This is a genomic window from Ramlibacter sp. WS9, from assembly GCF_003797765.1.
Taxonomy (GTDB): Bacteria; Pseudomonadota; Gammaproteobacteria; order Burkholderiales; family Burkholderiaceae_C; genus Ramlibacter.
Window position 1 is genome coordinate 55,715 of record NZ_RKMB01000001.1, and the last position, 112,249, is coordinate 167,963.

Annotated in this window: 108 protein-coding genes and 1 pseudogene (2 of these 109 cut by a window edge); 67 read left to right on the forward strand and 42 right to left on the reverse strand. The window is 66.0% G+C overall.

The features are described 5' to 3' along the window. The 9 genes and pseudogenes from EEB15_RS00310 to EEB15_RS00350 all read left to right on the forward strand — a co-directional run. On the forward strand, positions 1–1,186 hold the 3' portion of the coding sequence (locus EEB15_RS00310; protein ID WP_141507534.1) for a CoA-transferase. The gene continues 593 nt to the left of window position 1, outside the view; 1,186 of the gene's 1,779 nt are visible here — the last part of the coding sequence; its start codon lies off the left edge, out of view; it ends in the stop codon at positions 1,184–1,186. Positions 1,187–1,219: 33 nt separating this feature from the next. After that, positions 1,220–2,020: an enoyl-CoA hydratase gene (locus EEB15_RS00315; RefSeq protein WP_141507535.1), complete on the forward strand. Its 801-nt coding sequence runs from the start codon at positions 1,220–1,222 to the stop codon at positions 2,018–2,020. A gap of 37 nt (positions 2,021–2,057) precedes the next feature. Further along, entirely contained in the window at positions 2,058–3,185 is a 1,128-nt protein-coding gene (locus EEB15_RS00320) for an ABC transporter substrate-binding protein (protein WP_141507536.1), read from the forward strand. 101 nt (positions 3,186–3,286) lie between these two features. Then, positions 3,287–4,153 carry a branched-chain amino acid ABC transporter permease gene (locus EEB15_RS00325; RefSeq protein WP_158289947.1) on the forward strand — a complete coding sequence of 289 codons (867 nt, stop codon included), beginning with the start codon at positions 3,287–3,289 and terminating at the stop codon, positions 4,151–4,153. Positions 4,154–4,157: 4 nt separating this feature from the next. Then, positions 4,158–5,927, forward strand: coding sequence for an ATP-binding cassette domain-containing protein (locus EEB15_RS00330; protein ID WP_158289948.1), 1,770 nt, complete (start codon positions 4,158–4,160; stop codon positions 5,925–5,927). Between the two features lie 19 nt (positions 5,928–5,946). Next, positions 5,947–6,648 carry an ABC transporter ATP-binding protein gene (locus tag EEB15_RS00335; protein ID WP_199236437.1) on the forward strand — a complete coding sequence of 234 codons (702 nt, stop codon included), beginning with the start codon at positions 5,947–5,949 and terminating at the stop codon, positions 6,646–6,648. Between the two features lie 8 nt (positions 6,649–6,656). After that, positions 6,657–7,313, forward strand: coding sequence for a flavin reductase family protein (locus EEB15_RS00340; protein WP_141507540.1), 657 nt, complete (start codon positions 6,657–6,659; stop codon positions 7,311–7,313). 59 nt (positions 7,314–7,372) lie between these two features. Then, a pseudogene (locus tag EEB15_RS00345) lies at positions 7,373–7,835 on the forward strand (Rrf2 family transcriptional regulator). Further along, complete coding sequence (locus tag EEB15_RS00350) at positions 7,825–8,709, forward strand: NAD(P)/FAD-dependent oxidoreductase (RefSeq protein ID WP_141507541.1); 885 nt, start codon at positions 7,825–7,827, stop codon at positions 8,707–8,709. Before EEB15_RS00345 ends, EEB15_RS00350 begins: the two are co-directional and overlap by 11 nt. A gap of 1,232 nt (positions 8,710–9,941) precedes the next feature. On the opposite strand, the gene EEB15_RS00355 is transcribed toward EEB15_RS00350, so the two are convergent. Then, the gene (locus tag EEB15_RS00355) at positions 9,942–11,537 is read right to left on the reverse strand and encodes a PAS domain S-box protein (RefSeq protein ID WP_141507542.1); all 1,596 of its coding nucleotides are present in this window, start codon (positions 11,535–11,537) and stop codon (positions 9,942–9,944) included. Positions 11,538–11,819: 282 nt separating this feature from the next. Between EEB15_RS00355 and EEB15_RS00360 the strand changes: the two genes are divergently transcribed. Beyond that, positions 11,820–12,653 carry a glycosyltransferase family 2 protein gene (locus EEB15_RS00360; protein ID WP_141507543.1) on the forward strand — a complete coding sequence of 278 codons (834 nt, stop codon included), beginning with the start codon at positions 11,820–11,822 and terminating at the stop codon, positions 12,651–12,653. Further along, positions 12,650–13,522, forward strand: a complete 873-nt coding sequence (locus EEB15_RS00365) for a glycosyltransferase family 2 protein (RefSeq protein WP_158289949.1) — start codon at positions 12,650–12,652, stop codon at positions 13,520–13,522. Before EEB15_RS00360 ends, EEB15_RS00365 begins: the two co-directional genes overlap by 4 nt. Positions 13,523–13,526: 4 nt before the next feature. Here the strand turns inward: EEB15_RS00365 and EEB15_RS00370 are convergent, their stop codons facing one another. Next, positions 13,527–14,285 carry a class I SAM-dependent methyltransferase gene (locus EEB15_RS00370; RefSeq protein ID WP_141507545.1) on the reverse strand — a complete coding sequence of 253 codons (759 nt, stop codon included), beginning with the start codon at positions 14,283–14,285 and terminating at the stop codon, positions 13,527–13,529. A 59-nt stretch (positions 14,286–14,344) separates the two neighbouring features. On the opposite strand from EEB15_RS00370, the gene EEB15_RS00375 reads away from it, so the two are divergent. From EEB15_RS00375 to EEB15_RS00405, 7 genes are all read left to right on the forward strand, one after another. Next, the gene (locus EEB15_RS00375) at positions 14,345–14,944 is read left to right on the forward strand and encodes a TetR/AcrR family transcriptional regulator (protein ID WP_141507546.1); all 600 of its coding nucleotides are present in this window, start codon (positions 14,345–14,347) and stop codon (positions 14,942–14,944) included. A gap of 81 nt (positions 14,945–15,025) precedes the next feature. Next, entirely contained in the window at positions 15,026–16,030 is a 1,005-nt protein-coding gene (locus EEB15_RS00380) for an NADP-dependent oxidoreductase (protein ID WP_141507547.1), read from the forward strand. 14 nt (positions 16,031–16,044) lie between these two features. Then, positions 16,045–16,869 carry an oxidoreductase gene (locus EEB15_RS00385; protein WP_141507548.1) on the forward strand — a complete coding sequence of 275 codons (825 nt, stop codon included), beginning with the start codon at positions 16,045–16,047 and terminating at the stop codon, positions 16,867–16,869. A gap of 183 nt (positions 16,870–17,052) precedes the next feature. Then, positions 17,053–17,967 carry a sensor histidine kinase gene (locus EEB15_RS00390; RefSeq protein WP_158289950.1) on the forward strand — a complete coding sequence of 305 codons (915 nt, stop codon included), beginning with the start codon at positions 17,053–17,055 and terminating at the stop codon, positions 17,965–17,967. A 25-nt stretch (positions 17,968–17,992) separates the two neighbouring features. Then, on the forward strand, positions 17,993–18,622 hold the full coding sequence (locus EEB15_RS00395; RefSeq protein WP_141507550.1) for a response regulator transcription factor: 630 nt from the start codon (positions 17,993–17,995) through the stop codon (positions 18,620–18,622). A 194-nt stretch (positions 18,623–18,816) separates the two neighbouring features. Further along, positions 18,817–19,182, forward strand: coding sequence for a DUF4148 domain-containing protein (locus tag EEB15_RS00400; protein ID WP_141507551.1), 366 nt, complete (start codon positions 18,817–18,819; stop codon positions 19,180–19,182). A gap of 60 nt (positions 19,183–19,242) precedes the next feature. Then, on the forward strand, positions 19,243–20,805 hold the full coding sequence (locus EEB15_RS00405) for a phospholipase D family protein (RefSeq protein WP_158289951.1): 1,563 nt from the start codon (positions 19,243–19,245) through the stop codon (positions 20,803–20,805). A gap of 1 nt (position 20,806) precedes the next feature. Here EEB15_RS00405 and EEB15_RS00410 read toward each other — a convergent pair whose 3' ends face one another. Then, positions 20,807–21,325 (reverse strand): Lrp/AsnC family transcriptional regulator, encoded by a 519-nt coding sequence (locus EEB15_RS00410; protein WP_141507553.1) that lies wholly within the window; start codon positions 21,323–21,325, stop codon positions 20,807–20,809. A 187-nt stretch (positions 21,326–21,512) separates the two neighbouring features. Between EEB15_RS00410 and EEB15_RS00415 the strand changes: the two genes are divergently transcribed. The 3 genes from EEB15_RS00415 to EEB15_RS00425 are packed head-to-tail and all read left to right on the forward strand — an operon-like array spanning position 21,513 to position 25,099. Further along, positions 21,513–22,529: a 1-aminocyclopropane-1-carboxylate deaminase gene (locus EEB15_RS00415; RefSeq protein WP_141507554.1), complete on the forward strand. Its 1,017-nt coding sequence runs from the start codon at positions 21,513–21,515 to the stop codon at positions 22,527–22,529. Between the two features lie 57 nt (positions 22,530–22,586). Next, the gene (locus EEB15_RS00420; protein ID WP_141507555.1) at positions 22,587–23,570 is read left to right on the forward strand and encodes a tripartite tricarboxylate transporter substrate binding protein; all 984 of its coding nucleotides are present in this window, start codon (positions 22,587–22,589) and stop codon (positions 23,568–23,570) included. Beyond that, positions 23,567–25,099, forward strand: coding sequence for an amidase (locus tag EEB15_RS00425; protein WP_370283252.1), 1,533 nt, complete (start codon positions 23,567–23,569; stop codon positions 25,097–25,099). Before EEB15_RS00420 ends, EEB15_RS00425 begins: the two co-directional genes overlap by 4 nt. Before the next feature lie 10 nt (positions 25,100–25,109). On the opposite strand, the gene katG is transcribed toward EEB15_RS00425, so the two are convergent. The 6 genes from katG to EEB15_RS00455 form a co-directional block, all read right to left on the reverse strand. Then, a complete protein-coding gene (gene katG, locus EEB15_RS00430; RefSeq protein ID WP_141507557.1) occupies positions 25,110–27,299 on the reverse strand; it encodes a catalase/peroxidase HPI in 2,190 nt (729 codons plus the stop codon). Positions 27,300–27,428: 129 nt separating this feature from the next. Beyond that, a complete protein-coding gene (locus tag EEB15_RS00435; protein ID WP_141507558.1) occupies positions 27,429–28,607 on the reverse strand; it encodes a M20 aminoacylase family protein in 1,179 nt (392 codons plus the stop codon). Further along, complete coding sequence (locus EEB15_RS00440; protein WP_141507559.1) at positions 28,601–28,975, reverse strand: helix-turn-helix domain-containing protein; 375 nt, start codon at positions 28,973–28,975, stop codon at positions 28,601–28,603. The genes EEB15_RS00435 and EEB15_RS00440 overlap by 7 nt, the downstream gene beginning before the upstream one ends. A gap of 118 nt (positions 28,976–29,093) precedes the next feature. Next, on the reverse strand, positions 29,094–29,600 hold the full coding sequence (locus tag EEB15_RS00445; RefSeq protein WP_141507560.1) for an Lrp/AsnC family transcriptional regulator: 507 nt from the start codon (positions 29,598–29,600) through the stop codon (positions 29,094–29,096). Positions 29,601–29,667: 67 nt separating this feature from the next. Continuing rightward, entirely contained in the window at positions 29,668–30,594 is a 927-nt protein-coding gene (locus EEB15_RS00450; protein WP_141507561.1) for a glyoxylate/hydroxypyruvate reductase A, read from the reverse strand. A 2-nt stretch (positions 30,595–30,596) separates the two neighbouring features. Further along, on the reverse strand, positions 30,597–31,496 hold the full coding sequence (locus tag EEB15_RS00455; protein ID WP_141507562.1) for a GNAT family N-acetyltransferase: 900 nt from the start codon (positions 31,494–31,496) through the stop codon (positions 30,597–30,599). Positions 31,497–31,737: 241 nt separating this feature from the next. Between EEB15_RS00455 and EEB15_RS00460 the strand changes: the two genes are divergently transcribed. Genes EEB15_RS00460 through EEB15_RS00470 form a run of 3 tightly spaced genes read left to right on the forward strand, consistent with a single transcriptional unit; the run spans position 31,738 to position 34,055 of the window. Then, positions 31,738–32,406, forward strand: coding sequence for a haloacid dehalogenase type II (locus EEB15_RS00460; RefSeq protein ID WP_141507563.1), 669 nt, complete (start codon positions 31,738–31,740; stop codon positions 32,404–32,406). A gap of 1 nt (position 32,407) precedes the next feature. Beyond that, the gene (locus tag EEB15_RS00465) at positions 32,408–32,767 is read left to right on the forward strand and encodes a cupin domain-containing protein (protein WP_141507564.1); all 360 of its coding nucleotides are present in this window, start codon (positions 32,408–32,410) and stop codon (positions 32,765–32,767) included. Positions 32,768–32,771: 4 nt separating this feature from the next. Then, a complete protein-coding gene (locus EEB15_RS00470) occupies positions 32,772–34,055 on the forward strand; it encodes an FAD-binding oxidoreductase (RefSeq protein WP_141507565.1) in 1,284 nt (427 codons plus the stop codon). 17 nt (positions 34,056–34,072) lie between these two features. On the opposite strand, the gene EEB15_RS00475 is transcribed toward EEB15_RS00470, so the two are convergent. The 8 genes from EEB15_RS00475 to EEB15_RS34540 form a co-directional block, all read right to left on the reverse strand. Next, positions 34,073–35,704, reverse strand: coding sequence for a tannase/feruloyl esterase family alpha/beta hydrolase (locus EEB15_RS00475; protein WP_141507566.1), 1,632 nt, complete (start codon positions 35,702–35,704; stop codon positions 34,073–34,075). A 193-nt stretch (positions 35,705–35,897) separates the two neighbouring features. Further along, positions 35,898–36,953: a helix-turn-helix transcriptional regulator gene (locus EEB15_RS00480; protein WP_141507567.1), complete on the reverse strand. Its 1,056-nt coding sequence runs from the start codon at positions 36,951–36,953 to the stop codon at positions 35,898–35,900. 3 nt (positions 36,954–36,956) lie between these two features. Beyond that, positions 36,957–38,156 carry an MFS transporter gene (locus EEB15_RS00485; RefSeq protein WP_141507568.1) on the reverse strand — a complete coding sequence of 400 codons (1,200 nt, stop codon included), beginning with the start codon at positions 38,154–38,156 and terminating at the stop codon, positions 36,957–36,959. A 94-nt stretch (positions 38,157–38,250) separates the two neighbouring features. Next, complete coding sequence (gene pcaB / locus EEB15_RS00490; protein ID WP_141507569.1) at positions 38,251–39,597, reverse strand: 3-carboxy-cis,cis-muconate cycloisomerase; 1,347 nt, start codon at positions 39,595–39,597, stop codon at positions 38,251–38,253. A gap of 2 nt (positions 39,598–39,599) precedes the next feature. After that, complete coding sequence (locus EEB15_RS00495; protein ID WP_141507570.1) at positions 39,600–40,439, reverse strand: CoA ester lyase; 840 nt, start codon at positions 40,437–40,439, stop codon at positions 39,600–39,602. Next, positions 40,439–41,620 (reverse strand): CaiB/BaiF CoA-transferase family protein, encoded by a 1,182-nt coding sequence (locus tag EEB15_RS00500; RefSeq protein WP_141507571.1) that lies wholly within the window; start codon positions 41,618–41,620, stop codon positions 40,439–40,441. Before EEB15_RS00500 ends, EEB15_RS00495 begins: the two co-directional genes overlap by 1 nt. Before the next feature lie 31 nt (positions 41,621–41,651). After that, on the reverse strand, positions 41,652–42,512 hold the full coding sequence (locus EEB15_RS00505) for a MaoC family dehydratase N-terminal domain-containing protein (protein WP_141507572.1): 861 nt from the start codon (positions 42,510–42,512) through the stop codon (positions 41,652–41,654). 5 nt (positions 42,513–42,517) lie between these two features. Next, entirely contained in the window at positions 42,518–44,572 is a 2,055-nt protein-coding gene (locus EEB15_RS34540; RefSeq protein WP_141507573.1) for a 4-oxalomesaconate tautomerase, read from the reverse strand. A 92-nt stretch (positions 44,573–44,664) separates the two neighbouring features. Here EEB15_RS34540 and EEB15_RS00515 point away from each other — a divergent pair, with 92 nt between their 5' ends. The 5 genes from EEB15_RS00515 to EEB15_RS00535 all read left to right on the forward strand — a co-directional run bounded on the left by EEB15_RS00515 (position 44,665) and on the right by EEB15_RS00535 (position 49,745). Continuing rightward, on the forward strand, positions 44,665–45,582 hold the full coding sequence (locus tag EEB15_RS00515) for a LysR family transcriptional regulator (RefSeq protein ID WP_141507574.1): 918 nt from the start codon (positions 44,665–44,667) through the stop codon (positions 45,580–45,582). Positions 45,583–45,703: 121 nt separating this feature from the next. Beyond that, a complete protein-coding gene (locus tag EEB15_RS00520; RefSeq protein WP_141507575.1) occupies positions 45,704–46,771 on the forward strand; it encodes a porin in 1,068 nt (355 codons plus the stop codon). Positions 46,772–46,797: 26 nt separating this feature from the next. Beyond that, positions 46,798–47,694, forward strand: a complete 897-nt coding sequence (locus EEB15_RS00525; RefSeq protein ID WP_141507576.1) for a LysR family transcriptional regulator — start codon at positions 46,798–46,800, stop codon at positions 47,692–47,694. A 90-nt stretch (positions 47,695–47,784) separates the two neighbouring features. Beyond that, the gene (locus EEB15_RS00530) at positions 47,785–48,762 is read left to right on the forward strand and encodes a tripartite tricarboxylate transporter substrate binding protein (RefSeq protein ID WP_141507577.1); all 978 of its coding nucleotides are present in this window, start codon (positions 47,785–47,787) and stop codon (positions 48,760–48,762) included. Beyond that, positions 48,759–49,745 carry a succinylglutamate desuccinylase/aspartoacylase family protein gene (locus tag EEB15_RS00535; protein ID WP_141507578.1) on the forward strand — a complete coding sequence of 329 codons (987 nt, stop codon included), beginning with the start codon at positions 48,759–48,761 and terminating at the stop codon, positions 49,743–49,745. Before EEB15_RS00530 ends, EEB15_RS00535 begins: the two co-directional genes overlap by 4 nt. A gap of 56 nt (positions 49,746–49,801) precedes the next feature. On the opposite strand, the gene EEB15_RS00540 is transcribed toward EEB15_RS00535, so the two are convergent. Further along, positions 49,802–50,686 carry an SDR family oxidoreductase gene (locus tag EEB15_RS00540; protein WP_141507579.1) on the reverse strand — a complete coding sequence of 295 codons (885 nt, stop codon included), beginning with the start codon at positions 50,684–50,686 and terminating at the stop codon, positions 49,802–49,804. A gap of 103 nt (positions 50,687–50,789) precedes the next feature. Between EEB15_RS00540 and EEB15_RS00545 the strand changes: the two genes are divergently transcribed. Together EEB15_RS00545 and EEB15_RS00550 are read left to right on the forward strand one after the other, a co-directional pair. After that, positions 50,790–51,665 carry a LysR family transcriptional regulator gene (locus EEB15_RS00545; protein WP_141507580.1) on the forward strand — a complete coding sequence of 292 codons (876 nt, stop codon included), beginning with the start codon at positions 50,790–50,792 and terminating at the stop codon, positions 51,663–51,665. 297 nt (positions 51,666–51,962) lie between these two features. After that, positions 51,963–53,126 carry a hypothetical protein gene (locus EEB15_RS00550; protein ID WP_141507581.1) on the forward strand — a complete coding sequence of 388 codons (1,164 nt, stop codon included), beginning with the start codon at positions 51,963–51,965 and terminating at the stop codon, positions 53,124–53,126. Positions 53,127–53,212: 86 nt separating this feature from the next. Here EEB15_RS00550 and EEB15_RS00555 read toward each other — a convergent pair whose 3' ends face one another. After that, positions 53,213–54,130 carry a LysR family transcriptional regulator gene (locus tag EEB15_RS00555; protein ID WP_141507582.1) on the reverse strand — a complete coding sequence of 306 codons (918 nt, stop codon included), beginning with the start codon at positions 54,128–54,130 and terminating at the stop codon, positions 53,213–53,215. A 199-nt stretch (positions 54,131–54,329) separates the two neighbouring features. Between EEB15_RS00555 and EEB15_RS00560 the strand changes: the two genes are divergently transcribed. From EEB15_RS00560 to EEB15_RS00570, 3 genes are all read left to right on the forward strand, one after another. Beyond that, positions 54,330–55,415, forward strand: a complete 1,086-nt coding sequence (locus tag EEB15_RS00560) for an alanine racemase (RefSeq protein WP_199236438.1) — start codon at positions 54,330–54,332, stop codon at positions 55,413–55,415. Then, positions 55,412–56,392 carry an ornithine cyclodeaminase family protein gene (locus EEB15_RS00565; RefSeq protein ID WP_141507583.1) on the forward strand — a complete coding sequence of 327 codons (981 nt, stop codon included), beginning with the start codon at positions 55,412–55,414 and terminating at the stop codon, positions 56,390–56,392. Before EEB15_RS00560 ends, EEB15_RS00565 begins: the two co-directional genes overlap by 4 nt. A gap of 142 nt (positions 56,393–56,534) precedes the next feature. Further along, positions 56,535–57,812, forward strand: a complete 1,278-nt coding sequence (locus EEB15_RS00570; RefSeq protein WP_141507584.1) for an FAD-binding oxidoreductase — start codon at positions 56,535–56,537, stop codon at positions 57,810–57,812. A gap of 19 nt (positions 57,813–57,831) precedes the next feature. On the opposite strand, the gene EEB15_RS00575 is transcribed toward EEB15_RS00570, so the two are convergent. Genes EEB15_RS00575 through EEB15_RS00585 form a run of 3 tightly spaced genes read right to left on the reverse strand, consistent with a single transcriptional unit; the run spans position 57,832 to position 60,644 of the window. Next, a complete protein-coding gene (locus EEB15_RS00575) occupies positions 57,832–59,217 on the reverse strand; it encodes an FAD-dependent oxidoreductase (RefSeq protein ID WP_141507585.1) in 1,386 nt (461 codons plus the stop codon). Then, positions 59,207–59,512, reverse strand: a complete 306-nt coding sequence (locus tag EEB15_RS00580; protein ID WP_199236427.1) for a (2Fe-2S)-binding protein — start codon at positions 59,510–59,512, stop codon at positions 59,207–59,209. Before EEB15_RS00580 ends, EEB15_RS00575 begins: the two co-directional genes overlap by 11 nt. Further along, on the reverse strand, positions 59,502–60,644 hold the full coding sequence (locus tag EEB15_RS00585) for an FAD-binding oxidoreductase (RefSeq protein ID WP_141507586.1): 1,143 nt from the start codon (positions 60,642–60,644) through the stop codon (positions 59,502–59,504). Before EEB15_RS00585 ends, EEB15_RS00580 begins: the two co-directional genes overlap by 11 nt. 150 nt (positions 60,645–60,794) lie before the next feature. On the opposite strand from EEB15_RS00585, the gene EEB15_RS00590 reads away from it, so the two are divergent. Continuing rightward, a complete protein-coding gene (locus EEB15_RS00590; RefSeq protein ID WP_141507587.1) occupies positions 60,795–61,508 on the forward strand; it encodes a cupin domain-containing protein in 714 nt (237 codons plus the stop codon). Positions 61,509–61,527: 19 nt separating this feature from the next. Here EEB15_RS00590 and EEB15_RS00595 read toward each other — a convergent pair whose 3' ends face one another. Both EEB15_RS00595 and EEB15_RS00600 read right to left on the reverse strand, forming a co-directional pair. Beyond that, on the reverse strand, positions 61,528–62,535 hold the full coding sequence (locus tag EEB15_RS00595; protein WP_141507588.1) for a tripartite tricarboxylate transporter substrate binding protein: 1,008 nt from the start codon (positions 62,533–62,535) through the stop codon (positions 61,528–61,530). Between the two features lie 20 nt (positions 62,536–62,555). Then, on the reverse strand, positions 62,556–64,178 hold the full coding sequence (locus EEB15_RS00600) for a tannase/feruloyl esterase family alpha/beta hydrolase (RefSeq protein WP_141507589.1): 1,623 nt from the start codon (positions 64,176–64,178) through the stop codon (positions 62,556–62,558). A gap of 209 nt (positions 64,179–64,387) precedes the next feature. Between EEB15_RS00600 and EEB15_RS00605 the strand changes: the two genes are divergently transcribed. Further along, positions 64,388–65,305 carry a helix-turn-helix domain-containing protein gene (locus EEB15_RS00605; protein WP_158289952.1) on the forward strand — a complete coding sequence of 306 codons (918 nt, stop codon included), beginning with the start codon at positions 64,388–64,390 and terminating at the stop codon, positions 65,303–65,305. Here the strand turns inward: EEB15_RS00605 and EEB15_RS00610 are convergent. Genes EEB15_RS00610 through EEB15_RS00625 form a run of 4 tightly spaced genes read right to left on the reverse strand, consistent with a single transcriptional unit; the run spans position 65,277 to position 68,861 of the window. Beyond that, positions 65,277–65,777, reverse strand: coding sequence for an Lrp/AsnC family transcriptional regulator (locus EEB15_RS00610; protein WP_141507591.1), 501 nt, complete (start codon positions 65,775–65,777; stop codon positions 65,277–65,279). The genes EEB15_RS00605 and EEB15_RS00610 overlap by 29 nt on opposite strands. A gap of 32 nt (positions 65,778–65,809) precedes the next feature. Beyond that, positions 65,810–67,162 carry an aspartate aminotransferase family protein gene (locus EEB15_RS00615; RefSeq protein ID WP_141507592.1) on the reverse strand — a complete coding sequence of 451 codons (1,353 nt, stop codon included), beginning with the start codon at positions 67,160–67,162 and terminating at the stop codon, positions 65,810–65,812. Then, positions 67,159–68,199 (reverse strand): phosphotransferase, encoded by a 1,041-nt coding sequence (locus tag EEB15_RS00620; RefSeq protein WP_141507593.1) that lies wholly within the window; start codon positions 68,197–68,199, stop codon positions 67,159–67,161. Before EEB15_RS00620 ends, EEB15_RS00615 begins: the two co-directional genes overlap by 4 nt. Further along, entirely contained in the window at positions 68,196–68,861 is a 666-nt protein-coding gene (locus EEB15_RS00625) for a haloacid dehalogenase type II (RefSeq protein ID WP_141507594.1), read from the reverse strand. The genes EEB15_RS00620 and EEB15_RS00625 overlap by 4 nt, the downstream gene beginning before the upstream one ends. A 201-nt stretch (positions 68,862–69,062) precedes the next feature. Here EEB15_RS00625 and EEB15_RS00630 point away from each other — a divergent pair, with 201 nt between their 5' ends. The 4 genes from EEB15_RS00630 (at position 69,063) to EEB15_RS00645 (ending at position 72,539) form a co-directional block, all read left to right on the forward strand. Beyond that, positions 69,063–69,923, forward strand: a complete 861-nt coding sequence (locus tag EEB15_RS00630) for a helix-turn-helix domain-containing protein (protein WP_141507595.1) — start codon at positions 69,063–69,065, stop codon at positions 69,921–69,923. A gap of 149 nt (positions 69,924–70,072) precedes the next feature. Then, complete coding sequence (locus EEB15_RS00635) at positions 70,073–71,746, forward strand: tannase/feruloyl esterase family alpha/beta hydrolase (protein ID WP_141507596.1); 1,674 nt, start codon at positions 70,073–70,075, stop codon at positions 71,744–71,746. A gap of 98 nt (positions 71,747–71,844) precedes the next feature. After that, positions 71,845–72,132: a hypothetical protein gene (locus EEB15_RS00640; RefSeq protein WP_141507597.1), complete on the forward strand. Its 288-nt coding sequence runs from the start codon at positions 71,845–71,847 to the stop codon at positions 72,130–72,132. Then, positions 72,129–72,539, forward strand: coding sequence for a type II toxin-antitoxin system PemK/MazF family toxin (locus EEB15_RS00645; protein WP_141507598.1), 411 nt, complete (start codon positions 72,129–72,131; stop codon positions 72,537–72,539). Before EEB15_RS00640 ends, EEB15_RS00645 begins: the two co-directional genes overlap by 4 nt. A gap of 31 nt (positions 72,540–72,570) precedes the next feature. On the opposite strand, the gene EEB15_RS00650 is transcribed toward EEB15_RS00645, so the two are convergent. The 4 genes from EEB15_RS00650 to EEB15_RS00670 all read right to left on the reverse strand — a co-directional run bounded on the left by EEB15_RS00650 (position 72,571) and on the right by EEB15_RS00670 (position 78,533). After that, complete coding sequence (locus EEB15_RS00650; RefSeq protein WP_141507599.1) at positions 72,571–73,896, reverse strand: FAD-binding oxidoreductase; 1,326 nt, start codon at positions 73,894–73,896, stop codon at positions 72,571–72,573. 53 nt (positions 73,897–73,949) lie between these two features. Further along, the gene (locus EEB15_RS00655) at positions 73,950–75,422 is read right to left on the reverse strand and encodes an aldehyde dehydrogenase family protein (RefSeq protein ID WP_141507600.1); all 1,473 of its coding nucleotides are present in this window, start codon (positions 75,420–75,422) and stop codon (positions 73,950–73,952) included. Then, complete coding sequence (locus tag EEB15_RS00660) at positions 75,419–76,819, reverse strand: aspartate aminotransferase family protein (protein ID WP_141507601.1); 1,401 nt, start codon at positions 76,817–76,819, stop codon at positions 75,419–75,421. Before EEB15_RS00660 ends, EEB15_RS00655 begins: the two co-directional genes overlap by 4 nt. A gap of 742 nt (positions 76,820–77,561) precedes the next feature. Further along, positions 77,562–78,533 carry an ornithine cyclodeaminase family protein gene (locus EEB15_RS00670; protein WP_141508002.1) on the reverse strand — a complete coding sequence of 324 codons (972 nt, stop codon included), beginning with the start codon at positions 78,531–78,533 and terminating at the stop codon, positions 77,562–77,564. A 252-nt stretch (positions 78,534–78,785) separates the two neighbouring features. Here EEB15_RS00670 and EEB15_RS00675 point away from each other — a divergent pair, with 252 nt between their 5' ends. From EEB15_RS00675 to EEB15_RS00795, 25 genes are all read left to right on the forward strand, one after another. Beyond that, positions 78,786–80,405 (forward strand): ABC transporter substrate-binding protein, encoded by a 1,620-nt coding sequence (locus EEB15_RS00675; RefSeq protein ID WP_141507602.1) that lies wholly within the window; start codon positions 78,786–78,788, stop codon positions 80,403–80,405. A gap of 6 nt (positions 80,406–80,411) precedes the next feature. Continuing rightward, positions 80,412–81,368 (forward strand): ABC transporter permease, encoded by a 957-nt coding sequence (locus EEB15_RS00680; RefSeq protein WP_141507603.1) that lies wholly within the window; start codon positions 80,412–80,414, stop codon positions 81,366–81,368. Continuing rightward, positions 81,365–82,234 carry an ABC transporter permease gene (locus EEB15_RS00685; RefSeq protein WP_141507604.1) on the forward strand — a complete coding sequence of 290 codons (870 nt, stop codon included), beginning with the start codon at positions 81,365–81,367 and terminating at the stop codon, positions 82,232–82,234. The genes EEB15_RS00680 and EEB15_RS00685 overlap by 4 nt, the downstream gene beginning before the upstream one ends. Then, entirely contained in the window at positions 82,234–84,072 is a 1,839-nt protein-coding gene (locus tag EEB15_RS00690) for an ABC transporter ATP-binding protein (protein ID WP_141507605.1), read from the forward strand. The genes EEB15_RS00685 and EEB15_RS00690 overlap by 1 nt, the downstream gene beginning before the upstream one ends. A gap of 17 nt (positions 84,073–84,089) precedes the next feature. Continuing rightward, on the forward strand, positions 84,090–84,947 hold the full coding sequence (locus EEB15_RS00695; RefSeq protein ID WP_141507606.1) for an N-formylglutamate amidohydrolase: 858 nt from the start codon (positions 84,090–84,092) through the stop codon (positions 84,945–84,947). Continuing rightward, complete coding sequence (locus EEB15_RS00700; RefSeq protein WP_141507607.1) at positions 84,944–85,804, forward strand: fumarylacetoacetate hydrolase family protein; 861 nt, start codon at positions 84,944–84,946, stop codon at positions 85,802–85,804. The genes EEB15_RS00695 and EEB15_RS00700 overlap by 4 nt, the downstream gene beginning before the upstream one ends. 51 nt (positions 85,805–85,855) lie before the next feature. Next, a complete protein-coding gene (locus tag EEB15_RS00705) occupies positions 85,856–87,307 on the forward strand; it encodes an NAD-dependent succinate-semialdehyde dehydrogenase (protein ID WP_141507608.1) in 1,452 nt (483 codons plus the stop codon). Positions 87,308–87,442: 135 nt separating this feature from the next. After that, positions 87,443–88,219 (forward strand): hypothetical protein, encoded by a 777-nt coding sequence (locus EEB15_RS00710; RefSeq protein WP_141507609.1) that lies wholly within the window; start codon positions 87,443–87,445, stop codon positions 88,217–88,219. A gap of 192 nt (positions 88,220–88,411) precedes the next feature. Beyond that, a complete protein-coding gene (locus EEB15_RS00715) occupies positions 88,412–88,801 on the forward strand; it encodes a hypothetical protein (RefSeq protein ID WP_141507610.1) in 390 nt (129 codons plus the stop codon). Beyond that, entirely contained in the window at positions 88,798–89,088 is a 291-nt protein-coding gene (locus EEB15_RS00720) for a phosphopantetheine-binding protein (RefSeq protein WP_141507611.1), read from the forward strand. The genes EEB15_RS00715 and EEB15_RS00720 overlap by 4 nt, the downstream gene beginning before the upstream one ends. A gap of 7 nt (positions 89,089–89,095) precedes the next feature. After that, a complete protein-coding gene (locus EEB15_RS00725) occupies positions 89,096–89,509 on the forward strand; it encodes a hypothetical protein (RefSeq protein WP_141507612.1) in 414 nt (137 codons plus the stop codon). Positions 89,510–89,521: 12 nt separating this feature from the next. Next, positions 89,522–90,907: an AMP-binding protein gene (locus EEB15_RS00730; protein WP_141507613.1), complete on the forward strand. Its 1,386-nt coding sequence runs from the start codon at positions 89,522–89,524 to the stop codon at positions 90,905–90,907. Further along, positions 90,904–91,221: a hypothetical protein gene (locus EEB15_RS00735; RefSeq protein WP_141507614.1), complete on the forward strand. Its 318-nt coding sequence runs from the start codon at positions 90,904–90,906 to the stop codon at positions 91,219–91,221. Before EEB15_RS00730 ends, EEB15_RS00735 begins: the two co-directional genes overlap by 4 nt. Then, positions 91,218–92,108: a lipid A biosynthesis acyltransferase gene (locus tag EEB15_RS00740; protein WP_158289953.1), complete on the forward strand. Its 891-nt coding sequence runs from the start codon at positions 91,218–91,220 to the stop codon at positions 92,106–92,108. The genes EEB15_RS00735 and EEB15_RS00740 overlap by 4 nt, the downstream gene beginning before the upstream one ends. Further along, complete coding sequence (locus EEB15_RS00745) at positions 92,105–92,671, forward strand: LolA-related protein (RefSeq protein ID WP_141507616.1); 567 nt, start codon at positions 92,105–92,107, stop codon at positions 92,669–92,671. Before EEB15_RS00740 ends, EEB15_RS00745 begins: the two co-directional genes overlap by 4 nt. Positions 92,672–92,697: 26 nt before the next feature. Then, positions 92,698–93,765: a cyclopropane-fatty-acyl-phospholipid synthase family protein gene (locus tag EEB15_RS00750; RefSeq protein ID WP_141507617.1), complete on the forward strand. Its 1,068-nt coding sequence runs from the start codon at positions 92,698–92,700 to the stop codon at positions 93,763–93,765. Between the two features lie 11 nt (positions 93,766–93,776). Beyond that, entirely contained in the window at positions 93,777–94,964 is a 1,188-nt protein-coding gene (locus EEB15_RS00755) for a beta-ketoacyl-ACP synthase (protein WP_141507618.1), read from the forward strand. Between the two features lies 1 nt (position 94,965). Further along, positions 94,966–95,778 (forward strand): beta-ketoacyl synthase chain length factor, encoded by an 813-nt coding sequence (locus EEB15_RS00760; RefSeq protein ID WP_141507619.1) that lies wholly within the window; start codon positions 94,966–94,968, stop codon positions 95,776–95,778. Further along, a complete protein-coding gene (locus EEB15_RS00765) occupies positions 95,775–96,209 on the forward strand; it encodes a hypothetical protein (RefSeq protein WP_141507620.1) in 435 nt (144 codons plus the stop codon). Before EEB15_RS00760 ends, EEB15_RS00765 begins: the two co-directional genes overlap by 4 nt. After that, positions 96,206–96,949 (forward strand): 3-oxoacyl-ACP reductase FabG, encoded by a 744-nt coding sequence (fabG, locus tag EEB15_RS00770; RefSeq protein WP_141507621.1) that lies wholly within the window; start codon positions 96,206–96,208, stop codon positions 96,947–96,949. Before EEB15_RS00765 ends, fabG begins: the two co-directional genes overlap by 4 nt. A gap of 11 nt (positions 96,950–96,960) precedes the next feature. Further along, entirely contained in the window at positions 96,961–97,806 is an 846-nt protein-coding gene (locus tag EEB15_RS00775) for a glycosyltransferase family 2 protein (protein WP_141507622.1), read from the forward strand. Beyond that, positions 97,803–98,543, forward strand: coding sequence for an ABC transporter ATP-binding protein (locus EEB15_RS00780; protein WP_141507623.1), 741 nt, complete (start codon positions 97,803–97,805; stop codon positions 98,541–98,543). The genes EEB15_RS00775 and EEB15_RS00780 overlap by 4 nt, the downstream gene beginning before the upstream one ends. Before the next feature lie 34 nt (positions 98,544–98,577). Next, positions 98,578–99,750, forward strand: a complete 1,173-nt coding sequence (locus EEB15_RS00785; protein ID WP_141507624.1) for an ABC transporter permease — start codon at positions 98,578–98,580, stop codon at positions 99,748–99,750. Positions 99,751–99,854: 104 nt separating this feature from the next. Next, positions 99,855–100,121 (forward strand): hypothetical protein, encoded by a 267-nt coding sequence (locus EEB15_RS00790; RefSeq protein WP_141507625.1) that lies wholly within the window; start codon positions 99,855–99,857, stop codon positions 100,119–100,121. Positions 100,122–100,325: 204 nt separating this feature from the next. Continuing rightward, positions 100,326–101,009, forward strand: coding sequence for a LysE family translocator (locus EEB15_RS00795; protein WP_233259289.1), 684 nt, complete (start codon positions 100,326–100,328; stop codon positions 101,007–101,009). 21 nt (positions 101,010–101,030) lie between these two features. Here the strand turns inward: EEB15_RS00795 and EEB15_RS00800 are convergent, their stop codons facing one another. From EEB15_RS00800 to gspG, 10 genes are all read right to left on the reverse strand, one after another. Next, on the reverse strand, positions 101,031–102,419 hold the full coding sequence (locus EEB15_RS00800) for a GspE/PulE family protein (protein WP_141507627.1): 1,389 nt from the start codon (positions 102,417–102,419) through the stop codon (positions 101,031–101,033). Positions 102,420–102,429: 10 nt separating this feature from the next. Then, the gene (gene gspD / locus EEB15_RS00805; protein WP_370283260.1) at positions 102,430–104,598 is read right to left on the reverse strand and encodes a type II secretion system secretin GspD; all 2,169 of its coding nucleotides are present in this window, start codon (positions 104,596–104,598) and stop codon (positions 102,430–102,432) included. Between the two features lie 136 nt (positions 104,599–104,734). Next, positions 104,735–105,529: a type II secretion system protein N gene (gene gspN / locus EEB15_RS00810; RefSeq protein WP_233259290.1), complete on the reverse strand. Its 795-nt coding sequence runs from the start codon at positions 105,527–105,529 to the stop codon at positions 104,735–104,737. Between the two features lie 17 nt (positions 105,530–105,546). After that, the gene (gspM, locus tag EEB15_RS00815; protein ID WP_141507629.1) at positions 105,547–106,029 is read right to left on the reverse strand and encodes a type II secretion system protein GspM; all 483 of its coding nucleotides are present in this window, start codon (positions 106,027–106,029) and stop codon (positions 105,547–105,549) included. After that, complete coding sequence (gene gspL, locus EEB15_RS00820; protein WP_141507630.1) at positions 106,026–107,234, reverse strand: type II secretion system protein GspL; 1,209 nt, start codon at positions 107,232–107,234, stop codon at positions 106,026–106,028. Before gspL ends, gspM begins: the two co-directional genes overlap by 4 nt. A 49-nt stretch (positions 107,235–107,283) precedes the next feature. Next, the gene (gene gspK, locus EEB15_RS00825) at positions 107,284–108,273 is read right to left on the reverse strand and encodes a type II secretion system minor pseudopilin GspK (protein ID WP_141507631.1); all 990 of its coding nucleotides are present in this window, start codon (positions 108,271–108,273) and stop codon (positions 107,284–107,286) included. Beyond that, on the reverse strand, positions 108,270–108,977 hold the full coding sequence (locus tag EEB15_RS00830) for a type II secretion system protein J (protein ID WP_141507632.1): 708 nt from the start codon (positions 108,975–108,977) through the stop codon (positions 108,270–108,272). The genes gspK and EEB15_RS00830 overlap by 4 nt, the downstream gene beginning before the upstream one ends. Continuing rightward, the gene (gene gspI, locus EEB15_RS00835; protein ID WP_141507633.1) at positions 108,977–109,336 is read right to left on the reverse strand and encodes a type II secretion system minor pseudopilin GspI; all 360 of its coding nucleotides are present in this window, start codon (positions 109,334–109,336) and stop codon (positions 108,977–108,979) included. The genes EEB15_RS00830 and gspI overlap by 1 nt, the downstream gene beginning before the upstream one ends. Further along, on the reverse strand, positions 109,333–109,797 hold the full coding sequence (locus EEB15_RS00840) for a prepilin-type N-terminal cleavage/methylation domain-containing protein (protein WP_141507634.1): 465 nt from the start codon (positions 109,795–109,797) through the stop codon (positions 109,333–109,335). Before EEB15_RS00840 ends, gspI begins: the two co-directional genes overlap by 4 nt. Beyond that, complete coding sequence (gene gspG, locus EEB15_RS00845; RefSeq protein ID WP_141507635.1) at positions 109,772–110,218, reverse strand: type II secretion system major pseudopilin GspG; 447 nt, start codon at positions 110,216–110,218, stop codon at positions 109,772–109,774. Before gspG ends, EEB15_RS00840 begins: the two co-directional genes overlap by 26 nt. 51 nt (positions 110,219–110,269) lie before the next feature. On the opposite strand from gspG, the gene EEB15_RS00850 reads away from it, so the two are divergent. Continuing rightward, positions 110,270–110,704, forward strand: coding sequence for a type II secretion system protein N (locus EEB15_RS00850; protein ID WP_233259291.1), 435 nt, complete (start codon positions 110,270–110,272; stop codon positions 110,702–110,704). A 2-nt stretch (positions 110,705–110,706) separates the two neighbouring features. Beyond that, a protein-coding gene (locus tag EEB15_RS00855; protein WP_141507637.1) for a DUF294 nucleotidyltransferase-like domain-containing protein crosses the window boundary here: on the forward strand, positions 110,707–112,249 show its 5' portion. Its footprint extends 359 nt past the window's final position; the window shows 1,543 of its 1,902 coding nt (coding positions 1–1,543); the start codon lies at positions 110,707–110,709; its stop codon lies off the right edge, out of view.

A 112,249-nucleotide genomic window follows, 5' to 3' on the forward strand; every position in this document is an offset into this window, starting at 1 on the left:
CGGCAACATCCTCATCTGTCCACCGCTCTATGACGGTATCTGGGCCGCCTTCTGCGCCAAGCGCACGGTCGTGGTGACGGTGGATCACATGATTAGCCGTGAGGCCATGCGCCGGCATGCGGACCACGTGCGCATTCCGGCTCACGCCGTAGGCATCGTCTGCCATGTGCCGCTGGGCGGCCACCCCAATTCCCTGCCGAGCGCACCTGTCCCCGAGCTGGCGGGGTATCCCGACGACTACGCCTTTTTGCTCGACCTGCGCAACGCCGGGAAGTCAAAAGAGACTCTGTTGGCTTGGACCCAGGAGTGGATCCTGGATTGCAAGGACCACAACGCCTATTTGACCAAGCTGGGTAGTGAGCGCATTCACGCGCTGCGCGGCAGGGCGCTGGCGGACGGTTGGCGCTTCGAAGCTTGCGCGTTAGAAGCGACACCATGGCACCCTGCCAATGAAGCCGAAACCCATGTATGTCTGGCCGCGCGGGTCATCCGTCGCCGGCTCGAGCGGGGGGCGACTTCAGCCATGCTCGCCGGCCTCGGCATCTCCTCACTGGCGGCCTGGATGGCATCGATCCAGCGCGGGCAGGACGGTGTGCACTTGCCATTGATGGTCGAGTCCGGAATGTACGGCTACCTGCCTTCGCCCGGCGACCCGTTTCTTTTCAACTACCGCAACATGGCGGGTAGTGCGATGCTGAGCGACGCACTGGTCACCCTCGGACTGCTGACCGCCGGCTCATCGAATCGTGCGCTCGGCGTGCTAGGTGCGGCCCAGGTCGACGCGGCGGGCAACCTCAATACCAGCCAGTTGCCGAAGATGCTGCTCACCGGCTCGGGCGGCGCCAACGACATCGGCAGCGCCGCGGCGGATGTGATGGTGACCATTGCGCATTCGCCGGACCGACTGGTGCGCCAGGTCGACTTCATCACAACGCCGGGCCGCGCTGTGAAGGCCGTGGTTACGCCGCTGGCCGTGTTCGAGCGTGAGCAAGCCGATCAGCCTTTCACATTGACCGCGGTGATCGCCAGGGATGGCCTGCCACTGCAGACGCTGATCGAACAGGCATTGGACCGCTGTGCCTGGGAGGTTTCTGTCGCGCCAACGGTGCTCCTGGAGCCTTCGCCCGCGCCTGATGAACTTGCGCTGGCCCGCCAGCTAGACCCGGACGGCCTGTTCCTCGGCTGAGTTTCCTAAACCACCTTCCTCGAAAGAATCCGCATGGACTACCAATGCATCCTCTATAGCGTCTGCGGCCCAGTGGCCCGGATCTCGCACAACCGGCCCGACGCACGCAATGCCGAAAGCCAGGCGCTCCTCGACGAGATGGACGACGCCCTGTGCCGCGCCGCCGAGGACGCGGCCGTCAGAACAATCGTCCTGACCGGAGAGGGCGATCACTTCTCTGCCGGTCACGACCTCAAGGAAGCCGCGCAGAAGCGCTCGAACTTCACGGTCGAAGAGCGCTGGGCCTACGAGACGCGCTACTACTTCGACTATGCAATGCGCATCTGGGACTGCCCCAAGCCGACCATCGCCGAAGTCAGCGGCGCCTGCGTAGCGGGGGGCTTCATGGTCGCCAACATGTGCGATCTGGTGGTGGCATCGCCCGACGCCTTCTTCTCCGACCCCGTGTGCCAGAGCCTGGGTACCGCGGCCGTGGAAGTGCTGGTTCACCCTTGGGTGATGGGCGCGCGCAAGGCCAAGGAGTTTCTTTTTACCGGTGGCCGCATGACGGCCGAACAGGCGCTTGCCGTCGGAATGGTGAATCGCGTCGTTCCTCGCGACCAGCTTCGAGCCGCTGTGGACGCGCTGGCGCTGCAGATTGCCGGCGGTGACAGCTTCGCCATGATGTTGGCCAAACGCTCCATCAACCGTGGGCTCGACATACAGGGCATGCGTAGCGCGATGAGCGCGCACTTCGACGCCCACCAGCTCAGCCACCTCTCCGAATCCTTCCAGGCGCGCCGCAGCGAGGGACTGGGTCAATCCATCCAGAGGGGTAAGGCCGCGCTCGCCTGACCCCACCTTTCTTCAAGCACACCAACCGGAGACAACAATGACGCTTCTCTACAAATTGGCCCGAACGGCGGCCGCCGTAACGATGGCACTGATTGCGGGCACCGCCTCGGCACAGGCCGTATCCAACGCCGAGCCCATCAAGATCGGATTCACCTCAGCCACCAAGACCTTGCTGGGGTCGCAAATGCTCAAGGGCGCGCAATACGCGATGACGCAGCTCAACGCCGCCGGCGGTGTGCTGGGCCGAAAGGTCGAGCTGGTCGTGTACGACACCGCGCTTAATCCGGCCGAAGGTTCCAACGTGGCGCAGCGCCTGGTCACGGAGAACAAGGTGAAGTTCGTCGCTGGTGAAGTGAGCAGCACGGTGGCTTTCGCGATGATCCCCACGTTCAAGCGGGCCGGCGTGCTGTACATGGCCGGCATCCCCAAGCATCCGGATGTCACCACCAAGGGCTACGACAGGCTGTTCCGCCTCAACTCCACCACCGAAATGGATGCCCGGGCCCTCAAGCCGGTGCTGATCGCCAGATTCCCCGGAAAGAAAGTCGCGTTGTTCAACGAGAACACGGACTTCGGCCTGGATGGGCGCAAGCACTTGAAGGCGATCTTCAACGAACCAGGGCAAATTGTCTTCGATGAAACGTACGACATCAGTCAGTCCGACTTCAACGCGGTCGTGACGAACATGCGCCGCAGCAAGGCCGACGTGCTGTGCATCACCGGCACCAATCCAGAGCACTACGGGAACGTGATCCGCATGGCAGCTGAGATCGGCTTCAAGCCCTCCATCTGCCTGATGCCGGGCATTCTTTACCCGGGCGCGCTCAAGATCACAGGCCCCGCGGCCGAGGGTGCCGTGAGCGCCGATATCTACGTGCCCTCGCTGGACAACCCGGTCAACAAGGCCTTTGTCGAAGGCTACAAGAAGGCTCACGGCGACGAGCCGGACAAGAGCGTGGCCATTGGCTACGAGAGCATCACCTTGCTGGCCGCCGCCATGACCGCTGCCAAAACCGTGGAGGATCCAGGCAAGGTTGCAGAAGTGCTGAAGGCCGGCACCTGGCAAACACCTCGGGGCGGGGTGCGCTTCGCGCAAGACGGCCAGGCCAATGGCGCGTATGCCCTGCTCACCGTCCGTGACGGCCGCATAGCAGTCAGCAAGTAAGGCGCCCCGGCGCCGCGGCAATGCCTGCCGGCGCCTGCCGGCGGACCCCCGTACCGCCGCCGCCAAGCGCGCGCGGTCCCCACACGTTCCTGGCTCGCAAGATGGATACCTTCATTCTCCAACAAGTCCTCAACGGGCTTAGCACCGGCATGACCTATGTGGTGCTGGCCCTGGGCCTCACGCTGGTGTTCGGCGTGCTCCACGTGATGAACTTCGCTCATGGCGACCTGTACATGGTCGGCGCTCTGATTGCCTTCATTGCGGCGGCGCAGCACCAGTTGCCGTATGGCTGGGCAGTCCTGCTGGCCATTGGCTGCTCCGGGCTGCTGGCAATCGTCATCGACAGGCTGGCGGTCCGCCCTCTGGTCGCGCGCAAACAGGGATCGGCCGATACGCTCCTCAGCACGTACGCGTTGAGTCTGCTTGTCTCAGAGGCGGTACTCGCCGTCTGGGGACCTACTCCACAGGCGGTCCCTGGTCTTGTCGGCAGCGTGGACTTCATAGGCATCACGCTGACCTACCAGAGAACGCTGGTGTTGGTGGCCGGCCTGCTGATGGTCGCCGGCGTGCACATGGTCCTACGTCATACCCTGTTCGGCAAACAGATCCGTGCCCTCGCCGAAGACCGCTTCGCCGCCGCTGTAGTGGGCATCCCCGTGCGCCGGATTGGATCGCAGACCTTCGTTCTGGCCGGTGTGCTGGCCGGCGCGGCCGGCGCGCTGATGGTGCCGGTACTGACGTTTTCGCCGGTGATGGGCCACAACGTGTTGACCAAGATATTTGCCGTAGTGGTGATCGGCGGCATGGGAAGTGTGCGCGGCACGCTTGTCTGTGGCTTGGCCCTGGGCGTGCTCGAGACCTTCGGCAGCATGTATTTCAGTGCCACGGTGAACCTTGCGCTTGTGTATGTACTTCTGTTGCTGGTGCTGTTGTTCAAGCCTGCCGGCCTGTTCGGAAAGAAGGGCTGAGGCCATGCGCAAGACTGCAATTCTTCTTGTCGGCGTTATCGCTATTGCAGCGGTCTCGACGTTGCTGACGCCCTACCTGAGCGGTCTGGCGCTCACTGCCATTGCTTTCGCCATCCTGGGCCTGAGCGTCAATCTCGTCTACGGCTATCTGGGTTACCTCTCGTTCGGTCATGCCGCGTTCTCGGGCCTGGGCGCGTATGGCGCAGGGCTGCTGTACGTGCAGTTGGGCATCCCGTTCAGTGTGGCTGCTCCGTTGGCACTGCTCCCGCCTGTAGTGCTGGGTGCACTCGTCGGCTTTGCTTCACTGCGAGTGGGCGGTGCCTACTTCGCCATTGCCACGCTAGCCAGTGCGGAAATCCTGCGCTTGGTCTCGACGAGTTGGGTTTCGCTAACCCGTGGCCCGCTGGGTGTGGTGGTGCCGCTGCCCGGCATCGATTGGCTGGACGGTCTCGGCCTCCAATTCCATCAATATCACCTGTGGATAGCGATCGCCTTGCTATCTACAGTGCTCCTCGGCATGCGCCGGCTCATGGCTAGCCCGATTGGCCGCTCCTGGTTGGCTATCCGCGAATCCATTGCGCTGGCGGAATCCGTAGGCATTCCCACGTTGCGGGTGCGGGTGGTCAACATCGCGCTATCTGGCGGGCTGGCGGGGCTGGCCGGGGTGTTGCTCGTGCCAAAGGTGCTCGTGCTTTCGCCCGACCTGTTCAATCCCTCGTACTCTGCCATCGGTCTGCTGATCGTGATCCTTGGAGGACGGGGCACGCTGGTGGGCCCCCTCATCGGTGGAGTGGTGTTTGCCGTCTTGCCGGAGACATTGCGCACCATCGACGAGTACCGGATGATCGTCTTCGCTGGCTTGCTTCTCTTGGCCGTGCGCACCCAATCGCACGGCATCGTGAATTTGCTGGAGCCGCTGTGGAAACGCCGCCCCGCAGTGATGGCGATCCCAAATGGCTCGGATGTGGCGCATCCAACTACCCCGACGGTCGTCCGATCCTCACCGGCAGTTGTGCCTGATGGACCTGTGCTGCAAGTACGCAAGTTGCAGAAGCACTACGCCGGGGTGCGTGCGGTCGATGGGAGCCACTTCGATGTGCACCGCCGGGAAATCTTCGGGGTCATTGGCCCCAACGGCGCCGGCAAGACAACACTGCTGAAGCTGGTGAGTGGCTTCGAGCTGCCTACAGCGGGTGAGATTCACGCCTTTGGCCGTCCGGTCGCAGCCCTCGCGCCGCACCGACTGGCGGCACTAGGTGTGGTGCGCACGTTTCAACACACGGAGTTGTACAGGGGCCTCACTGTGGCCGAGAACGTCATGACCGGCACCTACCTGGTCGGGAAGGTGTCGCTGTGGCGCGCACTGGTCGGTGGTGCGGAGTTCCGTCGTTCGGAGGCGGAGCGGTCCTCGGTGGCGCGCCACGCCATGCACTTAGTGGGTTTGCTCGATAAGCAGAACACACGGGCTGACGAGTTGTCGTACGGTGAGCAGAAGCTGTTGTCGATTGCCTTGGCCCTGGCGGCTGGCCCGCGACTGCTGCTGCTAGATGAACCGGCTGCCGGCTTGAACCACTCGGAGGCAGACCAGTTGCAGTGCACGCTGCAGCGCCTGCGCGACGAGGGCCTGACCATCGTTCTGGTGGATCACAACCTGAAGCTGATGATGTCTGTATGCGACCGAATGCTGGTCGTCAATCACGGAGTCCCGATCACGGTGGGCACACCGAAACAGGTTTCGGACAACCCTCAGGTCCGGGAGGCCTATCTTGGATAAGCAAGCGGGCACAAACCCCATCCTGGACGTGCAGGCGGCCACTGTAAGTTACGGCAAGACCGTGGCCACGCGCGGTGTCGAATTTCAAGTCAACGAAGGCGAAGTAGTCGCCCTGGTGGGTGCCAACGGCGCGGGCAAGTCATCGCTGCTGAAGGCAATTCTGAGCGTTGGCGGCAGTCTCCAGGGGCGCATCTCCTTCGGAGGCGAAGACGTGACTGAGCTGTCGGCCGAGCGCAAGGTGGCGTTGGGAATAGCGCTGGTACCCGAAGGGCGCCACGTGTTTCCCACGCTGACCGTGCTGGAGAACTTGGAGTTGGGTTTCAACCGCGGCACCCGTCACGACAAGCCGCGTCGGATCGAGCAGATGTACGCGTTGTTTCCGAAGTTGAGGGAGCGCCGCCAGCAGGCGGCCGGCACGCTGTCGGGCGGCGAGCAGCAGATGCTGGCCATTGGGCGCGCGCTGATGTCCGCGCCCCGTCTGCTGATGCTCGACGAGCCGACTCTGGGCCTGGCGCCATTGATCGTGGCCGACGTTGCCGCATTGCTCTCCTCGCTGCGCGCCCAGGGTCAGTCCATCCTGTTGGCCGAGCAGAACGCTCGAATGTCTTTGGGCGTATCGAACCGGGCCTATGTGCTCGCGCAGGGTGAGGTGGTGCAACAAGGCGAGTCGGCCGTACTTGCGGCATCGGACCACATACGCAAGGCCTACCTGGGGCTCTAAGGTTGGACATGGAACCAAGCACATCACGGGCGACGCCCGCGGCCACCCCAGCGACGGTCGAAATCGACCTGCCTAGCCTAGCCTGGGCAGATCAATACAAAATCCTGTCCAGCACCGTGATACCCCGGCCGATTGCGCTCGTCTCCACGGCCGGCCCGGCGGGTACCAATGCGGCGCCCTTCAGCTTCTTCAATGCGGTGGCGTTTTGCCCACCGATGCTGATGATTTCCATTGGTTCGCCCGCGGGCGGCGAGGGAGAAAAGCATACCCTGACCAACCTTCGGGCCAACGGAGAATGTGTCGTGCACATCGTGGACGATGCGAATAAGGAGCGCATGAACCGCTGTGCGCCCGAGTACCCGATCGGGGTCAACGAAATCGCACTTGCGGGGTTCACCACCATCGCCTCCACTATGGTGCAGCCGCCACGCATCGCAGAACTGCCGGTGCAGTACGAATGCAGGGTCCACAGCATCCAGCCGCTGGGTTCGCCGCCTTGCCATCTTGTGCTGCTGGAGGTGGTCGCTGCACACATTCGTCGAGATGCAATCGACGAGCGCCACCGCATTGACTTGTTGCGGCTCAATCCCATCGGCCGGCTTTCGAGCCCTGGCATGTACACGCGTATCACGGACAACTTCCGAATGGACGTGCCGGCAATCTGATCTCGTTTGGAAATCGCCCTACACTCGAAATGTTTCGGTCACGAAACTACAGTTGTTGCATGAAACGAGATCGTCGATTATCTGGCGTGCTGCATTGCCTCCTGCACATGGCCGAAATGGATGGCCCGGCAACCTCCGAGTCCCTGGCCGCGGCCATGCACACCAATCCCGTGGTGGTGCGGCGGCTGATGGCGGGGCTGCGTGATGCCGGCTTTGTGGCGTCGGCGAAGGGCCACGGGGGGTGGCTGGGTGCTTTCCTGTCCGCTGGAGCACGTCACGCTGTGGGACATCCACGAGGCCGTGGGCTCGCCCGGTCTGCTGGCCGTGGGCCATCGTGAGCAGAACCCCACCTGCCTGGTCGAACAGGCGGTGAATGCCGCGCTGCACGACGCTTATCGCCAGGCGGAAGCGCTCCTCCTGACCCGCCTCGGCACAGTCACCCTCGCGGCGCTGTGCGGGGACTTCCACCATCGCATGGACAGCGGCCACCATTCCCTCGAGGAGATATCGCATGGAACTTGACGCAGTCGTCGTCGGCGGCAGTTTCGCCGGGCTGTCCGCAGCGTTGCAGCTGGCGCGGGCCAGAAGGCAGATTGCCGTGATCGACAATGGCCAGCGCAGGAACCGTTTTGCGCGAGTCTCGTATGGCTTTCTGGCCCAGGATGGCCGGCCTCCGGACGAGATCCATGCGGAAGCGAAGCGGCAGCTGCTGAGTTACCCGGCCGTGCGGTGGCTGGACGGTGCGGCGCACTCCATCCACAGGAGCGGAGAAACGTTCGAGGTGGTCACCGACAAGGGCGCGCAGCGGTCGAAGCGCATCGTTCTTGCCACGGGCGTGGTCGATCAACTGCCGGACGTGCCGGGACTGAGCGAACGCTGGGGAAAGTCGGTGTTTCATTGTCCCTATTGCCACGGCTATGAACTCCGAAACGGCCATATCGGTGTCCTGGCGGTGGGGCCGGTGTCCATCCATCAGGCAATGCTGCTGCCCGACTGGGGAGCGGTCACCCTGTTCTTGAACGATACCCTGACGCTGGACTCAGATCAGGAGCAGGCATTGGTGTCGCGCGGCGTAAGGATCGAGCATGCACGGGTGGTTCGCGTGAGCGGGCGTGCCGTAATACAACTCGTTGGCCAACGCGAGATCGAGCTGGACGGCATTTTCACAGTCAGTCGCACGCAACCCGCCAGCCCGCTGGCCGAGCAGCTTGGTTGCGAGTTCGACCACGGCCCACTGGGCCCGTTCGTCAAGACCAATGCGCAACAAGAGACTACCGTCAGCGGCGTGTTCGCTTGCGGGGACGTCGCCCGCGCAGCCGGCAACATTGCAGTCGCAGTCGGCGACGGATCAATAGCGGGCGCCGCTGCGCACCGCTCACTGGTTCTCGAGCCGTAGGGCAGCTAGAGTTAGGGTTTGGCGAGGCCTGCACGGCGACCATGAGTCGATAAATTCTTCGAACAGGGGGATGAAAACTTCAGGCGATTCGTACGCGCCAAAATGGGATGCGCCCTCGAGCACGACGAAAGTGGCCTTGCGCATTGTGTCTGCAATTTGTCGGGTCACCGAAACGGGAATGCTCGCGGGTTCAGGCCAAGCGATGCGACTGGTGAAGTCAAACATAGTAAATCCACATAGGCCGGGACGTACGTTTGGTTCCGTTTGGCGTGCGATGCGCGGTTTAGTAGAAAGGTGAGTCGGAACATGTAGACGGCAAGGCGCCGGACGAAGTTCGTAGCAAGCCGCTTCAGTAATTAAGCTCGAGCGCATACGACGTGAATACTGCACCCACGTCCAACTTGGGCCAGAAGCGGGGATCGCCCGCCACAGCAATGCAACTTCTGTTTGGGGCATCCTCGATTGATCTGGCTTTCGGTCGACAGCAGCCGTGCCTACCGCCTAAGCCCGCAGGACTAGAGTATGGGGCGTGGCCGGTCCAAGTGCTGCGCTGAGCCATCGGCGGTGTGCCGACAACGCGCGCAGGCATAACAGAAGAAGTAGGCAGTTCGAAGGACATGATCGAGCGCGTGGATAAGAAGTTCGATCTCAAGCCCAAGCGGATCGTGGTGGCTGAGACTGAACGGGACCAAATTCCCCTCGCCGGTCCCGGGAGAGCGCAGCAAGTAGCTGGCGCCCTTACAAGCCATCCTGGCATCGCGTGCTGGCTCTCATGGGCGGCGCGAGCTGCATGAGCGTGGAGCACGCATGAGCGCCGTCAATGTGGACAGACACTTATCAGCACAGCTAGTGTGTTGAGGCGGAGTTAGCGGTGCCCGCTTTGCTGTGTGACGGCTGCTTGGGGGGGCGAAAGCAGACGTGCCTAGCGAGGAACCGGCCGAAACCCGATCAACTAGTGTTGGGGAGGGCCGATCCAGGTGCTGCGCGGAGCAGCGTGGTGGTTGCATAATGCTGTGGGTTGGTCGGATGGTCAGTGGTTCGAAGCCACTTTTGCCGTCGAATCAATGGTCAGTTTGGTGTACCCCAGCGTGTACCCCACGAAGGTGGACGGCAAGGAGAGCAAGGATTGGCGCGGTTCGGGCCGGGTTTTTCGATTCCGCCCCAGGCCACCAGATTTTGAACGCCTCAGTACTTCACGGTGCTGAGGCGTTTCTGTTTGCCGGGCCGCATTTTCAACAAATCAGACCTTCGTCGGGCGCCTCCAATGTGAAGCTGAAGCATGCGCCTTCTCCCGCCCGCCCGGTTGCCCAGATCCTCCCCCCGTGGTGCGTGATGATTCTTTGCACAATGGCGAGGCCGATGCCGGTGCCTTCGAATTCCGTCGGGGTATGCAAACGAACAAACGGCTTGAAGAGGCGGTCAGCGCTTTCCGTATCGAAACCAGCCCCCTTGTCTTCGACACTGACGGTCCGCCGCCCTGGTTCGCTGGATGTGCTGAAGATCCGAATGGAGGTGGTCGCGCATTTTCCGGAAAACTTCCACGCATTGCGAATGAGGTTTTCCATCAGCTGGCGCAGGAGCAGCGGCTCCCCCAGAACCCACAAATGGGGCGGAATGTCGAGTGTCACCTGCCGGTCGGGTTCACCCTGGATCAACCTTCCGACAATCTCTCGAGCCAACTCGGCCAAATCCACGTGCTTGGGGGCCAAAGCGCTTCGTTTGATTCTCGCCAATGACAACATGGCGTCGATCAGGTCGTCCATGTGGCTGATTCCCGCGCGGATGCGCTTGAAAAAGTGCGCCAGTTCGGCGCGCGAGCCGACTTTCTCTTCAATGATGCGCGCGAAGCCCGCTATCGACGTCAAGGGCCCGCGCAGATCGTGTGCGATGGAATAGGAAAAAGTCTCCAGTTCCGCATTTGCAAACTCGAGCTCCGCAGTACGTCGCATGACTCGCGCCTCCAACTCCGCATTCAGCAGAGAGATCTGATGACGATCATTCGTGTCCGATGTCACATCGACAATCAAGCCCGCGATCCACATCACGGCACCATCAGGCGTGACCGTGCCTCGTTCCAACACCCATTTTTCGTGGCCATTTCTGTCGCGGATGCCGTATGTAATTTCATATCGCCCTTCATTGGACGACGCGGCCCGCCTCGCCGCCACAAGGCTTGAGCGATCCCCTTTGCGAACCAAGCCGCTCCATTTCACCCGCTGCGACGAGAACTCGTCTGGTGTGTATCCGCACAGTTGAACGGCGCCATCGCTGATGAAAGTGAATGTCGGGTCATCTTCGAGCAGGCACTGGAATGCCATTCCCGGCAAATTGGACAGGACGCCCGCCAGCAGCCGTTCAGAGGCGTTCAACTCCTCACCCAGTTGACGCGCTCGTGCTTCAGCCAGCCGTCGCTCCGAGAGGTCCCGAATAAAGGCGGTGAACTGGGCGACACCCGCGCCACTCTCCCTCGTGACCGTGAGCTCAATCGGAATGCGGCTACCGTCGGACTTCATCGCGTCCAGCTCGATTCGCCGTCCAATCCGCGGCGCGGTCAAGGAATTCCGATGGCGCCGCAGCCCCTCGCGGTGCGCCGTACGCATCTCCGGCGGCACGATCAGGTCTGCCAAATCCAGGCCAATGACATCCTGTCGCCGATGCCCGAAGAGGGACTCGGCGGCTGGATTGAACTCGGTGATCTGGTTGTCAGCGCTGATCGAAATGATCGCGTCAAGGGCCGACTGGACGATCGACCTGTACCGCTCGTCCCCTTCGCTCTGGGCGGCGCCAGCTACGGAGTTCACCAGTCCAGGATTCGCGGGGTCCGTCATGATGCTTCAGGCTGCATTGATGATTTCCGTCGCCCGCTCACAAAAGCGGACCGACGCCGTGGCGCCACAAAGATGCATTCCAACACACTGCGCGACGCTCGGGACAGTCATTTCCCTAGTGGCGAACGTGAAGGATGGCGATGCCCCGGCCTGGACGAAAACACTGCGTCAATCTACTGTTGAACCGTGCCCGGTAACGGCGTTACATTTCACAGGCTAGCGAACTCATCCATATCCTATGAAACGCCCATTGCCTGCCCGAAGCGACGCGTGGAAGCTGCGATGCTAGAGCAGGTCCGCATTCCGCAGTACCGCTGCCGGCAGGAGGCGCGGCCCCTGGTCTCCTTTTGCATCACCTGCAAGGACCGCCTGATCCATCTTCGCGAGACGCTGGCGCGCAACCTGGCCTGGCATGAGGGCGACCCGGACGTCGAGTTCGTCATCGTCAACTACAACTCCGGCGACGAGCTGCAAGAGTGGATCAAGGACAAGTACGGCCCGGACCTCGAGAGCGGCCGGGTCGTCCACTTCTTCAATCCCGAGCCTGCCGTGTTCCGGGCCAGCCACGCCAAGAACCAGGCCTTTCGGCTGGCGCGCGGCGCGATTCTGTGCAACCTGGACGCGGACAACTTCACCGGGCCGGGCTTTGCCGCCTATGTGCGCCGGCAGTTGCAGACCCTCGACTTTCTTTCCGGCGGGACCATCGTGAACGACCGGATCATCGCGACGAACGTGCGCGGCGTCGAAGGTCGCAATGTCGTGCCGCGCGAGCTCTTCTGGGCGCTGGGCGGGTTCGACGAGCACTTCAGCAACTGGGGATACGAAGACAGCAACCTGTCCGAACGAATGATGGCGCTCGGCCTCGCGGGACGCCTCATCGACGACGAGTACCTGTCATGCATCGATCATGGCGATGAGCTTCGCACGCGCTACTTCAGCAACAAGGTGACCGGCCGCAACACGGGGCGGGCTTTCGGAAGCTGCAAGGACAACTACGAAATCTGGCTCGAGAAAAAGGCATGCGGCCACGTGGTCTGCGCGCCCGACAAATTTGGCTGTGGCACCGTGCACAGGAACTTCGCGAGGGAGCCTCTGGTTCTGGGCCCCCGTTCGTGATCACGGTCTCCGTGGTCATTCCCTACTACGGCGAGCGTGCCGCACTGGAGCGCTGCCTGCAGTCGCTGGGGCGGCAGACGCTGGACAGGGAAGCGTTCGAAGTCATCGTCGTCAACAACCGGCCTGATCGCAAGCTCACGCTCGATGGCCGCCACTCGCATCCGAACATCGCCGTCGTCGACGAGGAGCGCCCCGGCTCCTACGCCGCGCGCAATCGTGGTGCCCAGCTCGCCCGTGGACGCTGGCTGGCGTTCACCGATGCCGACTGCGCGCCCGACGAACGGTGGCTGGAAGCCGGCCTGCATCACGCGGCTCGGCAGAATCCGCTGGGCGGCCACATCCAGCTCGTGACCACGGACCCGCGCTCCCTGGCCGAAAAATACGATACGGCCTTCGGGCTCAACCAAGAATCGTACGTGGAGAAGAGCGGCTTCGCGGCCACCGCCAACCTGATCGTCTCGAAGGCCACGTTCGACAGCGTCGGTCCCTTTGCTGCATCCTTGCGGTCCGCGGGGGACTGGGAATGGTGTTTGCGCGCTTCGCGGTCCGGTCATCCCATCGTTTACTGTGCCGAGGCGGTTGTTTGCCATCCCACCCGGACCCGGTGGCGGGCGATCGTTCAAAAGGCGCTTCGCGTGCAAGGCGGAATGCTCACTCTGCAGAGGGAGTTCCATCTCAGCCTCGCCCCCGGGGCCTGCCGTACGTTGATGGATGCGTTCTACCCCAGGCGTTATGTGGCCAAGATCCTCGCAATCAAGGCAGGCGGGGATCGCTCCTGGTGGCGTCTGTATCTGATGGCATGCCTCGTCAACGCCCTTGCAGTGGCCGAAACCTGCCGCCTGCGCCTGGGCGGTACGCCCTTGCGTTAGCCCTTCAAGCTACCCGCCCGTACACAATTCCCCAGTTGACGAGCGTTCCTGAAAGCTTGCCGTCGGCATTGCAGTGCGCCGAAACCGTGTCTGCGAGCCGTTTGCGATAGCCCTCCAAGTCGGCGGAGACCCGGTCGTAAAAGCCGCCGTACAGGTACGACAGCTGACTCCGGTACAAGTACTCGACATCAAAAGTGGCCGGCCCACCAAGCCGCAATCCATCCACATTGCTGAAGCCGCAGGCCGCTAAACGATCGGCGCCTCCGAGCTCCTTTACGCTCCTGCTGGCCCCAACCTTGCCATAGGTGGCGTTCAAGTTGGCGAGCCCCCGGTACCAGGGCTGATTCTGGATTGTCATCAGGGTGTGCGTGACCAAAACCTTGCCCTGCGGCTTCAGGTTGCGCTTCACGAGTCTTTCCAGGCTTTGCGGCTCGACCCAGTGGATAGCGGAACCGATCACGATGTGGTCAACAGGTTTCGCCAGAGAAATGTCTTCGTTGTTGACGTCGTGCAGCAGATAGGTGATGCCCGGCATGGCAATGCTGTTGTCCAACATCCGCTGGGAGCCATCGACCGCGTACACGCCCCCGCAGAACCGTGAAAAGCCCGAGGCCAATTCGCCGCGCCCGCAGCACAGATCCAAGAGGCAAGAATCCGCGGTCAGCCCCAGCTTCTGCGCGGCGGTGGCGAAGAAACTCGGTGCGTAAGCAGGCCGCCACTTGTAGAAATCGGCTATCTGCGAATGAGCTTCAATCGTCATCATTCAATTATGGCGCTCGGTTCGCTGCGAAGAAAAACCCGGCATGTTTTCCGAAATCATGTATGATGCGTGTCATGCGAAACGAAAAACACAGCGCCCGAACAGCTGCCAAGGAAGCCTCGCACGAACGCATCGTGTCGGTCGCGGCGCGGGCGATCCGGCGTAGCGGCTACGACGGCACGGGCGTTGCCGACATCATGAAAGAGGCAGGCCTCACCCATGGCGCGTTCTACGCCCACTTCCCGTCCCGCGAGGCCATGCTGGCCGAAGCGGCGGACCGGGCCTGCACCGACGTGGCCGCCACGGTGGCCAATTTCGTCGCAACGGTGCCCGCCGAAAAGGCGTTGGCAGCGATGGTTCACGCCTATCTCTCGCCGCAGAGCCTCGCCAACGTCGAGTCGGGCTGCCCCCTGCCGGCGCTGGGCTCCGAAACGCCGCGCCAGGCACCGGCAGTGCGGCGCGCAACGACCCGCTACGTCAAGGCGATGGTCGATCTGGTCGCCCGCCAGTCGCCCGACTGGGGGCAGGCCGGCGCCCACGAACGCGCACTCTTCACCGTCGCGGCCATGGTGGGCACGCTGCTGCTGGCCCGCGCCGTCGACGAACCCGCGCTGTCGAACAGTCTGCGCGAAGCCACGCTGAAGCACCTGGTGCCTGCCTGAATCACCAGGACCATTCGCCTTTTTCGCTCGCCCCAATATATGACGATCATCATGCAAAACGCCAATCAACAAGGAAAAACCATGAGGGCATTTGTCCTGGAACGCTACGGCAAAAAGCGCGAGTTGCGCCTGGCAACGATGCCGGCGCCGGAACTTCGCGACGATGAGGTGCTGGTCCAGGTGCATGCCGCCGGCGTGAACCTGCTGGACGCCAAGATCCGCAACGGTGAGTTCAAGCTCATCCTGCCTTATCAATTGCCGCTCATCCTCGGCCACGACGTGGCCGGGGAGGTCGTCAAGATCGGCTCGCGCGTGCGGCAGTTCAAGGTCGGCGATGAGGTCTACGCGCGGCCCGACGACTTTCGGATCGGAACGTTCGCCGAGCTCGTCCCCGTGAAGGAGGCATCACTGGCGCACAAGCCCAAGGCCCTCACGATGGAACAAGCCGCTTCCGTTCCCCTGGTGGCGCTGACCGCGTGGCAAGCGCTGGTCGAGATCGCCAAAGTGAAGAAGGGGCAGAAGGTCTTCATCCAGGCGGGCTCGGGCGGCGTGGGTACGTTCGCCATTCAGCTGGCCAAGCACCTGGGCGCAACCGTTGCCACGACAACGGGCACGAGCAATGTCGCGATGGTGAAGAGCCTGGGCGCCGATGTCGTCATCGACTACAAGACGCAGGACTTCGAGGAGGTCCTCAAAGACTACGACGTCGTTCTGCACAGCCAGGACGCCAAGACGCTCGAAAAATCCTTGCGCGTGCTCAAGGCCGGGGGCAAGCTGGTCTCCATCTCCGGGCCGCCCGATCCCGCGTTCGCCAAGGCGATCGGGGCGTCATGGCTGGTGAAACTGGTCTCGCGTTTGCTGAGCGCGGGCGCGAGACGCAAGGCAGAAAGCCGGGGCGTCGCCTACTCCTTCCTCTTCATGAAGGCGAGCGGCACCCAACTGCGCGAGATCACTCGCCTCATCGATGCCGGCGCCATCAGCCCGGTGATCGATCGCGTGTTTCCCTTCGAGTCGACCAACGAAGCCCTTGCCTATGTCGAAGGCGGCCGCGCCAAAGGCAAGGTCGTCATTCAGGTCAAAAATTGAAACAGGAGATTCCCATGAAATCCAAGAGTACTGTCGCCATCGTTACGGGCGCCTCGTCGGGCATCGGCGAAGCCACCGCGCATCGCCTTGCCGTGGCCGGCTACAAGGTTTACGGCACCAGCCGGCGGGGAACGCAATCGAGCGGACAACCCTTCGAGATGCTGCCCCTGGACGTGACCAGCGACACATCGGTCGAAGCGCTCGTCAAGGAAGTGGTGCGCAGCGAAGGCCGCATCGATCTGCTCGTGAACAACGCCGGTTTCGGCGTCGCGCCGGGCGGAGCGGAGGAAAGCTCGATCGAACAGGCGCAAGCCATTTTTGACACCAACTTCTTCGGCCTGATCCGCATGACGCGCGCTGTCTTGCCTCATATGCGACAGCAGGGCAGTGGCCGCATCATCAACATGAGCTCGGTGCTCGGCTTCCTGCCCATGCCGTACGGCGCGCTGTACGCCGCCACCAAACATGCGGTCGAAGGCTATTCCGAATCGCTCGACCACGAGTTGCGCACCAGGGGCATCCGCGTGAGCGTGGTCGAACCGGCGTATACCAAGACGCCGTTCGACGCGAACTTCCTCGAGCCCGACACCAAACTCGACGCCTATCGCGACGCCCGGGTCGCCGTGAACCAGAGGGTCAAGGAAGTAATGGCCACCGCGGACGCGCCCGGCGTTGTCGCCGAGGTCGTGCTGAAGGCCGCCCGTGCGGCAAGCCCGAAACTTCGCTACACGGCCGGTGTGCTTGCAGGCCGCCTGCGGCTGCTTCGCACTTACGCCCCAGTCGGCCTGATGGACGCCGGGATTCGCAAAGACCTTCGGCTCGACGCCGCGGCCCGATAGCCATCGATGTCAACGCCTGACAGCGCGGTTCAAGACCGAGAGTTCGGTCTTGCGCACGCCAACGCCGCACTCAAACGCTCGCTCGACCTGCTGGCGAACGAGTCGGACCTGGACGGATTCCTTGGCCGTGTGCTCTGCGACATCGGGAGTCGACTCGATGCGCCGCACATCTTGATGTGGCTCATGGACGGCAAGTCGGGCACTGCGGTGCCGAGGCTGGCCTGGTCGGAGGCGTGCGGCCCCGGCAGCGCTGACGACCTGCTGGCGCCCGACACAATGGACGCGATGCTGGCGGTCGTCGAGCGGCTTGATCCCGGCGAGCTTCCGGCCGTTCACGCCACGATGCTTCACCTGCCGCTCTTGATCGGAGACGACCATCTCGGCGGCATCTCAGCGCTGTTGGCGCAAACCGGGCAACCGTCTGTTGCCGAGATTGCGTGGGTTCAGGCGCTGGCCCACCAGGCCACCCTGGCGCTGCGGCTCGACTTCCTGTCGACCGAACGTGAAGCCGCGGCCGTGTTGAAAGAGCGCGCAAGGATCGCCCGCGAGATCCACGACGGAATCGCCCAGACACTCATCGGGATCAACCGGCACTTGCACGGTGCCTTGGCGCATACCGACTGCCCGGCGGTTGCCAGCGCCATCGAACTGGCAAAGGACGGCCTCGCCGAGGCACGTCGCACGATGAAGGCGCTCGGGCCTCACCAACTCAGCAACATGACGTTCCTCGACGCGGTTCAAGAAGTCGCCCGGAAAGTCATTCCGCAGCAGATCGAGTTCCTGCTTTCCTCGACAGGAACATGGCCGGCGCTTCCGCCCGAACGGGAAAGCAACTTGTTCCGCGTGGTCCAGGAAGCATTCAACAACGTCGCGAAGCATTCGTCCGCCACACGGTTGAACCTCGAAGTTTCATCGGCGCCTGGCGAGGTGAGCATCCTCATCCAGGACAACGGGTGTGGCTTCGACGTTCGTGGCGGGGCAACCGGCGTTGGCCTTGCGAACATGCGCCACAGAATGGACGCGATCGACGGGTTCTTCCAGCTGGTGAGCGCCCCCGGATCCGGTACTCAGGTCCTAATCCGTCTGGCTTGCGCTTGAGCCTGATCACAGGCACTTGAAACCCATGGCCCCGAAAAAGATAAGAGTCCTGGTCGCCGATGACCATCCGGTGGTGCGCAAGGGCTTGGTGGAGATGCTCAATTCCGATGCACGACTGGAAGTGGCCGGCGAAGCCACGAACGGGCTAGAGGCCGTCGAGCGTTACAAGAGCAGCCGCCCGGATGTCGTCATCATCGATCTGTCCATGCCGGAGATGGACGGCATCCAGGCCATCGAGGCCATCCGCGCGTTCGACGCGAAAGCCAAGGTCATCATCATGACCGCTGCCGACGGTGATGACGACATCTACCGGGCCCTGCGCGCCGGTGCCAAGAGCTACCTTTTGAAGGATGCGACGGATGAAGAGGTCATCAAGGCCACCCTCCTGACGATGGACGGGCAACGGTATCTGGCCCAAGGCGTTGGTGCGAAGCTGGCCGATCACTTGAACTTCATCCAGCTGTCGGAGCGCGAGCTGGCCATCCTCAAGTTCATGGCCGATGGGCTGAGCAACAAGGGCGTCGGCCGCATGGCGGGTATCACGGAAGGCACGGTGAAGTTTCACGTCAACAACATTCTCACCAAGCTGCAGTGCGCTTCGCGGACCGAAGCCGTTGCCCTCGGCCTGAAGCGCGGACTCATCAAACTGGACTGAGGATGGGCCAACTGCCCTATCCAAAGACAGGGAGCAACCCACAGCGAACGCATGGTGCGGTTGCGCGAATGGGAAGCGAAACTTCCCGCTGCAAGAAGGAAGCTCGCGGAGTTGTCTCCGCGCCGTGCGCAGCCGCGCTGTTCCCTCTTCATTGATTGCTCACCCTCTACTTCCAACCACCAAGGACTTCTCTCATGAAAGCAACCCGCACCCTGCTCGGCGCCGCCGTACTCGCGGTGATCTGCGCCACCTCTGTCAACGCGCAAACTGAATCGCGCGAGCAGGTCAAGGCCGAAACGAAGGCTGCCGTCAAGGCTGGAGCCATCCCCGCAAGCGAGACGCCCAACCAGCAACCGGCCTTGAAGTCCACCAAGACACGTGCCGACCGCAAGGCCGAAACCAAGGCGGCGAAGGCGAAGGGCGAAGTCAACAGCGGCGGCGAAGCAAATCCGGCCGACGGAAAGGCCAAGTCTGCGGGCCCGACGGCCAAGCGCAGCGATGTGAAAGCGGAGACGGTCAAGGCCGTCAAGGCCGGCCAGACCACTTCCGGCGAAAAGTAAAGCCTGAAAAAGCGTGCGGGGCTCGAAGGCTTGGGAAGAGCGAGGCCGATGAGGGTCGCCATGCCGCTTCCATGGCGCTTTCTGCTGCTGGCCCTCGCGACACTGGTCGCGGCCTGCGGCTCCTTGCCCCCGCGCGGCGATGTGCCCGTGTCACGGGCCATCGCCCATACCGCCGACACCCCTTTGGCGCGGGTCGCCGAATCGAGCCGGCCCATCGAGGCCGCGCCGTCCGGATTCCAGTTGCTGCCTTTGGGCGAGTTCGCCTTCGACGCGCGCGTGGCTTTGGCGCGCCGGGCCGAGCGCTCGTTGGACCTCCAGTGCTACTACATCGGCCGCGACGAAGCGGGCCACGCGTTGCTGCGTGAACTCCGCGACGCCGCGCAGCGTGGCGTGCGGGTGCGCCTGCTGGTGGACGACTTGCACGCCGCCGACGTGGACGACCTGCTGGCCGGGCTTGCCGCGCATCCCAACGTCGAAGTCCGCCTCTTCAACCCGATGCCGCTGCGCCGCGGCACGGCGTTGTTCCGCCTTCTATTGTCGAAGGGCGAATTCCAGCGGCACAACCGACGGATGCACAACAAGCTGTTCGTGGCCGACAACGCCGTTGCCATCTACGGCGGCCGCAACGTGGCCGACGAATACTTCATGAGGAACCACGAGGCGAACTTCATCGACCTGGACGTTCTCTCCACCGGCCGCGTGGTGGCCGATCTGTCGGACGGGTTCGACCGCTACTGGAACAGCGAACTGGCATGGCCGGTGCAGGCGGTCATGGGCAAACCCGCCGACGCGGCGAGCGCTCGGCAGAGGTTCGATAGTGCGGTGGCCGATGCGCAGATCGACCCACCCGAAATCCCGGCGGACCCAATGGGCCATGCGACGATCGAAAACCAGCTGCAGGAGGGGCGCTTGGTGATGGCCTATGCCACGGCGCAGGTGCATGCCGACCCGCCCGAAAAAGCGGAAAGCCGTGAGCTGATCCTGGAGCCGACGCAGGCCGTACGCGGGTTGCTGGACGCCTTTTCCGCCGCCCGGGAAGAGGTGGTGCTCGTGTCGCCGTATTTCGTGCCGAACGCGATGGTCGGCATGCCGCTGCTGCGCACTGCGCGCGAGAACGGCATCCACGTCGTGCTGATCACCAACTCGTTGGGTTCCACCGACGAGCCGGTGGTACACAACGGCTACTCGATCCATCGCGTGGAAATGTTGCGCATCGGCATGGAGCTGTATGAAGTCAGCCCGACGCAGGCCCGTCAATCCCGCCGCTTCGGCGACTTTGGCCGCTCGATTCCGAGGTTGCATGCCAAGGCGGCGATTGTCGATGGCCAACGCCTGCTTGTCGGCTCCGCAAATCTCGACGTCCGCTCGGCGGTGGGCAACACCGAGCTAAGCGTCGTGATCGACAGCCCGGCGCTGGCAGGCGAGTTGACCGCCAGGATGGCCAGCGACCGTTTCTCCAGCGTGTACAAACTGCGCCTGTTGCCCGACCAGAAGACAATCGAGTGGACGCACACCGACGAGCAAGGCCAGGTTCGCGCGACCACCGATGAACCGGACAACGGCCTGTGGTTGCGCGCGAAGCTGTGGTTGCTATCGCTGCTGGTGAATGAACGCGATCTGTGACCTAAGCGATCGGCAGTTCGGTCGTCGAAAGCACCTGCTTCAAGACGACGAAGGTGCGGATCTGCCGCACCCCAGGAAGAAAGAGCAGTTCCGCCGCATGCAGGCGATTGAATGACTCGTTGTCCTGCGTGCGGACCGTCACGAAGTAATCGAACTCGCCCGTCACCACGACGCATTCCAGGCAGCCGGGCACCTTCTGCACAGCCTTCTCGAAGTCGGCGAAGGACTGCGGCGTGGAGCGGTCGAGCACCACGCCGATCACCACCATCATCCCCAGGTTCAGCGGCGCGGGGTTCAGCAGGGCGACGATGCGCTGCACGAAGCCCAGCGACTTGAGCCGCTCCACGCGGCGCAGGCAGGCGGCCGGGCTGAGATGCACCTTGGCCGCCAGGGCCACGTTGGAAACCGATGCGTCGCGCTGGAGCAATCGCAGGATCGTGCGGTCGACGCGATCCAGCTGCGAAGGCGCGGCGGCGGCCTCCTTCGGTGGACGCACTTTTATTCTGGATTGGGTCGCCATGGCACAACTCCTGGAAGTTATCGAGGTCAGCGTCTCAATATTAATCGCAGAGAACCGATCACATTGCAACCCTGTTGCGCGGCTGCCCAGATAGCATTTCATTCACTACCTCAAGCAACTCGCCGGCATGCCTTCCATCTTCGCCAGCTGGGATTCCTGGATCTCTCCAACCGACCACACGACTGCCATGAACCTCGACAAGTTTCCTCGCCACCCGCTCACCTTCGGCCCCACGCCCATCCAGCCCTTGAAACGGCTTAGCGCCCACCTGGGCGGCAAGGTGGAGCTCTATGCCAAGCGGGAAGACTGCAACAGCGCCCTGGCCTTCGGCGGCAACAAGACGCGCAAGCTGGAGTACCTCATCCCCGAAGCGCTGAAAGGCGGTTACGACACGCTGGTGTCGATCGGCGGCATCCAGTCCAACCAGACGCGGCAGGTGGCCGCGGTGGCCGCGCACCTGGGCCTGAAGTGCGTGCTGGTGCAGGAGAACTGGGTCAACTACTCCGACGCGGTGTATGACCGCGTGGGCAACATCGAGATGTCGCGCATCATGGGCGCGGACGTGCGGCTGGATGCGGCCGGCTTCGACATCGGCATCCGGCCCAGCTGGGAGCAGGCGATGGAAGACGTGCGCCGTGCCGGGGGCAAGCCGTACCCCATCCCGGCGGGATGTTCGGAGCACCCGCTGGGCGGCCTGGGCTTCGTTGCCTTCGCCGAGGAAGTGCGGCAGCAAGAGGCCGAACTCGGCTTCAAGTTCGACTACATCGTCGTGTGCTCCGTGACCGGCAGCACGCAAGCCGGCATGGTCGTGGGCTTCGCGGCCGACGGCCGGGCCGATCGCGTGATCGGCATCGATGCGTCGGCCAAGCCGGCCCAGACGCGGGCGCAGATCCTGCGCATCGCCCAGAACACCGCCGAACTGGTCGAACTGGGCCGCCCGATCACCGACAACGACATCGTGCTGGACGAACGCTACGGCGGCCCGGAATACGGCCTGCCGAACGAAGGCACGCTGGAAGCCATCCGGCTGTGCGCGCGGCAAGAAGCCATGCTGACCGACCCGGTGTACGAGGGGAAGTCCGCGCACGGAATGATCGACATGGTCCGCAAAGGCGAATTCCCCGCCGGCTCGCGCGTGCTGTACGCCCACCTCGGCGGTGTACCGGCGCTCAACGCCTACAGCTTCATTTTCCGCAACGGCTAGGGCCTGGCGGGCCCTGGACAACGCGGCCCGGCGCCGCATCGAAAAGGAGAAGGCACGATGATGAAATCAACGCTCTCGAGCGGCGCGATGATGGCCATGGCGCTGGCCTTGCTGGCGCCCTGGGCCAGCGCCCATGCGCAAGCCTATCCGGCCAAGCCGATCCAGCTGGTCATTCCCTTCCCTCCAGGCGGCGCCACCGACATCGTCGGCCGGCTGGTGGGCAAGAAGCTGGGCGAGCGTCTGGGCCAGCCGGTGGTGATCGAGAATCGCGCCGGTGCCGGCACCATCATTGGCGCCGCGTTCGTTGCCAAGGCGCCGGCTGATGGCTACACGCTTCTCATCAGTTCCGGCTCCACCTTCACCGTCAATCCGGCGCTCAACGCCAAGCTGCCCTACGACCCGATCAAGAGCTTCGAGCCGATCGGCCAGGTGGCGCGGGTGCCTCTGCTGGTCCTGGCCCATCCCGGTGTTCCGGTCAATGACTTGAAGCAGTTGGTCGCGGCAGTGCAGCGCACGCCGGACAAGTACGTCTTCGGATCGTTCGGCAACGGCACCACGGCGCACTTCACCGGTGAATTGCTGTGGGGCGCGGCCGGCATCAAGCTGACGCACGTTGCCTACAAGGGCAGCGCGCCGGCAATGAACGACCTGCTCGCCGGCCAGATCCCTTTCACGGTCGACACCGTCGCGGCAGCGTTGCCGCATCTGAACGCGGGGAAGGTAAAGGCCATCGCCGCCACCGGTGCGCGCCGCGCGACCCAGTTGCCCAATGTGCCGACCGTGGCGGAGAGCGGCTTTCCCGGCTTCTCGGCCGACTCCTGGCTGGCCATTGCCGCGCCGAAGGGCCTCGCGGCGGATGTGAGGGCCAGGCTGCAAAAGGCACTGGCCGACACGATGAAGGACGCCGAAGTCCGCGACAAGCTCATCGCAAGTGGGCTCGAGCCCGCCTATGAGCCGGCCGCGGCCGTCGCGGCGCGCATTGAAGACGAGCTCCCGCGCATGCGTGCGATCGCGTTGCGCGCCAACATCCGAGCTGAATGAACATGAGCATAGTCGGCGATGCGTTGGTGACCACTTCCGCAGTCGAACTGCGGCGCATGATCGAGGACCTGCAGATCTCCCCCGTGGAACTGCTCGAAGCCTGCATCGCGCGCATCGAGGCGGTGAACCCGTTCGTCAATGCCATCACTGCCACCTGCTTCGAGCGTGCGCGTAGTGAGGCCAAGGCCGCCGAGCGTGCGGTGCTGAAGGGCCGTCCGCTGGGCCTGCTGCACGGGCTGCCCATCGGCGTCAAGGACCTGGAGGCGACTCAAGGTTTACTGACTACATTGGGTTCCCACTTGTACCGTGACCATGTGCCGGCCGCCGACAACGTACTCGTCGCGCGGCTGCGCGCCGCCGGCGCGATCGTGGTCGGGAAGACCAACGTGCCCGAGCTGGGTGCGGGCGCGAACACGCGCAACGACGTCTGGGGCGCTACCGGCAATCCGTTCAACCCGCGGCTCAACGCGGGTGGGTCATCGGGCGGTTCGGCGGCGGCATTGGCGTGCGACATGCTGCCCGTGTGCACCGGCTCCGATACCGGCGGCTCGCTGCGCATCCCCGCCGCGTTGTGCGGCGTGGTGGGCTTTCGGCCGTCGCCCGGAATCGTGCCGAGTTCGCGCAAGCTGCTCGGCTGGACGCCGATCTCCGTGGTCGGCCCCATGGGCCGCACGGTCGCCGACACCTGCCTGCAACTGGCGGCCTCGGCCGGGGTTTCCGTGGGGGACCCGCTCAGCTATCCGCTGGATCCCGCCGGCTTCCTGCAGCCGCCGGAAGTGGACCTCGGGGCCTTGCGCGTCGGATGGACCGAAGACTTCGGCGCCTGCGACGTCGACCCCGGCATCCGGCAGGCGTTCCGCCGCAAGATCAGCGCGATGAAGCACCTGTTTCGCAGTTGCGAAGAGGTGCGCTTCGATCTCGGCGACGTGCACCGCTGCTTCGACGTGCTGCGCGCGGAAGCGTTCGTTGCGGCCACGCGCGACGCCTATGCGCGCGACCCTGGCAGCCTGGGACCCAACACCCGCGCCAACTACGAGATCGGCGCCGCGATGAGCCTGCTCGACAGCGCCTGGGCGCAGGCCGAGCAGACCCGCATCCTCGCCCGCTTCAACGCCGCGATGTCGAGCTACGACGTGATCCTCTCGCCCACCACGCCCGTGACGCCTTTTCCGTGGACGACGTTGCATGCGGACACGATCGCCGGCGAGCCGCAGGCCAACTACTACCGCTGGCTCGCGCTGACCTACATCGTGACCCTGGCCACGCTGCCCGCATTGAGCCTGCCTTGCGGGGTCGACCATGCGGGGATGCCGTTCGGCCTGCAAGTCGTCGGCCATTTCCGCGCGGACCATCGCTTGCTCGGCACGGCAGCGGCGCTCGAACAGGCCTTTGCCGGCTCCGATGAACTGCGCCGGCCGCGTCCGGTGCTGGGCGAGCTGCGGGCGGTCGAACCCGCGTTGACGTCGATCGTGTCGGCGCCGCCGGACCGGGCCGGTGGTGGGGCTGCCGTCCCTGTTTCAGCGGCCTGACTGCCAAGCCTTACGCAAGATCGAAGCGGTCCAGCTCCATCACCTTCACCCACGCAGCGATGAAGTCACGAACGAAGTGCTCCTGTGCGTCGCGGCCGGCGTAAACCTCGGCCAGAGCCCGCAGTTGCGAGTTCGAGCCGAAGACGAGATCCGCCACCGTGGCCGTCCAACGCAACTCGCCCGTGGCCCGGTCGACTCCCTCGAGCACGCCGTCGATCTGCGGCGCTTTGCGCCACTGTGTGCCCATGTCGAGCAGGTTGACGAAGAAGTCGTTCGTCAGCGTGCCCGGGCGCTGGGTGAACACGCCGTGCTGCGACCCGTCGAAGTTGGCCCCCAGCACGCGCAGCCCGCCGACGAGCACTGTCGTCTCCGGCGCGCTCAGCGTGAGCAGTTGGGCCCTGTCGATCAGCAGTTCGGCCGCGCTGCCCGCCATGCCTTTGCGCGCGTAGTTGCGAAAGCCGTCGGTCAGCGGTTCGAGTACGTCGAACGAGGCGACGTCCGTCTGCTCCTGCGCGGCATCCATTCGTCCCGCGGTGAAGGGCACGGTCACGTCCTGGCCGGCCTTCTTCGCCGCAGCTTCCACCGCGGCGCTGCCGCCCAGCACGATCAGGTCGGCCAGGGACACTTTCTTGCCACCCGTCCGCGCAGCATTGAAGTCCTGTTGCACTTTCTCCAACACGACGAGCACCTCGGCCAACTGCGATGGCTGGTTCACCTCCCAGTCTTTCTGCGGCGCCAGGCGAATGCGCGCGCCGTTCGCGCCGCCGCGCTTGTCGCCGCCGCGGAAGGTGGCGGCCGACGCCCAGGCGGTGCTGACAAGGCTCGCCACCGAAAGACCGCTCGCAAGGATGCGTTCCTTCAGCGCCGCGATGTCCTGCGCGTCGACCAACGCGTGATCGACCGCGGGGATCGGGTCCTGCCAGATCAATTCTTCCTGCGGCACCAGCGGGCCCAGGTAGCGCGCACGCGGTCCCATGTCGCGGTGGGTCAGCTTGAACCAGGCGCGGGCGAAAGCGTCGGCGAAGGCTTGCGGGTCTTCGAGGAAGCGGCGCGAGATCTTCTCGTATGCAGCGTCCGCGCGCAGCGCCAGGTCGGCGGTGGACATCATGGGCGCGTGACGCGTCGCGGGGTCATGCGCGTCGGGCACCGTGCCTGCCCCAGCGCCGCCCTTGGGCGTCCATTGCTGCGCGCCCGCGGGGCTGTGCGTCAGCTCCCACTCGTAGGCGAACAACGTTTCGAAGTACCCATGGTCCCAGCGGATCGGGTTCGGCGTCCACGCACCTTCAAGGCCGCTGGTGGTGGTGTGCACGCCGTGGCCGCCGCCGAAGCCGTTCTTCCAACCGAACCCCTGATCCTCGATGTCAGCGCCCTCCGGCTCGCGCCCGACCAGGCCGGGGTCGCCCGCGCCGTGCGCCTTGCCGAAGGTGTGGCCGCCGGCGATCAATGCCACCGTCTCCTCGTCGTCCATCGCCATGCGGGCGAAAGTGTCGCGGATGTCGCGTGCCGAGGCCAACGGGTCCGCTTTGCCGTTCGGGCCCTCGGGGTTCACGTAGATCAGGCCCATCTGCACCGCGGCCAATGGGTTGGCCAGTTCGCGCTCGCCGCTGTAGCGCTCATCGGCGAGCCACTTGCCTTCCGGGCCCCAGAAGATGTCTTCGCCCGGCTCCCAAACATCGGCGCGGCCGCCGGCGAAGCCGAATGTCTTGAAGCCCATGGATTCCAGTGCCACGTTGCCGGCGAGGATCATCAGGTCGGCCCATGAAATCTGCCGGCCGTACTTCTGCTTGATCGGCCACAACAGCCGGCGCGCCTTGTCGAGGTTGCCGTTGTCGGGCCAGCTGTTGAGGGGCGCGAAGCGCTGCGTGCCGCTGCCCGCGCCACCGCGCCCGTCCAACGTGCGATACGTGCCAGCGGAGTGCCAGGCCATGCGAATGAAGAGGGGCCCGTAGTGGCCGTAGTCCGCCGGCCACCAGGGCTGCGAGTCGGTCATCAGCGCGTTCAGGTCACGGATAACGGCGGCCAGGTCCAGCCCCTTGAACGCCTCGGCATAGTCGAATGCCGGGTCCATCGGATTGGACGACGAGGAATGCTGGTGCAGCACGGACAGGTTCAACTGCTCTGGCCACCAGCCGCGATTGCCCGGGTGCGCGGCCTTCGGCGAAGGGGTGGGGCTGTGAAACGGGCACTTGGACTCGGACATAGATGGCTCCTATTGATTGCTTGCTATTGATAGCAACGCCAGTCTAGGGGCCGGCCGGCCGAACCACAACGCAAACGCTTCAATGGCCCCGATAGGCGATGCCCATCCGCCGCGCCGGACGCGAGAAGATCAGCCCGACGTGGCGAGATGGGCCATTTCGACGAACCATGCCACGCCCAGCGGCAGCACGTCGTCGTTGAAGTCGTAGCTCGGGTGATGCAGTGACGGCGCGGCGGGCTCGCCACGACGGCGGCCCTGGCCCAACCAGAGATAGGCGCCGGGCCTGGCTTGGAGCATGAAGGCGAAATCCTCGGACGTGAACGCAGGGGCGGGCGCCACGCCAGCCTCCAGGCCCACGCTCTGCGCCGCGCGCAATGCAAGAGCAGCCTCGTCTGGCGTGTTCAGCGTGGCCGGGTAGTAGCGGACGTACTCCACTTCGATCTCCGTGCCGGTGGCATGCGCCACGCCTTGCGCCACCTGCCGCAGCGCCGCCTCGATCGTGTCCTGCACCCCCGCATCGAAACTGCGCACGGTGCCCGTGAGCTCGACCGCGGAAGGCAAAACGTTGTGCGACTGCCCGCCGCTGATGCGCGTGACCGACAGCACCGCGTTTTCCGTCGGGGGGATGCGGCGCGAGGTGATGGTGTGCAACTGCGTGACCAGCTCGCTGGCGGCCAGCACTGCATCAGGGGTGCGATGGGGCTGCGCCGCGTGGCCGCCCCTTCCGCGAACGACGATGTCGAAGCGGTCTGCCGCCGCCATGATCGCGCCTGGGCGTGTCTGGGCCGTGCCGGCGGGCAGCTCCGGCCAGTTGTGCAGCGCGTAGACCGCATCGCAAGGAAAGCGCTCGAAGAGGCCGTCCTGCACCATGGCGCGCGCGCCGCCGCGGCCTTCCTCGGCCGGTTGGAAAATGAAGTTCACCGTTCCATCGAAGTCCCGCGTGCGTGCCAGGTGACGTGCCGCGCCGAGCAGCATGGCCGTGTGCCCGTCGTGCCCGCAACCGTGGTGCACGCCGGGGTAGCGGCTGATGTGGGGCCGCACGCCTTGCTCGACGATGGGCAGCGCGTCCATGTCGGCACGCAGTCCGACGCTGCGGCCTCCGTTGCCCGAACGCAGGACGCCCACCACACCGGTGCTGCCGATGCCCTCGTGCACTTCCAGGCCCAGCTCGTGCAGGGCGGCGGCGACGATTTCGGCGGTGCGGTGTTCCTCAAAGGCGAGTTCCGGGTGGGCATGCAGATCGCGCCGCAGCGCGACCAGGTCGGGGATCAGGTCCGCGATCTCCTGCGATCGCGCGGCGCTCAGCATGCGGCTTGCGGCTGGCGCGTGGCCGTCACCATGTACTGCCCGGGCGTCATGCCGAACACGTTCTTGAAATGGCGCGAGAGGTGGCTCTGGTCATAGAAGCCCGCTTCGCTGGCCGCGGTGGCCGCCGGCATGCCATCGCGCATCAGGGCTTGCGCGCGCTCGAGGCGCAGCCGGCAGATGTAACGGTGCGGCGCCACCCCCACCTGCTGGCGGAACACCGTCGCGAAGCGCCACATGCTCAGGCCCGTCAACGCGGCGAGCTCCGACAGCGTGAGCGGCTGGTTCAGGTTCTCGCCGATGTGGTGCAGCACGCCTTGGATCGCGGCGGCGGAGCGGGCGGATGCAGGGGTGCGGGGCGGAGGGCTCATGCTGCAAGCGTAGGCCGCTCGCGCCGAACATGGCACCGCATGCATGCAGCAAGGCAGCAGCAAATGTCGAATCGGAATGCCGCGCGGGCATGTCATGCCGGGCTTGCCGGCCTGGGCTCTACGCGTGCGGTGGCTGGATCAGCCGCTCGATCGGGTAGTAGTTCTTGATGAACGGCGTCTTGATGACGATGTAGCTGAAGTACTTCTCGATGCCGATGTTCGCTTCCAGCAGCCCTTCGATGATCTCCTGGTAGTGGTTCACGCCGCGCGTGATGAACTTCAGGAGGTAGTCGTAGCCGCCGGAAACCAGGTGGCACTCCACGATCTCGTCGATCGGCCGGATGCTGGTCTCGAACTTGACGAAGTCATCGCGCTTGTGGTCCTGCAGCGTGACCTCGGTGAACACCAGCAGCGTGTCGCCGAGTTTTTCGAGCCGGATCTGCGCGCCGTAGCCGGCGATGTAGCCCGCCTGTTCCAGGCGCTTCACGCGAACCAGGCATGGGCTGGGGGAAAGGCCCACAGCGTCGGCGATCTCGACGTTGGTGGCCCGGCCGTTCTTCTGCAGGTGGCACAGGATCCGCAGGTCGAGACGGTCGAGTTTGGGGTTGCCGGTGGAGGTATTCATCTGTTCCTCTTTTATGCAACATCCAAGCCAGAGTCAAGCTATCGGGTCGATTGACGCTGTCGCAGCTTCAATAGCCCTGCGAGCGATCCACCACGCCTTCGAGCGGCAAGCCCGCGTCATGGCGGCGCAGATTGTCGAGCAGTGCCTCCGCGGCCGTCTCCGCCTGGGTGGCGCTGGCGACGTGCGGCGTGAGCCAGATGCGCGGATGGTTCCAGAACGGGTGGCCCTGCGGCAGCGGCTCGGGTTCACACACGTCGAGGATGGCGGCCGAAAGCTGGCCACGCTCCAGGGCCGCCAGCAGGTCGGGCTGCACCAGGTGGCCGCCGCGTGCCGCGTTGACCAGCGAGGCGCCCGGCGGTAGGGCGTCGAAAATGCGCCGGTCGAGGATGCCCCGCGTTTCGGGCGTCAACGGCAGCAGGCACACCAGGATGTCGGTTCGGGCCAGAAAGTCACCCAGCTCCGCCTCGCCCGCAAAGGTGCGAATGCCCGGATCGTTGCGGCGCGAGCGGCTCCAGCCGGCGCAGTCGAAGCCGAGCTGGCGTAGTTGCGCGAGCGCCGCCCGCCCGAGAGTGCCCATTCCCATCACGCCCACGCGGCGCGAGGACGCCGGGCGCACGGGATGTTCCTTCCACTCGCCGCGTTGCTGCTGCTCGCGGTATTGCGGGATGCCGCGATGCAGCGACAGCACCGCCCAGCTCACATATTCGCACATGCAGGCCGTGAGGCCGGGCTCCACCATGCGCACGACCTGCAGCCCAGGCGGGAGCGCGGAGAGGTCGAACTGGTCCACGCCCGCGCCCACCGAAAACAGGATCTCCAGGTTGGGAAAAGTTTCCTCGAGCCGCGCCGGCGGCTCCCAGGCAGCGAGGAAGCGCACCTGCGCGGCATCGCCGACATCGGGCCAGAAGCAAAAGGGCAACTGCGGCATCTTGCGCGCGAATTGTTCGGCCCAGATGGCGCCCCGCTGCGCGGGGCCTTTGTAGAGAAAAGTCATCGTCAGCCCATGGATTGGCTGAGGAGCGCCCAGCCGTCAACGGCGGGGCCGCGCTCCAGCGGGCCGTTGCGCACCATGGTCGTGACCGTGTCCACCCGGGGCAGACCCTGCGCTTCGAGCCATTCGGGCAAGCCGCTGGAGGCGTCCACGTCGATGCGCACGAACTTGCCGGCATAGCGGCTGCACCAGTGGCCGACCAGCGCCTGCGCGCTGGTGAGATCGGGCGCCACGACGGGACCGATCAGATGGCCGCGCCCAAAGCGCCGCACGATGGAGAAACCCACGGCTTCGCCGCCGCGTGCGAGCACCACCGTCTCGCCTTCGGCCAGCAGCTGATGCAACGCGGCTTCGCGCGGCATACCCGCGGCACGGGCATCCAGGGCGACGAGTGTCTTGGCGTCGTTGCGTCCCAACGGGCGCAGCCGGTCGCCGGGGGCCAGTGCCACCAGTTGCGCTGGCGCGGCCAGGCCCTGGTGCTGCCGCACCTCGCCCACGATGTCGAAGCCCATCCGTTCATACAAACCGCGACCTTCGGCGGTGGCGTGCAGCAGCACCGTGCGATCTTCGATGCCCGCCATCACCGCGTGCATGAGGTGCTGGCCGATGCGCTGCCCCTGCATCCGAGGCGACACCATCACATGGCCCACCGATGCGTGCTGCTTGCCAAAGGGCCAGTGCAGCGCGGTGCCCACCAGTTGGCCATCGCGCAGTGCCGCCACGCCCAGGCCATGCGCGAAGCTGAAGCGCCAGTCTTCCACGCGGTGAGGCCACTGGAACTCGCGCGACAGCGCCTGTGCCGCCTCCAGGTCGTCTTCCCTCAGCCGGCGAAGCGTCACGCCGTCGGGCAGTGCGCGGCCCACCGCGGCAAGCGCGGCCTGAGGAATGAGCACGTGTTCGGACATGGCGTTATCCCTTCAATACTTCATTGTTTGACACATTGCTCGTGATGATGCGCGGCCCGGTGGGACGGCGGCTTGTACGAATTTGGCGTGGACGCTGCCCCGGTGCAGAACGGCACAAAGCGCCAGCGCGGCCCCTCACATCCGGAAAATGCTGCGCACCCGCGCCGCAGAACCGCAACATCTGCGGTGCCGCTTGCCTAGCATTGGTTCACTTGCCACTCTATCCACCCGCGAGACCACCATGATCTTCAAACCCAAGTACATCAGCTTCGATTGCTACGGAACCCTCATCTACTTTCGCATGCACGAAGTGGCGTACGCCATTGTGGGCGAGCAGTTGCCGCCCGAGCGCATGCAGCAGTTCATCCAGGACTTCAGCGCCTTGCGCATGGACGAAGTGATGGGCGACTGGAAGCCTTACGACCAGGTGCTCAAGTCCGCCTGGGCGCGCGTCTGCAAGCGCCACGGCGTCGCGTACCGCGACGAAGACGGGCAGAAGTTCTACGACGCCGTGCCCACCTGGGGCCCGCACACCGACGTGCCGTTTTCGCTCACGCGCGTGGGCAACAAGATCCCGCTGGTGATCCTTTCCAACGCGATGAACGAGCAGATCGACTCCAACGTCCGCAAGCTGGAGGCGCCCTTCCACAAGGTCTACACGGCGCAGGACGCCGGCGCCTACAAGCCGCGCCTGCAGGCCTTCGAATACATGTTCGATCAGCTGGGCTGCTCGCCCGACGACATCCTTCATGTTTCCTCCAGCCCGCGCTACGACCTGATGTCGGCGCACGACATGGGCATCAAGAACAAGGTGTTCGTCAATCGCGGGCACGAGCCGACGCCGAACGCGTTCTACTCGCACGTGGAGATCCGCGACATCAACGGCTTGCCGGCGCTGGTGGGGCTTTGAAATGAGCAACCTCACATTCTTCAAGCTGGACAACCTCGGCCCGGGCCGCGAAGGCGCACCCCTGCCGGAACGGTTGATCGAGGGCGATCCGCGCTTCTTGAACTGGGACGTGGAACAGACGGCTGACGGCAAGTTGCGCACCGGTGTGTGGGAAGTGACGCCCGGCACGATCCGCTCCATCAAGGGCGGCGTCTGGGAGTATTGCCACATCCTCTCCGGCGTGTCGGAGCTGATCGAAGACGGCAAAGAGCCCATCCGCATCCAGGCCGGCGACAACTTCGTGATGAAGCCAGACTACGTGGGCAAGTGGCGCTGCATCGAGACCACGCGCAAGATCTGGATCATCTACGGCAGCGCGTGACCCCATGAAGCTCGAATCGTTCTGGACGGACACCACCCCCGCCTTCGAAGGCCGCAAAGACGCGTTGCCCGCCAAGGCCGACGTGGTGGTGGTCGGTGGCGGCTTCACCGGCCTGTCGGCCGCCCGCGCGCTGGCGCTGCGCGGCGCGAGCGTCGTGGTGGTGGATGCGGGATCGGTCGCTGCCGAAGCGTCCGGGCGCAATGGCGGCCACGTGAACAATGGCCTGGCGGTGGACTACGCCACGGTCGCGGCGCGCGTGGGCACCGAGCGCGCGGCGGCCTGGTACCGCGCGTACGACAACGCCGTCGACACCGTGGAGCGCATCGTGCGCGACGAGGCGATCCAATGCGATTTCCGTCGCGGCGGCAAGCTCAAGCTCGCCTCCAAGCCCGCGCACTACGACGCTTTGGTGATGGGCTTCGAGCGGCTGCGCCGGGAAGCCGACGCGCAGGTCGAGCTGGTGGCGCCGGAGCGCATCATGAATGAAGTCGGCTGCGACCGTTTCGCGGGCGGGCTGCTGTTCAAGAAGAGCGCGCAGATGCACATGGGCCAGTTCGGCCATGGGCTCGCGGAAGCGGCGGCAAAGCGCGGCGCGCAGATCTACGACCACACGCAGGTTCAGCGGCTGCAGCGACTGAACGGCCATGCGCACCGCGTGCACACCGAACGCGGTTCCATCGACGCAAGCCAGGTGCTGCTGGCTACGGGCGCGACGCGCCTGGGTGCTTATTCGAGCTTCTCGTTCTGGCGGCGCCGGATCGTGCCGATCGGCAGCTTCATCATCGTGACCGAGCCGCTCGACGCCAATGCCCTGACGTCGCTGCTGCCGAAGCGCCGCACCTACACCACGACGGACACGCTGCACAACTACTTCCGCACCACGCCCGACAACCGGCTGGTGTTCGGCGGGCGCGCGCGCTTCGCCTTGTCGAGCCCGCGCTCGGACGCCAAGAGCGGCCACGTGCTGCGCGAGCAATTGGTGGCGATGTTCCCGCAGCTGCGCGACGTGCGCATCGACTACTGCTGGGGCGGCATCGTCGACATGACGCAAGACCGCCTGCCGCATGCCGGCGAGAAGGACGGCCTGTTCTATTCGATGGGCTACAGCGGCCACGGCACGCAGATGTCGGTGCATATGGGCGAGTGCATGGCCCGCGTGCTCGCGGGCGACCTCGGGGCAAACCCCTGGCGAAATAACCCCTGGCCGGCCATCCCCGGGCACTTCGGCCCGCCGTGGTTCCTGCCGGCCGTCGGCCTGTACTACCAGGTGAAGAACAAGTTCGCCTGAGGTCGGAGTCCACGCCATCAAGTGGCTGAGCAGGTGAAGCTCTCCGCCTTGCTTGGATCCCCGGTTCCGTTGTAGCGGGGAAACTTCGGATACTCGCACACGGGGCGCTGCAGTACGGGCGTGCTGCCGCCGGGCGCGAACTGGGTGTCGATCAGTTTGTCGGGGGCGGCGCTCTTCTCCACCCACGTGTCCATGGCCGCCAAGAGGTCGATCGCCCGTGGTTCGGTCGCGCCGTCCAGGTTGTGGCCCACCGACGGCGAGGTGAGCATGCGCGCAAAGCCTTGCACCATGGTCGCCCCCAGTCGCTGCCTGACCGAATCAAGATACTCGACCGTGCGGTACATCGAAACGCAAGCGTCGGACACGCCGTACCAGATCAGCAGCTTGCCGCCGTTGCCGGCAAAGGCCGAGAGATCGGGATCGGTGGCGTCGATCATCTGCGCGAGGCGAAAGTACTCGGCCTGGAACTTGGTGGGGTCGTGGTCGAGGAGGCTGAGGTTGGCGTTCCGTTCCACCAGCCGCGCGGCTTCCTGTGCCGCCATGAAGTTGAAGGAATCGCGTGCCTCGAAGCTGGTGCCGAACATGTATGCCTGCCAATCCGAGGTGGCCGCGCCCCCACGCCCGTAGCGCGGATAACCACGGGCACCGTTTGCCAGCGTGACCGGCGTGTCATGCGAGGTATAGATCAGGCGGATGGATTCGATCTGGCCGGGGGTGAGGCACGATGCGTTCTCCGCCCCGGTGCACAGCAGATCGGTTGGCACGTAGTGGCAGGCCTCCACATTTCCGATGATGCCGTCCTTGAGGCCGTCGAGCGAGTCGCACGCGGCCGTTTCAGCCCGGGCGTAGAGCGCAATCTTTTCGGCACTCAGCCAGTTCTCGGGTTTGGAGAAGATGTGCCTGAGCACCGTAGGGCCGAGGTTGACCTGGTGGGCTTGCTGGCTGATGGCGGGCTCCATCACGATCACGCCGTCATAGTCCTTGGGATACTTCTGCGTGGAGGCCAGGCCCGAGCGTCCGCCATTGGATTGGCCCATGTGATAGCGCCGGGTCGGGCGCTTGCCGTAGAACTCCGCGGCAATGGCGGTGCCGACCTCCAGCACGTAGTGGTTGGCATCGAAGGCGTGGTTGCGCAGTGCGACATCGCTGTTGCCCCAGGCAAAGGACTGGACCTGGTGCCCCGAGTCCGAGCTGATCTTGACGTAAGGGTTGGCGGATGGACCCACCAGCATCTGGTACCAGGGATCGTCCGTGGGAATGAACCCGTCAAAGGCTCCGCCGCCGATGGTGAGAGTCTTCCCATTCCACTGCCTTCCCTGCGGCAACTCCACGGCCCAGCGGATGGTGGACTCGGGCGACGAAACGATTTCGCCGCGCACGATGCAAACCTCGGGCAAAGTGCTCTCCGGCTTGCGGATCTCGGTGCTCGTGACTTTGGCGTTGTGCGGCAAGGCGCTGGCGCGGTAAGAGGTGCAGGCTTCGGCCAATGGCCTGGCCATCAGATCGGCGCTGCCGCCGTCCCCTCCGCAGGCTGTCAGGCCCAGAGCCGCCAGCGCACTCCATGAGGCCCAGCGCAGCCAAAGGCGATGGGCGGGTTTCGGACTAAGCTGGTTTCGCGGCGCGCCAGCGGTCGATTTCTTGGGGAACATGCGTCAGGTCTCCTGCGGTCTTGAGATGGTGTGTCAGGAGCCCGGCGTGGCCTCGCGAGCTCCTGCCGGTACGGTAGGAGAGAAGCCCGCCCGGGAACCCTCTGCAAATGCAGACGGTAGGGAAACTACCGAACCGGTGTACTGGCGACGATGGCGAGAGGGACTGCCGCGCCCCATCCACACCGTCTGCTCATCACTCCCTGCGGAGCGCGGCCACCAATTCCACCTTGTTCTGCACACCGAGCAGGGCATAGGCGTTGCGCAAGTAAGTGCGCACGGTGGCCGGAGTGAGGCCGAGTGTGGCGGCAATGTCCTTGTACGAATGGCCCTGTGCATAGAGCATGGCCGCGCCCAGTTCCCGAGGGGCCAAGGGGGAGTTGTGGTGGCGTGAAGGGATGGTGATCGCAACCAGCGGACCGCAGGGCTCCAGTCGCAGGCGGCAGGCCATGCCAATCGCCACCGTGCGGGGCAGCTTCCTGCCGATCGAGTCCATCAGGTCGGGCGGCAGTGCCGTGCCGGACCACTGCGGAAAGGCCGCATCCAGCGCCATGCCCACGCGCAGGCCCATGAACAGCAACTTGCCATCTTGGTCTGCCAGGGCATAGCTGTTCCAGGGCAGGCCTGCATGGGGCTGTTGCAGCCCCTCGAGGACACGCCTCCAGTGGAGCCGCAAATGCGAGACGAACTCGCCAAACAGCACCGCTTCCTGCGCGGAAAACGGAGCAGACGATGACATGCGGTACACCGAGACAAAAAACATCAGCCCGCTTTCCGGCAGGTCGACCGTGATCGCTATGCAATGAAACAGGCCATGCTTCCTGGCGAATGCCTCGATCTCAGGCGATGCCGCGCCGGGCTCCGGAGGCCCGTTTTCCATGAGGACCATGCCCAACCGGCGCATGGACTGCCGCGCGAAATCGTCGGCTGTGGAGAGCTGGTTCCACTCCTGCGCAAACCCCTTGCTGAGTCCTATGCTGCCGTGCATCCAGTTGCGCGGTGCGGCTTTCGAGCTGCCCCCCGACACCTCGCCCCACCATGCAGTGTCGAACGGCACCAGAGTGCGCAGGATCAATAGCGCATCGTGCAGCAGAGTCTGGGGCTTCGCCCTCTGTACCAGACCTGTCAGTTGCAGCAGGCTGGCACTGAGCGCACGCAGGGGTGCGTCCATCGGGGCTTCCTCCACGCCAAAACGGCTGCTCCCCCCGACGTAGTTCGACGTGCTATCCGGTTCACGCATGCACACGCCCATTCTTCAGTGTCTATGGACGGCTTGGCGCGACCGTGGAAGTTGCCGGGTCATGCGCAGCGTCAGCGCCATGCCGATGGCCACGCCCGCCAGCACGGTCGGGAAGAGCGCTTCCAACCCCAGCGAATCCAGCACCATGCCCGCCAGCAGAGGGCCGGACGCGAGACCGGCGGCGAAGGCAAGGCTGGCGATGCCCATCAGTCGGCCGGTCTTGTCACGACCTGCAACCGCCGCGAAGACGTACGGGACGCTGAAGTTCCAGGCCAGCGACAGCACGCAGCACCCGGCCGCGAAACCGATCGGGTTGCGCGCACCATGAAGCAGCCCGGCGCCCAGCAATATGCCCAGGTAACCCGCGACCAGCAGCGGGCGGTGCGGCAACCGGTTGCCGACGAGAAAAGCCAACGCCGCACCGACCAGCCCGGCGACGGTGGCGCCGGCCAGGATCTGGGCCACCCGGACTGGCGCTGTGTCGACCGCATATGCGGCGGCAAAGGGCCACACGGCACCCACCACCAGGTTGAACATCAGCGCGAAAGCCAGCGGCAAGGCGACCCCGTTTCGGTCGGCCGCCGGGGCCGCCGCGGCCCCGGGCTGTGCCGGCGGCATCCGCGCAGGGCCAACGCGGGAGAACAGGCGCGCCGTCAAAATGCCCACCACCCCGAGCGCCGTGCTCACGAGGAAAACGCCGCGCACGCCGTGTTCGGAGTCGGGCAGCGCGGCCAGGCCGACGAGCAGCGCGGCTCCGCTGGCCAGTTGGACAAAGGTGACCAGGGCATACAGCCGATCCGGGTTGCGCGCCCGGGCGGCCAGGCTCATGCCCAGCACCATCAGCATTCCCGCACCGATGCCGGCGATGCCGCGCGCGCCGACGTATTGGGCGAAGGAGGCCTGTGCCACGCACGACAACAGGCTGCCGGCGATGAACAGCGCATAGGCCCAGCGGGCCACGCGCTCGGCATCGGCGCGGCCAATCCAGGCGGCCGCCGGAAGCGAAGCGAGGCCCATCGCTGCAAGTTCAACGCTGAAGGCAGCGCCGGCTTCGCTCGCGGACAAATGGGCATCGTGCTGCAGGGACGCCTCGACGAGCGGCGCCACGTTGAGCATGACGACCGCCACCGAGGTCGCCAGCATGATGGCCATGGTTTGCGCGCCGCTCAGGTCGGTGGGAGATCCTGGCTCCGGTTGGCGGGCGGGGGTGTGCATCGGCGTCGCGGCAGTGGCTGGTCAGTATAGCTTTCCACCCTCCGCCGAAACCGATCCCACCGGGTCTGTGAAAAGGCGATAACCGTGTGGCTCCTCAGCGCAGCGAAGCAAGCACCCGGTCAACCATCACGCCTGACTGCCCCAGGTAGTTCGCCGGATCGCACAGCTTGGCAAGCGCCGGGCGGCCCAGGTGCTTGTTGATCTCCGGGTGCGCGGCGAGCAGGTCGAGCAAAGGGCGTTCCTGCTTCACGGCTTCGCGGCAGATGTCGTAGACCAGGTCATGGGCGTACTCGCGGCCGATGTGGCGGCCCAGACCCATCATCACCGCTTCGCTCATCACGAGGCCATGGGTCATGTCGATGTTGCGCCGCATCGCCTTGGCGTCCACTTCGAGGCCCTCGAGCACGAAGCGCGACTGCTTCAGCGCGCCCGCCATCAGGCAGAACGCTTCCGGCAGCACGATCCACTCGATCTCCCACGGGCCAGTCGATCGCTCGTGGTCCGCCACCATCGCGTCCATCAGCGCGGCCGAGTGCTGGCGAACCACGGAAATGGCGGCATGGATGTAGCAGCTGGAGATCGGGTTGCGCTTTTGAGGCATGGTGCTGCTGCTTCCGCGGCCGTGCGCGTAGGGCTCGTAGACTTCGCCGACTTCGGTTTGCATCATGAGCTTGACGTCCATGCTGAGCTTGCCGAGCGTGCCGCCCACCAGGCCCAGGAAGGCGCCCACTTCGGCGATGTTGTCGCGGATGGTGTGCCAGGCGATCACCGGCTGCTTCAACCCCAGTTCCGCGCAGAGCCCCGCTTGCGTTTCCATGGCGCCGGTTTCGAGCGACGCCAAGGTGCCCGCAGCGCCGGCGAACTCACCGACCAGCACGCGTTCGCGCAGTTGTGCGAGCCGCTCGCGATGCCGCTCGATGGCGGAGAGCAGGCCGGCCATCTTGTAGCCGAAGGTCACGGGGATCGCCTGCTGAAGATTGCTGCGGCCGATCATCGGCGTGTCACGGTGCTTCCTCGCATGACCGGCGAGGGCGGCCGAGATCGCCTTCAGCTCGCCATCGACGATGTCCAGGCCCTCGCGGATCTGCAGCACGGTGGCCGTGTCGGTGATGTCCTGGGTCGTGGCGCCCCAGTGGCAATACTCGCCGAGCTTGTCGCGGCACAGGGCGTTGAGCTGCGACACGACGCCGAGAATCGGGTAGCCGATCCGCTCCGTCTGCTGGCGCAGCTTCGCCATGTCGATCTGGTCGAGGTGGCAGTGGCTGATGATCTCGTCGGCAGCGTCTTGCGGGATCAGTCCAAGCTGACCCTGGACCTTCGCGAGCGCCGATTCGACGTCGAGGTATTTCTGCGTCCGGTTTTCGTCGGACCAGACGTGACGCATCTCGTCGCTCGAGAAGATGCCTTGAAAGATGGCGGAGTCGATGATGGTGGAGGCCATGGTTATGTCCTTTGATGTGTGAAGGGGGTCTGGCCGGCGCGTTGCAGTGTCCGCTGCGCCTGCAGCACGACAGGGCGGTCGATCATGCGGCCGTCGAGCTGGGCGGCGCCGGGGCTCGCGGCGTCGGCGGCGAGTACGCGCTGAGCCCACTCGATAGCTTCGGGCGCGGGCGCAAGCGCTTTGTGGAGGGGAGCGATTTGCCGGGGATGGATGCACAGCTTCGAGCCGAAACCGTGGCGCCGCGCCCAGACGAGGTCTGCGAGGAGCCGCTGCTCGTCGTCGAGCTGGGGCGTCACACCCGCGACGGGCGCCGGCAGATTGGCGGCGCGGCTGGCAACAGCCAAGGCTCCGGCGGCATAGACCAGGCCCTCCGAGTCCTGCGCGATGTCGATGTCCAGATCGAGCGCGTAGTCCAGCGTTCCGAACACGAGGCACGCCACACCATCGGCCTTTGCGACCTCGTGGGCCATTGCGATCCCACGCGCGCTCTCGATCAGGGCGAGCACGCGGCACGACGGCATGGCACTGCGAAGGGTGCTGACCTGGTCGGCGGATTCGGCTTTCGGAAGCATGACCGCTGCGGCGCGGATTTCCTGCAGCAGCGCGATGTCGTCGCCGAGCGCGCTGCTCTGCACATCGTTGATGCGAATGACCGTTCGCGCCCGATCGGAGTCGGACGCCGTCGCGAACCAGTTCGCGATCGCCTTGCGAGCGTCCGCCTTCTCCCCGGCGGCGACCGCATCCTCCAGGTCGAGGATCACAGCGTCGGCCCCGCTCGTGAAAGCCTTGGAGAACCGCTCCGGCCGGTTGCCGGGAACGAAGAGATAGGTGCGCGGCTGCATCAGATCGCTTCCGCGGCGCGCAAGGCACGCACCCCATCGGCGTCGATCCCCAACTCCTGCAGGATCGCCTCGGTGTGCTCGCCCAGCGCGGGAACCGGGTCCATGCGCGGCTCCTCGGCCCACGAGCCCGGGGGCAGCAGGGCCGGGACCATGCCCGAGGAGGTCCCGACTTCTCTCCAGCGTTGGCGCGCCTTCAGCTGAGGATGCTCCCAAACGTCATGCATCGTGTTCACGCGCGCATTCGCGATCTGTGCGGCCTCCAGGCGTTCCACCACCTGCGCAGCACTCAAAGGAGCGAAGGTGTCCACGATGATCTGGCGAAGCGCAGTCCGCTCGGCGACGCGCTTCGCGTTGCCGGTGAAGCGCGGGTCGCGCGCCAACTCGGGACGCAGCAGCACCTTCTCGCAGAAGTTGACCCACTCGCGCTCGTTCTGCAGTCCCAGCATCACACTGCCGTTGTCCGCGCCGGTCGGGAACGGGCCATAGGGATAGATCGTCGCGTGTGCCGCGCCCGTGCGAGGCGGCGGAGGTGCGCCTTCGAACGCGTAGTACAGCGGATAGCTCGTCCACTCGGCCAGCGATTCGAGCATCGAGATGTCGATGTGTTGCCCACGGCCGGTCTGGGCGCGCTGCAGCAACGCCGCGAGGATGTTCGTGTAGGCGTACATGCCGGCCGCGATGTCGGCAATGGAGGGGCCCGCCTTGCACGGCTCGTCGGCGGTGCCCGTCACGGACACGAAGCCCGCTTCGCTCTGGATCAGCAGGTCGTAGGCCTTCTTGTCCCGGTACGGCCCATCCGCGCCGTAGCCCGAGATGTCGCACACGATGAGGGACGGCTTTTTCGCAGCCAGCGTCTCGTATCCCAGGCCGAGCCGCGCGGCGGCGCCCGGCGCCAGGTTCTGGACGACCACGTCGGCCTTCTCGATCACCAGCCGTTGCAGCACCTTCGCGGCGTCCGGATGCTTGACGTCGAGCGTGAGGCTTTCCTTCGAGCGGTTGGTCCACACGAAGTGCGACGCCAAGCCGCGCACGCGCGAGTCGTAGCCGCGGGCGAAGTCGCCGGTGCCGGGGCGCTCGATCTTGATGACGCGGGCGCCGAGATCCGCGAGTTGCCGCGTGGCGAACGGCGCGGCGATGGCGTGTTCCAGCGTGACGACAGTGAGGCCCTTCAGGGGTTGCATGATGAGTTCCGGGGTTTGGTGTTGACAGGTCCTAGCGAAGCGTGGCGACTGCGTCCATCGTGAGCCAGCCCTCATGGTCTTGCGCCCACAGCTTGATGGTCTTTCCGTCCGGTTGCAGCTGCCCGTTGACACGGAAGGCGTGCAGATCGAACGTGGGCCGCACGGCGCGAAAGCTGAAGCTCGCAACGTCGGCTTCGGGCGCATTCCTGCGCACCAGGTCCATGAGCAGGGTCGCGATCAGCGGGCCGTGCACGATGAGGCCGGGGTAGCCTTCGACCTCGGTCACGTACTTGCGGTCGTAGTGGATGCGGTGGCCGTTGAACGTGAGGGCGGAATAGCGGAACAGGAGCACGTCGTCCGGAACGATCTCGCGCTGCCAGGCTGCTCCGGTCGGCGCCGGTTGCGGCGGCGGGTCGACGTCGTCGGCGCGCTTGGGTTCGCGATACACGATGTCATGGAATTCCACGATCGCCGGTTCGGCGGCGCCGTTGCAGCGGACTTCGTGACGCACCTTGACGAAGACGAGCTTGCCCGTTCTTCCGTCCTTTTGCGTCACGTCCGCGATCGTCGATGTCCGCTCCACCGCATCGCCCACGCGAACCGGCGAGCGGAACTCGAACTGGCTGCCCGCCCACATCCTGCGAGGCAGCGGCACCGGGGGCATGAACCCGCCGCGTTTCGCGTGGCCATCCGCACCGATGTCGCTCTGGCGATGCAAAGGCAAAAAGTACAGCCAGTGCCACAAAGGCGGCAGCTCGGTGCCGTCGGCGGCCGGCACAGGCTTGTGATCCAGCGTGGCGTTCAGCGCATTCACGGGCGTTGCGCCGATCCGGTCCCGCACGGATTCGCTGCGGCCGACCCAGGCTTGCAGGTCGTTGGAAGCTGCGCTCATCTCGCTCACTCCGCGGTCAGCTTGGCGCGCTGGACAACGGCCTTCCACTTCACCAGTTCGCTCTTCACGAGCTCGCCAAAGCGTTCCGGCGTGCTGGTCTCGACATCCGCGCCGTGATCCTGCATGCGCTTGATGATCTCCTTGTCGGCGAGCACTTGGTTCAGGGCCTTGTTGATCTGGTCGATCACGGCCTTCGGCGTCTTCGCCGGTGCGAAGAAGCCATACCACTGCTGCACTTCCACGCCTTCCACGCCGGCTTCCTTCAGGGTCGGTACATCGGGCAGCAGCGGCGAGCGCTTCGGCCCCGCCACGGCCATCGCCTTCAACTTGCCGGACTTCACGTACGGCAATGCGGTGAACAGGCTGGGAAACATGAACTGTGTCTGCCCGCCGATGGTGTCGGTGATCGCCGGAGCGGATCCGCGGTAAGGGGCGCCCAGCATCACGACGCCGGCGTTCAGCTTGAAGAGCTCGGCGGCGAAGTGCGGCGCGGTGCCGCTGCCTGCGGAGGCGTAGGTGTACTTGTCGGGCTTCGCCTTCAGCTGGCCGACCAGATCCTTGACGTCCTTCACCGCAACCGTGGCGTTGGCGACCATGAGGGTCGGCGAGTTCGCCACCAGGCCGATGGGCGCGAAATCCGCGACGGGGTCATAGCGCAGCTTCTGCAGCGCCGGGTTCATCGCATGCGTCGCGATGTAGCCGAACATCAGCGTGTGCCCGTCGGCCGGAGCGCGTGCGACGAATTCGCTCGCGATGGCGCCGTTGGCGCCGGCACGGTTGTCGATGATGATCTGCTGGCCCAGCAGGGGGCCGAGCTTCTGCGCGATGGTCCGAGCCATGGCGTCGTTGCCGCCGCCGGCCGCGGTCGGCACGACGATGGTGATGACCTTTTCAGGGTAGGCCGCCATGGCGGGGGTGGCGGCGATGAGGGCCGCGGCGACGGCCGGTGCGATCAGGCTTTTCATGGGTTTGTCTCCTTCGATGGGTTTGGAAAACACGTACGGTGGGATGTGCAGCTCGCCTTGCAGAATTTTTCGTGCGGTGCGCACGAGCGCGGCGCGCTGGATTCGGGCTTCTTCTCCGGTGCCTTCGATGGCAACCTCGACGTCGATGCGGCCCTGCGGGTGCAGGACGGAAATGGTTCGCACCCCGCTTCGGGACGGGCCGCTGATGACGGTGCCGGGCAGCGCAAATGCGGTCGCGACACCGATGGCGCCAGTGACCGCATGGGAGGCATGGCACCGGCGCGGCGTGAAGTAGCGGGAGGTGACGCTGCCCTCGCTGTCGCCTTCACTGGCGACGACCGGCTTGGGGATGACGCTGCCCGACACATCGCCCAGACCCATGGCCTCACCCGCGGCACAGCGCAGGGCCTCGATGCGGGCCATGAGATGCAAGTCTGCATCGAGCACGCTCGGCGCTTCGCGGCCTGAGAGGCCGAGATCGCCCGCACGGATGATCACGAGCGGCATGGCGGCGTCGATGCAGGTGACTTCGATGCCATTGACCACGTCCCGCCGATGGCCGGTGGGGAACATGGACCCGGTCACGGCGCCCCATGCGTCCAGGAAGTTGAGGCGAATGGGCGCAGCCGTCCCGGCCACGCCGTCGATGCCGGTCTCGCCGGCATAGGTGACCTGGCCGCCGGGCGTCTGCACGGTCACGTCGATGCGCGAGCGCGTGTTCACGTTGAAGACCCGGATCGTCGTTTCACCGTCCTTGGCCTCGACCAGTCCTTGCTCGATCGCGAACGGGCCGACGCCCGACAGCATGTTTCCGCAGTTCGGCCGGGTGTCGACAGACTTCTGCCCGACACCCACCTGTGCGAACAGGTAGTCGACGTCGCAACCGGGCTCCGATGACTTGGAGACGATGGCGACCTTGCTCGTGAGCGAGCTGCCGCCGCCCACACCGTCGACCTGCAGCAAGTCCGAGGCGCCGATCGCACCGATCAGCAGCTCGTCGCGCGCCGCTTCGTCATCCGGCAGCCAGCTGCGCAGGAAGAACGGGCCACGCGATGTGCCGGCTCGCATCAGGACGCAGGGGAGGGTTCTTGTCATGGGTTGAATCTTCGGCCAGGTCATTGCAAAAGTGAATTGCATCTTTGGGATCAACTGATCCAAAATGCACATCAATCGCCAGGAGGGTTCCCATGGCCATCAATTTCGACCTGAACGACCTGCTCGCCTTCCGGGCTGTCGCGGAGCAGACCAACTTCCGCAAGGCGGCGGAGTCCGTCCACTTGTCGCAGCCCGCCTTCAGCCGGCGCATCAACAAGCTCGAGGAAGCGCTGGGCGTGCGCCTGCTCGAGCGCACCACGCGGCGGGTCACATTGACGGCCGTGGGCCGAGACTTCGAACGTAAGGTGCGAGACCTGCTCGACGAACTCGACAACACCTTGCTCGGCATCCGCGGCGTCGCGGCAACGCGGATGGGCGAAGTGACGGTCGCCTGCGTGCCGTCGACCGTCTACTACTACCTTTCAGAGGTGATCCGCCGCTATCACGAGCGCTGCCCGAAGGTGCGGGTGAAGTTGCTGGACGCCGGTGCCAACGAGGTGCTGGCATCCGTGGCCCGTGGCGAAGCCGACTTCGGGATCAACTTCATCGGCTCGCAAGAGGGCGAGCTGGAGTTCACCCCGCTGGTCGAAGAGCGGTTCGTGGCCGCCTGCCGGCGTGACCACCCGGTAGCCAGCATGCGGCAGATCACCTGGGAGCAGCTCGGCCAGTTCGACTACATCTCGATCGGTCGCACATCGGGCAACCGCGTGCTGCTCGACCAGGCGCTGGCCGGCGTCGCCAACCGGCCGCAGGCGATCTATGAGGCTCAGCACGTCACGACAACCTTGGGGTTGGTCGAAGCGGGGCTGGGGTTGGCAGCCGTGCCCTCGATGGCAATGCCAGGCCCCGATCACCCGCTCTTGGTCAGTGTTCCCCTCGTAGACCCGGTGGTCACGCGCAAGGTGGGCCTGATCCGCCGGCGCGGCCGCTCGCTCTCGCCGGCAGCCCAACAGCTCTTCGACCTGTTCGGCGAAGTCAAGAAGAGCCGCAAGGGCCGCAAGCGCACTTGACGCAGCGGTGGGGGATTGATGCAGCGATTGGATCAATCGTTTCCAATTGCGCAATTCTCAGCAAGCCCATCCATCGCGATCATCCGGGGTCAGCACTTCCAACCCCGAGGAGACAGATCGCATGTACCGCAAACTCATCACCGCCTGTGCAGCCTGTGCCTGCGTCGGCTCCGTATTCGCCCAGTCGAGCGTGACGCTCTCAGGCATCGTCGACGTTGCCGTCCGCCGGGGGGAGGGTGAAGGCGCCAGCAAGCTCTCGTCCGTCGTCAGCGGCTCCAACTCGACGAGCCGGCTCATCTTCAACGGACGCGAAGACCTGGGCAGCGGCTTGAGCGCAGGCTTCCATCTGGAACACGGCCTGCTGGCCGACAGCGGCTCACCGGCAAGCGCCGAGAAGTTCTTCGATCGCCGCTCGACCGTGAGCCTGGCGAGCACCACGTGGGGCGAGGCCCGGTTGGGACGCGACTTCGTTCCCTCCTATACGGTGTGGTCCCGCCACGACCCTTTCGCATACGTCGGCGTTGCGCGCTCGGCGAACATGGTCTCGGCGACGCCCGTGGGCCCCATCCGCTCTGCTTTCGGAACGAACCTGAACACCACCGTTCGATCGGACAACGCGGGCCAGTACATCCTGCCGGCCGGGCTCGGCGGCTTTGAAGGTGCATTGATGATTGCCCCCGGGGAAGGCCGGGACGTCACCACAGGACGCGCCAGCCTCACCGGCGTGCGGGTCGGCTATACCGCGAAAGCCTTTGCGGTCTCTGCCGCCACGACCCTTTCCGAGAACAGCCAGACCACCGCGTCGAAGTTCCGGGATTCCGTCGTCGGCGGGCAAGTGGACATCGCGAACGTGAAGGTCTCGGCCGCGGTGCGCCAGTTCAAATACGACCAGGCGAAGCAGACGCTGGCCCTGCTGGGCGCAACCGCCGTTTGGGGCCCGCACGAGGTGAAGGCCTCATGGGTGCGCGCAAACCTTGCCGGACGCGTTGGCGCCACCGCCATCGATGCGAACGATGCGGACCAACTGGGCATCGGGTACGTCTACAACTTCTCGAAGCGCACTGCGGTCTACACGACGTTCGCGAAGCTCTCGAACGACGGAGCTGCCCGCTTCCTGGTCGATGGGCCGGCGCCGGTGGCGGGTGGATCGTCGAAGGGGTTCGAGGTTGGGGTTCGGCATCGCTTCTGATCTTCGAGAAGGCTACAGTCTGCGTCATGCAGATCAAGTGGCTTGAAGACCTGATTGCGCTGTCTCACACCGGAAGCCTCACGCGGGCCGCGGAGCGGCGGCATGTCACGCACCCGGCGTTCGGCCGCCGGATCCGCGCGCTTGAAGCGTGGGCCGGCGCACCCCTCATCGAACGGCGCGGGACATCCGTCAAATTGACAAGCCAGGGCGAAAAGCTGCTCGGGTTCGCGCTGCAAGTCGTTCCGGCGATGGCCCAGGCGAGGGGCGAAATCGCCGGGGCCGATGGGGAAGGCCGTGCTGCCACGGTGACGCTGGTTACGGGGCGCACGTTGGCCCGGACGGTGGCTGCCGATTGGCTTTCGAAGATCAGGCAAGAACGCAAGGGCGTCAAGGTGGTGGTGCTCACCGGCCAAATGAACGAGACGCTGCAGCGATTCGAGCGCGGTGAAGCAGACTTCATGCTGAGCTATCACCACCCCCAGATTGCCATGCGGCTCAGTTCGCACCAATACCTACAGCGAAGGGTGGCAAGTGACCGCCTGGTGCCGGTGGGCAAGATCAACGCACGGGGTCAGGCGTCGTTCAGCTTCGACCAAGCAGACGCTGTGCCTTACCTTGCGTATGCACAGACGCTCGCGTTGGGGCAACTCGTGCGCGACCACCTGAGCAACCATCCGAAGGCGCCCCGTCTCGCGGAAACCATCGAGTGCGATTCGGCGGACGCGTTGCTTGAATACGCACTCAAGGGGCTTGGCGTCGCATGGTTGCCTTGGTCCCTGGCCGCGGGCGCTTGCAAGGCGAGGCAGTTGGCGCCGGTAGGCAGCAAAGCCCTGGAGATCGGGTTCGAAGTGCGCATCGTGCGCGCCAAACGCAAGCTCTCGCCAGCGGCAGAGTCGTTCTGGCAGACGGTGGACCCGGGCTAGCCGGTACGTTTTGGCACGTCAATGTGCCGAAACGGCACGCTCGCGGCTTTTCCTGAAACCAGAATCAGGGGCACTACAGGAGACAAACCCATGAAACGTTCGCTTGCCCTCCGGATCGCAGCGTGCTCGCTTCTTTCGTTGCCTTTGAGCCAGGCGTTGGCGCAGGACGCCGCCTATCCGAACAGGCCGATCACAGTGCTGGTCGGCTATCCGCCTGGGGGCAGTACCGACCTCACGGGTCGCGCGGTGGCCGACCAGCTCGGCAAGAAGCTGGGTGTTCCCATCGTCGTCGAGAACGCCAGCGGCGCTGGTGGCGCGCTCGCGGCGATGAAGGCTTCGAAGGCCCAGCCCGACGGCTACACCCTGCTGCTGGGCGCAAACAACGAGATCGCGATCAACCGGCTGATCACACCGGCAACCGTGAAGTACAGCTACAAGGACTTCACGCCCATCGGCCTGGTGGCTTCCCAGCCCATGGTGCTGGTCACTTCGACCGGCACCGGGGTGAAGAACGCCAGCCAGTTCCTGAGCGCGGTCAAAGCCAAGCCAGGCAAGTTCAGCTACGGCAGCAGCGGCATGGGCACGGCGCTGCACCTCGCGGGGGAGATGGTCAAGGAGCAAGGCGGATTGTTCATGACGCACATCCCTTACCGGGGCGTTGCGCCGCTGACCACGGACCTGCTGGGCGGCTCGCTCGAGTACGGCGTGTTCGTGCTGTCCAGCGCGCTGCCGCACATCCGCAGCGGCAAGATGGTTGCGCTGGGCGTGACGGAGAAGAAACGGTCGCCCACGGCACCGGACATTCCCGCGCTGGCCGAATCACCCAACCTGAAGAACATGGACATCGGCGTCTGGTTTGCATTGATGGCGCCACCCAACCTGCCGGCGCCCGTGTTGGCCAAGCTGCGCACCGCGCTCAACGAGACCTTGCAGACGGCGGATTTCCGCAAGAAGCTCGAAGAGTCGGGCTCGACCATCGCGCCGCTGAATGTGGATATGCCCCGGTTCCTGGCGGACGAGACGGCCAAGTATCAAAAGATCGTCGATTTCGCGAGGATCAAGGAATGACCGGCTTGGCAGACTTGCCTGGCCTGCAATTTGAGCTGCCAAAGCCGGACATCAGCGCCTTGCGCGCGGGCAACACGGGAACGGAAGGGGTCTGGCATTTCGAGTCGGGCGTGCCCGGCCGCCGGGTGATGATCACGGCGCTTGTGCATGGCAATGAGCTTTGCGGCGCGTGGGCCCTGAAGGGGCTTCTCGAAGCGGGCGTGCGGCCGCAGCGAGGAAGCCTCACCCTGGCTTTCTGCAATCTCGCGGCGTTCGATCGCTTCGATGCGGCCGCGTTCGATGCGTCGCGCTTCGTCGATGAAGACATGAATCGCCAGTGGTCCGCCGAGAGAATCGCCGATGCAACGACGGTCGAGCGGCGCCGCGCGGGCGAACTGCTTCCCTTCGTCGAAGGTGCGGATTGGTTGCTCGATTTGCACTCCATGCATGAGCCGGGCGAGCCGCTGTTGTTGGTCGGCCCGCGTACGCGCAACCTCGAATTGGCGCGACGGTTGCGGGCCCCCGAGCACGTCGTCGTCGACGAGGGCCATCAAGACGGAACCCGAATGCGCGACTTCGGCCGCTTCGGCCTTGATGACGAAGAGGGCGGCGGCACGCGTTCACTGCTCGTCGAATGCGGCTTTCACGGAGATACGTCGAGCCGGGATGTCGCGCAAGATCTGTCAGCGCGTTTCTTGGTGGAGGCTCAAACCGTTGACGTGGAAACCGTGGCCGAATTGCTTCCCGGTTGGCGCGGCCCGGATGCGGCGCAACAGTGGGTTCTGCGTGTCACCGGGGGCGTTGCGGCGCGCAACGACAAGTTCCGTTTTCTGGGCGACTACCGTGGTTTGGAGGTCATCAAGAAAGCAGGAGCGCCGATTGGCGACAACGACGGTGACATCGTCAGCACGCCCTACGATGACTGCGTGCTGGTCATGCCTTCCTTGCGGCAACTGCGCGCTGGGGTGACGGTTGTTCGGTTTGCGAGGCAAGAGGCCCTGTGAGGCCGAATCGATCGCAGCGCCTCCTGGGCGGCGGCCACGAAGCGCCGCACCAAGGGCTATGCCTGCAATTCTGAAGATGCGGCAACGGTCTCGTTGACGAAGTCGGTGTACTTGCGCAGAGGACGGCCGAGGATGGCCTGCAGGCGGTCTGTCGCGCCGTCCGCACCGTGCATGCCGAACTTTTGGATCCCGGCCATCATCAGGCGCATGTCATAGGCAAGCCAGGACGGCGCCGACGATGCCATCTGTCCTTCGAAGGCCGCCACGTCGTCGCCGCCGTAGTTCACGTCGCGCCCGAGCGCGGCACTCCAGATCTTGGCCACAGACTCTCCAGTCAACAGCTCGGGCCCGACCAGCTCCAGTGTCACGCGCGGGGAAGGTGCGACCGCGCGGTCGCGGCGTAGCAGTTCGGCGACGGCGACGTCCGCGATGTCTCGCGCATCGACCATCGCAACGCCCGCCGAGCCGATCGGCATCGGGTAGACGCCGTAGCCCTGGATCACCTGCTGCACCATGCGCTCGTTCTGCATGAAGTAAGCCGGCCGCAGGATGGTGGCCGGAATGTCGAAGCTTTCGATCATTCGCTCGACCGTGTGCTTGCCGGTGAAGTGCGGCACGTTGGTGAACTTGTCCGCGTGGATGACCGACAGGTAGACGACGCGCTCAATGCCGGCCTCGCGCGCCAGGTTCAGCACGACGAGGGCTTGCGTCACTTCGTCGGGCGTGACGGCGTTCAGCAGAAACAGCGTGCGCACGGACGACAGCGCCGCGCGCAATGAGGAAATGTCGGTCAGGTCGCCAACGACTTCCTTGACGCCTGTGGGGAAGCGCTGCTTCCCGGCGGTGCGAACGAACGCGCTGACTTCGGCGCCGGCGGCGGCCAGGCCTTGGACAACGAGGGAGCCGATGGTGCCAGTGGCACCGGTAACGAGGATGGTCATTTCAATTTCCTTCAAAAAAAGTTGCGATGACGAGAAGATAGGCTGTTGCACCCGTAAAACGAAGATGCGAAAATGAAGACAGCCTGTCTCAAATCCGGAACACATGGACCTGAACGCATTGACCGACTTCGCGCTCGTCGCGGCGAATGGCGGGCTGGGAAAGGCAAGCCGCGCGAGCGGTAAATCGAAAGCGACCCTGTCCCGGCGCATCGCGGACCTGGAAGAGCAACTCGGCGTGCGGCTCATCGAGCGCAGCGCGCGCGGGCTCAAAGTGACGGAAGCCGGCCAGATGCTGATGGACCGTACCGAAGGGCCGATGCACGAGGTGGCCGAAGCCATGACCGCCGCGCGCGAGGGCTTGGCGGCACCGCGCGGGCGCTTGCGTGTCGCTGCCCCGGTGCTGTTCTCGCAGCTGGCGATGGGCGGCATCTCCGCCAGGTTCTGCGCGGCTTACCCCGAGGTCACGTTCGAGGCGGTAGCCGAGGACCGTGTGGTCGATCTCGTCGAAGAGCAGTTCGACGCCGCGATCCGCATCAACCCGAGCCCGGACAGCAGCTTGGTGGGCCGTTGCTTCGCCAAGGACCGGCTGGTGGTGGTGGCCGCCCCTTCCGTGCCTGTGCCAAAGCGAGGGAAGGTCAGGCCCGTTCCCGCCGTCGTGTCGTCAACGTTTCAACCCACGAACTGGACGCTCGACGACGGACGCCTTGTCCTGGAACCGATCCCGAGGTTGAGACTTTCCTCGTTCCTGATGATTCGCGACGCCGCGATGGCGGGCGCCGGCGCGGCGCTGATACCGCAGTCCATCGCGTGGAACCAGCTGACCCGCGGCGAGCTGGTTCAGTGGGGCACGGTTTCGGGCGTGGAGGTCGCGCTCTGGGTGCTGCATACCTCGCGACGACTTCCCGCGCCGAAGGTTCGGGCGTTTGTGGATTTCATGTGCGAGCAGTATCCGGAGGGGGCGCTTGTACTGAACGGGTAGACGACGGTCGGTCGGGTTGGACTTGGTCGTGCAGCACTCCGCGCCATAGAGGGCTGAATCTCGACGTGCTTTCGCGTTGGCAGGCTTGCCAATCTAGATCTGCCGTTTATTGCAGTGCTTGCAACTGCAGAGAATTGCAGCAGCTACTACTGTCGCCACCTGACTTCAGTTAACCTGTGAAGTCTTGTCGAGCTGGTGCGTCGATCTTGCGATAACGTTCACGAAGCAACAAGGAAGCAGACTGCCGCGGCTTGGCACGCTTCAGCAAGATCAGTTCTTAAACTAGGGGTTGCCCACATGGAATGGAAAAGCGCCGAAATACTTGACGGTAGGGTGAAGGTGCCGAGTACTTGGCTGCACCTGCATTACTACGAGGCACTCTCAATACTCTTTCGATTTGAGAATGCTCTACGATTGTTTGTCTACGTGATTTTGAAACAACACCTCGGCAAGGATTGGGATCTTGCGAGCTTGGGGGAGGGCTCCATTCGCAGCGAGACTCGCAAGCGAATTAATGACGCTAAAAAGTACGGATATCTCGGCTACGAGGTGTCCTCGCCGATGTTGTTCCTCAGCGGGGGCGAGTTGACCGCTCTCATTGGCCACGACGCTTACTGGAAGTACTTCGCGCGGTACTTCAAGGCATCCAAAGAAATCGTTCTTTCGAAACTTCTCGAAATCGGTACGGTCCGAAACGCGCTCGCGCATTTCCGTCCCGTAAAAGAAGATGACATTGACCTGATAAAGCAGAACACGCGCCATATCCTGCTCTCCATCGAGGACTGCCTCGTTCAGCTAACGTCGATCACGGACATTGTGCCCACCAATAGCGCGGAACGATGGTACTCAGAGCTTAAGTCCATCGGGGCCGGCTTTGCGAGCACAGTACTCATGTCAAGCAAAGACGAGAATTGGATTCGCGCTTCGTTGCGATACGAGATGCCGACCCTTCGAATGAGCATGCGAGACACCTACTTGAATGCAACTGTCGCCAACTTGCGAGCGCATCGAATTCTGCTCAAATGGCCAGACTTGAAAGATTGGGTTATCTATCTCAGTGAGAGCAAGCCTCATCCTGAAATACAAGGGACGGGCATGTCTGCGGTCAAGGCGGTTAGCCTAGTGTTTGCCCGCTCAGACTTAGTCGAATCCCTCGATGCAATCGTCGGGATACTTCGCCAGATCGCCCTCCAAGTTGAAAGCGAGACGCAGCTACTTCAGACCGACAATCTTGCCAGAGGCGATCTGGTTGATTCGCAATCGCTCACTGGATCTCGCAAAGACGAAGACGCTAGGTGGAGCTTCAACACTGGCAAGCTCGATCCGCCGGTGGGGTTGGTTGATGACGTCGAGTATTGGGGGCAGCGCTATCACTTCGGAACCGGATTTGTCGCGTCCACCACAACATATCCTTGGATGCCAGCAACCGTGTCGAATGACGACGACGATATTCCCTTTTAGCTACGCATGCATGGCTAAAAGTGCCACCCTTAGGAGTTGGTGTCGGATTCTGCGATGACCGACGACTGACTCGCTGATCAACGAACTCAGCGCCCCACCTTCCGCCGCCAAGGCACCGGTGAAAGCGATTGCCGCAGCATCGCCAAAAAAGCCGTCGTGCGCGCGCTCCGCCCAAATCGCGTCCCCAGCATCGCGACCACATCCGCCGCAGGAACCTCCCATGCCGGCAGCACCCGCTTGAGCCGGCCGGCCGCGAGGTCGCCGGCAACATTCCACTCCGAGCGGATCGCGACACCTTGTCCCGTGATCGCCCACTCTCGCACCACCGCGCCATCATTGCTGCACATCGTGGGATGGATTCGCACGGTCTCCGGCTCTTTTGAAGGATGCAGGAAGCGCCACAGCGTGACGTCCTCGTCGTTCTCCCTCACCACCAGGCATCGATGCCGCATCAAGTCCGCCGGAGATTTGATCGGCTCGGCGTTGGCGATGTAGTCGGGGCTGGCGCAGAGGATGCGCCGGTTCGGCGCGAGCGTCGTCACGATCTGGTTCAGGTGCGCCGAGGGGCCGATGTGGATGACGACATCGCAGGTTGCGACCAGTTGCGCACCCGGGTGGTCGGAAAGATCGAGGGTGACGGTCACGGCGGGATGCGCGCGCGCAAACGCGTCCGCCACAGGCGCCACATGGAGCCGGCCGAAGCCGTGGGGTGCTGCTATGCGCAGGTGCCCGCCGACGGCATTCTTGCGATCCGCCAACGCCTCGGACAGCGCCTCCATCGCATCGGCCACGATCGTGCCGTGCGATGCGACGAGCGCGCCCTCGTCGGTCAGGCTGATCTTGCGGCCGGAACGGTCGACGAGCCGGATGCCGATGCGCTCTTCCAGCGCGCGCAGGCGCTGGGTGACGGCGGGCGGCGTCACATCCAGCTTCCTGGCGCATTCCGCGAGTGTCGCGGACTTGGCCAGCACGTTGAAAAAGCGCAGATCGTCCGAGCTGATCATTAAGCGCCGCCTTAACCGTCAATGCATGATCGATTAATTGTAATCTGCATCCATCGCGCGCAACATTGCAGCCACGTCAAGCAACAACGGAGAACAGTCAGTGGACGCTGCACAAACCATGGACCGGAAGCAAGCCGAGAAGACCGCCACCACGTTGGCCGAACTGCCGACGCCTTGCCTCGTCCTCGACGCTGACCGCATGGAGCGGAACATTGCACGTCTGCGCACCCGGCTGGATGGCCTGGGCGTCGCGCTGCGTCCGCACCTCAAGACCGCCAAATCGGTCGACGTCGCGCGGCGTGTGATGACATCACCGGCGGGCCCCGCCACAGTCTCCACACTCAAGGAGGCCGAGCAGTTCGTTGCGGCCGGCGTGCGAGACATCATCTACGCCGTCGGCATCGTGCCCTCGAAGCTGCCGCAGGTTCTCGCGTTACGCGCAAAGGGCGCCGACGTTGCGGTGGTGCTGGACACGGTGGAACAGGCGCAAGCCGTCGCGCTTGCTTCGCGCACGGCAGGAACGCGAATCCCGGCCCTTATCGAGATCGATTGCGACGGCCACCGATCGGGCGTGCTGCCCACCGACAAGCAGCGTCTTGTCGAGATCGGCCGCGCCCTGGCAAACGGCGCGGAACTGCGCGGCGTGCTGACCCATGCCGGCGGGAGCTACACCGCACGCGGCGCCGAAGCCTTGCAGCAATGCGCGGAGGGCGAGCGCCGCAGCGTCGTTGACGCCGCCGCGATCGTGCGCGAGGCCGGTTTGGCCTGCCCGGTGCTCAGCGTCGGCTCGACGCCCACCGCGCACAACGCCACAGACCTCAGCGGCGTGACTGAAGTGCGGGCGGGCGTGTTCATGTTCTTCGATCTCGTGATGGCCGGTGTCGGCGTCTGCCAGATCGACGACATTGCCGTGTCGGTGCTCGCGACCGTCATCGGGCACCAGCGCGAGAAAGGGTGGATCCTCATCGACGCAGGTTGGATGGCCATGTCGCAAGACAAAGGCACCTCCAAGCAAGAGGTCAACCAAGGCTACGGGCTGGTGTGCAATTCCGCCGGCGTCCCGTATGCCGACTTGATCGTCGCGGATGCCAACCAGGAGCACGGGATTATCACGGTGCGGCCGGGCTCGGGCGGCGTACTTCCAAACCTCGCCATCGGGGACCGCGTGCGCATTCTGCCGAACCACGCTTGCGCGACGGGCGCCCAGCATCGGGCCTATCACGTTGTGCGCGGCACCTCCGACAAGGTCGAGGCCGAGTGGCCGCGGTTCGGAGGCTGGCAATGACGCAGGCTTCCGCTGACGCGACGCTGCTGCTGTTAGACAAGGAGGCAGTGGAGCAACTGCTTGCGCCCGCCGAAGTCACCGAAGCGGTGCGTGAGGCCTTCCTGCTGCACGGTCGTCGCGAGGGCCGTGTCTTCCCGGTGGTTCGCGAGAAGCTTTCCACCGGCGGCATCTTCGGCATCAAGTCCGGCGATGTGCCGTCGCAGGGCCTGCTGGGCTTCAAGGCCGCGGGCTTCTGGCCGGGCAACCGCGCCGTGGGCGGCGAGCCGCACCAGGCGACCATCCTGCTGTTCGACCCGGCCACCGGGCGGCCCCTGTGCGTGATCGACGGCAATGCCATCACCACCGTGCGAACGGGCGCAGCCGGCGGCCTGGGGCTGGCGCTTCTCGCCCGGCCGGCCAGCACCCGTCTCACCGTCTTCGGCACCGGGGTGCAGGCGCGCTCGCAGTTGCGCTTCGCCCTGCGCACGCTGCCGCAACTTTCATCCGTGCACTATGTGTCCGTGGACCGCCGCGCCGACCCGGGTTTCGAGGCGGTGTTCGCGGATCAATGCGACATCCGCTGCGCACGCGATGCCGACCAGGCCGTGGCCGAGAGCGACGTCGTCATCACCGCGACGCCGGGGGCAGGGCCGTTGTTCGATGCGGGCGCGGTGCGCGCCGGCACGCATTTGAATTGCGTGGGCGCCGACACCGCCGGCAAGCGCGAACTGCCCCCGGGGCTGCTGGATCGGGCACGGCTGGTGGTGGACGATCGCGAACAGGCGCTGCAGCTGGGAGAGCTGCAATGGGCCCGCGAGACGCCGTGCGTCGAGCTGGGAGCCCTGCTGCTGAGCGAGGCCGCGTTTCCGCGCGCGGCCGACGACATCACGGTTTTCGACATGACGGGCCTGGCGTTGCAGGACCTGACCGTGGCAAGGTTCATCTACGAGCGCGCCTGCGCCCAGTCACTTGGCCGCCGGATCGGCTGGCCCTGGTGAACGCCGCACACCATGCCGCCGCCGCTGCGCAATACCGCAGTTCTTGCCAACCGTTCCGGCCGAACCGGGACAACCGCCTCACCGACCGGTGCTTCAATCTGATCATGCCCAACAATCCTCTCTACACGTTCAAGCCCTGACCATGAAGCTCACCTCCTATTGGCTGGACACGTCGGAGCCCTTTCGCAGCGCCGCCTCGGGGCCGATACAAGGCAACTACGACGTCGCGGTGATCGGTGGCGGCCTCACAGGTTCTTCAGCAGCGCTGGCGCTTGCGAAGAAGGGCGCACGCGTCGTGCTGCTGGAAGCAGAGACGATCGGCAATGCGGCGTCGGGCCGCAACGGCGGCATGTGCAACAACGGCTTCGCGCAGGACTACGGGATGATGTCCGCCAAGCTCGGCAAGGACGTCGCCAACCGGCTCTACCGGGCCTTCGACGCAGGAGTCGACACGGTCGAGCGCCTGGTGGCCGAAGAGAACATCGACTGCAGCTTCGCGCGCGTCGGCAAGATCAAGCTGGCCGCCAAGCCGGAGCACTACGCCAAGCTCGCGCGCAGCCAGGAATTGCTCGCCGCCAATGTCGACCCCGATACCGAAATGGTGAGCCGCGCGGATCTGGCGAATGAGGTCGGCTCGGACCGTTACCACGGCGGGCTGATCTATCGCAAAGGCGCGGGCATGCATGTCGGGCGCTTCGTGCGCGGCCTGGCGGAAGCGGCGGCGCGGCGCGGTGCGCTGATCCACGAGCACACACCCATGACGGGCTTGCGGCCGGCAGCGGGGGGAGGCCACGACATCGAAACGCCGAAGGGCAAGCTTCACGCCAAGCAGGTTTTCCTGGCGAGCGGCACTTCGCGAATCGGGCCGCTGGGTTGGATCCGCCGCAGGATCGTGCCGGTCGGCGCATTCCTGATCGTCACAGAGCCGCTGCCGACGACGACGCTGGATCGGCTGGTGCCCAAGCGCAGGATGGCCGTCGATACGAAGAACCTGGTCAACTACTTCCGCACCACACCCGACAACCGCTTGCTCTTCGGCGGACGCGCGCGATTTGCCGTCTCCAATCCCGCTTCGGACGAGATCAGCGGCGCGATCTTGCGCGATGCACTGCACGAAATCTTTCCCGAGCTGCGCGCAGCGCGCATCGACTATTGCTGGGGCGGCATGGTCGACATGACACGCGACCGGCTGCCGCGCGCCGGCGAGCGCAACGGCATCTACTACTCCATGGGCTACAGCGGCCACGGCACCCAGATGTCGACGCTGATGGGGACGATCATGGCGGAGGTGATGGACGGGCGCACGGACTTGAATCCGTGGAAAGATTTCACCTGGCCGGCCATCCCCGGCCACTTCGGCCCACCGTGGTTCCTGCCGCTGGTCGGTGCGTACTACCGGTTGAAGGACAAGCTGGTCTGACGCTTCCTCGGCTCGTTGTTCAAGCCGCCAGCTCTTCGAGCGTGATCGGCTTGATGGGAGGGCGAATGCGGAAGTGGCCGACCTCCGCCGGCGAAACACCGCGTGCCTGCGCGATGACCTCCGTGACCGTGAGGCCGCAAAGGCGGCCCTGGCAGGGGCCCATGCCGCAGCGTGAGAAGGCCTTGGTCTGGCTCGGACCGGTGCAGCCGAGTGCGACCATGCGGCGCAGCTCGCCGGCCGAGACTTCCTCGCAGCGGCAGGCGATCACGTCGTCGGCCGGCACGCGGTGCTGGAGCTTGGGGCGGTAAAGCGCATCGAGGAAAGGCCGGATGTGCAGGTGCCGACGCAGCGCCGCTCGCAGCGGCTCGGCTGCGCGGTCTCGCTCGGATTCCGGCAAGTTACCCGCGCGATGGGCCGCGGCCAGCGCGGCGAGCTGTCCTTGCAAGGCGGCTGCGGCGCCGCCGGAAATCCCACGACCGTCGCCCGCGATCAGGAAGCCGTCGAGCGCGAGGCGGCCCCAGTCATCGGCTTTTGGCACCCAGCACAACTGTTGTTCGTTCCATTCGTGCGCCACGCGCAGCGAGGCAGTGATCTGCATGTTCGGCACCACGCCCTGGTGCAGCAGCACGAGGTCGGTCTGCACGCGGCGCAACGTGGTCCCCACACGAAAGCTCAAGGCCGTGGCCCGTTCGCCGCCTTCCACCGCGAGATCGGTTGCGCCGCGGTAGAAGGGGATGCCGGCGCCCTTGATGCTGCGGATCAGGCCCAGGCGCTTCATCACATCGCGCCATCCCGCCACGGCGCCACCGATGTGGCGCAGCGCCCGCAGGTAGTCACCGCGCTGCGTGGTGTCGACGATAGCGCCGATGCGCACACCGGCCCGCAAGTACTGCCACGCCAGCAGGTAGAGCAAGGGCCCGCAGCCCGCCAGCACGACGGGTTGTGAGGGCGCGAGTCCGGCGCTCTTGAGAAGGATCTGCGCCGCGCCGGCGGTCATCACACCAGGCAACGTCCAGCCCGGAATCGGAAACGGCCGCTCTAGCGCACCGGTGCACAGGATGACCTGGCCGGCCGTGATGGACTGCGATCGACCATCCTTCAAATAGTGAATCACGCGCTCGGGGGTGACATTCCAGACAGCCGCGCCTCCGACGTGCCGCGCCGTTGATTGCGTGAAGCGCTCGACCAGCGCGCGGCCTGCGGCGTAGTCGTTGCCGAGCACCTGCAGCCGATCCACCCCGGCGCGTGCGACATCGCGGTAGATCTGCCCGCCGGGCTGCGTCTGCTCGTCGAGCAGCACGACCGACAGCCCGAGTTCGGCCGCGGTGGCCGCAGCTGCGAGACCCGCTGGGCCCGCGCCGACCACCGCCACGTCCACCACAGCATCGTCCTCGTCAAGATGCACGGCGGGCGCCTTCCTGCGGGCGGATCTTCATGCCGGGTTGCACTGTCACGAGACAAGCTTGGGCGTTGGCAATGCCGTCGATTTCCAGCAGGCATTCAAAGCAGACGCCCATCATGCAGTAGGGCGCCCGCGGCGCAGCCGACACGGGCGTGGAGCGAAAGCGCGTCACGCCCGCTGCCAACAAGGCGGCAGCCACCGAGCATTGGCCCGGCACCTTCAGGGGGCGACCGTCGAACTCGACTTCGATGAATGCATCGGCGACGGAGATCGGGCGAAAGAGCGATTCAGTGGGCATGGTGATGATCCAGGACCTGCGCCGACGCGTCGGCGATGGGGAAGCGGTCGCCCGTGAAGGCGTCAAGCTCCTCGGGCGCGCCTGCGCCGTTGATCCACGGTGCAATGCGAAAGGCATGGGCCGCGGCCAGCGTCACGCCGCTGTGACACGTGACCACGTACGCACCCGGGCAGGATTTCGATTCCTGGTAGATCGGATAACCGTCAGGCGTCATCACCCGCAATGCGCCCCACACCCGAACCACATTGAGCTGGCCGATCGCGGGAAAGCTCGCGATGGCCCGACGCGAGAGCTCCGCCAGCGTCTTGTTGGTCGTGCCGTCGTCGAACCCTGCGTCTTCCATGGACTCACCGATCTGGATGCCGCCCTCGTCGGTCTGGCGGATGTGGCCCGTGGGGTAGTCGAGGATCTTCTTGCATCGCTCGGTGATGATCAGTTGCCCGCGGTTCGGCCGCACCGGCGCATGCAGGCCCACTTGCCCGGCCAGGACTGCGTTGCCCAACCCCGCGGCCAGCACCAGCTTGGGCGCGCGAAACTGCCGGCCGCCGCTGTGCGCCGTGAACAGGCCGTCTGCATAGGTGATGCGTTGCACGCCGTGGCCCGTCTTGAGCGTCACGTCTTGCTGCGTGCACGCACTGTGCAGCGCGCGCAGCAGCTTGAGCGGATTGACGTGACCATCCATCGGCGAGTAGCTGCCCCCGAACACTGTTGGTCCGATGTGGGGCAATCGCTGCAGCAGGGCCGCGCGATCCAGGATCTCGTAGGGGTAGTCGCCGCCTGCTTCATCGCGCACGGCGGCCAGCCGCTCGCTGCGCGCTTCGAGTTCGGCCTCGGAAAAGCACAGCGTAAAAGCGCCCGCCTGTTTGGCCTGGACGTCGATGCCGGTTTCGTCCTGAAGGCGTGCGGCCAACAGGGGCCATTGCCGGGCGGACTCCCGAGTCCAGCGGGCATATTGGGGAAAGCCGCGGCCCTTGCCGTGGACCCAGATCAGACCGAAGTTTCCGCGTGAAGCGCGAAACGCATCGTCGCCTTCATCCAATACCGTGATGTTCTTGCCGGGCTGCGCCAGTCCATAGGCCACAGCGGTCCCGACCAGGCCGCCGCCAATCACAATCACATCGCAGGTCAACATGTATGCGGTCCATTCTGTACGGATGTCGCCGCAGATAGGGCGCGAGCCGGAGCTGGATTCGGCGTTTGCTGCTGCTCGCGCAGGCGTACGCAGCGGCATGTACTGCGAGGGATGCGTACGCTCCATGGTGTGAACATGCAGGAGCAAATCATGACCGTGGCCATCGTGCTGCACCGCGCCGATGGCGCGCCCGTTTCAACCTCTTTCCGCAGGGCGGCGTTCGGGAAGGACGACCCGTTTGCGCGGCATCGCGAAATTGCCTGGGAAGGACCCGACTCGATGGTCGCGGGCCGAACCAGCTTCATCGGTGAGCTGGAAGTCGCAAGCTTCCCCCATATCGAAACCATCGTCGTGGCGGAAGGCGAGCTGACGCTGACGGCGCATGGCGCGGCCCCGCTGGTGCTCGGTCCAGGCGCCGGTGCAGTCATCGCATGCGGCACGGCGCTGCGCATCCTCGCCGGATCGCGCGTGCGGTTTTCGTTCTGCGCAGCCGCTTGCGACAAGCCGACGAAGCGCGGGCTCTTTCCGCTGCACGCCGACGCCGACTTCAAGCCGTCCGCGACGCTGCCGGCGGAAGTTCTCCTGGGCCCGGCCCCGCAATGCCGCAGCGACAACGTCTTCACCGATGATGCCGCTGAGTACCGCGCGGGCACCTGGGACTCGACGCCGTATCACCGCATCGTGCGCCCGCATCGCGTGAATGAGTTCATGCATCTGCTCGCCGGCAGCGTGCGATTCGCAGCCCCCGATGGCAGTGTGCTGACGGCGGGCGCCGGCGACGCGCTCTTCGTGCCCCTGGGCGTGTCGGTTGGATGGGAGAGCAGCGACCGCGTGGCGAAGTTCTACGCAATCCAGAGCGCATGAAGGCAGACCGGCTCCTGGCTCAATCCAGCGATGCGTTGGCCTTCTTGATGATGCCCGCGAGGCGCACGGACTCGGACTGGATGTATTGGTTGAACTGATCGCGCGTGGGCGTGAAGGTCTCATAGCCGAAGGAAAGGAACTTCTCACGCACATCGGGTTCGGCCAGGGCTTTTTCGATGTCCCTCTGGATTTTGTCCGTCACGGCTTTTGGCAAACCCTTGGGCGCCGCGATGGCAGTCCAGCCGCTGACTTCGAAACCGGCGGGGCCTCCGGCCTCCGCCACTGTTGGCACGTCCTTGAACGCGGGAATGCGCCGCGGCGCGGCTGCCGCCAGGAATTTCAGCTTGCCCGCGCGGTACAGCGGACCCGCGGTCGCGCTGGTGCCGAGCGCATAGGTCAGTTCGCCGGTGGCCACACCCGTGTACAGCTGGCTGGTTTCCTTGTAGACGATGTGCTGCGTTTCGATACCTGCCACGGTATCGAACAGCGCAGAGCCCAGGTGCACCGGGTTGCCCACCGACCAGGAGCCGTAGTTGAGCTTGCCGGGCTTGGCCTTGGCATCGGCAATCAGCTCGGCCACGTTCTTGTACTTGCTGTCAGCCGCGACGGTGAAGAAGAAGTAGGCCTTGAACAACGGAAGCAGCGGCTCGAAGTCCTTCTGCGGGTTGTAGGGCAATTTCTTGAACAGGTGCGGGTAGGCCGAGAGATGAACGTTGTCCAGCTGAATGAGATCGTGGCCGTCCGTGGCGCCGCGCTTGAAGGTGTCGATGGCAATGAAGCCGTTGCCGCCTGGCTTGTTCTCCACGACGACCGGCTGGCCCCAGGCGCGCGACAGTTTTTCAGCCACCAGCCGCACCACGCCCTCGGGGCCGCTGCCCACCGGAAACGGCGTGATGATGCGCACCGGCTTGGTCGGGAACTCCTGGGCGTGGGCCAGGGTGGGCAGCATCATGGCCGCGGTGAGAAGGAGCGCGCTGCGGCGCAAAACGGGAGTGCTGCTGTTCATTTCGATGCGAAGGTGAGTCATGGAGATATGTGCTCGGCGCGTCAAGGGGCTGAGCAAGTGAAGTTCGCGGCGTCATCCGTGCTGCCGCTTCCCTTGTACTTGGCCACTTGCGGGTAAGGGCAGAGCGGACGGGTTTGCGTCACGGCGCCGTTCACGATGCTCGAGGCGGTGATGTCGGCTGGGGCTTGCCCCTTCTCGGACCAGGCCATGAGCGCGCGGAAGATGTCCGTCTTGGGCTCCATCGGAACCGCGCCGCTCGCCCTTTGCCCGAACTCGCTGACACCGGTGCCGCCGGCGCAATGGCCCATGCCGGGCACCATGTACAGCCGGGAGAACTCGTCCGGGGCGCTGACGGTCTGCTTGACACGGTCGTAATACTTCACGGTGCCTTGCGGCATGATGAGGTTGTCGCTCCACCCGTGGTACATGATGACCTTGCCGCCCCGCTGCTTGAACGCGGAGATGTCGGGGTTGTCGGTCGCCATCATCGGGCCTACCATCTCGGCGTTCTTGTTGAAGAAGGCCTCGAAGTTGGTCAGGTTCAGCGTCTTCCAGTCCCAGTTGGGGTCGAAGTACACCCAGTACCTGGCTTGCTCGATAGGGATGGGGAACGGATCGGCTCCGGCCAACGCGCCGAGGTCGGCGCCGCGCTCCACGCCAGGCCAGAGCAACTGCCCCGCGGTGTTGCGCGCGCCGCCCCAGATTTTCTGCAGCGCGGTGGCTTCGCCAGGAGCAAGGCAGGTTCCGTCGGCCGAAGAGCAGTCGGCCCGCGTGATCTGCGTGTCCTTCGTGGGATCGTAGGTGCACGAGCGCGGATCTCCGATCACGCCATCCGTGACACCGTCCGCTGCGTCGCACGCAGCGACAGCGCGACGGGTCGCGAGCTCGCGTTTTGCCGCGGAGAGCGGGCCGCCGGCGTCCGCTTTCATGACCAATTGCGGCCAGATCTGGTAGACCTGGAACCGGTCCCAGTGGATGGCGGGCGCGCCCGCGAGGATGGCGTCATAGTCCGCTGGGTATCGCTGGGCCATCATCAGGCCCTGGCGCCCGCCAGTCGAGCAGCCGTACCAGTACGAGCGAACCGGGTCCTGCCCATAGAAGGCCTTTACCAACTGTTTGCCGATGACCGCCATGAGGTGTTCCGACCTGTGCGCGAAGTCGGTCTGCAGTTGCGTATTCGGCTTGCCGGGCGATTCCATGCCGAACGCGCCGGAGAGAAAGAAGCCCGTGTGGCCTGTGTCCGTCGTCGCGCCGGCAAAGCCCTGGCGAATGGAATCGACGGCCGGCGCCAGCTGCGCGGACCCGGCGTAGACGCCGTTTCCTTCGGCCCGGAATCTGCCGTTCCAGGCGGCAGTAGGCAAGGAAACCCAGATGTTGACCTGCGGATCGACCTTCACCTTAACCATGCAGTACGGCTTGTCCGATGCGGCCGTGCCTGTGCTGCCGGTGGCCACTTCCAGAATGGTGGCGGGCGCATCGGCGGTCAGCAGCGTGGCTCCAATGCCTTGCATGGTGCAGGCGCTGGTGGGGTTGATCGAAATGTTGTCGGCAACCAGTGGCAAGGTGGCCGCGTTGCCGCTGCCGCCCCCGCAACCACCGAGTGCAGCGGCCGCAAGAGCCGCCATTGCGGCACGCGCCACCCATGGGCATCGATTTGTTTTCAAAGCTGTCTCCTGCAAGTTGAAGGCGTGATTGCACTGCGCATCGGTTCAGGTGTCTTGCAAGATCCGATCAGATTTCCATCGGCGGCGCAGCGTCGAGGGTAAATGCGCAGGAGCTTGTGCATCTAGCAGCTATGTCGAATCGATATGTCTCCAAGGGCGGGTTCGGTGCCAGAATTGATTTCTCAGCCTCAATTCGGAAATCGATTCCCATGGGCAGAATCCCCGGCCAGCAGGAAGAGGCAAATCCGCTCGGCGAGCGCAACCTGCTCAGCGCGGAGGCGGCCGCGCATTGGCGCGGCTTCGCTATGGCATGGCTGGAGGCGAGCCCCCATGTCGAGGTCGGCGACTCCGAGGTAATAACCACCCGGCTCGCGATGCTGGACAGCGGCTGCGCGCAAGCCGAGTTCGCATACGGAAGAAAATCCTTCGACTGCGACCTGACTGCCGGTGCAATCGGCCTGTTTGCCCAGGGCACTCACATGAATCGCATTCGCTGGAAGTGCCAGGATGTGCGCCGCATCATCGTCGAGGTCGACCTGGCTCGCCTGTCCGATCCCGTCTGGCGCGAGTGTGTGCGACAGCTGCCGCAGGAAACTCAGGTCGAGTTCCGCGACGAAGGTTTGGCCGCGATGCTTCGAAGCATGGTCGCCGAGGCCGCGAGCGGGTCTGTCAACGGGCAGCTGTATGCGGAGTCCCTCTCTCTCGGCGTAGCGCTGCGACTACAGCAGCGGGCCGCGAACCGGGCGCGCGTATCTTGTGAGCGCGGCAAGCTCACTGCAGTTCAGGTCGAACGCCTGGAAGAGTGGATTGGCGTCCATCTGGCGGAGGACATTTCCCTTGCACAGCTCGCGCGGATCGCCGGATTCAGCCCGGCCCATTTCGTTCGCCTCTTCAAGAATTCCCTGGGCTGCGCGCCATACCGTCACGTGCTCAACATCCGGCTCGAACGCGCGCGGCAACTGCTGCTGGCGAGCGACCTTCCGATCGCGGCCATCGCAGTGGAAACCGGGTTTGCAAGCCAAAGCCATCTGACGACGGCTTTTGTGCGCGAGCACAAAGTGCCTCCGGGTCAACTTCGGCGTTCGGAAGCGGTTCGCGTCAGATGCGATCCACCGGCCCTGCAATGAGATTGAGCGGATGCGTCCGCTTGCCGGACGACTGGCGCAGGACAATCCGGCTCGTGAACTTCTCGATGCCGATGTCGTCTTCCAGCAGCCGCTCCATCAGCGCCTGAAAATGCGCGACATTCGGCGCGACGATTTTCAAGAGGTAGTCGTAGCCGCCACTCACGTTGTGCCACTCCACAATTTCGGGGTGCCGATCAACGGCCCCTTCGAACTTGCGGAAGTCGAAAGGCCGATGACTGCTGATCGTCACCTCCGAGAAAACCGTGACGCAATTGCCCAGCTTCTCCAGCGCGATGTCGGCGCCATAGCCGCGGATCACGCCGGTCTCCTGCAACCGCTTCGTCCGCACGAGGCATGGGCTTTGGCTCAGGCCCACGGCGTCGGCCAACTCGACGTTCGAGCAGCGGCCCTCGCGCTCGAGGTGCGCAAGAATCTTCAGGTCGAACCGGTCGAGGGGAACTGCTGGGCCCATGGCCGGATGGTAGCGCTGGATATCGCGCGCAGCTAGTGCGCGCCGGCCGCCCGCGCTTCGACGAGCGATTCGTCGAGCGCCTGGATGACGAGGCCGGCCTGGTCTGCCGACAGTACCAGCGGCGGCCGGATCTTGAGCACGTTGTGCCTCATTGCACAGGCGCTGATCAGCACACCCTTGTCGCGCATCCGATTCACCACCTGGCTCGTCAGGACGCGATCGGGCGCCCGCGATACCCGGTCGGAGACGAGCTCGACCCCGACGAAAAGCCCTGCACCGCGCACATCGCCGATGGCTTCGTGCCGGCCGGCAAGAGCGGCGATGCCGTCGTGCAAGACCTTGCCAACTTTGGCGGCGTGCTGCACCAGCTGCTCCCGCTCGATGGTGTCCAGCACCGCCAGCGCCGCCGCGCAGGAGACGGTGTTGCCCGCGAAGGTGTTGAAGTAGCGCGAGCTCTTCCCGAATTCCGCCAGCACGTCGGCGGTTGCGAGCAGTCCCGCGATCGGTTGGCCGTTGCCCATCGGTTTGCCCATAGTGACGATGTCCGGCACGACATCGTGACGCTGGAAGCCCCAGAGGTGTTCGCCGGTCCGGCCGAAGCCGGGCTGCACTTCGTCGGCAATGAAGATGCCGCCGGCCCGCTTGATCGCGTCGACCGCGCCCCTCAGGAAGCCCGCCGGCCCGGGGAGGATGCCGTCGCTGGTGAACAGCGAATCGACGATCAGCGCGGCCGGTTTGATGCCGTGGCGCCGCAGATCGGCGATCGCTGCTTCGACGTCGCGGGTGAAGCGCTCGGACAGATCAGCGCCTTCGGCGTGATACAGGCGCGGCGCCGGAACCAGGCGCACATGCGCGCCGAGATCGACGGTCACACCCAGCGAGGGTGAGAACTTCGACACGGCGTCGGTGATGCCGTGATAGGCGGTGTCGGTCACGATCACGCCGGTGCCACCGGTACGGACCTTCGCGATGCGATAGGCGAGGTCGTTGGCCTCGCTGCCCGTGCAGGTCAGCATCAGGTGGGCCAGGTCGGTTCCGGGCACGCTCGCGAGCAGGCGTTCGGCCAGCTCGAGAATCGTGTTGTGCAGATAGCGCGTGTTGGTTGCCAGCGTCTGCACCTGCTTGCAGATCGCCTCGGTCACCGCCGGGTGGCAATGTCCGAGCGACGTGACGTTGTTGTAGGCGTCGAGGTAGCGGCGACCCTCCAGGTCGATCAGCCAGGCGCCTTCGCCCCGCACGATGTGAAGCGGGCGCTCGTACATCAAGCGGTAGGCCGGGCCGAGCAGGGCATCGCGGCGCGCGATCATCTTCTCGGTGGCCGCGCCCACGTCGGCGCGGCCGGGGATATAGGCATTGACCATGTTCAGGTCGGTCGTGCTTTTCATTGAGTGGCTCCAATAGATGTGCCGGCGAGCAGCCGGTCGCGTGCGGTATCGCGTGAGAGGTCCGCCATCTGGGAGAGGGCCTCCCAGGCCGCGGGGTTGTGTCGCATGATGTAGGCGCGGTTCTCGGGGTAGCGCGCGGCGCGCCATTCGGAAATCAGCGCCGTGATGAGGTGGCGCGTCGCCATGAGATCGGCGACGACTTCCTGTTCGGCGGCGGTGAGCGGCAGCACCGCCTGGTAAGAGGCCACGAACTGGGCCGGCCCTTCGAAAGGATCTGCGTTGCCGGTCATGTGGAAGGCGGCGGCCGTCGCGACTTCGCCGACGAGCGGTGCATGCACCATGTCGCCGAAATCGATGATGCCCACGATGCGCGCCTGGTCGTCGGGTGCGACCAGCACGTTGTAGAGGTGGTAGTCGTTGTGGATCACCTGCGACCGCAGCGAGGCCAGGTGCGGCAGCACGTGCGTGGTGAAGCGCGTCATGAAGGCTTGGGCCAGCGCGCGGCGCTGGGCGTCCACGAGGCTGTCGAGCTGCTCGGACAGCCGATGCGCCGTGGCGACGTTCCACAGCAGGTCATGCGCGCCGCCCGGATGCGCGAAATCGCACAGCGCGCTGTTCAACGCGGCGAGGCCGCTTCCCATGGCGCGTCGCTGTGCGGCGGTGCGCACTGTTTCGCGGATCTGGATGCCGTCCAGGTAGGTCAGCATGCGCACGCGCGTCTGCACGCCATCGGCGAGCGCGATCGTGCTGTGCGTGCGTCCTTCCAGTGTGCGCACGACGCGCGGCACCGGCTCGCCCGGCGACACGCGGGCGATGTGGTCGAGCGCCGCAATCTGGAAGTCGACGACTGCGGCCGGCTCTGATGGATTGCTGATCTTGAAGACATAGCGGCTGCCATCGGTCGCCTGCACCAGGCAGTTCTGGTCACGCTCCCCCGCCAGCGGGCGGGTGGAACCCTCGATGCCGTAGATGCGGCGGACCAAAGCTTCCACCTCTGCCGGCCCGAGGTCCGGCGCGGTGGTGCTCAACGCGCTCATAGGCCGAGCAGTCCAGGAAGCTGGCGGACGTCGGTCAACCTGCTGACGCCATAGTCAGTGGACGTCGGTTCGTGGCCGCGATCGATGAATGCCTTCGCCATGAAGCCCAGGTCCGAAGCCGTCATCAGGTCGTACCGGAAGCTCGATGAGACATGCATCATCTGGTCGGGCGCGCATCCGAGCTTGTCGAACATGTACTCGAAGGTCTGAATGCGAGGCTTGTACGCACGCGCCTCTTCGGCGGTGTAGACGGCGTGGAACTTTGCCTTGAGATGCGCGACGCTTGCGGGAATCAGGTCGACCATCGAATTCGAGAGGATCACCAGCGGGATGTGCGGCGCGATCGCTTCAAGCACCTCGACAACGTTTGGATGCGGCTGCCACGTTGGGATGGCGTCGTAGAGCGCGACGGCGTCCGACCGCTTGCACTCGACGCCGTGCGCCTTGCATGCGCGCTGGATGGAGTTCTCGACAACATCGAAGAATGGCTTCCATTCGCCCAGGACTTCGTCGAGGCGATAGGCGCGAAAGCTGTCCAGAAAGGCAGCCATGCGCGCTGCAGGGACGCGGTCCTCGAACAGGCGCTTGGCAGTCGGCCCCATCTCGAAGTTGATGAGCGTGCCGTAACAGTCGAAGCTGATGAATTTGGGTTTGAACGTCATGGGGCATCCACGTGTTGGGGTGGATATGAGTCTATGAATCCCCCGCCTCACGGAAATGCCGCATTCACCTGCGGCGCAAGTGGAATCCGTTTCAATCCCGGCGCTTGCCGGAACTTTGCGTGGCCCTGGGTTTGTGGCGATTGATTTAGTTATTTAATACAACTATATTGGCATCCATCCGGACACCTGTTTCGACCCGCCATGGCCCACGCCCCCCTGCCAGGACCCGACGGCCTGTTCACCGTCACGGTGCCACCGCGCTTCGGTGTCGACAGCAGTGCCGTGGGCTGGCGCGGCGCGTTTTTCACGGATCTCCAAGCCGCGCCGCACGGCACGGTCGATCACGGCCATGCGCGGTTCAGCGTGCAACAGTCCGCCGTGCCGATTCAAATTCGCGAGCTGCGCGCCGGCGCCGCATGGACCACCGCGACGCCGGGCGTGGGCGTCTGGCGCCCGGGTGACGAACAGCGCTTCGAGTGGCGGGGCGGTGGAAACCGGCAGTTTCTCTTTATCGACCCGGCCATGGTCGAACAGGTTCTGGACTGCCCGGCAGCCCCGCGAACCTCGCGCCGCGGGCCCGCGGAGGTGATTGCCTCTCCTCTTGCGGCGACGCTGTTGCAGGCGCTGGTGCACGACCTGCAAGATGGCAGCCCCGGGGGAACACTCGTGGGCGACAGCCTGATCGTCGCGCTGGTGGTCCATCTGTGGGGGCCCGGTTCGGACCGGCGTCCAGGGAGTGGCCTGCCGGCTGCCGCATGCAAGCGCGTGCTCGGCTACATCGAAGAGCGGCTGGAGACGCCGGTGAGCCTCGCGGAGCTCGCGGAACTCGCCCGCATGAGCGTGCGGCACTTCTGCCGGGCCTTTCGCGCGAGCATGGGCTGTTCGCCCCACCAGTACCTTCTGCGGCAGCGAGTCGAGCGCGCCAAGTCGTTGATCGCCACGCGTGAAATGGCGCTGTGCGATGTCGCGCAGGCGTCGGGGTTCGCCGACCAGAGCCAGTTGACGCGCACGTTCCGCAAGCAGATGGGCATCACGCCCGCCGGCTACCGCGCCGGCTGTTAGCTGCCCGCCTGCCCGCCCATCCGGCCATGGCCGGATTCGGCCACCCTGGCCTGAAGCGCCAAGACCCCAAACACGTCGACGCCTAGATTGGGGTCCGGCCGGGCATCCCGCCCGGACCGCATCGAATCGAATCGCCGGAGACAAAATCCATGAAGTCCAGAATCAGTTTTCGAACGGCCGCTGCAATGGCGCTCGCCATCACGGTCGCCGGGTGCGGCGGCGGAAGCGGCGTCGCAGCGTTGACCTGCGACACCATAACCAGCGCCTCACTCAACATCGCCGGGCTGAAGGTCGCATCGGCCGTGAGCGTGGCCGCGAAGTCCGACGGCGCGATGGCCGCACAGAACTATCCCGCGCACTGCCGCGTGCAAGGCAGCATCAACGAACGCACGGGCGCTGACGGAAAGCCCTACGCCATCGGCTACGAAGTCCGCTTGCCAGAGTCGTGGAACGGCAAGTTCTTCTTCCAGGGTGGCGGCGGCACCAACGGTTTTCTGGTGCCAGCCGTGGGCGACCTGCTCAACTCCACCGAGTCCAACGCGCTCAGCCAGGGCTATGCGGTCGCCAGCACCGACGGCGGGCACAACGGCGGGCAGGCGGACGTGAGCTTCGGCCTCGACCCGCAAGCACGGTCAGACTACGGCTACAACGCGGTCGGCACCTTGACACCCGCCGCCAAGCAGATAATTTCGCGGCGATACGGCCGCGCGCCGGATCGCTCGTACCTCATGGGCTGCTCCAATGGCGGACGCGATGCGATGGTCGCCGCGACGCGTTTCGCCGACCAGTTCGACGGCATGGTGGCAGCCAACCCGGGCTTCAACCTGCCCAAGGCGGCCATCGCCCAGCAATGGGACACGCAGCAGTTCATGGCCGCGGGCGCAGGCCAGTTGCCGAAGGACGCCTTTCCGCCGTCGGTGATGAACGCGGTGTCGAATCGCATCCTCGCGAAGTGCGATGCGCTCGACGGCGCGGTCGATGGCATGGTCAACAACCGCAGTGCCTGCCAGGCCGCGTTCAACCTCGACACCGACGTGCCCACCTGCACCGGCGCGCCCGATGGTACCTGCGTGACCGCGGCCCAGAAAGCGGCGCTGAAGAATGTCTTCGGCGGGGCGAAGAACGGCGCCGGCCAGGCCCTGTATGCCTCGTTCCCGTGGGACGCCGGCGTCTCCGGCGCCAACTGGCGCTTCTGGAAGCTGGACGCGGGCTTCGCGCCGCTGCCGTTCAACACCTTGATCGGCGCGGGCGCGATGGGCTACATCTTCAGCTCGCCGCCCGATGCGCCCAACCTGGCCGATGCGGGCCTGGGCTACCAGCTTGGCTTCAACATGGACACCGACGCGCCGAAGATCTTCGCGAAGAACGCCGTGTTCAAGGAATCGGCGATGGACTTCATGACGCCGGTGAATGTCACCCAGTTGTCGGCATTGAAGAACCGCGGCGGCAAGCTGATCGTCTATCACGGCACCGCGGACCCGGTCTTCTCGCCCAACGACACCATCGCCTGGTACGACGCCGTCAATGCCGGCGACAGCACGGCGCCGGCCTACGCGCGCATGTTCCTCGTGCCGGGCATGAACCATTGCAGCGGTGGCCCGGCAACGGACCGGTTCAACATGCTGACGGCCCTGGAGAACTGGGTCGAACACGGAACCGCGCCGGAGTCCGTCGTGGCGAAGGTCAATCCCGCCGACCCGGACGTTGTGGCCAAGGGATGGCCGGCCGCTCGCACCCGTCCGCTGTGCGCCTACCCCAAGCAGGCCATGCTGAAGGCCGGGGCTACCGATCTTGAAAGTGCGAGCTCCTTCGTCTGCCAGTGAAAAACCTGGAAATCAGCCACCTTGCCCCAGCGGCGAGGCTTGACAGAGGGTATTGCATTGGATATCTTCAAGATATCCAGTTTCAGGGAGCCCCTCTCATGGCAACTCGCAGCACAGCTGACCAGATCGCATTCCGCTACCGCCCGGCCGACAGCACGACCGGTGTCACCCGCGACACCGCCAAGCGTCTGGCCGAACGCCTGGGCGTCGATGAAACCCAGGCGATCCATCTGGCCCTGCACGACATGGCGGTCAAGCTGCTGCCACAGTACGAGGCCGACGAGGGCCCGCTGACAGCGGCTCAGATGCGACAGATCAAGAAGCGCGTCCCGCAAGGCAAGAAGAAGTCCGTACGCTCCAGCCTCTTCGAGGTAGAGCCCGCATGACATCGCAGTGGTGGGCCGAGCCCACCGCCGGCGAGATTGTCTGGTGCCATTTTCCCGACGACATCCATCCTCGCCCAAAGCCCCGGCCTGCATTGATCCTGGCCGTTTTCGATGACGATGCACCGGAGTTCACGGTGCGCGTTGCCTACGGCACCAGCCAGCGAACCACCACTTTGCACCGCGGCGAGTTCTCCATCCTGCGGGACCGCAACCCGGCGGCCTACGAGGCCGCCGGCCTGAGTTACGACACCAAGTTCGACCTGAAGCAAGCCCTTGACCTGCCGTACACGACGGAGTGGTTCTCGGTGCCGCCGGCGGCACCCCATGGCCAGATCCCGAAGCTCGGCACCTTGCACCCGTCGCTGGTACGAGCCGTCCAGGCGGCATTCCGGGCGGCCGCAGCATGAGCGCATTGAGTCCGCGTTCGCGGCATGATCGCTAGAAATCAGCGACCTTGCCCCACGCCGACGCATTGAACCGGGCAGGGTTGAAAGGCTCCGGATCGAAGATCGGCTTCGCACCCGACACCAAGTCGGCAATCAGGTGCCCCGCCCCAGGGCCGATGCCGAACCCATGCCCGGAGAAGCCCGCCGCCAGGATGAACCCAGGCACCTGCGGAATCTCTCCGATACCCGGCACGCCGTCGGGCGTGCTGTCGATGTAGCCGGCCCAGGTGTTGGCGATGCGGGCCTCGCGCAGCGGAGGCAACAAGTCGACGGCACGGCGGTGGATTTCGCGCACGCCTGCGGGATCGGGCTTCGGGTCGAGGATGCGCGCCCGCTCCATGGGCGTGGGCGCGTCCAGCTTCCATCGCGCGCGGGTTTCGTGGCCCCAGCGGATGCCTTCCAGGCCGCCGGGGAAGACGTTGCGCCAGCGCTTGGCGAACATCGGGATGAACTGCGGCGCGAAGCGCAGCAGCTGCGGCGTGGGGTCGGCGCGCCCACGGCCGCTGATGGCCAGGACGTAGTGGCCGTCTGGGCGCCGGGTGATGGCGACGCGTGGGCTGGTCAGCGCGGCCGGCAGTTGCTGTTCCACCGGCGACAAGCGCACGATGGATTGGCGAATCGTGGCCAGCGGAAACCGAATGCCGAGCTGGTTGCAGAACGACGACGCCCACGCACCGCCCGCCATCACCGCGGTCTTGGTCTTGATGACGCCGGCTTCTGTGATGACGCCGCTGACCCGCCCACCTTCCATCTCGATGCCGCGCGCGGCGCAATTCTGGTGGACGGTCCCGCCGAGTTTCATGATTGCGGCTGCCACAGCCGGCGCCGCCTTGGCCGGATCGGCCGTGCCGTCGCTGGGTGAGAAGACGCCGCCCTTCCACGTGCGGCCGGTCGCGAGGCCTCGCTCCGAGGCTTCACGGCCGCTGAGCATGTGCGTCGTCACGCCAGCCGTCGTCGCGAATTCGCGCCACTTGGCCCAGCCGTCGATCTGGGCTTCGTCATCGCTCAGGTACAGCAAGCCGCAGCGCGTGAAGCCCGTGTCTTCGCCGGTGTCGGCGGCAAACTGGTCCCAGAGCTCGAGGCTCCTGGTGGCCATGGGCAGTTCGCGCGCGTCGCGGTTCTGCTGGCGGCACCAGCCCCAGTTGCGGCTCGATTGCTCGGCGCCGATGCGGCCCTTTTCGACGACGGCGACCGACATGCCGCGCTGGGCCAGGTAATAGGCGGTGAAGACTCCGATGATGCCGCCGCCGATCACGACGACGTCGGCACTGGCCGGCAGGTCCGGTGAAGTCTCGAGGAGGCGCAAGGGCTGGGACATGGACGGATTGCTATCGTTGTTCATTGTCCGCGCTCTTTGAACCAAGGTCCCGGTCATGCTGTCTCCTCCTGCCCGTACCCCAAGATCGCTTTCGTCTCCAGGTATTCCTGGAAACCTTCCAGCCCGTATTCGCGTCCGTTGCCCGAACGCTTGTAGCCGCCAAAGGGCGCATGCCCATCCCAGGCCGGGTTGTTGATGTGCACCTGCCCGGAACGGATCCGCGCCGCGACCGCGCGCGCCGCCGCCAGGTCCTGGCCCTGGACGTGTGCGCCCAGGCCGTAGATGGTGTCGTTGGCGATCTGCACTGCTGCGTCCACGCTGTCGTACGCGATGATCGAAAGCACCGGCCCGAAGATTTCTTCCTGCGCGATGCGCATCTGAGAATCCACGCCCGAGAAGATGGTGGGCCGCACGTAGAAGCCGCGCTCCAGGCCCTGCGGCCGGCCGGGGCCACCGTGGATGAGCCGCGCGCCTTCGGCGATGCCGGCTTCGATCATTTCCTGCACGCGGTTGAACTGCGCGCGATTCGCCACGGGGCCGTGCGTCGTCTGCGGTGAACGCGGGTCGCCGACGACGAATTTGGATGCTGCTTCGCACGCGAGCCGCTCGACCTCTTGCAGGCGTTCGCGCGGGACGATCATGCGGGTTGGCGCGCTGCACGACTGGCCGACGTTGCGCATGCCCGCCGCCACACCGGTCGCAACGGCGCGTGCGAAGTCCGCATCCGGCAGGATGACGTTGGGCGACTTGCCGCCGAGTTCCTGCGCCACGCGCTTGACCGTGGGCGCCGCGGCTTGTGCCACCAGGACGCCGGCCCGGGTCGAACCGGTGATCGAGATCATGTCCACGTCGGCGTGCGCGGCCATCGCAGCGCCCACCTCCGGCCCGTTGCCGTTGACGAGGTTGAACACACCCGCGGGAACGCCGGCATCGCGCATGACCTGCGCGAAGAGCAGGGCGGAGAGGGGCGACAGTTCGCTGGGCTTCAGGACGACGGTGCATCCCGCCGCCAGCGCGGGGCCGACCTTGGCGGTGATCTGGTAGAGCGGCCAGTTCCAGGGCGTGATCAGCGCGCACACGCCGATGGCTTCGCGCACGATGGCAGTGTCGCCGCGATGGGTGAGGAAGGCATAGCTGCCCACGATGTCGCGGGCGACGCGGATGTGCTCCGCCGCGACCGGCACTTGAGTGCTACGCGCAAAGCCGATGGCAGCGCCCATTTCGAGCGAGATCGTCTCCGCAAACAATTCAGCCCGCTCGAGGATCAGGCTGTGCACGCGACCCAGAAGCTCCGCCCGGCTTTTTGGAGAACTGACGGACCAGGTCGCGAAGGCGCGCCTGGCGGCATCCACCGCGGCTGCGACGTCTTGCGCGTTGCCCAGCGCGATCTGCGCGACAGGCTCTTCGGTCGAAGGGTCGATGACGCTGGCGCGGTCTTGCCCGGCGGGCAAGACCCACTCACCATCGACGAAGATGCGGTCCAGGTGCCCCGAGCTTTTGAAGTGCTGGACGACAGAGTCTTTCATGCCACCGCCCGCCGCACTTCCGGCTGGTCCAGCACTTCATCCAGCGTGCGGTTCAGGCGCTCGAACATCTGCTCGAACTCCGATGCCGTGTAGCAAAGCGCCGGCGCGAACCCGAGAATGCAGTCACCGAACGCGCGGAAGATCAAGCCGTTCTTGTAGGCGGCCTTGGCGATGCGGTCAGGCAACTGCAGCGCCGGATCGAAACTCGCTTTGGTGTACTTGTCGCTCACCAGCTCCAGTGCGCCCAGCAGGCCGCGCGAGCGCGCATCGCCCACCAGCGGATGCCGCAGCATCGCCTGCAGCCCGGCTTCGAAGTGGCGCGCCACCTTGCGGCCGTTGGCGAGGATGCCGCCTTCTTCATAGAGGCGGATCACCTCCAGCGCCACGGCGGCGCCGACCGGGTGGGCGGAGTACGTGGCGCCATGGCCCACCAGGGCGCCGGCGGGCGTACCGTCGGCGATGCCGGTGTACACGCGCTCGGAAATCAGCAGCGCGCCTAGGGGCACGTAGCCGGCCGTGAGGCCCTTGGCCACGGTCATCAGGTCGGGCGACACGCCTTCGGCTTCGCACGCGAACATCGGGCCGGTGCGCCCGAAGCCGGTGATCACCTCGTCGACCACGAACAGGATGTCCAACTCACGGCAGGCCTCGCGCATGGCTTTGAGCCATCCCACGGGCGGCACGATCACGCCACCGGAGCCCTGGATGGGTTCGCAGAAAAAGGCCGCCACGTTCTCGGCGCCGAGTGCATGGACTTTGGCGCGCAGCGCCGCGACCGACGCGTCGATGACGGCTTGCGGGTCGTTGCCCACGGGGCTGCGGTAAGGGTAGGGCGAGGGGATGTAGTGCTGCTCCGGCCGCGGCAGGTCGAAGCCGCGGTGGAAGGCCGGCAGCGCGGTGAGGCCCGCGCCCGTCGACGACGAGCCGTGGTAGCCGCGCTCCAGCGCGATGAACTGCTTTTTGTTCGGCCGGCCCGTGCTGTTGTAGTACTGCACGATCAGGCGCACCGCGGCATCCACTGCCTCGGAGCCGCCGAGCGTGAGGTACACATGGTTCAACCCGGCCGGCGCGATCTCCACCAGCTTGGCGGCCAGGCGGATTGCCGGCTCGCTGGCGTAACTGAAGTAGCCGGTGGCGTAGGGCAGCTCGCGCATCTGGCGCGCCGCGGCTTCCACGACGCTCTCGTGGCCATAGCCGATGTTCACGCACCAGAGGCCCGCGAAGGCGTCGAGCAGCTCGCGGCCTTCGGCGTCGCGCAGCCAGGCGCCTTTGCCACTTTGCAGCACGGTCGCACCGCGCTGCTCGTGGCCGCGCCAGTTGGCGACAGGGTGCACCAGGTGGGCCCGGTCGAGCGCCACCAGCGATTCGTTCAAGGAGAGTTGGGCGGTAGGAGTCATGCGATCAATCGTAGGTGCGCGTGCGCAGCGTGTGCTGCCGGATGGCGGGTGGCGCGCGACGGACGATGCTGTTGTTCGCGTGTGGAAAGGAGAATCTGCTTTGGCTTTGGCTTTGGCTTTGGCTTCGGTGGCGGTCTCACGCCGGCAGGGCACCCTTCACCCTCCATGTCCCCCGGCGCGGGAGGCGCCTCCTCCTTTACTTCCGGGTGAAGGGCGCCCTGCCGGCGTGAGACTGGACGGAGTGTCGATGTTCCACGAGTGATGCACAACGAGACCCCGTAGGGTGGGCAACTTGTTGCCCACCATTTCCCGCGCGCTAGACTGCCGCGATGTCGAACTACCGTCGCGCACTCGTTCCTGGCGCGACTTATTTCTTGACAGTGGTCCTTGAAGACCGCACAAGCGACCTCCTGATCCGTCAGATCGACGCCCTTCGCCAAGCGTATGCGACTACTGCCGCAGGCCACCCATTCGAGACGCTCGCAATTTGCGTGATGCCAGAACACTTGCATGCCATCTGGCGGCTGCCGGAAGGTGACAGCGATTTTCCCTTGCGCTGGCAACTCATCAAGCGAAGATTTTCGCGGGGGATGGCGCCTGCCCCCGTTAGTCGCACAAGTGAAGGACTGGCCGCACAGCAGCTTTCACAAGTGGGTGGAGCGGGGGGATCTGCCGGCAGCTTGGGGACTGGTGAAGCACGCGAGTGGAAATTTCGGTGAGTGAAGTGTGGCTGTGCTGACACTTACCAGGCCCAGCCGATCCGGGTGCCGAGCCCCTGCGCCGACGCGCGCTCGTAGATCAGCCGAGCGACGGTCAGGTCCTGCAAGGCCAAGCCGGTCATGTCGAAGACAGTGATGTCACCCGCCGCGCGCGTGAACTCGGTCTCGCCCAGCAGCATGTTCCCAAGCTCGACGCACGGCGTCTCACGCGCCCATTGCAGTTCGCCCAGCTGCAGTGCCTGATCGCGATCGTCCACCACCAGCCGTGCCCGCTCCAGCAATCCGGCGGGCAGTTCACGCTTGCCGGCGGTGTCGGCGCCCACACAGTTGAGGTGCGTGCCGGCGCGCACGGCCTTGGCATCGAAGAGCGGGCCGCCGCCCGGCGTGGCGGTGATCACGACGTCACTCTCCGACACGGCCTCGTTCGCATCAGGCGCGCACCGGATGTCGCACAGGCCCGCGAACGCCGACTCGAATGCCGGGTCGGCACCGCGCTTCGACGAAACGTACTGCACGCGCGAGAGCTTCGGCAGCGTTCGCAACGCGAAGCGCAATTGCGATCGCGCCTGCACGCCGGTGCCGAAGACGGTGAGGCAGGTGCTGTCCTGCCGGGCAAGCAATTCCAGGCCGAGGCCGCCCGCTGCGCCCGTGCGCACCGTCGTGATGGCATTGCCGTCGATCACGCACAGGGGCCGCCCGGTGAGCGGATCGAACAGCAGGATCGTCGCCTGGTGCGGCTCGCCTCCCGCATCGCGGTTGCGCGGCCAGAAGCCCGCGGCCTTGAACCCCAACAGGCCCTGCGATGGAACGTCGCCCGACTTGATGCCGAAGACACCGCCGGTGGGCAGCTTCTCGCGCACCACCGGGAAGACCCGGCCTTCCCGCCTGCCATGCAGCAGGAAGGCTTCGCGGACGGCCTGCGTGACTTCGGCGGGCGTGAGCAGTTGCTCCACGGCGTTCTTGTCCGCAAGGAGGAGGGTGGCGTCAGCGCCCATGGTTGCAATCTCCATTCGGTGTTTTCTTTGGATGGCCATCTTGGGACTGGTGGCGGCGCCGCGCTAGTACGAATTTGGCGTCGCGCGCGGACGGCACAAACACACCGCGCGCCGCGCCACTTCCGGTTTTTGCTGTGGCCGCCGGGCGCACAACCGCAGCATCTGCGGCGAACGCGGCATAGCATTCAAGGCATCGCTTAGCCAGCAATCTTCCCAGCAAATTAGCCAGCCACATTCCCACAGGAGAAAAGCATGGAACACCAAACAAAGCTCAACGGCCTCGTCGGCCCCGAAGAGAGCACGCGAATCCTCGGCGCCTTGCAGCGCGGCGCGAGCCGGCGCGATGTTCTGGCCATGTTGACGGCCGGCGGCATGCAGGCTGTGCTGGCCGGCAGCATCGCGGGCGTCGCCACCAGCGCGCATGCGCAAACGCCGCGCAAGGGCGGCCGCATCAAGGTTGCAGGAGCGGCCTCCGGCGTGGGTGACACATTGGATCCGGCCAAGCAGGCCAATCACACGGACTACATCCGCGGCTTCACCTTCTACAACGGGCTGACCTACCTGGACGGCAACCTGCGGGCGCAACCGCAACTGGCCGAGGAGTTCACGACCAAGGATGCCAAAACCTGGGTGTTCAAGCTACGCCGCGGCGTCACCTTCCACGATGGCAAGCCGCTCACACCGGCCGACGTGGCGTTCTCGCTGATGCGCCACAAGAACCCTGCGACCGGCTCGCGCGCCAAGGTGCTGGCCGAGCAGTTCGAGGAAGTGAGCGCCACCGGGCCGAACGAGGTCACCATCCGCTTGGTTGCGCCCAACGCCGACCTGCCCGCGATTCTGGGCACCTATCACTTCCACATCGTCAAGGACGGCACGACCGACTTCAGCGCCGGCATCGGTACCGGCCCCTACAAGGTCAAGGAGTTCAAGCCGGGCGTGCGCTCCATTGCCGTGCGCAACGAGAGCTACTGGAAAACGGGCCGCCCTTACCTGGACGAGATCGAGTACGTGGGCATCAGCGACGAGACCGCGCGCGTGAACGCGCTGCTGGCCGGCGAGCTGGACCTGATCGTGCAGGTCAACCCGCGCTCCATCGACCGCGTGAACGCGACCGGCAAGCACGCGGTTTTCGAGACCAAGGGCGTGTCCTACACCAACCTGATCATGAAGCGCGACGGCGGCCCCGGCGGCAACCCGGACTTCGTGGCGGGCATGAAGCTGCTGTTCAACCGCGAGCAGATGCTCAAGTCGATCCAGCTGGGCCGTGGCGTAGTGGCAAACGACCAGCCCATCGGGCCGGCCAACCCCTTCTACTTCAAGGGCCTCAAGCAGCGCGCATACGATCCCGAGAAGGCCAAGTGGCACCTGCAAAAGGCCAACCTGGGCAGCGCCGCCATCCCGATGGTCGCCTCGTCCGCCGCGACCAGCTCGGTCGAGATGGCCCTGGTGCTGCAGCACGCGGCCCGGCAGGCCGGCGTCAACCTTGAGGTGCGCAACATGCCGGCCGACGGCTACTGGTCGCAGCACTGGGCGAAGCACCCGGTGAGCTTCGGCAACGTCAACACCCGCCCCAGCGCCGACTTGGCGTTGACGCTGTTCTTCAAGTCCGACGCGCCCTGGAACGAGGCGGGCTGGAAGAACGAGAAGTTCGACCAGCTGCTGGTGGCCGCACGCGCCGAAACCGACGCGGCCAAGCGCACCCAGATGTACGCCGACATGCAGGTGATGGTCCACAACGAGGGCGGCATCGGCATTCCGATGTTCCTCTCCAGCCTGGACGGGCACAACAAGAAGGTGAAGGGCCTCAGCCCCATCCCGCTGGGCGGCCTGATGGGCTCGAACTTCGCTGAGCACGTTTGGCTTGAAGCCTGACCTGACATGAACCTCACCATCTTGAAACTGGTGGCGGGCCGCATCCTGGCGGGTCTGGGCTCGCTGCTGGCGGTATCGGCGGTGGTGTTCGCCATCACCGCCGTGCTGCCCGGTGACGCGGCGGAGGAGCGGCTCGGCCAGGACGCCACGCCCGATGCTGTGAAGGCCTTGCGCAAGGAGATGGGCCTGGACCGAAGCCCGGTGCTGCGCTACTTCGACTGGCTGGGCGGCGTGGCCACCGGCGACCCGGGCAAGTCGGTGGTCACGGGCGTGCCCGTGGCCGAGGCTGTCGCCAGCCGCTTGCCCAACTCACTGCTGCTGGCCGCCGTGACGGCAGCCTTCGCCGTGCCGCTCGCCCTCGGACTCGGCATCCTGTGCGCCTTGTGGCGCGGCTCGGCGTTCGACCGCTTCACCAGCATGACCGCGGTGGCGGTGGTTTCCGTGCCGGAGTTCCTGGTCGCCACGCTGGCCGTGCTGCTGTTCGCCGTCCAGCTGAAGTGGTTACCGGCGCTCTCGTACGAAGTCAACCTGTCCTCGCCCGGCAAGATGCTGCATTCGTTCGCGCTGCCGGTGCTCAGCCTGGGCAGTGTGATCATGGCCCAGATGATGCGCATGACCCGCGCCGCCGTGATCGACCAGCTGGCCGCGGCCTACATCGAGATGGTGCGGCTGAAGGGCGCCACTGCCGCCCGCACCGTGCTGTTCCACGCGCTGCCCAATGCGATCGGGCCGATCGCCAACGCCGTGGCCCTCAGCCTGTCGTACCTGCTGGGCGGCGTGATCATCATCGAGGTGATCTTCAACTACCCCGGCATCGCCAAGCTCATGGTCGACGGCGTCGTCCAGCGCGACATGCCGCTGGTGCAGGCCTGCGCCATGATCTTCTGCGCGGGCTATCTGATCCTGGTGATGCTGGCCGACGTGTGCGGCATCGTTTCCAACCCGAGATTGAGGCACCAATGACTGTCGCTACCCTCGTTCCCCCCACCGCGGCGACGCGCAAGCGCGGGCTGCTCGCGGGCTGGTCGCGCACGGGCAAGCTGGGCCTGGCCGTGCTGGCCTTCTGGATCGCCGTCGCGCTGTTCGCGCCTTTCCTGGATGCGCACTCGCTGGGCGAGATGTCCGACGCTGGCGTCTTCCAGGCCATGAGCGCGCAGCACTGGCTCGGCACCGACTATCTGGGCCGCGACATGCTCATTCGAATCATCGCGGGCACACCCTATACGATCGGCGTCGCGCTCGTGGCCACGCTGCTGGCCTGCGGTGCGGGCGCGCTGCTCGGCCTGCTGGCCGCGGTCACGGGGGGCTGGATCGACGCAGCCCTCAGCCGCTTGCTGGACACGTTGGTTTCCATTCCCAGCAAGATGTTCGCGCTGGTGGTGATCGCCGGGTTCGGCTCGTCGGTTCCGTTGCTGATCGGAATGGCCGCGATTGTCTACACGCCGGGTTGCTACCGCATCATCCGTTCGTTGGCCGTCAACATCAACGCGATGGACTATGTGACCGTCGCGCGGGCCCGCGGCGAAGGCCGCGCCTACATCATGCGGCGCGAAGTCTTGCCGAACATCACGGGGCCGCTGCTGGCGGACATGGGCCTGCGCTTCGTCTACGCGCTGCGCCTCTTGGCCAGCCTGAGCTTCCTGGGCCTGGGCGTACAGCCGCCGATGGCGGACTGGGGCTCGCTGGTGCGCGAGAACCTCGGCGCGCTGCCGGTCGGCGGTGTTTCGGTGCTGGCGCCCGCGCTGGCCATCGCGACCCTGACCATTGCCGTGAACCTGGTGATCGACAACCTGCCGGGCCACACCGACGCCGACCGGGAGACACACTGATGGGTGCCACTGTTCTCGTGAACGATCTGCGCGTCGTGGTGCAGGCCGCCGGCGGTGAAACCGCCATCGTCAAGGACGTTTCCTTCCGCATCGAGCCCGGCGAAGTGCTGGCGCTGATCGGTGAGTCCGGCTCGGGCAAGACCACCATCGGCCTGGCCCTGATGGGTTACGCACGGCACGGCTGCCGCATCGCGGGCGGCAGCGTGCGCATCGGCGAAACCGACGTGCTGGGCCTGTCGGACGCCGAGCGGCGTGCGCTACGCGGGCGGCGCGTTTCGTACGTCGCGCAAAGCGCCGCGGCGTCGTTCAACCCGTCGCGCACGATCATGGACCAGGTGGTGGAAACGTCCCGCATCCACAACCTGATGCCTCGCGAGCAGGCGCAGAAGAAGGCCGTCGGGCTGTTCCGCCAGCTGGCGCTGCCGCAACCCGAAACCATCGGCGACCGCTATCCGCACCAGGTGTCGGGCGGCCAGTTGCAACGGCTGATGGCCGCGATGGCGCTCATGAGCGATCCCGACCTGGTGATCTTCGACGAGCCCACCACAGCTCTGGACGTCACGACGCAGATCGAGGTGTTGCATGCCTTCCGGCGCGTGGTGCGCGAGCGCAAAACGACCGGCGTCTACGTGACCCACGACTTGGCGGTGGTGGCGCAGATGGCCGACCGCATCCTGGTGCTGCGCGACGGCGCGCAGCGCGAGATCGGGACCACGCCGCAGATCATCAGCCAGCCGAAGGACGACTACACGCGCATGCTGATCGACGCCGCCGATCCCAAGCCGCGCGCCACCGAGGCGCTGGCGGCGGGCACGCAGCCGTTGCTGGAGATCCGCAATCTCCTCGCGGGCTACGGCGAACTCGACAAGCATGGGCGGCCGGCTGTGCCGGTGCTCGACGACGTGAGCGTGCGCCTGTTCCGCGGCCAGGCCGTGGGCGTGATCGGCGAGTCGGGCTCGGGCAAGACAACGCTCGCGCGCGTCGTGGCGGGACTGGTGGCGCCGGCCGGCGGGCAGATCCTGTTCGACGGCAAACCGCTGCCGCGCCTGGTCGAAGGGCGGTCGCGCGACGAGTTGCGCCGCATCCAGATCGTCTTCCAGATGGCGGACACGGCGTTGAACCCGCGCCACACCGTGGGAGAAATCCTGGCGCGGCCCCTGCAGCTGTACCTGGGCCTCAAGGGCGATGCGCTGGAAAAACGCGTGGCCAAGTTGCTCGACCTGGTTCAACTGCCGCAGACCTGCGCAAAGCGGCTGCCGGGCGGCCTGTCCGGCGGCCAGAAGCAGCGCGTGAACCTGGCGCGCGCGTTGGCCGCGGAGCCCGACCTGATCCTGTGCGACGAAGTGACGTCGGCGCTGGACACGGTCGTCGGTGCGGCCATCCTCGACTTGCTCGCGCAACTGCGGAAGGAACTGGGCGTGTCGTACATGTTCATCAGCCACGACCTGAACACGGTGCGCGCCGTGTGCGACGACATCGTGGTGCTGTACGCCGGCCAGAAGGTCGAGGCGATGGGGCGTGCGGCCTTCAACCACGCGCCGCGCCATCCTTACTTTCACCTGCTGGCCACCTCGGTGCCCGAGCTGCGTCCGGGCTGGCTCGACGAGGTGGGCGCCGCCCAACGCGCCGCGCTGCCATTGGTGCAGGCGCCGGTGGACCGCACGGGCATTTGCAGCTTCCTGGATCGTTGCCCGCTGCGCGTGGCCGGTGTGTGCGACAGCAAGATACCGCCGCGGCGCGAGCTCGAAGGCGGTGTCGAGGTGTTCTGCCATCGCAGTGCCGGCGAGCTGCTTGCGCTGCAGAAAACACGCCAGCCCGCCCACGAGGTCGCGGCCTGACCCCAATCGGATTGACCATGCATATCGAACCCGAAGTCTTTTATCGCTTCGACCCCGCAGCGTCCCCGGCGCCTGTGGTCGTGGACGTCTCGCGCAGCGGACGCTTCTACCCCATCGACTTTCGCTCGCCCATCCCATTCACGGCGCTGCACGACAACGTGTCGATGTATGTCGACGAGATCTGGAAGGACGCTCCGGCCCACGGCGCGACGATGCTGCAGGCGCTGTTTCCCAACACCTACATCGACGCCAACCGGCATGAGCTGGACATCGACCCGAGCCTCATCGAGGGCGAGTGGCCGGTGCCTGTTCAGTTCGTCTCCAAGAGCGGGTTGGGGTTGCTCAAGACCGTGTCACGATACGGTGAACCGCTGCAGGAGCGCAAGCTCACGGTTGCCGAAGTGCAGCACCGGCTGGACCGCTACTTCCATCCCTACCACCGCGCACTCGCTTCGGCGATGGACCGCATGCTGACGGCGCACGGTTTCTACTACAACTTCAGCTGCCATTGCATGTCGGCCGTCGGTGCGCCGACGCATGCCGACGCCGGCAAGGAGCGCATGGACTTCTGCCTGGGCAATCTGCGCGGCACGTCCAGCACCGCCGATTTCATCGAGTTCGTCGCCGAAGTCATCCGCGGCCAGGGCTTCACCTGCTCGGTCAACACGCCCTATACGGGTGGCGAGTTGAACCGGCGCTACGGCAATGCCGATGGCACGCGCGAAAGCATCATGGTCGAGATCAACAAGCGGACCTTCATGGACGTCAAGACGTTCAAGAAAAACGATGGCTTCGATGCGGTCCAGAACGTGGCGCGCGCAGTGCTGCAGGCCGTGGCGCAACGGGCACGCGAACGCATCGGGCGCAGCGCATGAAGATCGCCGCGTTCGAGCATGCCGGGGAATATCAGGTCGGGCTGGTCAGCCAGGATGGTAGCCATGTGCGGCCCTTCATGCTTTCCAGCGACAAGCGCCCGGTCGGCCTGTTGTGCCTGATCGCATGGCTGGAGAGCGGCGGGGAACTGCCGGCTGTCGGCGATGCGCTGCCGCTGGCGCAGGTGGGACTGCTCGCGCCGTTTCGCAGCTTCCGCCGCAATCTGTGGTGCGTGGGCCGAAACTACCGCGCCCACGCCAAAGAGCTCGCCGGCTCTGTGTTCCAGAAAGAACAGGAAGACGGCTGGCCGATGGTCTTCACCAAGGTGCCCGAGGCGGTGGTCGGCCCGCATGCCGAGGTGCGCCTGCCCACCGAGGTGTCCGAGCAGATCGATTACGAAGCCGAACTGGCGGTGGTGATCGGCCGCGGTGGCTGCAACATTGCCCGTGCCGACGCGATGAAGCATGTGTTCGGCTACACCATCGTCAACGACGTCACGGCCCGCGATGTGCAGATGCGCCATGGGCAATGGGACCTGGGCAAGAACCTGGACGGCTTCTGTCCGATGGGCCCGTGGGTCGTGACGGCCGACGAGATGGACGGCTGCAACACCCGCGTGCGCTGCTGGGTCAACGGCGAGCTGCGCCAGGATGGCCACACGGCCGACATGATCTTCGACATTCCCGCACTGATCGAGACGATGTCGCGCGGCATCACCTTGTATCCGGGCGACGTGATCGCCACGGGCACGCCCGCCGGCGTCGGCATGGGCATGCAGCCACCGCGCTGGCTGCGCACCGGGGACGTGGTGCGCGTCGAAGTGGATGGCATCGGCGCCATCGAGAACCGTTTTATTTAACTCGTTGTCGTTGCGGGCTCATGCCGGCATGACAAGGCAATGGATGGAAACATGCAAACACTGAACTACATCGCAGGCAACTGGCAAGCATCCCAGGACGGCCGACAATTCGAGGTGCGCAACCCAGCCGACGACAGCCTGATCACCCTCGCGGCCGACGGCGGCGGGGCCGATGCCCGGCTGGCCGCTGATGCGGCGGCCCAGGCGCTTCCCGCCTGGAAGGCACGCTCTGCACGCGAGCGCTGCCTCATCCTCAAGAAATGGCAGGCACTGATCGAGCGCGACGTGGAGCCGCTGGCCCAACTGATTTCGCGCGAGCAGGGCAAGCCGCTCGCCGAGTCGCGCGGGGAAATCGCCTACAGCGCGGGCTATGTGGAGTGGTTCGCGGAAGAGGGCGTGCGCGCCAACGGCGAGATCATCGCCGCGCCGGTGGCGAGCAAGCGCTACCTGGTGCTGAGGGAGGCCGTTGGCGTCGTCGCCGTGGTCACGCCCTGGAATTTTCCCGCGGCGATGATCGCGCGCAAGATCGCGCCCGCGCTGGCGGCGGGCTGCACGGTGGTCGCCAAGCCGGCGGAGGACACACCGCTGACTTCATTGGCACTCGTCAAGCTCGCCGAAGAAGCGGGCGTGCCGCCGGGTGTGCTGAACATCGTGCCCGCGTCGCGCGAGCGCACGCCCGAGGTGGTGGGCGAGTGGCTGCGCGACGGTCGCGTGCGCAAGATCAGTTTCACCGGCAGCACCGCAGTGGGCAAGCTGCTCGCGCGCGAATCGGCCCACACGCTCAAGAAGCTCTCGCTCGAGCTCGGCGGAAATGCGCCCTTCATCGTGTTCGAGGATGCGGATCTCGATGCCGCGGTCGAGGGCTTGATGGCCGCGAAGTTCCGCAACGGCGGACAGACCTGCGTGAGCCCCAACCGCGTGTTCGTGCACGAGGCGGTGCATGACCGCTTCGTCGACAAACTCGCGGCCCGCGTGGGCGCGTTGCGGGTCGGCCCGGCCGATTGGCCAGAGGCGGAGATCGGCCCGATGATCAACGCGCGTGCCGTGGACAAGATCGAAAGGCACGTGAACGACGCCGTCGCCAAAGGCGCGAAGGCCGTCGTGGGTGGACACCGCGTGCGAACCGGCATCGCCAATGGCCCGAACTACTACGCGCCCACCGTGCTGACCAACGCCAACCCCGGCATGGAGCTGTCGTGCGAAGAAACATTCGGCCCGGTCGTGCCCGTGTTCCGCTTCGCCACCGAAGCCGAGGTCATCGCGCAGGCGAACGACACGCCCTTCGGCCTGGCCGGCTACTTCTTCTCCAACGACATCAAGCGCATCTGGCGCGTGGCTTCGGCGCTGGAGACCGGCATGGTGGGCATCAACGAAGGCGCCATCGCCGCGCAGGCCGCGCCTTTCGGCGGCGTCAAGGAATCAGGCTATGGCCGCGAGGGCTCGCACTGGGGCCTGGACGAATACCTGCAGACGAAGTACCTGTGCCAGGGGAATCTCGCCTGAAGGTGTGCAGATCCAGTTGGCATAAGATCCGGCCGTCCCCCGCGCACCTCCAGCCCCGATCGGGCTCGGAGGTGTTCTATCAACTGCCGATCAACATGCCAGGGCCGGTCGCACACCGGCCCCACGACACTCACCATGAACATCCGCGTCCTCCTCCTCGCGACCCTGTGCGGCTTTCTTGGTGCATGTGCCACCATCCCCGACAACACGAAGCAGGTCGAGTTCGAGGGCAGGTCACTGAAGGAGGAAACGGTGGAACTGAGCCCGGGCAAGTACAAGGTCACGCTGGCCGGCTTTCAGCAGACCAAGGCGCAGGTTGAACGCGCCTATGCGTCCCGGGCCGCGCAAATGTGTGACGGACGCGGGGTTGCCGGGGAACCGGAATACGTTGGTCCGCTCGTTCACCGCAGTCCCGCTTTCGGTCCTTCGGTTCCCGGCGCTTACACGCTCGCCGGAATTGTCACTTGCCCGGATGCCGTGGCCGCGCCCACCGCAGCAGTCGCGGTGCTCCGTGACTCCATCAAGATCGCGAGTACGAGGAAGGCGCAGTTCTTCGTCGTGTCGAAAATCGGGGACGCGAGAATCGAAGACAGCTATTTGCGCACGGCGGTGCGCAACCAAGGTCGAGGTCTACAAATGACACCGACGCTGGTTGAGCGCAACGTTCCCGCACGGATGGCGACTTTCACGATCGAAGGACGCACACGGTACGCCGCTCCCATCATCGAATTGACTTCGGGAGAGCGTCTGCTGGACGTGGTGGGCACGGTCACGTTCGCGCCGGAAAACCACCGAACCTACGTCGTCAAGGGCGAACTGGGCGAGCGCTATTCGGCCGTCTGGATCGAGGAAGAGCTGGACGGGGGCGGATCGCGCATGATCGGCAAGAAGATCGAGACGGGCTCGCCGTAGCGAGCGGCGCGAGGCAGGCGTTGTTTATCTGCGCCGCACCGTGACCCTTTTCTCGGTGCCGGGCGCCTGTTGAGTAGAATTCCCTTGCCCACGGCCCGGCTGGAAACGAAAGTCGACGTGTGCACCACGGCGGCTGGAGCAAAGCCAAAAACAATCCATCCGCCTCCACTCAAACTTCCGGAGGAGTTTCCCATGCGCATTCATACCGTTCTCGCCACCCTGGCCATCGCCCTTGCCGTGACGGGCTGCAACAGCGTGCCCATCCAAAACATCGACCAGGCGCCCGCCATCAGCGCTTCCGGCAAGCCGTTGAACCGCGAACAGGTGCGTGGTGCCATCGTGCGTGCGGGCGCCGCCCTGGGCTGGCAGATGAAGGACGAAGGTCCCAACATGATCGTGGCCAATATCCAGCTGCGCAACCATACCGCCGTGGTGGCCATCCCCTACAACGCCAACAGCTACAGCATCAAGTACCGCGCCAGCACCGGCCTGGACGAAAAGGGCGGCACCATCCACAAGAACTACAACGGCTGGGTCCAGAACCTGACGCGCGGCATCAACGCGCAGCTGTCCGCATCATGAGCCTCGGTCTGGGTGCGCCCGCAGCGCAAGTATCGGCAAGGGAATTGGCCACGCTGGTGGTCGAAGGGTTGAACCTGGAGGATGTGAATCCGGCCGAGGTCGACCTTCTCGCGCCCCTGTTCGGCGGCGGGCTCGACCTGGACTCTCTCGACGTGCTGGAAATCTCGCTGCTGGTGCAGCAGCGCTACGGCGTGAAGCTGAAGGCGGACGACCCGAACAACGAGACCATCTTCGCTTCACTCCAGAGCCTGGCGGACCACATCGCCACCCTGGCCGCGCAGCGCTGATCCGCGTGTGGAATGGATGCAGTCCCTGGGCGGCGCGGGCTGGTGGCGGATTCTCTCCGTGCTGGTGCTCGGCTGGCTGGCCTTCTTCTTCGGCCGCACGCTGCGTGCGCCCGAAGTCCCGCTGATCGAGCGCATCGCCCGGGTCAGTGACCCGGCGCTGCCGCCACCGCTGCAGCGGTACACGCGCTGGCTCACGGCCATCTGGTGCGCCTATTTCGTCCTCGCCGCCTTGCTCACGATGACCGCGGGTTCCGTGTCTTTCAGCAGCGGCGCCTGGGTCTGGGGCGGCACGGTGATCCTCTTCGCTGGTGAGCACTGGCTTCGGCCCCGGCTGTTTCCGGACCACACCTTTCCTGGACTGGTGCAGCAGGTGCGCGACACCTGGAGCGTCTGGCATCCTGGCAAACACCCCGCCGACTAGGCAGTCCCATTCATGCAGCGACTGACCGAGCTTCCACTGGTGGCTGCCGGACGGCAGTTGAAGGAACACGCCGTGATCGGCGGCGCCCGTCATTGGACCTGGGGCGAAGTCCACGCCGCGTCCATCGCGCTGGCGGCGCGACTCGATGCCGGCGCCACCGTCTGCAACCTGTGCGGCTCGCGCGTCGGCTTTTTCGTTGCCTGGCTGGCGGCACTGCGGCGCGGCTGCGTGCAACTGCTGCCGCCCTCCGGTGGCCACGCCGACCTGGTGGCCATCCTCAAGGCCGCGGCCCATGCCGTGATCGTCGTCGACGACCCGAAGCTGCTGCAGCCGCACTGGGCCGAGCATGCGCGGTGCCTGGTCCACGTGCCGGAAGCATCGTCCACCGCGATGCCGAATGCTTCGCTCGCGTGGATCCCGAATTGGGACGCACCGCTCATCCGCCTCTACACGTCCGGCAGCACGGGAACGCCCGAACCGCAGGTCAAGGCGCTGGGTCACCTGGTGCGTGGCGCGCAGGCGCTGCACGCCCGGCTCGACGAAGAAGTGCAGGGCGGCGTCGCGGCTTTGCGGCGAATCGTCTCGAGCGTGCCGCCGCAGCACATGTTCGGGCTGGAGACATCGGTGATGCTACCGCTGGTGGCCGGCATCCCGGTGCTGGAAGGCCGGCCTTTGCTGCCCGGCGACGTGCGCGCCGCTTTCGAACAAGGTGAGCAGGATGCCGCGTGGATTGCAACGCCCTTGCACCTGCGCGCGCTGGCGCAGGCGGGCGATGCCTTGGTCCGTTGCCGCCTCGTGCTTGCGTCAACGATGCCGCTGGCGCCTGCCCTCGCCGCACAGGCCGAAGCACTGGCCGCAGCGCCCACGATGGAAATCTATGGTTCCACGGAAACAGGGGTCGTGGCCATGCGGCGCACGGCCCGCGACACTCAGTGGCGGCCTGTCGACGGCGTTCGGATCGAATCCACCGAAGCGGGCACGCGGGCCTGGGGCGCACATTTCCCGTCGCCGCAACTGCTGGCCGATGAGGTTGAAATCGATGCACAAGGCCGGTTCGTCCTGCTGGGCCGCCAAGGCGACCTGGTCAAGATCGCGGGCCGGCGCGCGTCGCTGGCCGGACTCAATCTGTTGCTGCAGGACCTGCCGGGCCTCGCCGATGGCGTGTTCTACCTGCCCGCCACCGGCGCACCCACCGAACGCCTGGTCCTGATCCACGCGGGCGCACCGCTGGACCGGGCCGCCGCGCTGGCCTGGCTGCGCGAGCGGATGGACCCGGTGTTCCTGCCGCGCACTTTCATCCACGTCGAACGCTTGCCTCGCGCAGACACCGGCAAGCTGCCCCGCGCTGCGCTGGACCAGCTCTACGCGCAGCGCCAGTCGAGCGGGCCGCGCTCATGAACAGCCTGGAATTCGACTTCCAGGTTGCGATGGACCACCCCTCGCTGCCCGGGCATTTTCCCGGGCGCCCCGTGGTGCCGGGCGTGCTGTTGCTCGATCATGTTCTGCAAGCCATCTCGCGGTTCACCGGACAGGATGTCGGCGGACTGCGCCAGGTGAAGTTCATGTCTGCGCTGCTGCCGGGCGAGCACGCGCACGCTTCATGCGAAGTGGACGGACTTCGTGCTTCGTTTCGCGTTCTGACCCGCCGGCAGGGCGCCGACGTCGTGGTGGCCGAGGGCGCGGCCAGCTTGATCGCGCGGGTGGGCGCATGAAGCGCTGGAGCGACAAGGCCGAGCGCGGCAGCGCCTGGCTGATCGCGCTGATCGTCTGGCTGGCACGCGTCGCGGGTCGCCCGCTGTGCCGCGGCCTGCTGTACCCCATCGTTTTCTATTTCGTCGCCACGGATGCAACCGCGCGGCGCGCCTCGGCGGAGTTCCTTGCCACGGTGAACGGCCGGCCGGCGCGCCTGCGAGACATCTTTGCGCACATCTACAGTTTCGCCGCGACCTTGTTGGACCGTGTGTACATGGCGGCGGGCGAGTTCGACCGCTTCGAGGTCACCATCGAAGGGTTGCCGCTCGTGGACCGCTTGACGGAGGGTGGCCGCGGCTGCGTGCTGCTCGGCTCGCACCTGGGCAGCTTCGACCTGCTGATGCTGGCGCACCGTGCGATGGACGGCCGGCCGGTGAGTGTGATGATGCAGTTCGATCCGCGAGCTCGCCTGCGGCGCATCGCCGGCATTGACGAACACGCGCTCAACGTCATTGCCCTGGGCCGGCCCGAGAGCTACCTGCGCGCCCATGAAGCATTGGAGCGCGGCGAGATTGTGGGCCTGCTGGCGGACAGGGTGGATGGCGCCGGCGCGAGCCTGCCCGCGCAGTTCTTCGGGAAGCGGGCGTTGCTGCCTGTGGCACCGCACGTGCTGGCGGCGCGTGCGCAGGCACCCGTCGTCATGTGCTTCGGCCTCTATGAAGGCGGCAACCGCTATCGGATCGAGTTCGCCGAATTCGGGCCGGCGGCTCCCGGCAGCGCCCGCGGCGCCGCGCTGCAGCCCGTGGTCGACCGCTACGCCTCGCTTCTGGAACAGTACGCGCGGCGCTATCCTCTGAACTGGTTCAACTTCTACCCCTATTGGGCGGCCAGCGAAGGCCCCGCATGATCAAACAACTTCTTCGCTTCGTGGCGCTGGCCGTGGCGCTGCTCTCGCTGGGCGCGAGCGCGGCCGGCGCGCTCAGCGTCGCCGAACTGCAGCGGCTGATTCAGTCGTCTGCGAAGCCGGCGGTCCGTTTTCAGGAAGTGCGCGAGTCCCCATGGCTGTCGGCGCCCGTCACTTCGAGCGGCACCATGCATTCGAAGCCGGACGCGCTCGAAAAGCGAGTCGAGTCGCCGCGCCAGGAAACGTGGCGCCTGCTGCCCGATCGCATCGAGTGGGTGGGGGCCGGCGGCACCAAGCAGATCCTCTTCAGCCAGGCGCCGGCGCTCGCTGCGCTGTCGGACGTGATGCGGCGCGTGGTCGCCGGCGACATCGTGGCGCTGGAGCGCGACTTCCGCATCCAGCTGTCCGGCGACGAGCGAGTGTGGCGCGCCCAGTTGCAGCCGCGCAGCGCGGAGGTGGGCCGCCATCTGGAACAAGTGGAGCTGCAAGGCACAGGCGGGCAATTGCAGGTCATCATCGTGGTCGAGCGCCAGGGCGAGCGCACCACCACCCGGCTCAATCCCTGAGCCCCTTCACTTCAACAAAGGTATCGATGTACGACAAAGACCCGCTTACCGCGCTGGAAGCCGTGACCGCCGCCCAGCGGCTGGCTTTCGGGCCGTTGGCTTTCCAGGCCACGGCCGCCCTGCGCGACCGGGGCGTGCTCGCGGCCCTGGCGAAGACGGCGCATACCGAAGGCAGCACGATCGACGAGGTCTGCGCGGCGACCGGGTTGTCGGCCTACGCGGTGCGCGTGTTGCTGGAGGCCGGCCTGGGTCTGCACATCGTCTGGCGCCGGGGCGGCCACTACTTTCTGGGCAAGCTGGGGCGCTTTTTGCTGGACGACGAGATGACCCGCGTCAACTTCGACTTCACGCGCGACGTCTGCTACCAGGCTGCGGCCCACCTCGGGGAGTCGCTCGAAGAAGGACGCCCCGCGGGTTTGAAAGAGCTGGGGCCCTGGGCCACACTCTATGAAGGTTTGTCGGTGATGCCCGAGCCGGCGTTGACCAGTTGGCACGCGTTCGACCATTTCTATTCCGACGGCGCCTTCCCGGTGGTCTGCGAGCGGCTGGCGGCGCAACCGCCGCTGCGCCTGATGGACATCGGCTGCAACACCGGCAAGTGGGCGCGGATGTGCCTGAAGCGCCTGCCGTCCCTTGAAGTGGGGTTGGTGGACCTGGAGCCGCAGTTGCAGCGTGCCCGCGCGCACCTGGAACAGGCCGGGCTCGGCGAACGCGCCACCTACCACGCAGTGAATCTGCTCGATGACGAAGCCCCGTTGCCCGGCGGCCACGACATGGCCTGGATGAGCCAGTTCCTGGATTGCTTCTCAGACGACGAGATCGTCGCCATCCTGCGCAAGGTGCGCGAAGCGCTGGTGCCGGGCGGGCGGGTCTGGATCCTGGAGCTGTTCTGGGACCGACAGCGCTTCGAGGCTGCGGCGTTCAGCCTGCAACAAACGTCGCTTTACTTCACCTGCGTTGCCAACGGCAATAGCCAGATGTACGATTCTTCGGTGTTCCTTGCCCTCGTCGAGCGTGCCGGACTGGAGATCTCCGCCGTGACCGACGGTGTCGGCGGCTACCACACCCTGCTGGAGTGCCGCGTCGCGGCCTGACCCGTGTGTCTATGAATCGCAGGCCCGCTCTCGGAATCACCGCAACCGCCGTCGTGCACCCCGCGGGGCACGGCACACCCGCGCTGTGGGATGCCGTGTCGCAGGGGCGCACGGGGCTGCATCCCAACGATCTGTCGTGGTGCGAATTGCCATGCTGGATCGGCACGGTTCCCGGCGTGGACGACGCGAGCCTTGCCGCGCACCTGGGCGCCTGGGACTGCCGAAGCCATCGGCTGGCCTGGCTGGCATTGCAGGATGCAACGTTTCGGCGCGCAGTCGCCGCCGCGGTGACGAAACACGGCGCGCATCGCGTCGGCGTGGTGTTGGGCACCAGCACCTCGGGCATCCAGAGCACCGAGGCTGCCTACGCAGAGCGCCGCGCCACAGGCCAGTGGCCGCCCGCCTTCGACTACCGCCGCACGCACTCGGTCGATGCGCTCTGCCGGTTCACCGAGGAGGTGCTCGGCCTGTTGGGGCCGATGACGGCGATCTCCACCGCCTGTTCCTCCAGCGCGAAAGTGTTCCTCACCGCGCAGCGCTGGCTCGACGCGGGCCTGATCGACGCAGCCGTCGTGGGCGGCGCGGACAGCCTGTGCCTGTCGACGCTGCACGGCTTCGATTCGCTGCAGCTGTTGTCGAACGAGGTTTGCCGCCCGTACGACCTCGAGCGCAAAGGCATTTCGATCGGTGAAGCCGCCGGCTTTGCATTGCTGGAGCGCACACCGGCGCCGGTGCTGTACAGCGGTGGTGGTGAATCCAGCGACGCTTGGCACATGTCGACACCGCACCCGGAAGGCGAGGGCGCGCAAGCCTCGATGCGGATGGCACTGCAAGCCGCTGGCCTGGCCCCGGCAGACGTCGGCTATCTCAACGCCCATGGCACGGCCACGCCCATCAACGACCGCTCCGAAGCCGCCGCCATCGCCGCCGTGTTCGGTGCGCATCGCGTGCCGGTCTCTTCCACGAAAGGCGTGACCGGCCACACGCTCGGCGCGGCCGGCATCGTCGAAGCCATCGTCACCGCACAGGCGATCGAGCACCAGGCCCTGCCACCCAGCGCCAATTGGTCCACACCCGACCCCGCGCTCGACGTGAACCTGGTGACGCAGCCTGCCGCCGTGCGCATGCGCCACGCGATCAGCAACAGCTTCGGGTTCGGCGGCAGCAACTGCACGCTGGTCTTCAGCCTCTCGGCGTGACATGAGCGAACTCCGATTCCACCTTCATGCCGCGGGCGTTCTGGCGCCGGGGTTGGCGTCGCTCGCGCAATTGCGCGCGGTCTCCAGCGGCGCCGAGCAATATGCCGCCACGCCGCTGCAACTGCCCAGCCCGGCGATGCTGCCGAGTCACGAGCGGCGGCGCGCGAGCCAGGCGGTGCGCCTGGCCTTGGCCTGCATTGCGCAGGCACTGGAAGCCAGTCCTTTTCCGGTGGAAACGCTGCGTTCGGTGTTCGCGACCGACGAAGGCACCGGCGAGGTCTGCCAGCAGATGCTGGAAACGCTGGGCACCACGCGCCAGGTGTCGCCGCTCTTGTTTCCCAACTCGGTGTTGAACGCGCCCTCGGGCTATTTTTCGATCGCGTGGCGCAATCGCCAGCCCACCACGGCCCTGAGCATGGGGCTGGAGAGTTTCGCTGCCGGTCTGCTGTGCGCGGTGACCGAATCCATGGCCTCCGGCGAGCCTGTCATGTTGGTGGCCTACGATCCGGCCATGCCGTCACCGATGAACGAAGTGCTGACTGTCGAAGAAGCGACGGCCAGCGCCTGGATCATCAACTGCCGCCCGCCTGCCGAAGGAGTGCCGGTGTTGGCGTCGTTCACGCTGGAGGTGGAGCCGGAACTGCGATTGCCGGAGCCGCTGCCGGCGTGGCTGCCCGCGTCATGGGCCGGTCACAGCAGCGCGCGCGGGCTGGCTGCGCTCGGCCTGCTCGACGCCGAAGCCGGAACGCCTTGCTGGCTCACGCTGGGCGCGCAACTGCTCACGCTGCGCCGCGTGGAAAGCGGTGCCGCATGATGCCAGGCCGCGCGCAGATCGAAAGGCTCGTGCCGCACGCGGGGGCGATGTGCCTGCTCGATGCGGTCACGGCGTGGGACGCGTCGCACATCGCCTGCAGCAGTGCGGCGCCTGTTGCGCAACACCCGCTTGCGCGCGAAGGCCGCGTTCCCGCGATCGCAGCTTGCGAGTACGCCGCGCAGGCGGTGGCGGTGCATGGCGCCTTGCTCGATGGTGTGCAGGGTGCGCGCGACGGCATGCTCGCCAAACTCTCGGACGTTGAACTGCGCATGTCCTTCTTTCCTTCGGACGCCGAGAACGTGACCGTGCGAGCCGAGTTGCTGGGACGCCTGGCGACTGGTTGCCTCTATGCGTTCGACGTGGCCAGCACCGGGCAGGCCATCGCCAGCGGCCGCCTGATCGTGGCGTTCACAACGCCCGAAGTGCCATGACGCAGCCTCCTTCCCTGACAGCGCGACGCGCTCTCGTGACCGGTGGCAGCGGCGAGATCGGCGCCGCCATCTGCCGCGCACTCGCGGTGCAAGGCGCGCATGTCATCGTGCACGCGAACCGCGGCATCGAGCGCGCGCAGGCCGTGGTCGACGAAATCGTGGCGAGTGGCGGCCAGGCGGTCGCCGTCGCGTTCGACTTGTCCGACGCGTCGCAGGTGCAAGCCGCTGTCGAAGCGCTGCTGGCGCCCGGCCCGATCCAGATCCTCGTCAACAACGCGGGGCTCCATCGCGATGCGCTGATGGCCGGCATGTCGGCGGAAGTCTGGGATGAAGTCATCGACACCAACCTGAACGGCTTTTTCCGCGTGACCCAGCCGCTTCTGCTGCCGATGGTGCGCACGCGCTGGGGCCGCATCGTCAACATCAGCTCGGTCGCGGGCCAGGCCGGCAACCGCGGCCAGGCCAACTACGCGGCGGCCAAGGCCGGCCTGCACGGCGCCACCAAGTCGCTCGCGATGGAACTGGCAGGACGTGGCATCACCGTGAACGCCGTCGCGCCGGGCGTGATCGATACCGGCATGGCGCAGGCTGCTTTCCCGCCCGAGAAAATCAAGGCCATGGTGCCGGCCGGCCGCGCGGGCACCCCGCAGGAAGTGGCCGCCGTGGTGGCCTTCCTCGCGTCCGATGCGGCCAGCTACGTCACGGGCCAGGTGATCGGGGTCAACGGCGGCCTTTACTGAGTATGAGAAGTATGCAAACCCCAACAGAAGCCGAAGCCCCTTCGTGGGACGGCGTGTGGATCGTGATTCCCGCGTACCAGGAAGAGCGCACGATTCGCGCGCTGGCGCAAGAGGCGCTGGCGCGTTGCCCACGCGTCATCGTGGTGGATGACGGCTCCAGCGACGGCTCACGGGCGCAGCTCGAAGGCTTGCCCGTCACGCTGCTGGTGCACGCCCGGAATCAGGGCAAGGCGGCGAGCCTGTGCACCGCGTTCGAGTACGCGCTGTCGCAGGAGGCGCAATGCGTGATCGCGCTCGACGGCGACGGCCAGCACGATCCCGCTGACGTGCCGGGCCTGCTGGCGGCGTGGCGCCGCCACCCGGAGCGCATCATCATCGGCTCCCGTCTGCATGATCGCGCGCAATTCCCGCCGGCGCGCTATCGCGCCAACCGTTTCGCGTGTTTCTGGATTTCGTGGGCCGCGGGCCATCCCATTGCCGATTCGCAATCGGGCTTTCGCGTCTACTCACGCGAGGTGATGCGCATCGCATTGAGCGGCAAGGGGCGCGGCAGCCGCTTCACGTTCGAAAGCGAAATATTGATCGAGGCCGCGGGCCGCGGCCACCGGACGCTCGCCGTGGCGATCCCGGGGCGCTACCCGGTACACGCACGCGCCAGCCATTTCCGACCCGTCATCGACATCGCGAAGATCGTGGTGATGGTGGCGAAGCGCCTGTTGCAAAAGGGCATGGCACCGCTCGGCCTGTGGCGCAGCCTGCAGGCGGCCACCGTGCTGCCGGGCCGCAGCGTGCCGCTGGCCACCACGCCGCTCGGCGCGCCACAGGTGCATCACTCGCCGGACGCATCGGTGCAATGAGCGCCGGCGGCACCGTCCTCGAAGCGCAGCAGCTGGTCTACCGTTACGCCGGGCAAGCCGAACCCGCGCTGCGCGGTGTCGACCTGCGCCTGGCGCGGGGGCAGGCCGTGGGCTTGCTAGGCCCCAACGGGTCCGGCAAGTCGACGCTCATCAACCTCCTCGCGGGGCTGCGCACGCCGCAGGGCGGCAGCATTCGCCACCCGGGCGCCGCCGCACCGTCGATTGCCTGGGTGCCGCAGGAATACGCCTTCTACCCGGAGCTGACCTGCCGCGAGAATCTTCAGTTCTTCGCGGGCATGCTCGACGTGCCGGCGGCAGAAGCGGCGCAACGTGTCGACAAGGCCATCGAGACGTGCATGCTGCAGGAGTTCGCACAACGCCGCGCGCGGCAGTGTTCCGGCGGCGTGCGCCGGCGCCTGAACCTGGGTATCGCATTGCTGCAGCAGCCCGAGGTGTTGCTGCTGGACGAGCCGACGGTCGGCGTCGATCCGCAGTCGCGCGCGTTCCTGCTGGACCGCGTGCGCGACATGGTGGCGGGCGGCACCGCGGTGCTGTATGCCACGCACTACATGGAAGAAGTGAGCGCCGTGTGCTCGCACATCCTGCTGCTCGATCACGGCCAGGTGCTGGCCAGCGGTGATCTCGCCACGCTGCTGCGCGGGCCGGAGGGCAGCGCGCCGTTCGAGCATTTGGAAGCCTTGTTCATGCACTACACCCACCGGCCGTTGAGGGATTAGCGTGGCCAGCTTCGTTCATCGCTCAAGACAGGTCATGCGCATCGCCATCAAGGAATGGCGGCTGCTGCTGCGCAACCCGCACGGCTTGGCCGTGCTGTTCCTGATGCCCGCGATCTTCGTGCTGGTGATGTCGTTCACCTTGAAGAACACGTTGATCGCCAAGATCGAACTGCCGGCCACCGGCTGGGTCTTGGAAGACACCGGCACCGTCGCCGCGCAGTGGGTCCGAGAATGGATCGCGCGTCAGGGTGGCCAGCGCTTCTCGTCGCGCGAAGAGTTGCAGGCCGCGCTCAAGGCGCGCCGGGTCGACGCGGGCGTCGTGGTGCGCGCGCCGCTGCTGGGCCCGGACGGTCGACCGCGCAGCGAGCAGCTCGAGATGTGGCTGGGCAACCTGGTGCAGCCGGCAGCGGCAGCGCGGCTTCGCGCCGAACTGAGCTTCTCTTTGCTGCAGGTGCAGATGAAGATGGCGGCCGCGCAGGCCGGGCCCTTCGCCAGCGTGCTGCTGGGCAGTGCAGGCAGTGGTGACCTGCTCTCTTCGCAAGCCGCGCCGCCGGTGCGCTATCTCTACGAAATCGAATCCGGCCGGCCGATGACGGCCGTGCAGCAGAGCGTGCCCGCATGGCTCATCTTCGGCATGTTCTTCGTCGTGATCCCGATTGCCGGTGTGCTGATCCAGGAACGCAATGACGGAACGCTGGTGCGCCTGGCGACCCTGCAGGTGCCGATGCAAGCCGTGCTCGGCGGTAAGTTGGTGGCCTTCATGCTGCTCAATTGGGTGCAGCTCGCGTTCATGCTGCTGGTGGGCCGGTGGGTGGTTCCCGCGCTGGGCGGCGATGCGTTGAACCTCGGCGTTTCAGTGCCGTGGTTCATGTTGATGGTGGTGGCGACCAGCGCCGCCGCCGTGGGATTGGCGCTACTGATCGCCGCGCACACGGCGACCTTCGATCACGCCGCGGCGCTGGGTGGCGGCCTGAATGTGGTGCTGGCTGCGATTGCCGGCGTGATGGTTCCGCGCATGCTGATGCCGCCCGGCCTGCAGAAAATCTCGGAGTGGTCGCCCATGGGCTGGGCGCTGGATGGCATGCAGTCGGTGTTCCTGGGCAACCCCACCGCCGCACATGTGCTGCCACGTGCGGCCCTACTGCTGGGGTTCTCGGCCTTGTGCTTGGTGCTGAGCTGGTGGGGCATGAACCGCCGCGAGAACTAGGCTGTCCCCTGCCGGACGGTAAGCGCCGGCTGACATGGAGACGGGCGCACCGCCGAGTGCTGCACCCGCGCCTCAACTCCACAATCCGGTAAAAAGGAGTTGCCATGCCTCAAGACCCGACGCCGCTCGGCGACGAAATGGTCGAGCGTCTGCCCGACCGGAAATTCCCGCAGCCCAAGCCCGACCGCGGTCGTGCTGGCGCCGCATCGGAAGAAAGCTCAGCTGCGCAGGACATCAGCCGCCGCCCGCCGCTGCCCGATCGCCCCGAGCGCATGGCAGCCGACATCGAAGATGAAGAGGCCGATCCGGTGATCGACACCGGCCCCGGCATCGCCGACGGTCCCGGCAAGCTCGACAAGTCCCGAGGCTGAACGTGCCCGATGTTCCCGCGCCGGAATCCGTGCCTCCGGTGAATAACCCGGATCCCCAGCCGAACGATCCCAGGCCGAAGGCGCCGCCTGCGGAAGACGACGAAGGCCGGCGCGTCGTGCCCGTGGAACTGCCCGGCCAACCGCACGCGCCCGAACGCGTTTGACCGTGCCTGACTCGTCGCTCGCTCCTGCTGACAGTCCCACGTGCTCGCGCGGCTACAGTGCCTGCTGGCAACGGAGCACGACGAGATGGATTCGCTGGCCCACTTGTGGCTTTTCTTCCTGATGGTGTTCGGCATCATCGTTCTGCCGGGCATGGACATGGCGTTCGTGCTCGCCAGTTCGTTGCGCGGTGGACGTCATTCCGGTCTGCTCGCCGTGGCGGGCATCATCGCGGGCGGCGTGTGCCACGTGGGCGCGTCGGCACTGGGCATCGGGTTGCTGCTGCAGGTGGTGCCGGGGCTCTTCAACGCGGTGCTGCTGGCCGGCGCTGCCTACATCGCATGGATCGGGATCTCGCTGCTTCGCAGCGCGTCGGCCGCCGGAGCGTTGCCGAAGGCCTACGGCGCGAGCACACCGATGGCCACGTTCCGGCAAGGCATGTTGACCAGCCTGCTCAATCCCAAAGCCTACCTGTTCATGTTCGCGGTGTTCCCGCAATTCTTTCGGCCGCAACTGGGGTCGGTGTGGACGCAGGCGCTGGTGCTGGGCGTGATCATCTCGCTTACGCAGGCTGCGGTGTACGGCACGGTCGCCGTCGCGGCGGGCGGCGCGGGGGCGGGGCTCGATGGGCGGCCGCGGCTTCAGGTGCTGATCGTGCGCGCTGCCGGGGCCATGCTGATCTTTGGCGCAGCGCTCACGGCGATGCAGGGCTGGCGCGGGATCTGACGCCCGCCAGGCTCGCTGCCGTCATTCGCGCGTGACGCGCACCAGCTCTTCGCGCGACGTGAGGCCTTCGCGTACCAGCCGCTCGCCGTCGTCGCGCATCAGCGTCATGCCGGATGCGAGCGCGGCCTGGCGGATGTCGGCTTCGGAGGCGCGGTTGTGGATCTGCGCGCGGATGGCGTCGTTCGCCACCATCAGTTCGAAGATGCCCGTGCGGCCCTGATAGCCGGTGTGACCGCATTCGCCGCAGCCCGGGCCCCCGCAGTGCGCACACAGCTTGCGCACCAGCCGCTGCGCCAGCACGCCGAGGATCGACGAGCTGAGCAGGAAGGGCTCCACGCCCATGTCGATCAAGCGGTTCACCGCGCTGGCCGCGTCGTTGGTGTGCAGCGTTGCCAGCACCAGGTGGCCCGTGAGTGAAGCCTGGATGGCGATCTGCGCGGTTTCGTAGTCGCGGATTTCACCGATCATGATGATGTCCGGGTCTTGCCGCAGGATCGCGCGCAGGGCCTTGGCGAAGTCCAGGTCGATCTTGGCGTTGACCTGCGTCTGGCCGATGCCGGGCAATTCGTATTCGATGGGGTCTTCCACCGTCATGATGTTGCTGCTGCCGGCGTCCAGCCGCTGCAACGCCGCGTACAGCGTCGTGGTCTTGCCCGAGCCCGTGGGGCCGGTGACCAGGATGATGCCGTGCGGCTGCACGATCAACTCCAGGAAGCGCCGGAGCGTGTCGCCTGTCATGCCGACCGATTCGAGACTGAGCTTGCTCTCGCTCTTGTCCAGCAGGCGCAGCACCGCGCGTTCGCCGTGCGCGCTGGGCAATGTGGACACGCGCACGTCCACGGCGCGGGTGCCGATGCGCAGCGAGATGCGGCCGTCCTGCGGCAGGCGCTTCTCGGCGATGTCGAGCTCGGCCATGATCTTCAAGCGCGAGATCAATGCCGCGTGCAGCGCGCGATTGGGCTGCACCACCTCGCGCAGCGTGCCGTCGACGCGGAAACGCACGCTCGAATGGCGCTCGTAGGGTTCGATGTGGATGTCGCTCGCGCCGTCGCGCGCGGCCTGCGTCAAGAGCGCGTTGAGCATGCGGATGATGGGCGCGTCGTCGCTGGTTTCCAGCAGGTCTTCCACCGCGGGCAGCTCCTGCATCATGCGCGAGAGGTCGGCGTCGTTCTGCACCTCGCTCACCACCGTGGCGGCGCTCGACTCGCCTTGCGCGTATGCCGCGCTGATGCGCTGCGCCAGCGCCGACGGGTCCAGCACCTGCAGCGAACGCACGCCGAACTTGCGCACCACCTCGGTCAGCGCCTGGGTCGCGGGCGCGGCGGCGTGCCACAGCACGAGCTGCGAGCCATCGTCCTCCAGCAGCAGTTGATGGCCGCGCGCGAACGCATACGGCAGCGGGTAGCGCATCGCCACAGGACTACTGGCCGAGCGGCGTGGGAACAACTTTGGACGCGGGCACCGGCGTGGCCGACGCGCCACCCGGACCGGTGCCCGGCGGCGGCGGGTTGGCCGGCACTTCGACGCGGCGCAACGGCGGCAGCGCCGGCCCCTGGTTCACCGGCACGACGACGCTGGACTGCGGCTGCGCCTGGCCCTGCTTGCCGCGCATCAGGTCGTAGCGGTCCAGCGACAGCGCGTCGCTGTCGGCAGCGTCACGGATCACGACCGGCCGCAGGAAGACCATCAGGTTGGTCTTCTTGCGGCTGCGCGTTTCGGTCTTGAACAGGTTGCCGATCAGCGGCACGTCGCCCAGCACTGGCACCTTTTCCTGGTTGCCCGAGTACTCGTCCTGCAGCAGCCCGCCCAGCACGACGATGGCGCCGTCTTCCACCAGGATGCTCGATTCGATCGAGCGCTTGTTGGTGATGAGGCCGGTGGACGAATTGATCGACGAGGCCTGCACGTTCGAGACCTCCTGGAAGATCTGCATCTTGACGGTGCCGTTCTCGCTGATCTGCGGCTTCACGCGCAGCGTCAGGCCGACGTCCTTGCGCTCGATGGTCTGGAACGGGTTGACCGAGCCGTTGGAGCCCGAGTTGGAGTTGGTGTACTGGCCGGTGACGAAGGGCACGTTCTGGCCGATCACGATCTTGGCCTCCTCGTTGTCCAGCGTCAGCAGGTTGGGCGTGGACAGGATGTTGCCGTCGCCGTTCGCTTCGAGGAAGCGCGCGAGGAAGCCCAGCACGTAGACACCGTTGATGTTGCGCGCCACGCCGAAGTTCAGCCCCGTGGCCGGCAGCGTGGTGCCCGAAGCCGCGTTGAGCGCCAGGTCGACGATGTTGGTGCCGCCTATGCTGAAGTTGGTGCCCAGGAGGCCTATGTTCTTGTCGCCCTTGTTGCCGATCGGGCCTTGCCACTGGATGCCGAACTCGGCCGCCTTGTCGGCATTGACCTCGGCGATAAGACTCTCGACATACACCTGCGCGCGTCGCGCGTCGAGCCGGTCGATGACGGCGCGCAGCTGGCGGTACTGCGGTTCGGCCGCGGTGATGATCAGCGAGTTGGTGGCCGGATCGGCCTGGATCTGCCCGCCGGTGGAAGGCTGCGCGGACGCCGCCACGGGCGTGGTCGCCGGGCTGGCGCCGGCGGCGGTGTTGGTGAGGCTCGTTGTGCCCGCCGCGCCGCCCCCACCGCCGGCCGCGCTGCCACCCGTGCCCGTCGCCGCCAACGCAGCGCGCAGCGTGATCGCGAGCTTGGTCGCGTCGGCGTTCTTCAGGTAGACGACGTAGATGTTGCCGCTGGCGCTTTGCGCGCCGGGCTGGTCCAGCCGGCTCACCAAGGAACGCACCAGGTTCATTCGCGCCGCATTGGAGGCGCGCACGATGAGCGAGTTGCTGCGGTTTTCGGCGATGACGGTGGTGCGGAACGAGCCGTCGGCCTGGCCCTGCACGGGCTGGCCTGGTGTGGCCGCGGCACCGCCGCCGCCCGTGTCGGACAGCCGCTGCACGATGGGCGCCAGGTCCGCCGCCAGGGCGTTCCGCAGCGGGATCACCTCGACGTCGGTCGCGTTGGACACGTCGAGCGCGGCGATGATGCGCGCGAGGCGCTGCAGGTTGTCCGCGTAGTCGGTGATGACCAATGCGTTTGTGTTGGGATCGACGTTGATCGTGTTGTTGGGGCTGATCAGCGGCCGCAGGATGGGCACCAGGTTGCCCGCGGGCTCGAAGTTGAGGCGGAAGATCTGCGTCACGATCTGGCCGCCACCCGTGGGCTGGCCCACCGATACCGCGCCGCCCTGCAGCTTGGCGTCGGCTTCGGGCACGACCTTCAACAGTCCGCCGGATTCCACGACGGTGAAGCCGGACAGCCGCAGCGTGGCCAGGAACTGGTTATAGGCGACCGCCGGCGAAACGGGCTTCTCGGTGCTGAGGGTGATGGTGCCCTTCACGCGCGGGTCGACCACGATGTTGCGCCCGCTGATCGCCGCCATGGTTCGCGCGACGGCTTCGATTTCCGCGTTGACGAAGTTCAGCGTGACCGGTTCGCGGCTCGCGCGCTGCGCCAAGGACAGGCCCGGGAGCGTGGCCGCCATCGCGCCCGCCATGCACAGGACCGCCAGTCGCTTCAGTGTCGGGGAAACTCTCATCAGCATTTTCATAATCCAGTTGCGCTCAGCGACGAGGCATTCCATTCGGGGGCCACCGCGGAACCGGCTTTGCCGGGCCGCTGGTGGCGCCCCCTTGAGGGGGAGGCGCCGAAGGCGCTTCGGGGGGGAGCCTTGTTCATCCTATTGTGATGATGGAGCGCGGGCCGGTTCGGCGCCCGATGATGTTGAGCAAATTGGACAGGGCACCTTCGCTCTCGGGTGCCGCGCTCGCGGTGCCGGCAAAACGCAGGCGTGAACCGACCCACTGGCCGGTGCCATCAAGCTGCAGGCTGCCTTCCAGCGTGGCCAGTTGCAGGGTCGGCGTGGCGCCGCCAAGGACTGTGATGCGGTAGCTGCCCATGGGCCTCAAGGTAGACAGGCGCGACGACAGCCGCTGCGCCGTGAGTTCGGCCCGTCCGGCAATGGACAGCCGGCCTTGGACCCATTCTACTGAAAGCCCTTCGGTTGCAAGCCGCAATTGCCCGTCGAATTGCAAAGTGTTCCAGGGCGTGCCCAGGCCCGCCAGCAGGGCCGCAGGCCATTCGGTTTCGGCGTTGGCAACCCGCACGTGCGCTCCGCCCCAGCGCGGCAGCACGCGCAGCTCGACCGGTGCGGTGGTGCAGCAAGCTGACTCCACTTGCGCCAACAGGCCGTCCCAGCGCGGGCGCAGCTTCCAGTCGACGCGCGTGGGCAGGGCCGCCGAGTCGGTGCTGCCGGCGCCGCCGGACAGCGTCAACTGCGCCGAACCGCGCCACACCGTGCCGCGTGCATCGGCGAGCAAGAGCCGCCCGCTGCTTGCGCGCTCGAGCGGGCCGGCCAGCCATCGCGCGGGAGCGAACAGAAGGCAGGCGAGCAGCAGCCCGATGGCGATGCCAGCGAATGCCCAGGCCCAGGGGGCGCGGGGAGCGAGCGAGGGGGCCGCGCGTGCCACGGATCGTGAGCGCGCCGTCAGCGCGGCGGCAAGGTCAGCACCAGCGTGCCTTCCCAGAGGCCGGCCGAATTGCGGTAAAGGCGGGCTTCGCCGGGCAGGGCCCGAGCGTTGACGCGCGCCTGCGTTAGCCACTGAGCCAACGCATCGGGGGCCGTGCCCGCGAGCGTGACGGTGACCCGTTCACCGGCGATGACCGTGCGTGCCGTGGTGCCAAGGCGTTGCTTGATCGACGCTTCGAGCGCGCGCAGTGCCTCGTCGTACCCTTGCTTGGGCTGCGATTGCAGTGCCTGCGCTTGTTGTTGCAGGGCGCGCATGTGCTGCAGCTGCGCGTCGAGGCTGCGGCGCTGCACTTCCGCCGTCCGCAGTGTCGACAGCGCCGGGCCCAGCGCCACCAGCCACACCAGCGCGGCGACGACGACGAGGGCGGCCACCGCCACCATCGCCTGTTCGCGGGGGCGCAAGCCTTCCCAGTGGGTTCTCAACACTTGCGTGGTGCTCATTGACCTGCCCCTTGCGTGACGAGCAGCGTCTCGCCCTGCATCGTCGCGGAATAGCCTTGGCTGCGAAGGGCGGCGGCCACGTTGCGCGCCTCTTCGGCCGAATAGGCGAGGCCCTTGATGCGCAGCTCGCCGTTGACGAATTCGAGGCCGCTCACCGGGCGCTGCGGCGGCGACGCGGTGCTGAGCGCGCCCAGCATAGCCTCCAGGTCCCGGCCCGAAGTCGCGCCTGTGAGCTGGCGCAGCGCGGCCACTTCCCGCTCCATCTGGACCGGCGCGTCCACCACCACCTTCACCTGCGGGAAGGTCTGCGTGAGCGTGTTGCGCACCGCCTGACGTTTGTCGTCCAGTGCCGAGCGTTCGCGCCAGGCCCAGGCGTTTAGCCCGACCAGGTTGACGGCTACCAGCAGCAATGCGCCCCAGCGTGCCGGGCGCCATTGCGGCGCGGCCAGCAGGTCGGCCCAGGCCGTGCCCAGTTTCTTGAAGGCACGGGCCCGGCCGGAGCTGGAAAATTCGAATTGCGCCAGGTCCCACGCGGAGCGGGCCGACTGCAGCCAGCGCTGCGGTGCCTGTTGCAGGCCGGGCGGGCGCTGCAGCACCTGTTCCGCCAGGCTCGCAACCAGCGGCTCGGCGAGGCACGGCACGTCTTCGGGCAACGCGGGCAAGAGGGCCAGCGATTGCGTCGACAACGGGAGCACGCTGACGCCGTCCGGCCCGGCCGCCACCAACAGCGGCGCTTGCGGATCGCCGAGCGCATACAGCACCGGTTCGCCCTCGGGTGCGAATTCCGGCACGATGCGCGACGCCGGCCGGCCCGCCGCTTCGAGCGTCTGTACGCCGGCGCGCAACCAGGCACGGTCGCAGGCCGCAACCCACACCGGCGCACCCGGCCGCACCTGCGGCTGCAGGGCGAAATGCAGGTCTTCGGGATCGTCGAGCAGCTGGTCTTCCAGCAGGCCCTCCAGCACCGCGCGCAGGCGCGGCGAACTGGCGGACGTGCCCTTGGGCAGCTCGACGCGGTGCCAGGACAGCTTCTCGGCGGGGATCACGGCCACCACCTCGGCGCCTGCGCGGGGCGGCGCGGGCAGCAACTGCGCCTGGGCAATGCCGTGGCTTTCCAGCTGGCTGCCGTCGATCGTCAGGGCGTACTCGAACTCCGCCTGGGCGCCGGCGGGCTGCGATGGGAGGTAGACGATGAGTGCGCTCATGGGATGGGGGATTGTAGAAAGGTCGCGGGGCGCGTGGGAGGCGGCTGCGCTATCGCTTCGCCGAAGCGGCTTGCGCGAGCGCCGTCGGGTCGGCGATGCCGCGCTCGCGCTGGAGCGTGGTCACTGTCGTGCCTTCGCGCAGCAGCAGCGACCGCTCCTCGACCACCAGCTGGTCCAGCCGGAGCCTTGCACGCACCTCAAAGTAGTTGGACGCGACCCCGACGGGGAGCTCCCCCATGTCCCCGGAGAAGCCGATGGCCTGCAGTGCCTCGGCCACGCTCTTGAACGGCGTGCGCTCGCGCAAAGCCACCAGCCGCTGGGCATCCGCCATGCTCAAGCCTTCGACACTCGCGTAAATGACCTCGGGCGACGCCGTGTTCAGGTTGACGGAGGTTTGCTTGCCTAACCTCGGCAGCACGGAGACGTATGGCTGCAGCGCTGCCACAGTGCCGACGGGCAGGCCCAGCCACACCAGCTCTCCCACCTTTTGCGGCAGCAGGGGAGCGGCTGACCCCGAGCGGTTTTCCGTGCTGGTATCGATGGCGAAGCGCAGGTTTTCCACCAGCGTATCCAGCTGTGAGGGCGGCAAGCCGAGCAGCTCGAACAGCCGCTGGAAGTTCTTGAGATCTTTTGGCGACACCTTCAATTGATCGTCCACCAATCGGTTGATGTTCAGCAGCGAATGCATGTCGATGATCTGTCCCGAGAGGAACGCCTCCAGGACCTCCGGGCCGGTCTCGGCCGTTGTATTGCTGTCGGCCGCCAGAAAGCTCGAAAGCCGCGCATCCTTTAAGGGAACGGCCCAGGGCTCGCCGAGATGGTCCACGACTGGGCCGGACGGGCGGCCGTCCTCGCGCAACAGCAGCCGCGCCCAGTCGAGAGCGCCCGTGAGGATCCACGCCGATTGCACCCGCGTGCGCTCCGCCGCCTCGACTTCGGTGCTGCGCCATTGCTGCCACAGCGCCGCCGCGGCGAACGTCGCCACCAGAGTGACCGTGAGCATGGCCGCGAGCAGCGCGGCGCCGCGTTGCCGTTTCATCCCTTGCCGCCTCCCAACGTGGGCCGCACCCAGTCGCGCGTCAGCGTGCCGGTGATCGAGGGGCCGGGCGGCAGCGTCAGCACCAGCCGGACGCCGTCGGGAATGACGGGGGTCAATGCCCTGGCCGGCGCTCCGCCTGCAGGCGCGCCGCCCGCCGGTGGGGCCGGCGGCGCGCCCTGGATGTCGCTCGACAACGGGTTGGTCCACGCATTCTCGCGATAGAAGAAAATCTGCCACTCCTGCAGCGGAACAACGGAAACCTCGCGCCGCATTTGCTCGACGCCAGGACTCTGCGACCAGACGTCGGCCTGTTGCCAGGCGGTATCGAGTTCGCCGCGCGTCACCGCTAGAGGTGATTGCCAGCGCAGCCAGGTGCCCACACCATTGACCACGCGCCGCGTCCAGGCCACCACCAGCACGCCGTCGGTTGCGGCCGCCGTGCTGCGGCGCGTCAGGCGCAGCACGCGCCCGTTCCATTCGATCGCGCTGGCCTGCGGCAGCTGGACCATCGCGTCGAGGTCGGCCCCCCATTGCGCCAACCCGACTTGCAAAGTCAGGGTTTCATCCGCGCGAGACTCGGTCTGCGCCTGCGCCCGCGCCATGCCGTCCAGGCCGCGCCAGCTCAGGACGGCCAGCAACGCCAGCACGAACAGCGCCACCAGCAGCTCGACCAGTGTGAAGCCCCGGGCCGCGCGCGAGTTCATCAGAACCTTCCGACCACCGTCGACAGGCGTAGCACCGGCGCGCCTTCGTCGAAGACTTGCGCGTCCACGCGCTGGAAGCTCGGGTTGGGCGTGGGCCGCACGATCATCCTCACTTCGAAGCTGCGCCCGGCCTGGTCGCAGGCGACGGCCGTATCGCCAATGCCCGGCATTTGCCGCGCCAGCCGCACGCGGACCAGTTCGTTCTCTGCGCAGATGTGCGCGAGCAGCACGCTGGTCTGGCGCAGGGCATTGGTGGTGAGCGCACTCGTGGCGCGCAGGCCCGCCGCCAACGCGATGGCCACAATCGCCAGCGCGACCAGCACTTCGATCAAAGTGAAGCCGCGCGTATGCGTCCTCATGGAGCATCTCCGGCCACGACGGCGAAAGGCCGCAGGCCGTCGGTGGCGATGCGCAGGCTGCGCTCGGGCGCGGCCGAGGACCCGATGACGACTTCCTGGCGCCCGATGATGGGCTCCGGGCCGAGCTGCAGCGTGGCCGTGCCCCGCACCTGCGTGGTGTCGGAAAGCCAGTGATCCGGCAATGCGTTGGGCGGCACACCATCGAAGCGGAAGCCCCCGGGCGTCGTGTACCAGCGCACCGGCACACCGCTGCTGCGCGACTGCGCGCGTGCGGATTCGAACAAGGCGGCGAGGCGCTGTGCTTCGCGTTCGAGCTGGGTGGCCTGCGAGTCGCGCAGTGCGAAGCTCACGCCGGCCGTCGCGATCGCGATGATCGCGATGACGACCAGCAACTCGAGGATCGTGAACCCTCCGGCCGCGCGCGATGAGGTTATGTCACTGCCAGGAGCCGATGTCCGCATTCTTGCCCTCCCCGCCGGCCTGGCCGTCGGCGCCGAAGGACATCACGTCGATCTCGCCTTTCACCCCCGGGTTGAGGTACTGGTAGGGATGATTCCACGGGTCCTGCGGCAGCTTCTCGACGTAGGGCTTCCAGTTGGGTGGGATCGGTCCTGTGCCCGGTTTGGCCAGCAGCGCCTGCAAGCCCTGCTCAGTGGTGGGATAGCGCTGGTTGTCGAGCTTGTAGAGCTTCAGCGCCTGCATCAGGTTGTTGACGTCGGTCTTGGCCGCGGTGGCCCGCGCGTCCTCGGCGCGGTCGAGCACATTGGGCACGATCAGCGCGGCCAGCACGCCGATGATGACGAGCACGACCATCAGTTCGATGAGGGTGAAGCCGGCCTGGACGGCACGGCGCAGGCGCAAGATGGTGGAGTAGGGCTTCATTTGGATGGATTGGCGATTCGGTTCAATGATAATCGCCGCATGGTGAGCAATATGCAAAGCAGGTGGACCGTGGCCGGCGCGACCTTCGCGCTATGGGCCCTGGTCGCGGCCAGCGCGGTGTATTGGGGGATGAAGTTCTCCACACCCTCCAGCACCGGCCTCGGTGCACCCGTTGTTCGCGCGCCGGTGGCCGTAGACCCGGTGGCGGTCGCGCGGCTGCTGGGCGCCAGCCCGACCGTGGCCGCGGCAGCGCCGGTCGCCAGCCTGTCGAGCCGTTTCGCGCTGGTCGGTGTCGTGGCCGACCGCTCGCACCAGGGCGCCGCACTGATTGCGATCGATGGCCGACCGGCCAAGCCGTTCCGTGTTGGCGCCGCAGTGGAAGAAGGCCTCGTGCTGCAATCGGTCGATGCGCGCCGCGCCGTGCTGAGTGCGAGTGGTGGCGGCCCGGCGGTCCTCACGCTGGAGTTACCGGCGCTGCGCAAGTAGCCATGGCGCCTGCCGCATCCGCGCCCTTGGCCGCGCAGATGCCCTCACCCAGCCTGCTGGCCAACTTCCGGCAGGAGCTGTCGCGCTACTCGCCGTTTCAGCAAATGGATGCTGCCGCGGTCGACTTCTTCCTGGTGCATTGCGAGCAGCGGTACTACGCTCCGGGCCAGGTGCTCGCCGAGCCGGCCCAAGGCGAAGTCACCCACATCTTTTTCATCCGCGAGGGCTCGGTGACGCGCGCGCACGGCCCGGGCGATGCCGCCGGCGGTGCGTTCCAATTCGATGCCGGCGAGCTGTTTCCGCTCGGTGCGGCCGTGGCGCGGCGCGCCGTAACGGTCACTTACACCGCCACCGCCGATACGTTCGTCCTGGCACTGCCTTGCGCCGAGATGAGTGAGTTGTCGTCGGCCAGCCCCGTGTTCGCCGACTTCCTGCAACGGCGTGTCGCCGGCTTCCTGGAGTTGTCCAGCCGGGCACTGCAAGTGGCATATGCGTCGCAGGCACTGGCGGAGCAATCGCTGGAAACGCCGCTGGGCGAGCTGGTGAAACGCGCGCCCGTCGCTTGCGGTCCGGACGCGCCATTGCACGAAGTGCTTGAGCGCATGCACACCGGCCGCGTCGGCTCGATGCTGGTGGTCGACGCACATGGCGCGCCGCTCGGCATATTCACCCGCCATGACGTGATCGGGCGCATCACATTGGCACAGGTCCCCCTGGATGCGCCGGTCGCTCGCGTGATGACGCAGCCCGTCCACGCGCTGACGGCTGCGCACACGGCGCTCGACGCCGCGTTGCTGATGTCGATGCACGGCATCCGGCACGTCGCGGTCACCCGGGGCGCAGCCGCGATCGGCCTGGTGTCCGAACGCGACCTGTTCGCGATGCAGCGGCTCTCGCTCAAGCAGGTCAGTACGTCAATCCGCACGGCGCCCAGCCTGGCGGCACTGCGAGTGATGGCGCAGGACGTTCGCCAGTTCGCGCGCAACCTGCTGGGCCAGGGGATGCAGGCGCGGCAGATCACCGCGTTGATCAGCCACCTGAACGACGCGCTGACGCAGCGGCTGCTGCAGCTGAAGGCGGCCGAGCACGGCATCGACCTCGCGAAGATCTGCTGGCTGGCACTGGGCTCGGAAGGCCGCGAGGAACAGACCATCGCGACCGACCAGGACAACGCCCTCATCCTGGCGGACGGAACCAGCGACAACCTCCGCGCGGAAACACTCGCGTTCGCCAAGGACGTCAACCTCGCGCTGGATGCCTGCGGCTACCCCCTGTGCCGGGGCGGCATCATGGCCGGCGAGCCGTCCTGCTGTTTGACGCTGGGCGAATGGCGCGAGCGGTTCGCGCACTGGATCGAGCATGGGTCGCCACAGGACCTTCTCAATGCCGGCATCTACTTCGACCTGCGCGGGCTGGCGGGCGACGAGCGGCTTTCGCACCAGCTGCAGGCCGAGGTGCTGGAAGCTGCACGCCGCACGCCCCGGTTCTTGAAGCAGATGGCACAGAACACGCTGGCCCGCACAGTGCCGTTGACCTGGTTGGGCG

Coding starts and splice junctions, on each gene's coding strand:
- EEB15_RS00560 (WP_199236438.1), top strand. CDS start 54,330: ATGGAGCGGAACATTGCACGTCTGCGCACCCGGCTGGATGGCCTGGGC.
- EEB15_RS00565 (WP_141507583.1), top strand. CDS start 55,412: ATGACGCAGGCTTCCGCTGACGCGACGCTGCTGCTGTTAGACAAGGAG.
- EEB15_RS00320 (WP_141507536.1), top strand. CDS start 2,058: ATGACGCTTCTCTACAAATTGGCCCGAACGGCGGCCGCCGTAACGATG.
- EEB15_RS00325 (WP_158289947.1), top strand. CDS start 3,287: ATGGATACCTTCATTCTCCAACAAGTCCTCAACGGGCTTAGCACCGGC.
- EEB15_RS00515 (WP_141507574.1), top strand. CDS start 44,665: ATGGCCATCAATTTCGACCTGAACGACCTGCTCGCCTTCCGGGCTGTC.
- EEB15_RS00720 (WP_141507611.1), top strand. CDS start 88,798: ATGAGCCTCGGTCTGGGTGCGCCCGCAGCGCAAGTATCGGCAAGGGAA.
- EEB15_RS00400 (WP_141507551.1), top strand. CDS start 18,817: ATGAAAGCAACCCGCACCCTGCTCGGCGCCGCCGTACTCGCGGTGATC.
- EEB15_RS00605 (WP_158289952.1), top strand. CDS start 64,388: ATGGGCAGAATCCCCGGCCAGCAGGAAGAGGCAAATCCGCTCGGCGAG.
- EEB15_RS00650 (WP_141507599.1), bottom strand. CDS start 73,896: ATGTCCCAGCCCTTGCGCCTCCTCGAGACTTCACCGGACCTGCCGGCC.
- EEB15_RS00435 (WP_141507558.1), bottom strand. CDS start 28,607: ATGCTGAGCGCCGCGCGATCGCAGGAGATCGCGGACCTGATCCCCGAC.
- EEB15_RS00700 (WP_141507607.1), top strand. CDS start 84,944: ATGAAGATCGCCGCGTTCGAGCATGCCGGGGAATATCAGGTCGGGCTG.
- EEB15_RS00740 (WP_158289953.1), top strand. CDS start 91,218: ATGAAGCGCTGGAGCGACAAGGCCGAGCGCGGCAGCGCCTGGCTGATC.
- gspG (WP_141507635.1), bottom strand. CDS start 110,218: ATGAAGCCCTACTCCACCATCTTGCGCCTGCGCCGTGCCGTCCAGGCC.
- EEB15_RS00570 (WP_141507584.1), top strand. CDS start 56,535: ATGAAGCTCACCTCCTATTGGCTGGACACGTCGGAGCCCTTTCGCAGC.
- EEB15_RS00765 (WP_141507620.1), top strand. CDS start 95,775: ATGATGCCAGGCCGCGCGCAGATCGAAAGGCTCGTGCCGCACGCGGGG.
- EEB15_RS00495 (WP_141507570.1), bottom strand. CDS start 40,439: ATGCAGCCGCGCACCTATCTCTTCGTTCCCGGCAACCGGCCGGAGCGG.
- EEB15_RS00735 (WP_141507614.1), top strand. CDS start 90,904: ATGAACAGCCTGGAATTCGACTTCCAGGTTGCGATGGACCACCCCTCG.
- EEB15_RS00420 (WP_141507555.1), top strand. CDS start 22,587: ATGATGAAATCAACGCTCTCGAGCGGCGCGATGATGGCCATGGCGCTG.
- EEB15_RS00550 (WP_141507581.1), top strand. CDS start 51,963: ATGGAATGGAAAAGCGCCGAAATACTTGACGGTAGGGTGAAGGTGCCG.
- pcaB (WP_141507569.1), bottom strand. CDS start 39,597: ATGGCCTCCACCATCATCGACTCCGCCATCTTTCAAGGCATCTTCTCG.
- EEB15_RS00610 (WP_141507591.1), bottom strand. CDS start 65,777: ATGGGCCCAGCAGTTCCCCTCGACCGGTTCGACCTGAAGATTCTTGCG.
- EEB15_RS00585 (WP_141507586.1), bottom strand. CDS start 60,644: ATGTTGACCTGCGATGTGATTGTGATTGGCGGCGGCCTGGTCGGGACC.
- EEB15_RS34540 (WP_141507573.1), bottom strand. CDS start 44,572: ATGACAAGAACCCTCCCCTGCGTCCTGATGCGAGCCGGCACATCGCGT.
- EEB15_RS00500 (WP_141507571.1), bottom strand. CDS start 41,620: ATGCAACCCCTGAAGGGCCTCACTGTCGTCACGCTGGAACACGCCATC.
- EEB15_RS00630 (WP_141507595.1), top strand. CDS start 69,063: ATGGCCCACGCCCCCCTGCCAGGACCCGACGGCCTGTTCACCGTCACG.
- EEB15_RS00660 (WP_141507601.1), bottom strand. CDS start 76,819: ATGACTCCTACCGCCCAACTCTCCTTGAACGAATCGCTGGTGGCGCTC.
- EEB15_RS00705 (WP_141507608.1), top strand. CDS start 85,856: ATGCAAACACTGAACTACATCGCAGGCAACTGGCAAGCATCCCAGGAC.
- EEB15_RS00455 (WP_141507562.1), bottom strand. CDS start 31,496: ATGTCCGAACACGTGCTCATTCCTCAGGCCGCGCTTGCCGCGGTGGGC.
- EEB15_RS00690 (WP_141507605.1), top strand. CDS start 82,234: ATGGGTGCCACTGTTCTCGTGAACGATCTGCGCGTCGTGGTGCAGGCC.
- EEB15_RS00415 (WP_141507554.1), top strand. CDS start 21,513: ATGAACCTCGACAAGTTTCCTCGCCACCCGCTCACCTTCGGCCCCACG.
- EEB15_RS00540 (WP_141507579.1), bottom strand. CDS start 50,686: ATGACCATCCTCGTTACCGGTGCCACTGGCACCATCGGCTCCCTCGTT.
- EEB15_RS00530 (WP_141507577.1), top strand. CDS start 47,785: ATGAAACGTTCGCTTGCCCTCCGGATCGCAGCGTGCTCGCTTCTTTCG.
- EEB15_RS00395 (WP_141507550.1), top strand. CDS start 17,993: ATGGCCCCGAAAAAGATAAGAGTCCTGGTCGCCGATGACCATCCGGTG.
- EEB15_RS00360 (WP_141507543.1), top strand. CDS start 11,820: ATGCTAGAGCAGGTCCGCATTCCGCAGTACCGCTGCCGGCAGGAGGCG.
- EEB15_RS00470 (WP_141507565.1), top strand. CDS start 32,772: ATGAAGCTCGAATCGTTCTGGACGGACACCACCCCCGCCTTCGAAGGC.
- EEB15_RS00390 (WP_158289950.1), top strand. CDS start 17,053: ATGGACGGCAAGTCGGGCACTGCGGTGCCGAGGCTGGCCTGGTCGGAG.
- EEB15_RS00350 (WP_141507541.1), top strand. CDS start 7,825: ATGGAACTTGACGCAGTCGTCGTCGGCGGCAGTTTCGCCGGGCTGTCC.
- EEB15_RS00370 (WP_141507545.1), bottom strand. CDS start 14,285: ATGATGACGATTGAAGCTCATTCGCAGATAGCCGATTTCTACAAGTGG.
- EEB15_RS00830 (WP_141507632.1), bottom strand. CDS start 108,977: ATGAACTCGCGCGCGGCCCGGGGCTTCACACTGGTCGAGCTGCTGGTG.
- EEB15_RS00685 (WP_141507604.1), top strand. CDS start 81,365: ATGACTGTCGCTACCCTCGTTCCCCCCACCGCGGCGACGCGCAAGCGC.
- EEB15_RS00635 (WP_141507596.1), top strand. CDS start 70,073: ATGAAGTCCAGAATCAGTTTTCGAACGGCCGCTGCAATGGCGCTCGCC.
- EEB15_RS00790 (WP_141507625.1), top strand. CDS start 99,855: ATGCCTCAAGACCCGACGCCGCTCGGCGACGAAATGGTCGAGCGTCTG.
- EEB15_RS00445 (WP_141507560.1), bottom strand. CDS start 29,600: ATGAATACCTCCACCGGCAACCCCAAACTCGACCGTCTCGACCTGCGG.
- EEB15_RS00330 (WP_158289948.1), top strand. CDS start 4,158: ATGCGCAAGACTGCAATTCTTCTTGTCGGCGTTATCGCTATTGCAGCG.
- EEB15_RS00750 (WP_141507617.1), top strand. CDS start 92,698: ATGTACGACAAAGACCCGCTTACCGCGCTGGAAGCCGTGACCGCCGCC.
- EEB15_RS00520 (WP_141507575.1), top strand. CDS start 45,704: ATGTACCGCAAACTCATCACCGCCTGTGCAGCCTGTGCCTGCGTCGGC.
- EEB15_RS00800 (WP_141507627.1), bottom strand. CDS start 102,419: ATGCGCTACCCGCTGCCGTATGCGTTCGCGCGCGGCCATCAACTGCTG.
- EEB15_RS00380 (WP_141507547.1), top strand. CDS start 15,026: ATGAGGGCATTTGTCCTGGAACGCTACGGCAAAAAGCGCGAGTTGCGC.
- EEB15_RS00440 (WP_141507559.1), bottom strand. CDS start 28,975: ATGAGCCCTCCGCCCCGCACCCCTGCATCCGCCCGCTCCGCCGCCGCG.
- gspL (WP_141507630.1), bottom strand. CDS start 107,234: ATGAGCGCACTCATCGTCTACCTCCCATCGCAGCCCGCCGGCGCCCAG.
- EEB15_RS00850 (WP_233259291.1), top strand. CDS start 110,270: ATGCAAAGCAGGTGGACCGTGGCCGGCGCGACCTTCGCGCTATGGGCC.
- EEB15_RS00385 (WP_141507548.1), top strand. CDS start 16,045: ATGAAATCCAAGAGTACTGTCGCCATCGTTACGGGCGCCTCGTCGGGC.
- EEB15_RS00405 (WP_158289951.1), top strand. CDS start 19,243: ATGCCGCTTCCATGGCGCTTTCTGCTGCTGGCCCTCGCGACACTGGTC.
- EEB15_RS00710 (WP_141507609.1), top strand. CDS start 87,443: ATGAACATCCGCGTCCTCCTCCTCGCGACCCTGTGCGGCTTTCTTGGT.
- EEB15_RS00480 (WP_141507567.1), bottom strand. CDS start 36,953: ATGGGCGTGTGCATGCGTGAACCGGATAGCACGTCGAACTACGTCGGG.
- EEB15_RS00655 (WP_141507600.1), bottom strand. CDS start 75,422: ATGAAAGACTCTGTCGTCCAGCACTTCAAAAGCTCGGGGCACCTGGAC.
- EEB15_RS00840 (WP_141507634.1), bottom strand. CDS start 109,797: ATGCGGACATCGGCTCCTGGCAGTGACATAACCTCATCGCGCGCGGCC.
- EEB15_RS00680 (WP_141507603.1), top strand. CDS start 80,412: ATGAACCTCACCATCTTGAAACTGGTGGCGGGCCGCATCCTGGCGGGT.
- EEB15_RS00590 (WP_141507587.1), top strand. CDS start 60,795: ATGACCGTGGCCATCGTGCTGCACCGCGCCGATGGCGCGCCCGTTTCA.
- EEB15_RS00315 (WP_141507535.1), top strand. CDS start 1,220: ATGGACTACCAATGCATCCTCTATAGCGTCTGCGGCCCAGTGGCCCGG.
- EEB15_RS00485 (WP_141507568.1), bottom strand. CDS start 38,156: ATGCACACCCCCGCCCGCCAACCGGAGCCAGGATCTCCCACCGACCTG.
- EEB15_RS00425 (WP_370283252.1), top strand. CDS start 23,567: ATGAACATGAGCATAGTCGGCGATGCGTTGGTGACCACTTCCGCAGTC.
- EEB15_RS00545 (WP_141507580.1), top strand. CDS start 50,790: ATGGACCTGAACGCATTGACCGACTTCGCGCTCGTCGCGGCGAATGGC.
- EEB15_RS00555 (WP_141507582.1), bottom strand. CDS start 54,130: ATGATCAGCTCGGACGATCTGCGCTTTTTCAACGTGCTGGCCAAGTCC.
- gspK (WP_141507631.1), bottom strand. CDS start 108,273: ATGAAACGGCAACGCGGCGCCGCGCTGCTCGCGGCCATGCTCACGGTC.
- EEB15_RS00620 (WP_141507593.1), bottom strand. CDS start 68,199: ATGAGCGCGTTGAGCACCACCGCGCCGGACCTCGGGCCGGCAGAGGTG.
- gspM (WP_141507629.1), bottom strand. CDS start 106,029: ATGAGCACCACGCAAGTGTTGAGAACCCACTGGGAAGGCTTGCGCCCC.
- EEB15_RS00785 (WP_141507624.1), top strand. CDS start 98,578: ATGCGCATCGCCATCAAGGAATGGCGGCTGCTGCTGCGCAACCCGCAC.
- EEB15_RS00625 (WP_141507594.1), bottom strand. CDS start 68,861: ATGACGTTCAAACCCAAATTCATCAGCTTCGACTGTTACGGCACGCTC.
- EEB15_RS00775 (WP_141507622.1), top strand. CDS start 96,961: ATGCAAACCCCAACAGAAGCCGAAGCCCCTTCGTGGGACGGCGTGTGG.
- EEB15_RS00535 (WP_141507578.1), top strand. CDS start 48,759: ATGACCGGCTTGGCAGACTTGCCTGGCCTGCAATTTGAGCTGCCAAAG.
- EEB15_RS00475 (WP_141507566.1), bottom strand. CDS start 35,704: ATGTTCCCCAAGAAATCGACCGCTGGCGCGCCGCGAAACCAGCTTAGT.
- katG (WP_141507557.1), bottom strand. CDS start 27,299: ATGTCCGAGTCCAAGTGCCCGTTTCACAGCCCCACCCCTTCGCCGAAG.
- EEB15_RS00640 (WP_141507597.1), top strand. CDS start 71,845: ATGGCAACTCGCAGCACAGCTGACCAGATCGCATTCCGCTACCGCCCG.
- EEB15_RS00465 (WP_141507564.1), top strand. CDS start 32,408: ATGAGCAACCTCACATTCTTCAAGCTGGACAACCTCGGCCCGGGCCGC.
- EEB15_RS00670 (WP_141508002.1), bottom strand. CDS start 78,533: ATGGGCGCTGACGCCACCCTCCTCCTTGCGGACAAGAACGCCGTGGAG.
- EEB15_RS00780 (WP_141507623.1), top strand. CDS start 97,803: ATGAGCGCCGGCGGCACCGTCCTCGAAGCGCAGCAGCTGGTCTACCGT.
- EEB15_RS00715 (WP_141507610.1), top strand. CDS start 88,412: ATGCGCATTCATACCGTTCTCGCCACCCTGGCCATCGCCCTTGCCGTG.
- EEB15_RS00645 (WP_141507598.1), top strand. CDS start 72,129: ATGACATCGCAGTGGTGGGCCGAGCCCACCGCCGGCGAGATTGTCTGG.
- EEB15_RS00375 (WP_141507546.1), top strand. CDS start 14,345: ATGATGCGTGTCATGCGAAACGAAAAACACAGCGCCCGAACAGCTGCC.
- gspI (WP_141507633.1), bottom strand. CDS start 109,336: ATGAGGACGCATACGCGCGGCTTCACTTTGATCGAAGTGCTGGTCGCG.
- EEB15_RS00410 (WP_141507553.1), bottom strand. CDS start 21,325: ATGGCGACCCAATCCAGAATAAAAGTGCGTCCACCGAAGGAGGCCGCC.
- fabG (WP_141507621.1), top strand. CDS start 96,206: ATGACGCAGCCTCCTTCCCTGACAGCGCGACGCGCTCTCGTGACCGGT.
- EEB15_RS00615 (WP_141507592.1), bottom strand. CDS start 67,162: ATGAAAAGCACGACCGACCTGAACATGGTCAATGCCTATATCCCCGGC.
- EEB15_RS00745 (WP_141507616.1), top strand. CDS start 92,105: ATGATCAAACAACTTCTTCGCTTCGTGGCGCTGGCCGTGGCGCTGCTC.
- EEB15_RS00505 (WP_141507572.1), bottom strand. CDS start 42,512: ATGAGCGCAGCTTCCAACGACCTGCAAGCCTGGGTCGGCCGCAGCGAA.
- EEB15_RS00450 (WP_141507561.1), bottom strand. CDS start 30,594: ATGACTTTTCTCTACAAAGGCCCCGCGCAGCGGGGCGCCATCTGGGCC.
- EEB15_RS00460 (WP_141507563.1), top strand. CDS start 31,738: ATGATCTTCAAACCCAAGTACATCAGCTTCGATTGCTACGGAACCCTC.
- EEB15_RS00340 (WP_141507540.1), top strand. CDS start 6,657: ATGGAACCAAGCACATCACGGGCGACGCCCGCGGCCACCCCAGCGACG.
- EEB15_RS00355 (WP_141507542.1), bottom strand. CDS start 11,537: ATGACGGACCCCGCGAATCCTGGACTGGTGAACTCCGTAGCTGGCGCC.
- EEB15_RS00675 (WP_141507602.1), top strand. CDS start 78,786: ATGGAACACCAAACAAAGCTCAACGGCCTCGTCGGCCCCGAAGAGAGC.
- EEB15_RS00755 (WP_141507618.1), top strand. CDS start 93,777: ATGAATCGCAGGCCCGCTCTCGGAATCACCGCAACCGCCGTCGTGCAC.
- EEB15_RS00580 (WP_199236427.1), bottom strand. CDS start 59,512: ATGCCCACTGAATCGCTCTTTCGCCCGATCTCCGTCGCCGATGCATTC.
- gspD (WP_370283260.1), bottom strand. CDS start 104,598: ATGAGAGTTTCCCCGACACTGAAGCGACTGGCGGTCCTGTGCATGGCG.
- EEB15_RS00730 (WP_141507613.1), top strand. CDS start 89,522: ATGCAGCGACTGACCGAGCTTCCACTGGTGGCTGCCGGACGGCAGTTG.
- EEB15_RS00695 (WP_141507606.1), top strand. CDS start 84,090: ATGCATATCGAACCCGAAGTCTTTTATCGCTTCGACCCCGCAGCGTCC.
- EEB15_RS00760 (WP_141507619.1), top strand. CDS start 94,966: ATGAGCGAACTCCGATTCCACCTTCATGCCGCGGGCGTTCTGGCGCCG.
- EEB15_RS00525 (WP_141507576.1), top strand. CDS start 46,798: ATGCAGATCAAGTGGCTTGAAGACCTGATTGCGCTGTCTCACACCGGA.
- EEB15_RS00595 (WP_141507588.1), bottom strand. CDS start 62,535: ATGACTCACCTTCGCATCGAAATGAACAGCAGCACTCCCGTTTTGCGC.